The sequence below is a fragment of the Zestomonas insulae genome (assembly GCF_016901015.1).
Taxonomy (GTDB): Bacteria; Pseudomonadota; Gammaproteobacteria; order Pseudomonadales; family Pseudomonadaceae; genus Aquipseudomonas; species Aquipseudomonas insulae.
In genome coordinates this window covers 56,893-168,463 of record NZ_JAFEUP010000007.1, presented here as the reverse complement: position 1 = coordinate 168,463, position 111,571 = coordinate 56,893, and the positions used below count along the sequence as shown (strand labels likewise).

Sequence of the window (111,571 nt, the reverse complement as noted above, 5' to 3'; positions counted from 1 at the left end):
ATGATCAGCTCGTGCTGCACGCCGTCCAGCACCGGCTGCAGCTGGCTGGTCAGCAGCAGCGCGGCGGACGGTTCGCCGCTGGCCAGCACCTTGCTCGGCGCGTCCCACAGCACCTGGCTCGGCGCCCAGATCAGCTCGCCCAGCCAGCGGTACAGCTGCGGACGTTCCTGGGCCTTGAACAGCCGCTCATAGAGCGGCCGCTGGTCGCTGCGTGCCTCGGCCAGGTAGGCGCGCAGCTCGCCGCGGGCGATTTCCAGGTCGCGGCGATTCGGCTGGCGCCAGACGAACTGCTGAATCGGCTGGCTGAGCCGGCTGTTCCAGTACTGGTCGAAGCTGTGGCCGAGGTCGTTGGCCGCCGGGCCGACGGCGAGCAAGTCGATGTCGGTGAAGTTGCGCGTCGGTTCGGCATCGAAGTACTCGTCGCCGAGGTTGCGCCCACCGACGATCGCCGCGCTGCTGTCGGCCAGCCACAGCTTGTTGTGCATGCGCCGGTGCTGCTGGTTGAGGTTGAGGGTGCGCCCCAGTACGCGGGTCACCCCGGTGCTGCGGCCGAGCTGCAGCGGGTTGAAGACCCGCACCTGGATGTTCGGGTGGGCGGTGAGCAGGGCGATCTCGCGATCCTTGCCGTCGCTGCTGGTGTCGTCGAGCAGCAGGCGCACGCGCACGCCGCGGTCGGCGGCACGCAGAAGCTCGTTGAACAGCAGGCGGGTGCTAAGGCCGTCATGGACGATGTAGTACTGCAGGTCGAGGCTGCTCTGCGCGGCGCGGATCAGCTCCAGGCGCGCGGCGAACGCCTCGTTGCTCGACGGCAGCAGGCGGAAGCCGGAGTGCCCGGGGTGCTGCGCGGCGCGCGCCTCGATGTCGCGGCCGAAGCTCGAGGCCGCCGGCGGGAAGGCCTGGCTGGTCTGCCGCGGCGGGGCGGTGGCGCAGCCGCTCAGGAACAGCGCCAGGATCAGCAGGATGCGCAGGGCCACCGCGGCCTCCGGGGTAGGACTACCTAGTCATTGGAGCGCAGCGGCGGGGGAAAGATTCAGCGCCTACAGTGCGCCGCCGCTGCCGAAGCGCTCCTTCAGCCGGTACCAGAGCATGCCCAGGGCGAGCAGCGGCGAACGCAGCAGCTTGCCGCCGGGGAAGGTCAGGTGCGGCACCTGGGCGAACAGGTCGAAACCGCGGCTTTCCTGCCCGGCGATTGCTTCGGCGAGCAGCCGGCCGGCCAGGTGGGTGGCGTTCAGGCCGTGCCCGGCGTAGGCCTGCGCGTAGTAGACGTTAGGCTGCGCGTGCAGTCGGCCGATCTGCGGTAGGCGGTTGGCACCGATGCCGATCATCCCGCCCCACTGGAAGTCGATGCGCGTGTTGGCCAGCTGCGGGAACACCGCGAGCATCTTCGGCCGCATATAGGCGGCGATGTCCGCCGGGTCGCGCCCTGAGTAGTGGCAGGCACCGCCGAACAGCAGGCGGCGGTCGGCGGACAGGCGATAGTAATCGAGCGCCACGCGCTGGTCGCACAGCGCCATGTTCTGCGGGATTAGCGTGCGCGCCTGGGCCAGGCTGAGCGGCTCGGTGGCGATCACGTAGCTGCCGGCCGGCAGCACCTTGCCGCCCAGCTCCGGGTTGAGGTCGTTGAGGTAGGCGTTGCAGGCGATTACCAGGTGCTTGGCACGCACCGTGCCCTGCGTGCTGTGCACGCGCACTTCGGCGCCGTAGTCGATGCGCGTCACCGGCGAGTGCTCGAATAGCCGCACGCCGAGTGCCTGTGCCGCGGCCGCTTCGCCGAGCGCCAGGTTGAGCGGGTGCAGGTGCCCCGAGCCCATGTCGATCAGGCCGCCGACGTAGCGGTCGGAGCCGACCACCTGGTGCATCTCGTCCGGGCGCACCACGCGCAGTTCGTGGCGGTAGCCGAGCTCGCGCAGCTCCTCGCGGTCGTCGAGGAAGCTGGCGAAATCCTTGGCGGTGTTGGCCAGGTCGCAGTAACCCCAGGTCAGGTCGCAATCGATGGCGAAGTGTTCGATGCGCCGCCGCACCAGCTCCACCGCCTCCAGGCCGAGCAGCTTGAGTTCGCGCACGCCATCGCTGCCGAGCACCCCGGCGAACTGGTCGAGGTCGTGGCCGACGCCGCGGATCAGCTGCCCGCCATTACGCCCGCTGGCGCCCCAACCGATCCGGTGCGCTTCCAGCAGCGCCACGCTGAAGCCGCGTTCGGCCAGCTCGATGGCGGTGTTCAGGCCGGAAAAGCCGCCGCCGATGATGCACACGTCGGCCTGCACCTCGCCGCCCAGCGGCGGAAAATCGAGTTGGCGATTGACGCTGGCGGCGTAGTAGGAGGCGGCGTGGTCGGCGCTGTGCACGGGCTGGCGAACGCGGGCGTTCATGTGCGAAATCCTGAGTGTGGTGTTTGGAAAATTCAACGCAGAATAAGCGCGGCTCCGGCAAAGCGCCAAGGGGGGCGGGGAAAAAAGCCGCATTCGTCGCGCGCGGCGGACTGCGGGGCGGCCTTGCAGTAAGCTGCCGGCGATTTCTCCAGGAGCCGCCGATGAGCTGCACCGACCGCAAGATCGATCACCTGCGCCGCCAGATTCCGGGCTTCGCCTGCGTGCCTGGCTGCCACGATTGCTGTGGCCCGGTGACCGCCTCGTCCGAGGAAATGGCCCGTCTGCCGGTGAAGAGTGCGGCCGAGCACGAGGCCGCGCTGGCCGAGTGGAACTGCGTGCACCTCGGCCCGCAGGGCTGCCAGGTGTATGACCAGCGCCCGCTGATCTGCCGGCTGTTCGGCACCACGCCGCGCCTGCCGTGCCCGCGCGGCCAGGGTCCGAAGACGCCGATCGAGGCGCATGTCGAGGAGCAGGTGCACCGCCTGATCGCCACGACCCGGCAGGTGCTGGTCTGACGCCTCGGGTCAGGCGTCAGGGCTAGTAGCCGGGCTTACTCCGGCACCGGCAGCGCCAGCGACTCCTTGACCTCCTCCATGACGATGTACGACTTCGATTCGCGCACATGCGGCAGCTTGAGCAGGATGTCTCCGAGCAGCTTGCGGTAGCTGGCCATCTCGTTGATGCGCGCCTTCACCAGGTAGTCGAAGTCGCCGGACACCAGGTGGCACTCCAGCACGTGCGGCAACTTGAGCACCGCGCGGCGGAACTCCTCGAAGGTGTCGCCGGACTTGTAGTCCAGGCTGATCTCGACGAACACCAGCAGGCTGGCCTTGAGGTGCTGCGGATTGAGGCGCGCCGAGTAGCCCATGATGATCCCTTCGCGCTCCAGGCGCCGCACGCGCTCGGTGCATGGCGTGGTCGACAGGCCGACGCGCTCACCCAGCTCGGTGAAGGACAGGCGGCCATCCTCCTGCAGGATCCGTAAAATATTCCGGTCGATCTTGTCCAGCTCGCGACGGGATTGATGCTGGGTACGCATGGTGAATGCCACTCCGTGAAATGCGTGGTTGCCGAGAATTCTCTCCAAATATAGGTGTAACTATAGTGAAAAGCACTGGCTAGCGCTCCATATACTGCGCGCATCTACGCTCAATATAACAAACGTCAGCGTTTACTCGCGGCGAGGAGACAAACATGCGTGTAATGGTGCTCGGCAGCGGCGTGATTGGTACCGCCAGTGCCTATTATCTGGCCCGTGCCGGTTTCGAAGTGGTGGTAGTCGACCGGCAGAACGGTCCCGCCCTGGAAACCAGTTTCGCCAACGCCGGCCAGGTCTCGCCCGGCTACGCCTCGCCATGGGCCGCCCCGGGCGTGCCGCTGAAAGCCATCAAGTGGCTGCTGCAGCAGCACGCACCGCTGGCCATCAAGGCCACCGCCGACCTCGACCAGTACCTGTGGATGGCGCAGATGCTGCGCAACTGCACCGCGTCCCGCTACGCGGTGAACAAGGAGCGCATGGTGCGCCTGTCCGAGTACAGCCGCGACTGCCTCGACGAACTGCGCGCGGAGACCGGCATCGGTTACGAAGGCCGCCAGCTCGGCACCACCCAGCTGTTCCGTACCCAGGCGCAACTGGATGCCGCGGCCAAGGACATCGCCGTGCTGGAACGCTCCGGGGTCGCCTATGAAGTGCTCGATCGCGCCGGCATCGTGCGCGCCGAACCGGCCCTGGCCAACGTCGCCGACAAGCTTGCCGGCGCCCTGCGCCTGCCCAACGACCAGACCGGCGACTGCCAGCTGTTCACCACCAAGCTGGCGCAGATGGCCAAGGACCTCGGCGTCGAGTTCCGTTTCGGGCAGAACATCCAGCGCCTCGACCACGCCGGTGACCGCATCAACGGCGTGTGGATCGACGGCAAGCTGGAAACAGCCGACCGTTACGTGCTGGCGCTCGGCAGCTACTCGCCGCAGCTGCTCAAGCCGCTGGGCATCAAGGCCCCGGTCTATCCGCTGAAGGGCTACTCGCTGACCGTGCCGATCACCAATGCGGCCATGGCGCCGAACTCGACGATCCTCGACGAGACCTACAAGGTCGCCATCACCCGTTTCGACAACCGCATCCGCGTCGGCGGCATGGCGGAGATCGCCGGTTTCGACCTGAGCCTCAATCCGAAGCGTCGGGCGACCCTGGAAATGATCACCAACGACCTCTACCCGGAAGGCGGCGACCTGAGCCAGGCCGAGTTCTGGACCGGCCTGCGTCCGGCCACTCCGGACGGCACGCCGATCGTTGGCGCCACGCCGTTCCGCAACCTGTTCCTCAACACCGGCCACGGTACCCTGGGCTGGACCATGGCCTGCGGCTCCGGCCGTTTCCTCGCCGACCTGATGGCGCGCAAGCGTCCGCAGATCAGCGCCGAAGGCCTGGACATCTTCCGTTACGGCGACAGCAAGGAGAGCCCGGCTCATGGCCATCCAGCGCCTGCACATTGAAACCCGTTACAGCGAGGCGGCGATCCACAACGGCACCGTCTACCTCGCTGGCCAGCTGGCTGACGACCTGACTGGCGACATCCGCCAGCAGACCCGCGAAACCCTGGCCAACATCGACCGCATGCTGGCCGAGGCCGGCAGCGACAAGTCGCGCATCCTCTCGGCGACCATCTACCTGAAGGACATCGCCACCCACTACGACGGCCTCAACGCCGAGTGGGACGCCTGGGTCGCCGCCGGCAACGCGCCGCCGCGCGCCTGCGTCGAGGCACGCCTGTACAAGCCCGAGGTGCTGGTGGAAATCTGCATCATCGCCGCGGCCAACTGAACCCTGCTCTAACCCGGCGTCCGCGCCGGGTCTTTTTATTCCCGAAGAAGCCCTCGCCATGCGTCCAGCTCGTGCCCTGATCGACCTCAACGCCCTGCGCCACAACTACCGCCTGGCCCGCGAAGTGTCCGGCGCCAAAGCCCTGGCCGTGGTCAAGGCGGATGCCTACGGGCACGGCGCGGTGCGCTGCGCCGAGGCGCTGCAGGGCGAGGCCGACGGCTTCGCCGTGGCCTGCATCGAGGAGGCGCTGCAACTGCGCGCCGCCGGCATCCGCCGGCCGATCCTGCTGCTCGAGGGGTTCTTCGAAGCCAGCGAACTGGAGCTGATCGAGCAACACGACCTGTGGTGCGTGCTGCACTCGCTGTGGCAGGTCGAGGCGCTGCTCCAGGCGCCGCTGCGCAAGCCGCTGACCGTGTGGCTGAAGCTTGACTCGGGCATGCACCGCGTCGGTCTGCACCCCGAGGACTACGCCGCCGCCTACCGCGGCCTGCAAGCCAGCGGCAAGGTCGCGCGCATCGTACTGATGAGCCACTTCGCCCGCGCCGACGAACTGGATTGCCCGCGCAGCGAGGAACAGCTGGCGGTGTTCGAGCAGGCGCGCGCCGGTCTCGACGCCGAGATCAGCCTGCGCAACTCGCCGGCCGTGCTCGGCTGGCCGAACATGCCCAGCGACTGGGTGCGCCCCGGCATCATGCTCTACGGCGCCAGCCCGTTCGAACAGGCACAGGCGCTGGCCGCCCAGCTGCAGCCGGTGATGACCCTGCAATCCAAGGTGATCAGCGTGCGCGAGCTGCCGGCCGGTGAGCCGGTCGGCTACGGCGCGCGCTTCATCAGCGAGCGGCCGACCCGCGTCGGCGTGGTCGCCATGGGCTATGCCGACGGCTACCCGCGCCACGCGCCGACCGGTACGCCGGTGGCGATCGATGGCCAGCTGGCGCGGATCATCGGCCGGGTGTCGATGGACATGCTCACCGTCGACCTCAGCGACCTGCCGCAGGCCGGCCTGGGTAGCCGCGTCGAGCTGTGGGGCAAGCAGGTGCTGGCCAGCGAGGTGGCGGCGCAGGCCGGCACCATCCCCTACCAGATCTTCTGCAACCTGCGCCGGGTGCCGCTCAGCTACTCCTAAAGGGTGATCAGGAAATCGATCAGTGCGCCGCCGCCGGCTCCGGCTGAACGCCTGGAGCCCCGCCGGGCGGGGCCTTTCCGTTCGCTGATGAATGGTGTGTTGTAAATACTGAACGCTGTTGCGATGATACGCCGACAATCACAACCAGATCCCACGGAGGATCCAGCCATTGGACGTCGGTGTTCGACTGCAATCCATTCGCAAGCTCAAAGGCCTTTCCCAGCGTGAACTCGCCAAGCGGGCGGGCGTCACCAACAGCACCATCTCCATGATCGAGAAGAACAGCGTCAGCCCTTCCATCAGTTCGCTGAAGAAGGTGCTGGGCGGCATCCCCATGTCGCTGGTCGAGTTCTTCTCCCTCGACCTGGAGCAGGACAACCAGACCCAGGTGGTCTACCGGGCCTCGGAACTGACCGATATCTGCAGCGGCGCGATCACCATGAAGCTGGTCGGCAAGGCGCATCCGAGCCGGGCCATCGCCTTCCTCGACGAGATCTACCCGGCGGGCACCGATACCGGTGACGAGATGTATGCGCACGATGGCGAGGAGGCTGGCCTGCTGGTCGAAGGGCGTCTCGAGCTGACCGTCGGCAACGAGGTGTTCATCCTCGAGCCGGGCGACAGCTACTACTTCGAGAGCAGCAAGCCGCACCGCTTCCGCAATCCGTTCGATCTGCCGGCGCGTCTGATCAGCGCCACCACACCGGCCAACTTCTAAGGCCGGGATGTGGCGCCGGCCTGCGACAACAAGGATTGTTCCGGCCGGCGGACCTTGCAGTTATACTTGCGCCCGCTCGCGAAACCGTGGCCGCGGGCCAACTAGCCACGATGAGGGTGTACCGTGAACCTGATTAATAAAATGCTGGCGGCTCAAGCTGCCGTCCTGGCGCTGTGGGCTGTGAACGTCCAGGCCGCGACCAACGACGAGATCGCCGCGCGTATCAAGCCGGTCGGCGAAGTCTGCGTGCAAGGCCAAGAATGTAAGGGCATCGAGCCTGTCGCTGCGGCGGCCGGTGGCGGCGCCAAGACGCCGGATTCGATCATCGCCGGCCATTGCGGCGCCTGCCACACCGCCGGTGTGCTGGGTGCGCCGAAGATTGGCGACAGCGCCGACTGGAAGAAGCGCGCCAGCGAGCAGGGCGGCCTCGACGGTCTGCTGGCCAAGGCCATCTCCGGCGTCAACGCGATGCCGCCGAAGGGCACCTGCGCCGACTGCTCGGATGACGAGCTGAAGGCCACCATCAAGAAGATGTCCGGTCTGTAAGACATCCGCTTGCTGTGACGAAGCCGCCTCCGGGCGGCTTCGTCGTTTTTGGCGATCGGGGAGCAAAGCGCCGTCGGCGGGGTCCAATGCGGCAAGTGGCTGCCCAGGAGATCGCCGGTGCCCGTCAGTACGCTCGAAGCCGCAGTCGAACAGGTCCTCGCCCGCATCGACGGCCCGATCCGCCTCGGTCTGCCGCTCGGCCTCGGCAAACCCAACCATTTCGTCAACGCCCTGTACCGGCGGATCAAGGAGCTGCCCGAGCGCCCGCTGACCATCTACACCGCGCTCAGCCTCGGCCGCCCGCGCCCCGGCAACGAGCTGGAGCAGCGTTTCATGGGGCCGTTCTTCAGCCGGGTGTACGGCGACTACCCGGAGCTCGACTACCTCGACGACCTCGACTGCGGCGAGTTGCCCGAGCACGTGCGGGTCGAGGAGTTCTACCTGCAGCCGGGCAGCCAGCTGAACAACGACCTGGCCCAGCAGCGCTACATCAGCCTCAACTACAGCCAGGTGGCCGGCGACCTGCTGCGCAAGGAGGTCAACCTGATCGCCCAGCTGGTCGCCCGCGACCCCGAGCGGCCGGGGCGGCTGAGCCTGAGCTGCAACCCGGACATCACCCTCGACCTGCTGGCCGCCGCACGTGCCGCCGGGCGCATGCCGCTGTGCGTCGGGGTGCTGCATGACGGCCTGCCGTACATGCCCGGTGCCGCCGAGGTCGACGAGACGCTGTTCGACCTGCTCATCGAGCCGGCCGACCACAGCCAGCTGTTCTCCACCCCGCAGATGCCGGTCAACGCCCAGGACCACGCCATCGGCCTGTACGCCAGCGCGCTGGTGCGCGACGGCGGCACCCTGCAGATCGGTATCGGCTCGCTCGGCGATGCGCTGAGCGCCGCGCTGCTCGCCAGGCAGGCGGACAACGCCGCCTACCGCGCGGTGCTCGACGAGCTGCAGGGGCCGGCGCGCTGGGGCGCGCTGATCGACCGCGAGGGTGGCCTCGAGCCGTTCAGCGCCGGGCTGTACGGCTGCAGCGAGATGTTCGTCCACGGCCTGCTCAAGCTGCTCGACGGCGGCGTGCTGCGCCGCGCGGTGTACCCCGACCTGCGCCTGCAGGCGCTGGCCGACAGCGGCGCGCTGGACGCCGAAGGGCGGCCACGCAGCGCCCAGGCGCTGCTCGACGGCGGCCTGCCGCAACTGCTCGACGGCGCCACCCTGGCCTGGTTGCAGGAACACGGCCTGCTCGACGCGGGCATCCGCTTCGACGGCGAACGCCTGCTGCTCGGCGACGGCAGCCGCATCCCGGCGCGCCTCGACCAGCCGGCGCTGCAGGCCAGTCTCGGCTGCGCGCGCGGCGGGGTGCTGGCGCATGGCGGCTTCTTCCTGGGCCCGCTGGCGTTCTATGCGCGGCTGCGCGAGATGGACCTCGGCCAGCGCGGGCAGATCGGCATGACCGCGATCAGCTACATCAACCGCCTGTACGGCGACGAGCCGCTCAAGCGCCGCCAGCGCCGCGACGCGCGTTTCATCAACAGCGCCTTCACGGTGACCCTGCTCGGCGCCAGCGTCGCCGACCAGGTGCAGGGCGGCCGGGTGCTCAGCGGCGTCGGCGGGCAGTACGACTTCGTCGCCCAGGCCCACGAGCTGCACGGCGCGCGGGCCATCACCCTGCTGCGCAGCTGGCGCGAGAGCGGCGGCGAGGTCAGCTCGAACATCGTCTGGGAGTACGGCCACGCGACCATTCCGCGCCACCTGCGCGACATCGTGGTGACCGAGTACGGTATCGCCGACCTGCGCGGCAAGAACGACAGCGAGGTGATCGCCGCGCTGCTGCGCATCGCCGACTCGCGCTTCCAGGACGAACTGCTGGCCCAGGCCCAGGCTGCCGGCAAGCTGCCGCGCGATTTCGTGCTGGAGCCGGCGTACCGCGACAACACGCCGTGGCGCCTGCTGGTGGTGCAGGGCGAACACCCGCAACTGTTCCGCGAGTACCCGCTGGGCTGCGATTTCACCGCTGAGGAGCAGGACCTGCTGCGCGCGCTGCGCTGGCTGAAGAGCAAGCTGCGCTTGAGCGAGATCTTCGAACTGGGCATCGCCACGCTGTTCGACCTGCCCAAGCCGGCCGACTACGCCGCGCACCTGCAGCGTATGGGCCTGGGGCAACCGGCCGGGCTGCGCGAGCAGCTCTACCAGAAGCTGGTGCTGGCCGGGCTGAAGGCCACCGCGGTGGCCTGAGCGGGTCGTTTGCCAGGGCGGGTAGGAGCGAATTCATTCGCGAAGACAGGCAACGCCGCGTCGCTTTGATCGCGAATGAATTCGCTCCTACCCGTTGGTTGACGGCGCGAGTCAGTCGCGGAAGGTCACCTGACCGTTGGCCAGCGACTGCACGCGGGCCAGCGCTTCGACCCGGTAGCCTTCGCTTTCCAGCAGCGCGCGGCCGTCCTGGAAGGACTTCTCGATGACGATGCCGAGCCCGGCGATGCTCGCCCCGGCCTGGCTGATCAGGTCGATCAGCGCCTTGGCGGCGTGGCCGTTGGCGAGGAAGTCGTCGATCACCAGCACGTGGTCGGCGCGGGTCAAGTGCTTGGCCGAAATGGCGATGGTGCTTTCGGTCTGCTTGGTGAAGGAGAACACCTTGGAGATCAGCAGGTCGTTCTTCAGCGTCAGCGACTGGAACTTGCGGGCGAAGATCACCGGAATGCCCAGCTCGAGGCCGGCCATTACCGCCGGGGCGATGCCCGAGGCTTCGATGGTGACGATCTTGGTGATGCCTTGGCCGCGGAAGCGCTCGGCGAATTCGTGGCCGATCTGCTGCATCAGGCGCGGATCGATCTGGTGGTTGAGGAAGGCATCGACCTTCAGCACCTGTTCCGAGAGCACGATGCCCTCGTCGCGAATCTTCTGTTTCAGCGCTTCCACGCTCTGGCCCTCGTTGTGTCGGTGAATCCCGGTGGTGGCCGGGGGTAAGCATTGGCTGGCGGCTACTCGGCCACCGGTCGTTTCAGCATGGCACGCATATTCGCCAGCGCGTCGTTGCCGCGCGCCGCCTTGACCTCCACCGGCGCGTCTTCCTGGCCTTCCCAGACCAGGTCCTCGGGCGGCAGCTCGTCGAGGAAACGGCTCGGCGTGCAGTCGATGATCTCGCCGTACTGCTTGCGCTTGGCGGCGAAGGTCAGCGCCAGGTTGCGTTTGGCGCGGGTGATGCCCACGTAGGCCAGGCGCCGCTCTTCCTCGATGGTATCGGCCTCGATGCTCGAGCGGTGGGGGAGAATCTCCTCCTCGAAGCCGATGATGTACACCGAGGGGAATTCCAGGCCCTTGGAGGCGTGCATGGTCATCATCTGCACGCCGTCGGCGCCTTCTTCCTCTTCCTGCTGGCGCTCCAGCATGTCGCGCAACACCAGCTTGCCGATCGCGTCCTCGACGGTCATGTCGCCGTCTTCGTCCTTCTCCAGGGTGTTCTTCAGCGCGTCGACGAGGAACCACACGTTGCCCATCCGCGCCTCGGCAACCTTGTCGCTGGAGGCGTTCTGGCGCAGCCACTGCTCGTAGTCGATGTCCATCACCATGCTGCGGATCGCGGCAATCGGCTCGTTCTGCGCGCACTGCTGGCGCACCCCGTCCATCCACGTGGTGAAGCGCGCCAGGCGCTCGGTGTAGCGGCTGTCGAGGTGCTCGCCGAGGCCGATCTCGCCGGCCGCGGCGTACATGCTGATCTTGCGTTCGGTGGCGTAGTTGCCGAGCTTTTCCAGGGTGGTCGAGCCGATCTCGCGGCGCGGCACGTTGATCACCCGCAGGAAGGCGTTGTCGTCGTCCGGGTTGACCAGCAGGCGGAAGTAGCTCATCAGGTCCTTCACCTCCTGGCGGGCGAAGAAGCTGGTGCCGCCGGACAGGCGATAGGGAATCTGGTGGTGCTGCAGTTTCAGCTCCATCAGCTTGGCCTGGTAGTTGCCGCGGTAGAGGATCGCGAAGTCGCTGTACGGCCGTTGGGTGCGCAGGTGCTCGGTGAGGATTTCCAGCGCTACGCGCTCGCATTCGGCGTCTTCGTTGCGGGTGCGGATCACGCGGATCTCGTCGCCCATGCCCATCTCGCTCCACAGCTGCTTCTCGAAAGCGTGCGGGTTGTTGGCGATGAGCACGTTGGCGCACTTGAGGATGCGGCTGGTCGAGCGGTAGTTCTGCTCGAGCATCACCACCTTCAGCGACGGGTAGTCCTCTTTCAGCAGCATCAGGTTTTCCGGGCGCGCGCCACGCCAGGCGTAGATCGACTGGTCGTCGTCGCCGACCACGGTGATCTGGTTGCGCAGGCCGACCAGCAGCTTGACCAGCAGGTACTGGCTGGAGTTGGTGTCCTGGTATTCGTCGACCAGTAGGTAGCGGATGCGGTTCTGCCACTTCTCGAGGATGTCGGCGTGTTCCTGGAACAGCTTCACCGGCAGCAGGATCAGGTCGTTGAAGTCCACCGCGTTGTACGCCTTGAGCGTGCGCTGGTAGTGCAGGTAGACGATCGCCGCGGTCTGTTCCTTGGGCCCGCGCGCGTTGGCCAGCGCCGCGTCGGGGAGGATCAGGTCGTTCTTCCAGCTGTCGATGTAGTTCTTGATCTCGTCGGCGCCGTCATCGCCGGCGTATTCCTTCTGCATGATGTCGGTCAGCAGGGCCTTGATGTCGCCGTCGTCGAAGATCGAGAAGCCCGGCTTGTAGCCCAGCCGCGCGTACTCCTTGCGGATGATGTTCATCCCCAGGTTGTGGAAGGTCGACACGGTCAGCCCGCGCGCCTCGGAACCCTTGAGTAGGCTGCCGACCCGCTCCTTCATCTCCCGCGCGGCCTTGTTGGTGAAGGTCATGGCGACGATGTGGCGGGCCTGGATGCCGCACTGCTGCACCAGGTGGGCGATCTTGCGGGTGATCACGCTGGTCTTGCCGGAGCCGGCGCCGGCGAGGACCAATAGCGGACCGCCGACGTAGTTCACGGCTTCCTGCTGCCGGGGATTGAGTCGGGACATCGGGATAGGGTCGAAGGACGATGGGCGCGCATTCTAGCAGGCCGGGGCGGCGATGCCGTAACCGTCCGGAGGCTCACGGCGGGCGCTGAATTCTCCAGCGTAGCCAATCCGGGTAGTTTGCGCGGGCGCAGCGATGGCGTGTGGCCAGTATTGGCTTAATACTGCGATCCAGTACGCTAGTCCCGCTATCGGGGGTTGTGGCCCAGCAAGCCATCCCGCAGGATGACCGAGCAATTGCACAGGATGTGCGATCTAGACGCCGTGAACGGCGCGCCGAGGCGATTCGATCGCCACTTGTCTTGTGTTGGGGGAGGTTGCTTGTCCGCGTTCGTCGAACCTTTGCGGATAGTCCTGCTGGCCGATGGGCCGGAGTGGGCCCAATCATTGCGCGAGCAACTGGCCGCGCTGGGCTCGCCTTCCTCATTGATTACCGCGCCGTCCTGGCACGCTGCCAGTTCGCTGTTCGACGGCACCCCGCACGGTCTGCTGCTGGCCACCCCGGAACGCCAGCCGGCGCCGGGCAGCTGCCCGCTGCCGGTGATCCTGCTGCTCGAGGAGGAGCCGCTCGAGGCGCCGCTCGGCGTCAACGACTGGCTGGTGCGCCGCGGCTTCAATGCCGACATGCTGCGCCGCTGCCTGCGCTACGTGCGCGAGCACAGCGCGCTGAAGGACACCCTGCAACGCCTCGCCGAGCAGGACCCGCTGACCGGTATCGCCAACCGCCAGGGCTTCCAGACCCTGCTCGCCGCGCGTCTGGCCGAGTCCGGCGGGCGTGGCCTGGCGCTCGGCCACCTGGACCTCGACAACTTCCGCCACGCCAACGATGCGCTCGGCCATCAGGCCGGTGACCGGCTGATTCGTCAGGTGGTGGCGCGCCTGCAGGCGCTGCTCGGCGCCGGCGACCAGCTGGCACGCCTGGGCAGCGACGAGTTCGCCCTGCTGCTCGACACCCGCGCCGATCGCCAGCGTGCCGCGCAGCTCGCCGAGCGGCTCACCGAGGCGCTCTCCGAGCCCTACCTGATCGACGGCGAGAGCCTGCTGCTCGGCTGCAGCTTAGGGATCGCCCACGCGCGCGCCGGCGCCGGCGCCGACCCGCTGATGTGGCACGCGCACATTGCCATGCAGCAGGCGAAGAACGCCCAGGGCTGCACCTTCCACGTGTTCGACGAACGCATCAACCGCAGCGCGCGCAGCCTCGCCGACCTCGAGGCCGAGCTACGCCATGCGCTGCGCCGCGACGAACTCGAGCTGCACTACCAGCCGCGCCTGAGCATCGGCAGCGGCAAGATCGTCGGTCTGGAGGCGCTGGTGCGCTGGCGCCACAGTGAACGCGGCCTGCTTGGCCCCGACGAATTCGTGCCGCTCGCCGAGCAGAGCGGGCTGATCGTGCCGCTCGGCTACTGGGTGATGTCTCGCGCGCTGCGCGACATGCAGTGGCTGCGCGGGCGCGGTCTGCCGGCCATGCACATGGCGGTCAACCTGTCGTTCCGCCAGTTCCAGGACAGCCAGCTGCTGCCGACCCTCAGCCGGCTGATCGCCGAGCGCGGCGTGGACGCCCGCTGGCTGGAGTTCGAACTCACCGAGACCGCGGTGATGCGTCGCCCCGAGCCGGTGCAGCAGACCATGCTCGGCCTCACCCAGCTCGGCGTGCGCTTCTCGCTGGACGATTTCGGCACCGGCTTCTCGTCGTTCGTGCACCTCAATAGCCTGCCGATCTCGCTGCTGAAGATCGACAAGAGCTTCGTCGGCGGCATGCGCGAGCGCGCCGAGAACCGCCAGCTGGTGCGGGCGATGATCAACCTGGCGCACAACCTCGGCCTGGAAGTGGTCGCCGAAGGCGTCGAGGACGGCGAACACCTGGCGCTGCTGCGCCAGTACGGCTGCGACCAGGCGCAGGGCTACCTGATCAGCAAGCCGCTGCCGCTCGCCGACCTGGCGCGCTTCCTGGTGTATGGCGAGCGCCAGGCGCTGCTCGCCGACCTGCCGCTCTAGCGCACGCTAGGCCGGGCAGGCCTGGGCCGTTGCCCGCGGATCGCGCAGCAGCCGCGCGGTCTTGCCTTCGAAGGCCAGGGTCAGCCCCGCCGCCGCACAGGCCAGGCCCAGCGCCAGACCCCACCACACCCCACTGGCGCCCCAGCCGGCGCCGAACGCCAGGCCCCAGGCGGCCGGCGCGCCGATCGCCCAGTAGCAGCCGAGGCCGACCAGCAAGGTGGTGCGCGCATCCTTGAGGCCGCGGATCGCGCCCATGGCGATGGTCTGCAGGCCGTCGAACAGCTCGAACCAGGCGGCGATCGCCAGCAGCTGCACGGCGAGCGCGATCACCGCCTGGTGCTGGGCGTCCCCGGCGTCGAGGAACAGGCCGATCACCGCGTGCGGCGCCAGCCAGAACAGCAGGGCGAAACCGAGCATGCACAGTGCGCCGAGGCCGATCGCCAGGCGCCCGGTCTGCCGCGCGGCGTGGTAGCGACCGGCGCCGTAGTGCTGGCCGATGCGGTAGCTGGCCGCGTAGGAAATCCCCACCGGAACCATGAACGCCACGTACACCGCCTGGATGGCGATCTGGTGGGCGGCCAGCTCGCTGCTGCCGAGCGCGCCCATGCACAGCGTGGCGACGAAGAACAATCCGGACTCGACCACATAGGTGCCGCCGATCGGCAGGCCCAGGCGCAGGTTCTCGCGCAGCGCGGCGAAGTCCGGGCGCAGCAGCCCGGGCAGCAGCGGCCAGGGCCGGAAGAACGGCTGCCAGCGCAGGTACAGGGCGAGCAGCGCGGCCATCAGCGTCGACACCAGCGCGGTGACCAGGCCGATACCGGCCAGGCCGATGCGCGGCAGGCCGAACCAGCCGTGGATCAGCGCGTAGTTGAGGAGGAAGTTCAGCGCCGCGCCGCACAGGCTGATGACCAGCACCGCGCCGGGCCGGCCGAGCGCGCCGGTGAAGCCGCGCAGGGCCATGAACAGCAGGTAGCCGGGCAGGGCGAACACCAGGGTGCCGAGGAACTGCATGGCGCCGGCGATGTTCGCCGCGTCCTGGCCGGCCAGGCGCAGCAGCGGGGCGAAGTGCCAGAGCAGCACACCGCCGAGCAGCGCCAGGCCGACCGCCACCCACAGCCCGGCCTGGGTCATCGCCCGCACCCCGGCGGCGTCGCCAGCGCCGTGACGGATCGCCACCAGGTTGCCGACCGCCGCCATCACGCCGACGCAGAAGATCGACACGAAGCTGTAGCTGGCCGCGCCCAGTGCGCCGGCGGCCAGCTCGGCGGGGCCGAGCAGGCCCATCATCACGGTGTCGGTGAACACCATCAGCACGTGGGCGAGCTGCGCGGCGACCAGCGGGCCGGCCAGGCGCAACAGCGCGACGAGTTCACTGCGGAGACTGTCGGACATAATCAGGAATCATCGTTAGGGTGGCCATGGGACTGTCCCAGGCCAAGCAATGCCCGCTATTCTCCTGGCTTGCTAGCGGTCGCCACAAACCGAGAAAAGCCATGTCAGGCATGAGTCAAACTCATCTATGAAGCGTCTCCCGCCGCTCTACGCGCTGCGCGCCTTCGAGGCCGCCGCGCGGCACCTGTCCTACACGCGCGCCGCCGAGGAGCTGGCCCTGACGCAGAGCGCGGTGAGTCGGCACATCCGCACCCTGGAGGCGGATTTCGGCTGTCGGCTGTTCGAGCGCGCCGGCCGCGGCCTGCGCCTCACCGAGTCCGGCCGGCTGCTGCTGCCAGGGCTGCGCGACGGCTTCGCCGCGCTCGAGCAGGCCTGCGCCAGCCTGCGCAGCGAAGACGGCGCGCTGCGCCTGAAGGCGCCGTCGACGCTCACCGTGCGCTGGCTGCTGGCGCGCCTGTCGCGCTTTCGGCAGAACAACCCGGACATCGAAGTGCAGCTGACCAGCGCCTGGATGGATGTCGACACCGTCGACTTCCAGCACGAGCCCTACGACTGCGCGGTGCTGCTCGGCAGCGGCGAGTTCCCTCCGGAGTGGGACAGCGCGCTGCTGTTCGAGGAATGGCTGATCCCGGTCTGCGCCCCGCAGGAGGTCGCCGGCGGGCCCTGGGACCTGGCGCGCCTGCAGGCTGCCGACCAGTTGCACCCGACCCCTGATCGGCGCGACTGGCGCGGCTGGCTGAGCGCCCTGGGGCTTGCCGAACAGGTGCCGCTGAAGGGCGGGCAGACCTTCGACATGCTCGAGCTGGGCATCGTCGCCGCCGCGCGCGGCTACGGGGTTTCGATCGGCGACCTGCTGATGGTGGCCGAGGACGTCGCCGACGGGCGCCTCGGCCTGCCCTGGCCGAGTGCGGTGTACAGCGGCTGCGGCTACTACCTGGTGTGGCCAAAGGCGCGCCGCGGCCAGGAACGTTTCCGCCGCCTGCGTGACTACCTGCAGGCAGAGATCGCCGCGATGCAGCTGCCGGCGGTGGCGCGCGTGCGGCCGTAGGGGCTTGGCGCGGGCACGTGCTCGCGGTCTACCTCACCACATGCAGGTAGTGCATGTGCTTCTCGTACTGATCGAGGATGTCGCCGATCACCTCGTCGCGGCTCCAGCCCATCAGGTCGTAGTCCTGGCCGCCTTCGAGCAGGTGCACCTCGGCGCGGAAGTACTGTTGATCCTCTCCCGGCTCCTTGCCATCCAGCAGCACGAAACTCGGCTGCAGAAGGGCGCGCGGGCGCACCTCATAGAGGAAGTCGGTTTCCGCCCCGTGGGCCACCACCAAGCGCACCCGGCCATCCTCGCCGCCCTCGACACTGGCGTTCAGGCCACGTTTGCGTAGCTCTTCGGCCACCGCTTCGCTGGCCGCGTGCACTGTGCCGCTGAGGAATTGGCGAACCTGCGCGCGACTGGGGAAGGTCACCAGATTCTGCAGGCGGCGCTGCCAGGCACCGTGCTGGCGGGGGAGCGGGCTGATATTCAGCGCCTGGTAGCGGATGTCGCGCTTGGTGGCATCCAGGCGCAGCGCCTTGAACAGGCCCCAGATCGCTGCCAGCAGGACGATGGAGAACGGCAGGGCGCTGGCGATGGTGGCGGTCTGAAGCGCCTTGAGGCCGTCGGCGAGGAGCAGGGCGATGGCCACCACGCCGATCAGGATCGACCAGAACAGCCGTTGCCACAGCGGCGTATCGGATCGGCCGCCGGAGGCCAACATGTCCACCACCAGCGCGCCGGAGTCCGCCGAGGTGACGAAGAACACCACCACCATGCACACCGCGAGCAGCGAGAGCACGCTGGACAGCGGGAAGTGCTCGAGGAAGGCAAACAGCGCCAGCGAGCTGTCGCCGTTCACCGTCGCGGCCAGGCTGCTGATGCCTTCGTTGAGCACCATATGAATGGCACTGTCGCCGAACACGGTCATCCACAGCAGGGTGAAGCCGGCGGGCACGAACAGCACGCCGCAGATGAACTCGCGAATCGTCCGGCCGCGCGAGATGCGCGCGATGAACAGGCCGACGAAGGGCGACCAGGACAGCCACCAGCCCCAGTAGAGCAGGGTCCAGCCACCGATCCAGTCGGTTGGCTCGTAGGCGTAGAGGTTGAAGGTCTTGCTGACGATCTCCGACAGGTAGCCGCCGGTGTTCTGCACGAAGGTCTTGAGCAGGAACACCGTCGGCCCCAGCGCCAGCACGAACAGCAACAGCAGGACCGCGAGCGCCAGGTTCAGCTCGGAAAGGATGCGAATGCCCTTGTCCAGGCCGCTGGCCACCGACAGCGTGGCCAGTGCGCAGGTGCCGGCGATCAGGCCAACCTGCACCGGCAGGCTGATCGGCAGCCCGAACACATGGTGCAGGCCGCTGTTGATCTGCGTCACGCCGTAGCCAAGCGAGGTGGCGACGCCGAACACCGTGCCGAAGATGGCGAAGATATCCACCGCATGGCCAATCGGTCCGTGGATGCGTTCGCCGATCAACGGATAGAGCGCTGAACGCAGGGTCAGCGGCAGGTCATGGCGAAAGCTGAAGAACGCCAGGATCAGCGCGACGATGGCGTAGATCGCCCAGGCGTGCAGGCCCCAGTGGAAGAACGTCAGCTTCATCGCCTCGCGGGCGGCCTGCACGGTGTTGGCGGCGCCCACCGGCGGCGAACTGAAGTGCATCAGCGGTTCGGCGACGCCGAAGAACATCAGGCCGATGCCCATGCCGGCGGAAAACAGCATGGCGAACCAGGTGACATTGCGGTAATCCGGCCGGCTGTGGTCGGGGCCGAGCTTGAGGTCGCCGTAACGGCTGACCGCGAGGAATACCACGCTGATCAGGATCAGTGCCACGGTGAGCACGTAGAACCAACTGGCAGTATCGATGATCCAGTGCTGCAGCTGGGCAAACAGCTGTTGCGCCTGCGCCTGGAAGAACACGCTGTACAGCACCAGGGCGACGATGAGGATCGCGGAGCCGAAGAATACCGGTGGATTGAGCGAAGACTGTTTGGCCTCCATTGAGCTAGCTCTCCTTGTTATCGGATGGCCGCCAAGGGCGGAGAAGCTAAGCATGCTAACAAATTTCGATAGCTTTTACGAATTGACCAATATCATCTAATAGTTTTTACCCCTGATCCGTCGGTCGAAAACCGATCCCGCGGAACGACCAGAGAGTACGCTACGCCAGCAAGGATGAAGGCTAGCACCAAGGGGGATGAGATGAATATTCACGCTGCCCAAGGCCCGCATGCCGGGCTGGAGGAGCTCTATCGCCGCGAGTCGCGCCGCGTGCTGGCGACCCTGATTCGCCTGCTCGGCGATTTCGACCTGGCCGAGGAAGCGCTGCACGAAGCCTTTCGCGCCGCCATGGAGCAGTGGCCGCGCGACGGTGAGCCGGCCAACCCTCGCGCCTGGCTGGTCTCCGCCGGGCGCTTCAAGGCGATCGACGGGCTGCGCCGCCAGGCGCGCTTCCGGCCGCTCGACGACCTGCCGGAACTGGCCGCGCTGGCCGTCGAGGTGGACCTCGATCAGCAGCACCTGGAAGACGACCGGCTGCGCCTGCTGTTCACCTGCTGCCACCCGGCGCTGGCCGCCGACGCCCAGGTGGCGCTGACCCTGCGCGAGGTCTGCGACCTGACCACCGAGGAAATCGCCCGCGCCTACCTGACCACGCCGAGCACCGTGGCGCAGCGCATCGTGCGCGCCAAGGCGAAGATCCGCGAGGCGCGCATTCCCTACGAGGTGCCCGGGCGCGGCGAGCTGGCCGAGCGCCTGGAGTCGGTGCTGCGGGTGGTCTACCTGGTGTTCAACGAGGGCTACTTCGCCTCCTTCGGCGAAGCGTTGACGCGCAGCCAGCTGTCCAGCGAGGCGATCCGTCTCGGCCGGCTGCTCTTCGAGCTGCTCCCCGAACCGGAGGTCCAGGGCCTGCTGGCGCTGATGCTGCTGCACGAGGCGCGCCGCCCGGCGCGGCTGTCGGCCAGCGGCGCGCCGGTGCTGCTCGAAGAGCAGGACCGCGCGCTGTGGGACCGCGCGCTGATCGGCGAGGGCGATGCGCTGGTGCTCGCCGCGCTGCGTTCGCGACGCTTCGGCGCTTACAGCCTGCAGGCGGCGATCGCCGCGGTGCATGCCGAGGCGGAGAGCGCCGCGCAGACCGACTGGGCGCAGATCGTCGGCCTCTACGACGCGCTGCAGCGCCTGCAGCCGTCGCCGGTGATCGAGCTGAACCGCGCGGTGGCACTCGGCATGCGCGACGGTCCGGAGGCCGGCTTGGCGCTGATCGATGCACTACTGGCGCGCGGCGAGCTGGCCGACTACCACTTGGCACACGCCGCGCGCGCCGATTTCTGCCGGCGCCTGGGGCGCCGCGCCGCGGCCGCGGCGGCCTACCGACGCGCCCTCGAACTGACCCAGCAGGGCGCCGATCGGCAGTACCTCGAGGGCCGTCTGGCCGAGCTGGGCGACGCCTAGGGCGGCGCGCCCGTGCGGAGCAAAGAAATTTTCCGCGCTTGTCGATTCGCCGAACTGCACGGCGACTAGTGAGTAAGTCCCGGCTCCGCCACCCAAGGAGATGTGCCATGAAATACCTGTGTCTGGTCTACGGCTCCGAGCAACTGATGCACAGCCAGCCCGACAGCCCGCACGACGCTGAATGCAACGACTACTGCGAATCGGTGCGCGCCAGCGGCCGGCTGGTCGCCGCCGAGGCGCTCGAGCCGGTGCGCAGCGCCACCACTGTGCGCATGCGCGGCGGCAAGCTGTCGATCACCGACGGCCCGTTCGCTGAAACCAAGGAGCAGCTCGCCGGCTTCTACCTGATCGACGCCCGAGACCTCAACGAAGCCCTGCAGCTGGCCGGCAAGATCCCGGCGGCGCGCGTCGGCTGCGTGGAAGTCCGTCCGGTGCGCCAGCTGCAGGTCTGAGCCGCCGCATCCATCCGCCCTGGAGGAAATCGTCATGAACCGTCCTGACCTGCCGCCCGTGGTGTCACGCGCCGAGTGGTTGCGCGCGCGCACTGCGCTGCTTGCCGAGGAGAAGGCCCTGACCGCCGCGCGTGACCGCCTCAACGTCCAGCGTCGCGCGCTGCCGATGGTCGCCATCGAGCAGGACTACCGCTTCGACGGTCCGCACGGCGAGGTGCCGTTGCTCGAGCTGTTCGCCGGCCGCCGGCAGCTGATCGTCTACCACTTCATGTTCCACCGCGACCGCGGCGAGGGCTGCCCGGGCTGCTCGTTCGTCGTCGACAACATCGGCCACCTGGCCCACCTGCACGCGCGCGACACCAGCCTGGTGCTGGTCTCGCGCGCGCCGCTGGCTGAACTGCAGGCGTTCCAGCGGCGCATGGGCTGGACGCTGCCTTGGTACTCGTCGTTCGCCAGTCCGTTCAACTATGACTTCCACGTGACCCTCGACGCCGCGGTCGCCCCGGTGCAGTACAACTACCGTGACGCGGCGGAGTTGCAGCGCCTCGGCCTCGACTACCACCTGGCCGGCGAACAGCCCGGGGTCAGCGTGTTCCTGCGCGACGGCGCGCAGGTGTTCCACAGCTACTCGAGCTACGGCCGCGGCCTCGACCTGCTGCTCGGCACCTACAACTACCTCGACCTCACTCCCTTCGGCCGCGGCGAAGGCTGGGACGGCATGCCCGACCTGCATGGCGCGGGGATGAACTGGACCCGCCTGCACGATCAATACGGCGCGCCAGTCGAGCACGATTGCTGCGCCGCCTCACCCACCAGCGCCTGACGGAGAACGCCGATGAACACTGCCACCCCCGCATCCACCGAACAGGCGCAGATCGCCGCCGTGCTCGCCACCTGGCTGCGCGGCTTCCTCGCCAAGGATGTCGCCACCGTGGTGTCCACCTACACCGAGGACATCGTCGCCTTCGACGCGATCAGCCAGCTGCGCTTCAACGGCCGCGACGCCTACCGCGTGCACTGGGAAGCGTGCATGGCGATGTGCCCGGGCCTGCCGACCTACGAGGTGCGCGAGCAGAAGATCGCGGTCAGCGGCGACCTGGCCATCGTCCACTACCTCGGCCACTGCGGCGGCACCGACGCCGAGGGCAATGCTCAGGGCAGCTGGTCGCGGGTCACCCAGGGGCTGCGCCGCGAGCAGGGCCGCTGGCTGATCGACCACGAGCATTTCTCGTTCCCGATCGACATCGCCAGCGGCCAGGCGATCTTCGATGCCCAACCCTGAGCGGGCGCGCTCGCCTGCCATCGAGAAACTGCCATGAGAGGACCGCGCATGTTGACCGTACTGATCGTCGTCGCCCTGCTGCTCGCCGGCCTGGCCGTGCTCGTGGGGCGCCAGCCGGAGAGCTTCCATATCGAACGCAGCACGCTGATCCAGGCGCCGCCTGCCGAGGTGTTCGCGCAGATCAACGATTTCCGCCAATGGCATCAATGGTCGCCGTTCGCCCGCGACCCGAACATGCGCGTCGACTACGAAGGTGCGGCCAGCGGCACCGGCGCGGTGTACCGCTGGGCCGGCAACAAGGAGGTCGGCGAAGGCAACGCGACCATCACCGAGAGCCGTCCGCAGCAGCTGGTGCGTATGCAGCTGGAGTTTCTCAAGCCGTTCCGCGCCAGCAGCGTCGCCGAATTCCACCTGCAGCCGGAAGGCAACGGCACGCGCGTGGTGTGGGGGCTGGATGGGCGCAACAACTTCTTCGCCAAGGCCATGGGCCTGGTCTGCGACCCCGACAAGATGGTTGGCGGGGCCTTCGAGCAGGGCCTGCAGCAGCTCCGCGCGCGGGTCGAGCCGGCCCAGTAGCTCCGCGCTCAGCCCGCCGCCGGGCGGTACTGCAGGGCTTCGGCGAGGTGCGCGCGGCCGATCGTCGCGGCCTCGTCGAGGTCGGCCAGGGTGCGCGCCACCTTGAGCAGGCGGTGCGCGGCGCGCAGCGACAGGTTGAGGCGTTCGCAGGCCTGCTCCAGCCAGGTCTGATCGTCCAGCGGCAGGGCGCAGTGCTGGCGCAGGCCGGGCAGGTCGAGCACCGCGTTGGCGCAGCCCTGACGCTGCAGCTGGCGCTGGCGCGCGCACGCGACCTGGGCGGCGACGCTGGCGCTGTCCTGCCCGGCGCTCGGCGGCGCCTGCAGCGAGGTGGTCTCGCGCGCCACGGTGAGGTGCAGGTCGATGCGGTCGAGCAGCGGCCCGGATAGTTTGGCGCGGTAGCGCTGCACCTGCTCCGGGGTGCAGCGGCAGCGGCCGTTGGGGTCGTTGAGGTAGCCGCATGGGCAGGGGTTCATCGCCGCCACCAGCTGGAAACGGGCCGGGAAGCGCACCTTGTCGCGCGCCCGGGCAATGACGATGTGCCCGGTCTCCAGCGGCTCGCGCAGCACCTCCAGCACCTTGCGGTCGAATTCCGGCAGCTCATCGAGAAACAGCACACCCTGGTGGGCGAGGGTGATCTCGCCGGGTTGCGGGCGACTGCCGCCGCCGACCAGCGCCGGCCCGGAGGCCGAGTGGTGCGGGGTGCGGAACGGCCGCTGCGGCCAGCAATCCAGCGGCGCATGACTGGCCACCGAATGGATGGCAGCGACCTGCAGCGCCTCGGCCTCGTCGAGCGGCGGCAGCAGGCCGGGCAGACGGCTGGCCAGCAGGGTCTTGCCGGTGCCAGGCGGGCCGCTGAACAGTAGGTTGTGGCCACCGGCGGCGGCGATCAGCAGGGCGCGCTTGGCGGCGACCTGGCCCTGCACCTCGGCGAGGTCCGGATACGGTGGGGTGCGGCGCAGCAGGCCCTGGGCCTGGTAGGTCGGCAGTGGTGCGCTGCCGTTGAAGTGCGCGGCGAGTTCCAGCAAATGCTCGGCGGCCAGCACGCGCAGGCCGGAGGCCAGGCTGGCTTCTTCGGCATTCGCCTTGGGCACGATCAGCGTACGTCCCGCGGCACGTGCGGCGAGTGCCGCCGGCAGCACGCCCTGGACCGGGCGCAACGCGCCGGACAACGCCAGCTCGCCGAGGCACTCGACACCGTCGAGGCCGTCGCCGGGCAGCTGGCCGCTGGCGGCGAGGATGCCCAGGGCGACGGCGAGGTCGAAGCGCCCGCCGTCCTTCGGCAGGTCGGCCGGGGCGAGATTCAGGGTGATCCGCCTGGGCGGGAAATCGAAGCCGCTGTTGAGGATCGCGCTGCGCACGCGGTCCTTGCTTTCCTTGACGCTGGCTTCCGGCAGGCCGACCAGGGTCAGCGACGGCAAGCCATTGGCGAGGTGGGCTTCGACGGTGACGGCAGGCGCCTCGACGCCAACCAGCGCGCGGCTGTGGACGATGGCCAAAGACATGATCGCTCCTTGATCACGAAGAGTGCCGCGTCCTGCGGCAGTAGTCCGGCAGTGTAGGGAGCGCTGGCGGGGCGGTCCATGACCGGCCGCGCAACTTGCGTCGCGCATTCAGGTCGGCACTGGGACTGGTGACGCTATCGCGCGCGGCGCTTACTCGGCGGGGCGGTTGAGCTGCGCTTCCAGCTCGGCGACCTTGGCTTCCAGCGCCTCGAGGCGTGCGCGGGTGCGGGCGAGGACGCTCATCTGGCTGTCGAATTCGTCGCGGCTGACCAAGTCCAGCTTGCTGAACGCGCTTTGCAGCAGGGCCTTGAACTGGCTTTCCAGTTCCGCGCGGGGCAGTGGGCTGTCGGCACCGAACAGGCGGGCGGCTTGGCCGGCGACGGCATCGAAGAGGGCTTTGGGTGGCAGCATGATCTGGCTTCCGAACGAGAGCGGGCAGTTTAGCACGCTGACTTGCTGCGCCCGCTGCACAAACTTTGAGCGCTTTTTCAGGGCTGAACGCACCATTGTTGTGCGCCGATCTCCCGCAGCCTGCGGCGTCTGGCCGGCCTTATGCCAGTAAACACCTGAAAAATCTGTTTTTAGCTGACATGGCAAGGATTCTGCTTAGTGGCCAATGACGCATGCACTGATGCAGTTCGGTGCATACGGCGAAGCGGGGGAGTGTTTCGTCGAAATGCGGTTGGTTGCTGTCGGAGTGGCCGAGCTAGGGCGCCCGAAGCGTTACAAAGCCAGACACTGCGCATAGACTTGAGCCGGGTTCGTTTTTCCTGGGGCAAGTCCACCAAAACGGGAGAGAGTTTCATGAAGCTAGTCACTGCCATCATCAAGCCGTTCAAGCTCGACGACGTGCGTGAGTCGTTGTCCGAGATCGGTGTGCAGGGCATCACCGTCACCGAGGTCAAAGGCTTCGGGCGGCAAAAGGGTCACACCGAACTGTACCGCGGCGCTGAATACGTCGTTGACTTCCTGCCCAAGGTGAAGATCGACGTGGCCATCGCTGACGATCAGCTGGATCGCGTCATCGAAGCCATCACCAAGGCGGCCAACACCGGCAAGATCGGCGACGGCAAGATCTTCGTGGTCAATCTGGAACAGGCCATCCGCATCCGTACCGGCGAAACCGGCACAGACGCCATCTAACGCCGCCGAACCCAACGCCCCAGGAGAAAACAAAATGACTCTGCGTAAACTCGCAGGGCTAGGAGCCCTGTTGTCCCTTGTTACCCCCGGCTTGGCCATGGCCGCCGACGAGGTCGTGTTGAATAGCGGTGATACCGCGTGGATGCTCACCGCGACCGCGCTGGTGCTGTTCATGACCATCCCCGGCCTGGCGCTGTTCTACGGCGGCATGGTGCGTTCCAAGAACATTCTCTCGGTGATGATGCAGTGCTTCGCCATCACCGGTCTGATCTCCATTCTGTGGATGGTCTACGGCTACAGCCTGGCGTTCGACACCACTGGCATGGAACAGGGCGTCGTCAACTTCAATTCCTTCGTCGGCGGTCTCGGCAAAGCCTTCCTCAGCGGCCTGACTCCGGCCAGCCTGACCATGGCCTTCCCGGAAAGCGTGTTCATCACCTTCCAGATGACCTTCGCGATCATCACCCCGGCACTGATCGTCGGTGCCTTCGCCGAGCGCATGAAGTTCTCCGCGATGCTGATCTTCATGGCCGTGTGGTTCACCTTGGTCTATGCACCGATCGCGCACATGGTCTGGTCCGGCAACGGCGGCCTGATGTGGGACTGGGGCGTGCTGGACTTCGCCGGCGGCACCGTGGTGCACATCAACGCCGGTATCGCCGGTCTGGTTGCCTGCCTGGTGCTCGGCAAGCGTAAAGGCTACCCGACCACCCCGATGGCCCCGCACAACCTGGGCTTCACCCTGGTCGGTGCCGCCATGCTGTGGATCGGCTGGTTCGGCTTCAACGCCGGTTCCGCGGTCGCCGCCAACGGCACCGCCGGCATGGCCATGCTGGTCACCCAGATCGCCACCGCCGCCGCCGCCTTGGGCTGGATGTTTGCCGAGTGGATCACCCACGGTAAGCCGAGCGCCCTGGGCATCGCGTCCGGTGTGGTTGCCGGCCTGGTCGCCATCACCCCGGCTGCCGGTACTGTCGGCCCGATCGGCGCGTTGATCATCGGTCTGGTCGCTGGCGTGCTGTGCTACTTCTGCGCCACCAGCCTGAAGCGCAAGCTGGGCTACGACGACTCCCTGGACGCCTTCGGCGTGCACGGCATCGGCGGCATCATCGGTGCCCTGCTGACCGGCGTGTTCGCGGCTCCGGCCCTAGGTGGCTTCGGCACCGTGGAAGACATCGGCGCGCAACTGTTCATCCAGTTCAAAGGCGTCGCCTTCACCGTGGTCTACACCGCCATCGTCACCTTCGTCATCCTCAAGGTGCTGGACGTGGTCATGGGCCTGCGCGTCAGCGAAGAGGAAGAGACCGTCGGTCTCGACCTGGCGCAGCACAACGAGCGTGGCTACAACCTGTAAGCCCTCTCGCGGTACCGAAACGCCCGGCCTGTGCCGGGCGTTTTGCGTTGCGCCGCCCGGTCCTTCGACGGGGCTGGCGCAATCCGACCAAAGGCTCTGTAACGCCACTCTTTGCTTTTTTCCTTGGCGCGCTAGAATGCGCGCCAAATGGGAGGGCAGGGTATGTGGCAGCAGCGTTTGATTCGCTTGCAACCGCGCCCGCGCGGTTTTCATCTGATCACCGATGAAATCCTTGCGGCGTTACCGGAACTGCTCGACTGCCGCGTCGGTCTGTTGCATCTGTGGCTGCGGCACACCTCGGCGTCGCTGACCATCAATGAGAACGCCGACCCGGCGGTGCGCCGCGACTTCGAACGGTTTTTCGCCCGCCTGGTGCCGCAAGGCGCGAGCGGCTACGAACACAACGACGAAGGGCCGGACGACCTGCCCGCGCATTTCAAGGCCAGCCTGCTCGGCTGCCAGGTGAGCCTGCCGGTGAGTGCTGGGCGCCTGGCCCTGGGGACCTGGCAAGGGCTCTACCTCGGCGAGCACCGCGAACAGGGTGGCGCCCGCCAGGTGCTCGCCACCTTGCACGGTGAAGTGGCTCAATAATTTTTCAGCGACGTTCTATTGCGGTACGTAGCTGGTCTATAACTAACGTGCTTTTCGCAAGTCATGAGGTTGAACATGAGCGACGAAGATCTGGAACAGGACGATATGGACGAGGGCGTCGAGGACGACGGCGAGGAGCTGGCGGCCGCGGACGATGGCGAAGTCGACGCCGATGACGGTGGCGACAGCGAAGGTGCGGCGAAGCCTGGCAAGAAAGCCAAGGCAGCAGTCGAGCCCGAGGAAATGCCCAGCATTGAGGCCAAGCAGAAAGAGCGCGACGCGCTCGAGCGGGCCATGCAGGAATTCCTCTCGCGCGGTGGTCGGGTGCAGGAGATCGAACCCAACGTGGTTGCCGATCCACCCAAGAAGCCGGACAGCAAGTACGGCAGCCGGCCCATCTAAGCCTGCGAATCCTCACGAAAAAGCCCGCCAATCGGCGGGCTTTTTCGTGTCTGCGCGGCGCCTACTGCCAGCGCTGCAGGATCTGCGGCAACTCGCCGAGGCTGCGGATTTCCGCGTCCGGGGATTCCTCGCCGGCCCAGTCGCTACCAGTCGGGTTGAACCAGATCGCGCGGAGGCCGGAGGCCTGCGCGCCGCGGATATCGTCGCCCGGATGGTCGCCGACATGCACTGCCTGCTCGGCGCTCACGCCGACCCGCTTGAGGGCTTCCTGGAAGGGCTTCGGGTCGGGCTTGCCGATGCCTAGGTCCTCGGCGCAGAGGGCGAACTGGAAGTAGTCGGCCAGGCCCAGGCGGCGCACGTCGGCATTGCCATTGGTGATCACGCCGAGGTGGTAACGGCTGGCCAGGGCCTCGAGCATCGGCACGGTGTCCGGATACAGTGTGATCTGGTGCCGCGCGCGGAGCATTGCCTGGAATGCGCCTTCGGCCAGTGCCACGGCCTCTTGGCGGGTGTAGCCGACACCTTCCAGGGCGTGGAACAGGGTGCGTCGGCGCAGCTCGCTGAGGCGATGGCGCAGCTGCGGTTCGCCCTTGAGCAACTGGGTGCGGATTTCCCACAGGTGCTCCACCGGCTGTGCGGCGAGCAGCGGCGTGTGCAGCGCCAGCCAGTCGCGCATCGCCGCCTCGGCGCCGACGATCACCGGGCGGTTGTCCCACAGCGTGTCGTCGAGGTCGAAGGTGATCAGGCGGATGCTCATTGGCCGTCTCCGCTGCGCCGTTTGGCCCGGGGATGGGCGCTGTCGTAGACCTTGGCGAGGTGTTGGAAGTCGAGGTGGGTGTAGACCTGGGTGGTGGCGATGTCGGCGTGGCCGAGCAGCTCCTGCACCGCGCGCAGGTCCTGTGAGGATTCCAGCATGTGGCTGGCGAAGCTGTGCCGCAACATGTGCGGGTGCAGGTGCTGGCCGAGCTCGCGCACGCCGGCCTGGCGCACGCGCAGCTGGATGGCCCGTGGTCCCAGGCGCCGCCCCTGCTGGCTGACGAACACCGCGCCGTCGGCCGGGCGGCTCAGCGCGCGTAGCGGCAACCAGGCCTCCAGGGCGCTGCGCGCCTTGGCGCCGACCGGCAGCACCCGGCTCTTGTTGCCCTTGCCGCGCACTTCGACCAGGCCGGCGGCGAGGTCAAGCTGCTCGAGGTTGAGTCCGGTCAGCTCGGACAGGCGCAGTCCGGAGGAATAGAACAGCTCGAGCAGCGCCTGGTCGCGGCGGGCAATGAAGTCGTCCTCCACCGCGCCGTCGAGCAGTTGCGCGGCGCGGTCGGCATCCAGGGTCTTGGGCAGGCGTTGCTCGCCCTTGGGCGGGCGCAGGCCGCTGGCCGGATCGTGCTGGCAGCGCCCTTCGCGGTTGAGGTAGCGGTACAGCCCGCGCACCGCCGAGAGCAGTCGCGCCAGCGAGCGGCTGGCGTGGCCCTTGGCGTGCAGGCGGGCGATGAAGCTGCGCAGGCTGCGCGGGTCGAGGTCGCTCCAGGCGTCGATCGCCTGCGCCTCGCAGAGCGCCAGCACGGTGTGCAGGTCGCGGCGGTACCCGTCGAGGGTGTGCGCGGAGAGCTGGCGCTCACTGCGCAGGTGTTCGAGGTAGGCGTCCAGATCGGCGGCAAGCTTCACACTGCAAGCTCCCTAGCATGCGGCGCGGCAGTCAGCCTGCCGCGCGGGTTCCGCCATTCGCGGCGGTTGACGCTTAGCGGACCGAGCGCAGTGGCGTGGCGAAGCGCGGCAACACGCGCGCCAGCACCTCGGCGATGTACCCGAGGAACAGCGTGCCGAGCGAACTCTTGTAGTGCTGCGGGTCCGGGCTGCCGATCGCCAGCACGCCGTGCAGGCCCTGGTGCGACAGGCTAACCACCGCCGCCGAGCCGACCTGCGGGGCCTCGTCGCCGAACAGGAATTCCAGCTCCGGGGCGCGCAGCACGCCACACACCGTCTTGCCGCCGGCCAGCAGGCCGCCGATGGTCTGGTGTGCCTCGGCGCTGCTAACCCAGCGGCCGACTGCCAGTGGCGTCTCGTTGAACAGGATCAGGCTGACGTGGGGCACCTGAAATTCGTGGCGCAGGCTGTCTTCCACGGTGCTGACCACTTCCTCCAGGCTCGCCGCGTCGAGCAGGCCGAGTACCAGGCGGCGGGTCTTGTCGAACAGCCGGTCGTTGTCGCGCGCCACGTCCATCAGTTGCGACAGGCGATGGCGCATCTCGATGTTGCGCTCGCGCAGCAGCTTCACCTGGCGCTCGACCAGCGACACCGCTTGGCCGGGCTGGTGCGGAATGCGCAGCTCGGGGATCAGCTCGTCGTGGTCGACGAAGAATTCGGGGTGCTGACGCAGATACGCGGCGACGCGCTCGGCGTCGAGCTCGGGCTGATCCTGGTGCTGATCGGTCATAGGCGAACCTGTCCTTCAAACACACGCACGGCGGGTCCGGTCATCATAACCGGCTGCCCCGGGCCTGCCCACTCGATGAGCAGTTTGCCGCCGGGCAGCTCGAGCTGCACCGGCGAGTCCATCCAGCCCTGGCGGATCGCCGCCACCGCCGCCGCGCAGGCGCCGGTGCCGCAGGCCTGGGTTTCCCCGGCGCCGCGTTCCCAGACGCGCAGCTTGGCCTGCTGCCGGTCGAGGACCTGGAGGAAACCCACGTTGACGCGCTTGGGAAAGCGCGGGTGATGTTCCAGCTTCGGGCCGAGTTGGTGCACCGGCGCGCCGGCCACGTCATCGACGCGCAGCACGGCGTGCGGATTGCCCATCGACACCGCGGCCAGCTCAAGGGCCTGGCCCTCGACCTCGACTGTGTAGCTGAGTGCCTCGGCCTCGGCCTGGAAGGGAATCTGCTGCGGCTCGAGGCGCGGCGCGCCCATGTCAACGATGACCTGGCCATCCGGGCGGACGTTCAGCTCGATCATCCCGCCCTTGGTTTCCACGCGGATCTTCTTTTTCAGAGTCAGGCGCTTGTCCAGCACGAAGCGCGCGAAGCAGCGCGCGCCGTTGCCGCACTGCTCCACTTCGGAACCGTCGGAATTGAAGATGCGGTAACGGAAGTCGACGTCCGGGTTGTTCGGCGCCTCGACCAGCAGCAGCTGATCGAAACCGATCCCGGTGTTGCGGTCGCCCCACTGCTTGGCATGCTTGGGCTGGATGTGCGCGTGCTGGCTGATCAGGTCGATGACCATGAAATCATTGCCGAGGCCGTGCATCTTGGTGAATCGCAATAGCATGGCCGTCACTCCGGCAGGCGGCTTTCGCCCGCGAACAGCTCGGCCAGGGTTTCCCGGCGACGCACTTCATGGGCCTGCGCGCCATCCACCAGCACCTCGGCGGCGCGGCCGCGGGTGTTGTAGTTGGAGCTCATCACGAAGCCATAGGCGCCGGCCGAACGCACGGCCAGCAGGTCGCCTTCGTCGAGGGCCAGTTCGCGGCCCTTGGCGAGGAAGTCACCGGTTTCGCAGATCGGTCCGACGATGTCATAGGCGCGCGGCGCGGCATCGCGCGGGTGTACCGCGACCACGTCCATCCAGGCTTGGTACAGCGCCGGGCGGATCAGGTCGTTCATCGCCGCGTCGACGATGGCGAAATCCTTGTGCTCGGTGTGCTTGAGGTACTCGACCTGGGTGAGCAGCACGCCGGCGTTGGCGACGATGAAACGGCCCGGCTCGAACACCAGAGCCAGGTCGCGGCCGGCGATGCGTTGGCGGATCGCCTGGATGTACTCGCCGGCCAGCGGCGGGGTTTCGTCCTTGTAGCGCACGCCGAGGCCGCCGCCGAGGTCCAGGTGGCGGATGTGGATGCCACGTGCGGCGAGGCGGTCGATCAGCCCGAGCAGACGCTCGAGGGCATCAAGGAACGGCGGCAGGCTGGTCAGCTGCGAACCGATGTGGCAGTCGACGCCGATCACTTCGAGGTTCGCCAGTTCGGCGGCGCGGGCGTACACCGCTTCGGCGTCGGCGATGGCGATGCCGAACTTGTTCTCTTTGAGACCGGTGGAGATGTACGGGTGGGTGCCGGCATCGACGTCCGGGTTGACGCGCAGCGACACCGGCGCCTTGACGCCCAGTTCGGCGGCGACTTCCTGCAAGCGCTCCAGCTCAACGCTGGATTCGACGTTGAAGCAGTGCACGCCGACTTCCAGGGCGCGGCGCATGTCGTCACGGGTCTTGCCGACGCCGGAGAAGACGATCTTGCCCGGCTCGCCGCCGGCCGCCAGCACCCGCTCCAGCTCGCCGCGCGAGACGATGTCGAAACCGGCGCCGAGGCGCGCCAGGACATTCAGTACGCCGAGGTTGGAGTTGGCTTTCACGGCGAAGCACACCAGGTGCGGCAGGCCGCTCAGGGCGTCGGTGTAGGCGCGGTACTGGGTTTCGATATGGGCGCGCGAGTAGACGTAGGTCGGCGTGCCGAAGCGCGCGGCGATCGCGGACAGCGCCACGCCCTCCGCGAACAGCTCACCGTCGCGGTAGTTGAAGGCCTCCATCAGATGCCTCCTTTAGTAACCGTAGACGTCTTTGTCGTGTTGCTTGGCAGCCTTCTCATCGTCCGGATGGTACAGCGGGCCTTTCTGGCCGCAGCCAGCGAGCGCGCCGCAGAGCACGGCGAGAGCGAGCAGGGGAAGCAGCAGGCGCTTCATGGCGGAATCCTTGTAAAAGCGTGAATTGCGCCGGAGTATACCGACCCCCCGGCCTATTGCCTATGCGCCGGGACTCCCGCCTGGCGGGGCTTGCGCCGTTGCCGCGCGGGGCTTCGGATCAATCAGGAGAGTCGATGGACAGTCCGCTCACGCTGGTCAGCTCGGTCTCGGTCGCCTACCTGCAGGGGCTGGTCGATTACCTGCAGCGCCAGGGCATCGAGCCCGCCGCGCTGCTCGCCGAGGTGCAGCTGAGCCCGGCAGTGCTCGCCCAGCGCGATCAGCGCATCGCCGCCTCGGCCTACCTGCGCCTGCTCGGCCTCGGCGTCGAGCGCACCGGCGACGCGAGCCTCGGCTTGCACTTGGGCGAGGCGGTGCGCCCCGGCTACTACGGCGTGCTCGGCTACCTGCTGATGAGCTGCGCCACGCTGGCCGACGCGCTGCACCGCCAGGCGCGCTACGCCGCGCTGGTCGGTAATCTCGGCCAGCTCGGCCTCGACGACGAAGCGCCGCGCGCCGGCCTGGAGCCGCAGGTGGCGCTCAGCTGGCAGCCGCTGCTGGCCCAGCAGCAGCGCCAGGCGGGCGAAGAGACGCTGGCCGGCTGGGTCAGTTTCGGGCGCTGGATCAGCGGCCTGGACATCGCCCCGACCGAGGTGCGCTTCCGCCACCCGGCGCCGGCGGACACCGCCGAGCACGCGCGGATCTTCCGCTGCCCGGTGCACTTCGGCCAGGCCGACAACGCCCTGGTGTTCCCCAAACGGCTGCTCGCCACGCCGCTCGGCCAGGCCGATGCGCAAGTCCGCGGCACGCTGGACGCCTATGCCGAACGCCTGCTCGGCGAGCTGCGCCAGGGGCACAACGTATTCGACCGCGCGCGCCTGGCGCTGGCCAACCAGCTCGGCGAGCGGGTGCCGGACCTCGAGCAGCTCGCCGACAGCCTGCAGCTCAGCCCGCGCACCTTGCAGCGGCGCCTGCGCGAGGCCGGGTTATCCTTCAGCCAGCTGCTCGACGAAACCCGTCAGCAACTGGTCCTGCACTACCTGCGCGACCCGCAGCTGGAACTCGCCGACATCGCTTTTTTCGTCGGATTCAGCGAGCCCGGTTCACTGGTCCGTGCATTTCGGCGCTGGACCGGGCAAAGTCCCGCCGAGTATCGCCGCCAATTTCCGGCGAGTTGAGTTTTCGTTTCGAGGAGTGACCCATGAGTTTGAGCGAGTCCCGATTCCACGACCTGGTCGACGCCGCCCAGCAGGCGGTGGAGGACATCTTCGACGACAGCGATCTGGACATCGACCTGGAGAACTCCGGCGGCGTGCTCACCGTGCGCTTCGACAACGGCAGCCAACTGATCTTCAGCCGCCAGGCGCCGATTCGCCAGCTGTGGCTGGCCGCGCGCTCCGGTGGTTTCCACTTCGATTACGACGAGGCCAGCGGGCGCTGGATCTGCGACACCAGCGACGAGCTGCTCGGCGAAATGCTGGTGCGCCTGACGTTCGAGCAGTCCGGCGAGGAGCTGGAGTTCGACGAACTCTGACGGCGTGCTGGCGTGACCGACCGGTATTGCTAAAAACCGCCGGTGTGGTACGGTCAGGCCTCAAGCCCATCTCCAAACCCCGTCTTCGGTCGGGGTTTTGTTTTTTCTGACCCGTCGCCAAGGAGCTCGATCTTCATCATGACCAGTACGCCGCCGATCATCATCACCCGCCTCGACCTGCAACGCCTGGAGCGCCTGCTCGACGGCCTCGAGGAGTTCGGTCCGGGCGCCGAGGCGCTCGAGCAGGAGCTGGCGCGCGCGCAGGTGGTGGGTCTCGACGAAGTGCCGGCCGGCGTGGTGACGATGAACTCGCGGGTGCACTGCCGCGACGACCACAGCGGCAAGGAATACCACCTGACCCTGGTCTACCCGGACGACGTAGGCGGTGAAGGCAAGGTGTCGATCCTCGCCCCGGTCGGCAGCGCGCTGCTCGGCCTGACCGTCGGCCAGCAGATCGACTGGCCGCTGCCCAACGGCAAGACCATCCAGCTGACCCTGTTGGCGGTCGAGTACCAACCGGAAGCCGCTGGCGAATACCAGCGCTGAGACGCTAAGCGCTCTGCAGCGCTTGGTTCAGCGCCGCTTCCAGCTTGGCCTTGTAGCGCAGGTACTGGGTGCTCTGCAGGCGGCCGTCGCCGAGCACCTGCGAGAGGTCGAGGTCGGTGAGGTAGCAGGGGTAGCGTGCGCTGCCGCTGCGCTGCTCGAGGATGTGCCGGGCCACCGCGCGGTACAGGCCGGCACCATATTCCAGCTCGGAAAATTCCCGATGGTTGCAGTACAGGGTGACCTGAAGGCGACCATTGGCGCCCGGTTCAAGAATGGCCTGGACGTCGTAGAACGGATGGCTGATCGCCGCTTCCGGCGGTTCGCGGCGCTCCAGTGACTGGGCGCGTGCCGGTGCCGGCGGGAGAATCTGGTAGTAGCGAATTTCCAGCGCGTTCAGCTCGGCCGGCGCGTCCAGGGTCAGGCTGGCGTTGCGCCGGTAGAGCAGCGATTCGAGGAAACGATGCAGCGGGGTGAGCAGGCTCTGCTCGTCATGGAACGGCAGGCGCTGGCGCCACAGCGCGTTGTGCTCGTCGAGCACGGTCAGCTCAGCCTGATCGCCGTGCAGGCGGTAGAACACCTGCACGCAGTCGGTGCGCCCGAGCGGCAGGATCAGCGCCAGGTCGTCGCCTTCCAGGGCGTGCCGGTCGAGGTGCAGCGGGCTGAATGCCGGGCGAGTCTCGCCGAGGTAGTCGAGCAGCGCCGGCAGGTCGGCCAGTGCGGCGTGGCGCACCTGGCCGGGCTGCAGGTCGAGCACGTGGTACTGCTGACGCACCTGCACCAGGTGGCGGCCGCCGCGGCCGTCGAGGAAATGCTCGAGCACGTCGCGGAACAGCGCCTCGACCCGTTCGGCGATCGCCGGCGCACGGTTGCGGCAGAAGCAGCGCACCCGCAGGTTCGGCAGCGGGCCGCCGGGCGGCAGGCTGTTGAGGTAGTCGCGCAGGCAGTCGAGCACCGCGTTGGGCCCGTCGTAGCGGCTGACCAGCAGCTCGTTCCAGCTGTTCAGGCTGATCTGGTCGACGGTCTGCACCAGGTTCTCGCGCACCCCGGAGTAGCCCAGCGAGTCGGTGCGCCCGCTGGTCATGTGCACATTCATCTGGCTGTGCTGCTTGAGCGGGTCGAGGCCGACGTTGACCAGCAACAGCACTTCGCGCGGCGCGGCGGCCTGCAGCAGGGCGTTTTCCTCGACGCTGGCCAGCGGCAGCGGGAAGGCCTGCTGCAGGCTGCCGAGCAGGTTGCTCAGTTCGAACTCGCCGAGGTCACTGGTGCCGGGGTGCAGGGCCAGGCGCGTGCTGGCGTCGATCACCCCGTTGCGGTGGCACCAGGCGAGCAGGTCGCTGAGCACCCGGCTGCGTTTGAGCGGGGCGAAGTCCTGCCATTCCTGGCCGGTCAGGTTGCCGGGGAACAGCGCCCACTGGCTGTCGCGCGGGTTGTCGGCGCTCGGGCAGTGGACCAGGGTCAGGTTGTCTTCGGCGAGGTCCGGGGCGATCCCCGGGTTGATGAATTCGACCTTGCCGGCCTTGCGCTCGAACGCCGCGTACAGGCGCCGACCGAGCACGCCGAGATCGCGGCTGTTGAGCGAGCTGGCGACCTGTTCGCGGCGGGCGAACTGGGACAGGAAGCGGTAGCTGTACGTCAGCTCGTTGACCAACATGCGCCGCTCGCTGCCAACCTGACGGACCTTCCACTGGCTGCGGCTATCGAGTTGCGCGAGGTGCCGCGGGGTCCAGTGCCAGGCTTCGGTGAGTCGCTCGAGCAGCAGGCGCTGCCAGCTCTTGCGCCGGTTGCGCGGCGGGTGGCTGAGTTTCTTGCCGACCTTCAGGTACAGGCAGCGGCGGATCAGCTCGAGACGCTCGCTCTCGCCGCGCTCGGCGAGGTATTCCTCGAGACGCCGGTAGACCATCACGTAGGGGTCGAGCTCGTCGAGGTCGAGGCGGTTGGCGAACACCGCCTGCTTGAAGCGCAGCGACAGGCACTGCACCTGCGGGTGCTCGCTGGCGTAGACCTCGGTCAGCAGCAGCTTGAGCACCGACTTGTAGGGCGACTCGATGCCCTTGAACAGCTGCCACATGCCGGCGCCGAGGAATTCCTCGGGGGGAATCTGCGCCAGGTGGCCGAGGTCGAGCACCTCCTGGGCGCGGATGTAGCGGCGCGACAGCAGCGCCTCGGTGTACTCGGCGTAGCGCGCTTCCTCGTACACCGGCACCAGCCACCACAGCGGGGTGCGCCCGCCGAGCCAGATCGCCGTGCGGTAGAACTCGTCGAGCAGCAGGTAATGCTGGGTGGTGCCGCAGTCGTCGGAGGTCAGCCGTGCCTCGCGGGCGCCGGCGGTGAAGCGCGCCGGGTCGACCAGGAAGCAGTGCACCTCGGCGCCCTGGGTCGCCGCCCAGGCTTCCAGCAGTGCGCACTTGCGCTGCAGTTCGACGAGCGCCGCGGCAGACAGCTGCGGGTCGTGGCAGACCCACAGGTCCATGTCGCTCTGCTCGGCCTGCGCCACGGTGCCCAGGCTGCCCATCAGGAACAGGCCGTGGATTGGCATCGCCGGGCGGCCGCCGAGGCCGTGGCCGCGCTGCGGCTTGTAGGCGAACGAGCGGGTCAGCCGCTGCACCTCGGCGAGCAGTGCCTCGTCCGGCTCGAAACCGCACAGCCCGGCCGGGGTGGCGGCCGAGACGTAACCGGGTAGCAGCGGGTGGTTGACGTGAAACAGCAGCGGCAGCAGGCGCAGCACCAGCTGCTGACGGGTCGACAGCGCCTGCTGGGCGCGCAGCAGGCGGCCCTGGTTGACGCTGAGGAAGCGCGCACGCAACTGCGCCAGCACCTTGCGGTCGATGCCGTCGTCGAGGTCGGGGCGGATTTCTTCGCTGCGCGTCATGGCGGTGTCGATCAATTCCGGGGAGCACAGCCTATCAGCGGGACTGCGCTCCCTGTATCGGCACTAACGCGGCTTAGCTTGAATGGCTGGTTTCGGTGGCGAGGATGGTCAGTAGGGCTTGCGCGTGTTCGGCGGCGTCCAGACCCAGGCTGGTCAGATAGCCACCGTCTGCCTGGGTGACCAGGCCTTTGTCGTGCAGGCGCATGATGGCTGCCTGAGCCTTGTTTGAGGCGTTGTTGTGCACCTTGAGACCTTCCTGGGTGTTGTCCAGGTTGTATAGCGCGAGGATTTCCAGCTCGGCGATCAGCTCGGGGGTGTAGGCCATAAACGACTCCAGACTGCTTGTTGTTCTGCGCCGCCGGGCAACGCCGGCGGCGGGAGTGGCGCGTGCGCGCCTGCCTGCAGTGTAGCGACGCCGCCCGCCGCCGGCGCAGCTTTATTTGCCTGCGCCGATGGACGTGCGTGGCGCCCGCTCTGGCGCGGGACTCAGCTGTCGCTGGCGGGTTCGTCGCCGGGCAGGCTGGGCAGCGCGCGCAGGTTGTCCTCGTAGCGCGCGGTGTCGAACGGTCGGTCGTCGCGCAGCATGGCGTCAATCTCGTCGGCGAGCACCAGGGCCATCAGGTGCAGGCTCTCCTCGCGCGGGTAGCCGACCAGGGTCAGCTTGTTCAGGGTGGCCTGCACGGCGGCCGGGCTGCCGGCCTCAAGCTGGTTCTCGATGGCCTGGGTCAGGGTGGATTCGGCGAAGTCTTCGTCGTCGTGGTCGTCGACTGGGTTCATGGTGGGCTCCAGGGTCAGCGGCCGGCGGCGAAGTCGAGCAGCGCCTGGCCGGTCAGGCGGTAGGTGGTCCATTCATCCTGCGGGCGGGCGCCGAAGGATTCGTAGAAGTCGATAGCCGGGGTGTTCCAGTCCAGCACCGCCCACTCGAATCGGCCACAGCCGCGTTCGACGGCGGTCTGCGCCAGGTGGCGGAGCAGCGCCTTGCCGGCGCCGCACTTGCGGTGGGCCGGGTCGACGTAGAGGTCTTCCAGGTACAGGCCGTGCTTGCCCAGCCAGGTCGAGTAGTTGAAGAAGTACACGGCGTAGCCGATCGCCACGCCGTCCTGCTCGCAGATCAGCGCGCGGGTGCTGCTGGTGGCGCCGAACAGGCTGGCTTCGATGCCGGCGACATCGGTCTGCACCTCATGCTCGGCTTTTTCGTAGATCGCCAGGTCGGTGATGAAGCGCAGGATCAGCGCGGCGTCGTCGACGGTGGCGGGGCGGATGTGTAATGCCATGGAGAATCCTAGAGGGTGGCGAAGCCGGGTCCCCTCACCCTAGCCCTCTCCCAGGGGGAGAGGGGACTGGATCGGAGTGGCGGGCAGCCTGGGGGCAGGTGCTCGCGCGGAGCAACTCCCTCTCCCTGCGGGAGAGGGTTGGGGTGAGGGGCGGTGCTTCCGGTCGCGCTTAGCGCCCAGCCAGCAGCGCCTGGCCGCGCGCCACCGCGGCGCGCACCTGGTTCGGCGCGGTGCCGCCGATATGGTCGCGGGCGTTGACCGAGCCTTCCAGGGTCAGCACGGCGAACACGTCGTCGTCGATCTGGTCGCTGAACTGGCGCAGCTCGGCGAGGCTCATCTCGGCCAGGTCCTTGCCGCTGTCGACGCCGTACTTCACTGCATGGCCGACGATCTCGTGGCAGTCGCGGAACGGCAGACCCTTGCGCACCAGGTAGTCGGCGAGATCCGTGGCGGTGGAGAAGCCACGGCGCGCCGCTTCGCGCATGATCTCGCGCTTGGGCTTGATTGCCGGAACCATGTCGGCGAAGGCGCGCAGGCTGTCGCGCAGGGTGTCGGCGGCGTCGAACAGCGGTTCCTTGTCTTCCTGGTTGTCCTTGTTATAGGCCAGCGGCTGGCCCTTCATCAGGGTCAGCAGGCCCATCAGCGCGCCGAACACCCGGCCGCTCTTGCCGCGCACCAACTCCGGCACGTCGGGGTTCTTCTTCTGCGGCATGATCGAGGAGCCGGTGCAGAAGCGGTCGGGCAGGTCGATGAACTGGAACTGCGCCGAGGTCCACAGCACCAGCTCTTCGGAGAAGCGCGACAGGTGCATCATCGCCAGTGAGGCGGCGGCACAGAATTCGATGGCGAAGTCGCGATCGGACACGCCGTCCAGCGAGTTGCCGCCGACCTGGTCGAAGCCGAGCAGTTGCGCGGTGATCTCGCGCTGGATCGGGTAGGTGGTGCCGGCCAGCGCGGCCGAGCCGAGCGGCATGCGGTTGACCCGCTTGCGGCAGTCGACCAGGCGCTCATGGTCGCGGGTCAGCATCTCGAACCAGGCCAGCAGGTGGTGGCCGAAGGTCACCGGCTGGGCGGTCTGCAGGTGGGTGAAACCGGGCATGATGGTGTCCGCTTCCGCTTCGGCGAGGCCGAGCAGGCCCTGCTGCAGGCGGGTGATCTCGGCGAGGATCAGGTCGATCTCGTCGCGCAGCCACAGGCGGATGTCGGTGGCCACCTGGTCGTTGCGCGAACGGCCGGTGTGCAGCTTCTTGCCGGTCACGCCGATGCGGTCGGTGAGGCGCGCCTCGATGTTCATGTGCACGTCTTCCAGGTCGACGCGCCAGTCGAAGGTGCCGGCCTCGATCTCGCTCTGGATCAGCTTCAGCCCGGCCTCGATGGTGTCGCGCTCTTCCTGGGTCAGCACGCCGACCTGGGCGAGCATGCTCGCGTGGGCGATCGAGCCCATGATGTCGTGACGGTACAGGCGCTTGTCGAAATCGACGGAGGCGGTGAAGCGGGCGACGAAGGCGTCGACGGGCTCGCTGAAGCGGCCGCCCCAGGACTGGTTGGTTTTTTCGCTGCTCATGGATTCGCTCGGCTGACGGGCAGGCCGCGGCGGCGGCCAGCATGGCGGATGAAAGGTGCCGATGATAGCAGGCTCGCCGGCGCAGGCGGCGCGACCCTTTGTCGTCCCGGGGCCGGGCGAGGCGAAGTTTTCAGGTTGTGCGCGAATTCTGGTGCAGTTATTCCGATCAGTGCTTTCATTGCAACAATCGTGGCCCTTTGCCGGCCCTCTTCTTTGCCGATGGTGGAAACGCTGCGAATGCGCATCGACTGGTTCAACTTCAACGAGCGAAGCGTGGTGACGCCAGCCGATGACTTCTTCCTGCCTGAGCTGTGCGCCGCCGAGGCGCTGCTGGTGCTGGTCCTGCTCGCCGAGCTGCTGGTCCTCGCGCTGGTGCTTGCCGAGCCGCTGGCCGGCGGCTTCAACTGGCAGCGCCTGGCGCTGACCTCGCTGTTCGTGCAGTGGATCGTGCTGCTCTCGGCCGGCCTGCTGTGCCGCCTGCGTCCCTGGCTGTCGCGCTGGCGTGCGGCCTATTCCGGGCCGCTGTGCTGCCTGGTGGTGGTCGCCCTGACACTCGGTTGCACCGCGGTCGCCGACCGCTACGACCTCGGCGGCCCGCTGTCCGGCGGTGGCCAATTGGAGCTCTATCTGCGCCACGGCGTGGTCAGTCTGATCATCTCGGCGATTTTGTTGCGCTACTTTTATCTGCAGAGCCAGTGGCGGCGTCAGCAGCAGGCCGAGTTGAAAGCCCGCATCGAGTCGCTGCAGGCCCGCATCAAGCCGCACTTTCTCTTCAATAGTCTGAACAGCATCGCCAGCCTGGTGCCGGTCGACCCGGTCAAGGCCGAGCAGGCGGTGCTCGACCTGTCCGACCTGTTCCGCGCCAGCCTGGCCAAACCCGGCAGCCTGGTGACCTGGGGGGAAGAATTGGAACTGAGCCGCCGCTACCTGTCGATCGAGCAGTACCGCCTCGGCGAACGCCTGCAGTTGGAATGGCACATCGACGGCGTGCCGAGCGACCTGCCGATCCCCCAGCTGACCCTCCAGCCGTTGCTGGAGAACGCCTTGATCCATGGTGTGCAGCCGCGCATCGAAGGCGGCCTGGTACGCATCGAGGCCGACTACCGCGACGGCGTGTTCCAGCTGTGCGTCAGCAATCCCTACGACGGCGACGGCAGTGCGCAACCGTCGCGCGGTACGCGTCAGGGGCTGACCAATATCGATGGGCGCCTTGCGGCACTTTTTGGTCCCCGCGCGAGTCTCAGCGTGGATCGCCGTGACGGCCGCCACTACACCTGTCTACGCTATCCTTGTGCGAGACTCACGCAGGAAGCCAGAGCACTATGAATGTCCTGATCGCTGATGATGAACCGCTGGCCCGCGAGCGCCTCAGCCGTATGGTTGGCGAGCTCGACGGATACCGTGTCCTCGAGCCCGGCGCCAGCAATGGCGAAGAAGCGTTGACCCTGATCGACAGTTTGAAACCGGATGTCGTCCTGCTGGACATCCGCATGCCCGGCCTCGACGGTTTGCAGGTCGCGGCCAAGTTGTGTGAACGCGAAGCGCCGCCGGCGGTGATCTTCTGTACCGCCCACGACGAATTTGCCCTCGATGCCTTCAAGGTCAGCGCGGTCGGCTACCTGGTCAAGCCGGTGCGCGCGGAGAACCTTGCCGAAGCGCTGAAGAACGCCGAGCGGCCCAACCGCGTGCAACTGGCGGCGCTGACCCGCCCGGCCGCCGAGGCCGGCAGCGGCCCGCGCAGCCACATCAGTGCGCGCACCCGCAAAGGCATCGAGCTGGTGCCGCTGGACCAGGTGATCTTCTTCATCGCCGACCACAAGTACGTAACCCTGCGCCACGAAGGCGGCGAGGTGCTGCTCGACGAGCCGCTGAAAGCCCTGGAAGACGAGTTCGGCGACCGCTTCGTGCGCATCCACCGCAACGCGCTGGTCGCCCGCGAACGCATCGAGCGCCTGCAGCGCACGCCGCTCGGACATTTCCAGCTGTTCTTGAAAGGTATGAACGGTGAGGCGCTGACCGTCAGCCGCCGCCATGTCGCCGGCGTGCGCAAGTTGATGAACGCGCTCTGAGCACCTGAGCACGATTGCCGCCCTGCGCCGCCGGGGCGGAGCTCCCCGGCCGGGCCTGTTATCATTCGGGCATTCCCTGTTCGTCGAGTGCCGTCATGTCTTCCCGCGAAATCCGTATCGCCACCCGCAAAAGTGCCCTGGCCCTGTGGCAGGCCGAATTCGTCAAGGCGCGCCTCGAGCAGGCGCACCCGGGACTGCGCGTCAGCCTGGTGCCGATGGTCAGTCGTGGCGACAAATTGCTCGACGCGCCGCTGGCGAAAATCGGCGGCAAAGGCCTGTTCGTCAAGGAACTGGAAACCGCGTTGCTGGACAACGAGGCGGATATCGCCGTGCATTCGATGAAGGATGTGCCGATGGACTTCCCCGCCGGCCTTGGCCTGTACTGCATCTGCGAGCGCGAAGATCCGCGCGACGCGTTCGTCTCCAACACCTACGCCAGCCTCGCCGCACTGCCGGCCGGCAGCGTGGTCGGCACCTCCAGCCTGCGTCGCCAGGCGCAGCTGCTGGCCCAGCGCCCCGACCTGAAAATCCAGTTCCTGCGCGGCAACGTCAACACCCGCCTGGCCAAGCTGGACGCCGGTGACTACGACGCGATCATCCTCGCCGCCGCCGGCCTGATCCGCCTCGGTTTCGAAGCGCGCATCCGCGACGCGATCAGCGTCGCCGACAGCCTGCCGGCCGGTGGCCAGGGCGCAGTCGGCATCGAGTGCCGCAGCGCCGACAGCGAGATCCACGCCCTGCTGGCGCCGCTGCACCACCGCGAGACCGCATTGCGGGTGACCGCCGAACGCGCACTGAACAAGCGCCTGAATGGCGGCTGCCAGGTGCCGATCGCCTGCTACGCCGAGCTGCAGGGCGAGCAGCTGTGGCTGCGCGGCCTGGTCGGTCAGCCGGATGGCGGCCAGTTGCTGCGCGCCGAAGCCAGCGCGCCGGCGAGCCAGGCTGAAGCACTCGGTGTCACGGTCGCCGAAGCGCTGCTCGCGCAGGGCGCCGAGGCGATCCTCAAGGCGGTGTACGGCGAGGCCGGCCACCCGTGAGCGAGTGGCGCCTGCTGCTGACGCGCCCGGCCGAGGAGTGCGCGGCGCTGGCCGCCAGCCTCGCCGAACAGGGCGTGTTCTCCAGCAGCCTGCCGCTGCTCGCTATTCAGCCGCTGGCGGAAACGCCCGAACAGCGCGCCGTGATCCTCGACCTGGATCGCTACCAGGCGGTGATCGTGGTCAGCAAGTCGGCCGCGCGCCTCGGCCTTGAACTGCTCGACCGCTACTGGCCGCAGCCGCCGGCGCGCCAGGCCTGGTTCAGCGTTGGCGCTGCCACCGGGCAATTGCTCGACGACTACGGCCTCGACGTGCACTGGCCAGCCGACGGCGATGACAGCGAGGCGCTGCTCACCCTGCCGCGCCTGCAACAGGCCCTGGCGGTCCCGGCTCCGCGGGTGCTGATCCTGCGCGGCGAGGGTGGCCGAGAATTCCTCGCCGAGCGGCTGCGCGGCCAAGGCGCGACGGTCGACTATCTCCCACTCTACCGCCGCGCGCTGCCGCCCCATGCGCCCGGCGCCCTGGCGGCGCAGGTGCACAGTGAACGGCTGAACGGCCTAGTGGTCAGCAGTGGACAGGGTTTCGAGCACCTGCGCGAGCTGTCCGCCGAGCGCTGGCCGGAGCTGGCCCGACTACCCTTGTTCGTACCCAGCCCGCGGGTTGCCGACCTGGCGCGCGCGGCCGGGGCGCAGATTGTTGTGGATTGCCGCGGTGCCAGCGCCGCGGCCCTGCTGGCGGCCTTGCGGGCGTATCCCGCGGCGGCCCTCTGATGCAAAGGACGGATACGTGAGCGAAGAAGCAACCTTCCCCCAGGACGACAAGCAACTGCTTCCCGAAGCGCCGGCCAGCGAACCCACCGTGGCGCGCCGCGGCAATGGTTTGGCGCTGCTCGCCGTGCTGCTCGCCGCGGCCGCCGCCGGCGCAGCCGGTTGGGGCCTGTGGCAGGTGCGTCAGCTGCAGCAGCACGACCAGCAGCAGGTGGGCGTGCTCAATGACACGCGCAGCCAGGCGCAGTCGCTCGCTGAGCGCGAGCAGGCGCTGGCGCAGCAGCTCGGCCAGTTGCCCAGCGCCGAGGAATTGGAAGAGCGCCGCCGCCTGGTGGCGCAGCTGCAGGGTGATCAGCAGGTACTCGGGCGTCGCTTGGAAACCGTGCTTGGCGCCAGCCGCCAGGACTGGCGCCTGGCCGAAGCCGAACACCTGCTGCGCCTGGCCAGCCTGCGCCTGTCGGCGTTGCAGGACATCAACAGCGCGACCGTGCTGGTGCAGGGCGCCGACGACATCCTGCGCGATCAGGACGACCCGGCGACCTTCGCCGCGCGCGAGCAACTGGCCAAGAGCCTGGTATCTCTGCGCGGTCTGTCCGACGTGGATCGCACCGGCCTGTACCTGCAGCTCGGTGCGCTGCGCGCCCAGGCCGCCCAGCTCAACAGCCTGGCGCCGGCCTTCGTCGGCCAGGGCGATGGCCACTTCAGCCTGACCGCCGACGGCGACGGCAGCAGCCGCTGGGCGCAGTGGTGGGAAGCGCTGTCGCACTACATCCGCATCGACTTCAACGCCGACCAGAATGTCCGTCCGCTGCTCGCCGGCCAGGGCCTGACCCAGGTGCGTCTGGCACTCACCCTGGCCTTGGAGCAGGCGCAGTGGGCGGCGCTGAATGGCCAGGAAGCGGTCTATCGGCAGGCGCTGGGCCAGGCCCGCGACGTGCTGGAGAGCAGCTTCAATCGCGACAACCCGGACAGTCAGGCGCTCAGCGCGCGCATCGGCGAGCTGCTCGAGCGGCCGGTCGCCGTCGAGTTGCCGGACCTCGGCAATTCGCTGAGCGCAGTGCAGGCCTACATCAGCCGGCGCCAGGCGGCCCGCAATCAGGCCGTGCCGCCCGCCCCGGCGGCAGCTGCTGAGGGTGCCCAGCCATGATGCTCCGGACCCGCGTGCGTGTGCTGCTGATCGTGCTGCTGGTCGCCGCCGTGGTCGCCGGGCTGGCCTGGGCGTTTGCCGAGCACGCCGGCTATGTGCTGATCGCCTTCAAGGGCTTCCGCTACGAGTCGAGCCTGTGGGCGTTCCTCGCCGTGCTCGCGGTGCTCTGGCTGGTGCTGTTCCTGGTTCGCCTGCTGCTGCGCCTGGTGTTCGTGTCCGGTGGCGTGGTCAATCCCTGGTCGCGGCGCAACCGCAGCCGGCGCGCGCGGCTGGCCTCCGAGCAGGGTCTGCTCGACCTCGCCGAAGGTCACTGGGCGCGCGCCCTGCGGCACCTCAAACGGGCCGCCGAGGACGACGCCCAGCCGCTGATCTACTACCTCGGCGCGGCGCGCGCGGCGCAGAAACTCGGCGAGTACGCGGAGAGCGATGCACTGCTCGAGCGCGCCCTGGAGCGTCAGCCGCAGGCCGAGCTGGCTGTCGCCCTGGCGCATGCCGAGCTGCAGCAGGGCCGCGGCGAACTGGATGCGGCGCTGGACACCCTGACGGCGATGCGCGAACGCTATCCGCAGCACCACCAGGTGCTGCGCCAGTTGCAGTTCCTGTTGCAGCAGCGCGGCGATTGGCCGGCACTGCTCGGCCTGCTGCCTGAGCTGCGCAAGCACAAAGTGCTGCCGGAAGACGAGCTACTCGGTCTCGAGCGGCGCGCCTGGGCGGCTCGTCTGGAACAGGCCGGCGAGGATGGGCTGAACGCCGGTGAAACTGCGCTGCAGCCGCTGTCGCAGGCCTGGCAGCAGCTCTCCAGTCAGCGTCGTCAGGACCCCGAACTGGTCGCCGCCTATGCCCGCCAGCTGCAGCGCGTGGGCGCCCAGGAAGAGGCCGAGGAGCTGCTGCGCAAGAGCCTCAAGCAGCAGTACGAGCCGCGCCTGGTGAATCTCTACGGTCAGGTGCGCGGTAGCGATCCGGCGCGCCAGCTGCAGACCGCCGAAGGCTGGTTGGCGGCGCATCCGCAGGATGCCGAGCTGCTGCTCGCGCTCGGCCGGCTGAGTCAGCAGAACCAGCTGTGGGGCAAGGCGCGCGAGTATTTCGAGGGCAGTCTGAGCCTGGCGCGCACGCCGCAGACCTGCGTCGAATTGGCGCGTCTGCTCGCCCAGCTCGGCGAAACCTCGCGCAGTCACCAGCTGTTCGAAGACGGCCTGAGCCTGCTCGGCCAGCCGCTGCACAGCCTGCCGCAGCCGCTACCGGCGCGCGTCTAGCGGCGCGCCGCACCGCCCTGCGCTGCGGCACAGGGCGGCCTGGCCGGCGCCATGCAGCTTGTAAGCGCCGCGCCGTTTCCTCTACCGTAACCACCTTTTCCAGCCTGCTTCGGAGATGTCATGTCGCTGGCCCGTCCGCGTTCCCTGTTCCTTCTCGGTTTCCTCGGTTGCCTGGCGTTGATGGGCGTGGCCCTCTACCTCGAGCATGCGGTCGGCCTGAAGCCCTGCCCGCTGTGCATCGTGCAGCGCATCTGCGTGATCGCCTTCGGCCTGTTCTGCCTGATCGCCGCCGTGCATGGCCCGGCACGCACCGGCCAGCGCGTGTATGCCAGCCTGGCGCTGCTCAGCGCCGCCGCGGGCGCGGCCACCGCCGGCCGTCAGGTCTGGTTGCAGAGCGTGCCGGCCGATCAGTTGCCGTCCTGCCTGCCGAGCCTGGAATACATGATGGATGCACTGCCACTGCAGGAGATCGTGCGGTTGTTCCTGCACGGCACCGCCGACTGCGCGGAAGTGACCTGGACGCTGTTCGGCCTGAGCATCCCCGAGTGGAGTCTGCTGGCCTTCGCCGCGATGATTTTGTTCGCCCTGTTCCAGTTGCTGCGGCGCGCCTGAATTCCGGCGCAGGCCCTGCGGCGCGGCGTTTACGGGGTGTCTGCCGGAATGCTGGCACTCTGCTGCAGCTCAGGCGGCATGCGGTATAGGGGTCAAACGTACGTATGAACTTTTTCGCCATGATGCCTTGAAGCGGATAGCCGGCGGGCATACTCTGGCCTGCACGTCCCGCCGGAAACTCGCCGTTTTGCGGGGCCTTCCCATGACTTCAGCACCGAATGACAGAAAAGCGTCTCGGAGCGGACGTACAACAGCACTATCGATGAGGGAAGAGAGGTCATCATGCTCGAGAGTTGTCAGAACGCCCAAGAGCGTTGGGGTGGGGTCAACCAGTTGATCGACCGCTGGCTGCAAGAACGCCAGGACCTGGTCAAATCCTATGCTGCCCTGCAACAGAACTCCCAGTCATCGACCAACGAACTGCATCAGCATTTCTGCGAGTTGCTGGTGGACTATGTGTCGGCTGGGCACTTCGAGGTCTACGAACAGTTGAATGGCGAGGCCAAGGCCTTCGGCGATCAGCGCGGCCTGGAACTGGCCAAGCAGATCTACCCGCGCATCGAAGCCATCACCGAAGCCGCGCTGGCCTTCAACGACCGATTCGACAACGGCGACTGCCGCGACAACTTGACGGTGAGCGCCGAATTGAAGCGCCTCGGTCAGTTGCTGCACGAGCGTTTCGAGCTGGAAGACTGCCTGATCGAAGTGCTGCACAAATCGCACAAGGATGGCGTGGCGGTCGCGCAGTAAGCGCGCCGCTCACTTGCCGACCTCGAGCAACTCGATCTCGAATACCAAGGGCGCATAGGGCGGAATCAGATCGCCTGCGCCTTCCGCGCCGTAAGCCTGGGCCGAGGGGATCACCACCCGCCATTTGGCCCCGCGTGGCATCTCCTGTAGCGCAGTGCGCCAGCCGGCGATCACGCTGTCCAGGCGGAACCATTGCGGTGCTTCGCTGGCATCGAACTGGCTGCCGTCCGCCAACCATCCTACATAACGCACCTGCACCCGACTGTTCGCAGTCGGCGTGGCGCCTTGGCCGGCGCGGAGTTCGCTGCGCAGCACGCCGCCCGCCAGTTCACGCACCCCGGGTTTGGCTTTTTCGTTGGCCAGAAAACGTCGCTCGGCGGCCTGCGCCTGGTCGCGGCTGGCGTCATGCTGGGCGCGTTCGAGCTGTGCTTCGTGAGTGCTGAGCAGTTGCTCGATGCGCTGTTCGTCGAGGCGCAGCGCCTCGCCGCGATAGGCCGCGCGCAGGCCGGCGATCAGCTCGTCGAGCGGCAGGTCGGGCACTTCGTGCTGCAGGCGTTCGCCCAGTCTGGCGCCGAGGCTGTAGGCCAGATCGCGCGGCTCATCGGCGGCCTGCAGCAGCGGGGCGAAGAGGGCAAGGCAGAGGAGCAGAGGACGGCGCATGGCAACTTCTCGAGGGGCGATGTGGCGGCGATTATGCCAGCGCGATGCGCCGGAGTTGGCGACCCGGCAGTCGGCGGTCTAGTATCTGGCGCACCAATGTCCGCCAGGAGGCAGTCATGTCGTCCAATAAGAAAGCCGTGTCCACCCCTTTGCATCTGCTCCAACAACTCTCGGGCAGCCTGCTCGAGCATCTGCAAAATGCCTGCTCCCAGGCGCTGGTCGATGCTGAAAAGCTGCTGACCAAACTGGAGAAGCAACGCGGCAAGGCGCAGGAGAAACTGCACAAGTCGCGCAGCAAGGTGCAGGACGCGGCCAAGGCCGGCAAGTCCAAGGCACAAGCCAAGGCCAAGCAAGTAGTCGGCGAGCTGGAAGACCTGCTCGACGAACTGAAGGCCCGCCAGGCGGAGACTCGCAACTACATCGCTCAGCTCAAGCGTGACGCTCAGGAAAGTCTGAAGTTGGCGCAAGGCGTGGGCAAGGTGCGTGAAGCAGTGGGCAAGGCACTGGCCAGTCGCGCCGCAGTGAAGCCAGCGGCTGCCAAACCAGTGGCGAAAAAGCCGGCCGCCAAACCGGCGGTGAAAGCGGCCGCGAAACCCGCCGCCAAGCCTGCGGCGAAACCGGTGGCCAAGGCCGCGGCGAGCAAGCCGGTGGCTAAGCCAGCTGCCAAGCCAGCAGCGAAACCTGCCGCGAAAGCGGCCGCCGCCAAGCCGGCTGCGAGCAAGCCCGCGGCCAAACCTGCGTCGGTTAAACCGGCTGCCAAAGCACCGGCTAAACCGGCGAGCAAGCCCGCCGCGGCCAAAGCCCCGGCGAAACCGGTGGCCAAGGCTGCCGCCAAGCCTGCGGCGAAACCGGCAGCGAAGCCTGTCGCCAAACCGGTAGCCGCGAAAGCGGCGAGCAAACCAGCCGCCAAACCGGCCGCGAAGCCAGCCAGCAAGCCAGTCGCCGCGAAGCCTGCCGCCAAACCTGCGGCCGCGAAACCGGCCAGCAAACCGACTGCGGTGAAGCCCGCAAGCAAACCGGTTGCGGCCAAGCCGGCGGCGAAGCCCGCCGCGGCCAAACCGGCCAGCAAGCCCGCCGCCAAGCCCGCTGCGAAACCAGCGGTGAAGAAGCCGGCAGCCAAGCCGGCGGTCGCCGCCAAGCCGACGCCGGTGGCACCGGCAGCAACGCCTGCCACACCGGCCGTTCCGGCACCGGCGGCGCCGGCCGCCAGCAGCGCCAACGGCAGCGTCGCGCCAAACAGCGCGTCCTAAGCCAGTCCCAGTGCGCCGCGCAGCGTCTGCAGCGCGGCGCACTGTTGTTCTCCGGCCGCTCCGGCCAGCACCTTCAGCCAATCGTCTGTCCCACTGGCCGCATCGCTTGGCCAGGGTTGCGTCGTGCTTTCCAGCTGCAACAGCAGCTGACGCTCGGCGGCCAGTTCTAGGGCCTTGAGCTGTTCGCGCAAACCGTGCAAACCCGCATCCGACTCGCTCGCCGCGCGCCAGGCCTGGCGGGTCGCACGCAGTGGTGCGATCACCGTGCGCTGCCAGGGCTCGGCAATCTCCTGCAACTGTTCCGCGCGGGCCGGGCTGCACGCCACTTCGCGTTGGCTCAGCCAGGCGCCGGCCAACAGCAGGCAGACATCCGCACCGGCTTCCTGCAATTGCAGGCACGCCGACTCGACGCCGTCGCGTTCGTAGAAATGAATGGCAAAACTCCACAGGTCAGAAGGCATGGGGCGGTCCGGGCGATAGGGCAGGGAAGCTGATAGACTCCGCCGCCATTATGATCCGACTGCAAAATCTCACATTACAGCGTGGCCCGCAGCGTCTTCTCGAAGGCGCCGAGCTGACCCTGCACGCCGGCCAGAAAGTTGGCCTGATTGGCGCCAACGGCGCCGGCAAATCCAGCCTGTTCGCCCTGCTGCGCGGTGAGCTGGGCCCCGACGCCGGTGATTGCCAACTGCCCGCCGATTGGCGCATCGCCCACATGCGCCAGGAGATCGACACGCTCGAGCGCCTGGCGGTCGACTATGTGCTCGACGGCGACCTGGCGCTGCGCCGCGTGCAGGCCGAGCTGGCCAGCGCCGAGGCGGCGCACGACGGCAGCGCGGTGGCGCGCCTGCATGCCGAGCTGGACAGCGTCGACGGCTACAGTGCCGATGCACGCGCGCGCAAGCTGCTCGCCGGGCTGGGCTTCAGCCACGAGCAGATGGATCGTCGCGTCGGCGACTTCTCCGGTGGCTGGCGTATGCGTCTGAACCTGGCGCAGGCGCTGATGTGCCCGTCCGAGCTGTTGCTGCTCGACGAGCCGACCAACCACCTCGACCTCGACGCCATCCTGTGGCTCGAGGACTGGCTGAAGAGCTATCCCGGCACGCTGCTGCTGATCTCCCACGACCGCGATTTCCTCGACAGCGTGGTCAACCATGTGGCGCACCTCGAGCAGCGCAAGCTGACCCTCTACCGCGGCGGCTACTCCGCCTTCGAGCGCGCCCGCGCCGAGCGCCTGGCGCAGCAGCAGGTCGCCTACGAGAAGCAGCAGGCGCAGCGCGCGCACATGGAAAAGTACATCGCCCGTTTCAAGGCGCAGGCGACCAAGGCCCGCCAGGCGCAGAGCCGCATCAAGGCGCTGGAGCGCCTCGAGGAACTGGCCCCGGCGCATGTCGATTCGCCGTTCGACTTCACTTTTCGCGAGTCGGACAAGGTCTCCACACCGTTGCTCAGCCTGAGTGAAGGGCGTCTCGGCTATGGCGACAAGACGGTGCTCGACAAGCTCAAGCTGAGCCTCGCGCCCGGCGCGCGCATCGGCCTGCTGGGGCCCAACGGCGCCGGCAAGTCGACCCTGATCAAGACCCTCGCCGGTGAGCTGGAGCCGCTCGGCGGCCGGCTGCAGCGCGGCGAGAACCTCGCCATCGGCTACTTCGCCCAGCACCAGCTCGACGCCCTCGACGACCAGGCCAGCCCGCTGCTGCACCTGCAGCGCATCGCCCCGGCCGAGCGCGAGCAGACCCTGCGTGACTTCCTTGGCGGCTTCGATTTCCGCGGTCCGCGCTGCGACGAGCCGGTGCTGAATTTCTCCGGTGGTGAGAAGGCGCGCCTGGCTCTGGCGCTGATCGCCTGGGAAAAGCCCAACCTGCTGCTGCTCGATGAACCGACCAACCACCTCGACCTGGAGATGCGCCTGGCGCTGACCATGGCCCTGCAGGAGTTCGCTGGCGCGGTGCTAGTGGTGTCGCACGATCGGCACCTGCTGAAGAGCACCACCGATGAATTCCTGCTGGTCGCCGAAGGCCGCGTGGTGGAGTTCGAGGGCGACCTCGACGACTACGCACGCTGGCTGATCGACTACCGCAGCCGCCAGCAGCCGAGCAGCGCGCCGTCACCCGGCGCCGCCGACAAGACCGACAAGCGCGCCCAGCGCCAGGCCGCCGCCGCGCTACGCCAGCAACTGGCGCCGCACAAGAAACAGGCCGACAAGCTAGAACAGGACCTCGGCATGCTGCACCAGCAGCTGGCGACCCTGGAAACCCGGCTGGGTGACAGTGCGCTGTACGAGGCGGCACGCAAGGACGAGCTGCGTGAACTGCTCGCCGAGCAAAGCCGCCTGAAAAGCCGCGAGGGCGAACTGGAGGAGGCCTGGCTGGAAGCGCTGGAGACGCTCGAAGCGTTGCAGCAGCAGCTGGCGGCGACCGAATAATGGACGACCTGCAACTGCTCATGACCTGGAGCGAGCCGCTGCTGCGAGCCGCCCAGGTAATCCTGATCCTGCTGCTGGCCTGGCTGGTGCAGCGCTTCGTCACGCGTGGCATCAGCCGCCTCGGCGGGCGCTATCCGCAGTTGCCGCAGGAGCTGCTGTTGCCGCTGCGCGGCGGCTTGCGCTGGCTGATCATGGGCAGCGCCTTCATGCTCGTGCTGGAGCGCCTCGGGGTCTCCGCCGAAGTGCTGTGGACCGCGCTGACCGGCTTCGCCGCCGTGGCCGCGGTGGCCTTCTTCGCGATCTGGAGCGTGCTCTCCAACCTGTTCTGCGCCGTGCTGATCTTCGCCCTCGGCCCGTTCCGCCTCGGCGATGTGGTCGAGGTGGTGGAGAGCGGCGACAAGGTCGGCGTGAAGGGCCGGGTGGTCAGCATCAACCTGTTCTACACCACGCTCGCCGATGTCAGCGAAGGCAATGCTGGCGCGCTGATTCAGATTCCCAACAGCCTGTTCTTTCAGAAGGCTGTGCGCCGCTGGCGCGGACCGGATTTCCCTACCTTCAACCGACCCAACGAGAACTAAAACATGGAATGGCTCGCTGACCCGCAACTCTGGGTTGCTTTCCTGACACTGACTGCTCTGGAAATCGTCCTCGGCATCGACAACATCATTTTCATCTCCATCCTGGTCGGCCGCCTGCCGGTGGCCCAGCAGCCGAAGGCGCGCTTCTTCGGCCTGGCCCTGGCGATGGGCACGCGCATCCTGCTGCTGCTGTCGATCACCTGGGTGATGCGCCTGACCGCCGACCTGTTCACGGTGTTCGAGCACGGCGTGTCCGGACGCGACCTGATCCTGTTCTTCGGCGGCCTGTTCCTGCTGTTCAAGAGCACCATGGAGATCTGGCACAGTCTGGAAGGCGCCGAGGAAGCTCAGCAGAGCGGCGGCAAGGCAGCCGGCTTCATGGGTATCATCGTGCAGATCGCGATCATCGACATCGTGTTCTCCCTCGACTCGGTGATCACCGCGGTCGGCCTGGTGCAGAACGTGCCGGTGATGGTCGCCGCGATCGTCATCTCGGTGGCCGTGATGATGCTCTCCGCCGGCACCATCAGCGCGTTCATCGACAAGCACCCGTCGCTGAAGATGCTCGCCCTGTCGTTCCTCATCGTGGTCGGTACCGTGCTGATCGCCGAGGCTTTCGAGGTGCACGTGCCGAAGGGTTACGTCTACTTCGCCATGGCCTTCTCGCTGGCGGTGGAGGCGATCAACATCCGCCTGCGCACCGCGCTGGCACGCCGTAACCAGGAGCCAGACGTCGAGCCGGTGAAACTGCGCAAGGGCTCGCCGGACTGACCGACGAGGCTGTGCGGCGTTACGTTCAAGGGGTAGGCTTAGCGGCCTGCCCCTTTTTCGTTCCGCTGTCCGAGGTACCCCCAATGGCCCTGCATACGTGGCTCGCCTTCTTCGTCGCCTGCTGGGTGATCAGCCTGTCGCCCGGCGCCGGGGCCATCGCCTCGATGTCCTGCGGCCTGCAGTACGGCTTCTGGCGCGGCTACTGGAACGCCCTGGGATTGCAGATCGGCCTGGCCGTGCAGATCGCCATCGTCGCCGCCGGCGTCGGCGCGCTGCTCGCCACCTCGGCGATGGCCTTCAGTCTGATCAAGTGGTTCGGTGTCGCCTACCTGGTGTTCCTGGCGATCCAGCAGTGGCGCGCCATTCCCGGCGAGATGCACGCCGATGCGCCGCGCCCGGTGGGCCGGCCGCTGACCCTGGTGGCGCGCGGTTTCCTGGTCAACGTCAGCAACCCCAAGGCGATTGTCTTCATGCTTGCGGTGCTGCCGCAGTTCATCGACCCGGCCGCGCCGCTGCTGGCGCAGTACCTGATCCTTGGCGTGACGATGATCTGCGTCGACCTGATTGTCATGGCCGGCTACACCGGCCTGGCCTCGCGGGTGCTGCGCGCGCTGCGTTCGCCGCGTCAGCAGCGACTCATGAACCGCACCTTCGCCGGGCTGTTCGTCGGTGCCGCCGCGCTGCTCGCCACGGTGCGCCGCGCCGCGGCGTGAGCAGGCTGGAGGGCTCCGCCGGCATGCCGGCGGGGCAGGCAATTTGTTTCAGACTGTTGCGATAATTCGTTAGGAAGATAACAATTACTGCTCATCTGTTCTCATTTGCGTTTGCTTATGCGCCCTCTTTCGCGGTTCCTTCCTTCGCTGTTCCTCGCCTTCTTCGCCCTCAGCAGCCTGGCCTTCGCCGCCGAGCCGCAGGAGCGTGCCGCCCAGGCGCTGCTGCGCCTCGACTACTTCGCGGCTGACTACCCGGCGGCCGTGACCGCCGGTGCGGATGGCCTCAGCCGCCAGCTCGCCGTGCTCAACGACTTGCACGGGCTGATCGCCGCGTTGCCGGCCACGCCGCAGCAGCCGGCGCTGCAGCGCGACCTCGCCGCGCTGCAGCAGGCTGCCCAGCAGCATCAGGACGCCGCGGCCGTGGCGCGCCAGGCCCGTCAGCTCAGCGCGCAGCTGGCGGCGGCCTATGAAGTCAGCCAGGCGCCGCTGATCACCCCCGATCCGACGCGGGGCGCGCCGCTGTATGCCCAGCACTGCGCGGTCTGCCACGGCGACGCGGGCGCCGGCGATGGCCCGGCCGGCATGGGCCTTGAACCGCCACCGGGCGATCTGCGCGCCGCCGCGCGGCTCGACCAGCTGAGCCTCTACGACCTGTTCGCCACCCTCGGCCAGGGCCTCGACGGCACCGACATGCCGGCCTTCGCCGACCAGCTCGACGAGCGTCAGCGCTGGGACCTGGCCAGCTACATCGCCAGCTTCAGCGCCGATCCGGCGGCCAAGGGAGCGAGCTTCGACCTCGCCGAACTGGCCCGTCAGACCCCGGCGGAAATCGCCGCCAGCCACGGCGGCGAGGCGCTCGCCGCGTTCCGTGCCCAGCGCGCCCAGCCGCCGCAGGTGCAGCGCGGGCCGAAGCAGCTGCTCGACTACACCGCCAGCACCCTGGACAAGAGCCTGGCGACCTACCGCGCCGGCGACCACGAGCAGGCCTACGACCTCTCGGTGGCCGCCTACCTGGAAGGCTTCGAGCTGGTCGAGAGCTCGCTCGACAACGTCGACGCCGAGCTGCGCAAGACCACCGAGAAGTCCCTGATGGCCTACCGGCAGGCGCTGCAGGATGGCCGTCCGGCCGATGAGGCGGCGCAGCTGCTGGCCACCGCCAAGGCCAAGCTGGCGGCGTCCGCCGAGTTACTCGGCGGCGATGGCCTGAGCCAGTCGCTGAGCTTTATCTCCAGCCTGCTGATCCTGGTCCGCGAAGGGCTGGAGGCGATCCTGGTGCTCGCCGCGATCCTCGCCTTCCTGCGCAACACCGGCCAGGAAGCGGCGACCCGCAGCGTGCACATCGGCTGGGGTCTGGCGATGGTCGCCGGCTTCGCCACCTGGGCGGTGGCCGCCTATTTCCTCAACATCGGTGGCGCGCAGCGCGAGCTGATGGAAGGCTGCACCGCGCTGTTCGCCGCGGTGATGGTGCTGTGGCTCGGCGTGTGGATGCACGATCGCCGGCATGCCGCGGCCTGGCAGGACTACATCAAGAGCAGCCTGCTCAGCGGCGGCGGGCGCTTCGGCTTCGCTTTGCTGGCGTTCTTCTCGGTGTACCGCGAACTGTTCGAGGTCATCCTGTTCTACGAGACCCTCTGGCTGCAGGCCGGCCCGGCCGGCCACGGCGCGGTGCTCGCCGGCGCCGGGGTGGCGGTGGTGCTGCTGATCGGCCTGGCCTGGGTGATCCTGCGCGGCTCGGCCAAGTTGCCGCTCGGCCTGTTCTTCAGCATCAACGCCGGGCTGCTCTGTGCCCTGTCGGTGGTGTTCGCCGGGCACGGCATCAAGGCGCTGCAGGAAGCCGGCGTGCTCGGCACCCACCCGGTGCCGTTCATCGAGTTCGACTGGCTGGGCATTCATCCCGATGCCTACTCGCTGAGCGCGCAGGCGCTGGCCCTGCTGGCTATCATCCTGCTCTACGGGCGCAGCAAGCTGGCCGAGCGCAAGCGCGCCGAAGCGGCCTGAGCCGCGTGGCTTGAGTCGACGGGCGGCCAGTTGCAGACTGGCCGCCCGTTTTCATTTGTGCGGAAGGTTGTGCCATGCGTGTGTGGATCGATGCCGACGCCTGCCCCAAGGCGGCCAAGGATCAGGTGGTCAAGTTCGCCCTCAAGCGCGGCTTCGAGGTGGTGCTGGTGGCCGGGCAGAGCCAGACCAAGCCGGCGTTCGCCTGCGTGCGCCTGATCGTGGTGCCGAGCGGCCCGGATGCCGCCGACGATTACCTGGTCGAGCACGCCGTGCAAGGTGAACTGGTGATCTGCAGCGACGTGCCGTTGGCCGACCGTCTGGTGAAGCAGGGCGTGGCTGCGCTCGATCCGCGCGGCAAGGAGTTCGACGAGCGCAACATGGGTGAGCGCCTGGCGGTGCGCAACCTGTTCACCGACCTGCGCGAACAGGGCCAGGTCGGCGGTGGTCAGGCCGCCTACAGCGAACGCGACAAGCAGACCTTCGCCAACGCCCTGGACCGCATCCTCACCCGGTTGGCCAAGGGCGCGGGGTAGGGCGCGGTTCGCGGCCATGGGCCGCTCCTGCAGGGGCGCGTATGTGGGAGCGGTCCATGACCGCGATGGCGGTTACGCGACTCAACCGCACAGATAGGTGCCGGTGCCGACCGCCACCAGCGTGCCGTCGTCGCTGTGCAGCTCCATGCGCACCACCGCGACCTTGTTGCCGGAGCGCAGCGGCAGTGCGGTGGCGGTGAAGCGCTGGCCGCGCCCGGGGCGCAGATAATCGATGCGCAGGTCGATGGTGCCGAGCTTGGACAGCCGCATCAGGCGTTCCGAACTGGGCAGATTCTGGTGATTGGCGAAGGCACCGATCAGCGCCATCGCCCCGCCGCAGACGTCGAGCAGCGAGGAGATCACCCCGCCGTGCAGGATGCCGTGGACGAAGTTGCCGATCAGCTCGGGCTTCATCGGCAGATGCATGGTCACCTGCTCGCTGGACAGCTCGCCGAGTTCGATGCCCAGCACCTGGTTGAACGGAATGCGTTGGAAGAAGCTGCTCACCGCCTGTTGCAGCTCGGCGGTCAGCACGAAGGACGATTCGGACATGGTCGGCAGCGCCTGGGTGTGGGGCAGGGTGCCGCTGCGCGGCGCGCAGCGGGCAAGGCAGCGGGTCAGGCCGAGGCCAGTTCGAGGACCCGGTCGACCAGCTTGTTGATCCCCGAAGCGGCCTCGCTGATCGACTGGGCGAGCATGTAGGCCGGGGTGGTGACCAGCTTGCGCTGGGCGTCCTCGACGATCTCGCCGACCAGGCACTCCTCGTGGCTGGCGCCCATCTGTTCCAGCGCCGCGGCGGTGTCGGCGTCGGTGCCGATGGTGCACAGCACGCCTTCGCCGTAGAAGCGCGCGGCCAGCGACGGGGCGATGCAGATCAGGCCGACCGGCTTGCCGGCGGCGGCGAACGCCTGGCCGAGCGCCAGCACGTCGGGTTGCACGGTGCAGTCGGCGCCGTTGACGGCGAAGTCCGAGAGGTTCTTCGCCGCACCGAAGCCGCCGGGCACGATCAGCGCGTCGAAGTCCTCGACCTTGGCCTCGCGCAGGTCCTTGATGTTGCCGCGCGCGATGCGTGCCGATTCGACCAGCACGTTGCGGCTTTCCGGCATTTCCTCGCCCGTCAGGTGATTGATCACGTGCAGCTGGGCGATGTTCGGCGCGAAGCACTGCACCTGGGCGCCGCGCTGGTCGAGGCGCAGCAGGGCGATCACGCTTTCGTGGATTTCGGCGCCGTCATAGACGCCGCAGCCGGACAGGATCACTGCGACTTTCTTGGTCATGGAATACTCCTGGTCATGGAACGCGCCGGGCGCGCGGGCACGGTCGCCGCGCGGGGTCTGGCGCCAAAGAATCGGGGCAGGCCGCTACTGGAGCATTTGCCGCGCGTAGCGGTCAAGCACGCATGGCACGGCGGATGTCGCCAAATGCCCCTTGGCCTGGCATACCGTGACCACGGCGCCAGCGCGCGACGGGCGTAGAATCGCCGGGACAAGACCGGCACTTCGATCCGGCGTGCAGACAGTGGTGAGCCATGAATTACGTCCTCTATGCAGTTCCGTTCTTCTTCCTGCTGATCGGCCTCGAGCTGCTCGCCGATCGCTGGCGCGGCATGCGCACCTACCGCCTGGCCGACGCGATCAACAGCCTCAGCGCCGGCGTGCTGTCGACCACCAGCGGCCTGCTGACCAAGGTGGTCGGCCTGCTCAGCTACAGCTTCGCCTGGCAGCACTGGGGACAATTCGAGCTGTCCGCCAGCAATCTGTGGGTGTGGCTGTTCGCCTTCGTCTTCTACGACTTCTGCTACTACTGGAACCACCGCCTCGGCCACGAGCGCAACGTGCTGTGGGCGGCGCATTCGGTGCATCACCAGAGCGAGGAGTACAACCTCAGCACGGCGCTGCGGCAGACCAGCACCGGCTTCCTGTTCGGCTGGATCTTCTACCTGCCGATGGCCCTGGTCGGCGTGCCGCCGCTGGTGTTCCTCACCGTGGCCTCGCTCAACCTGCTCTATCAGTTCTGGGTGCACACTCGCCACGTGCCGAAACTCGGCTGGTTCGAGTGGGTGTTCATCTCGCCGTCCAATCATCGCGTCCACCATGCGCAGAACCCTGTCTATATGGATCGCAACTACGGCGGCGTGTTCATCCTCTGGGACCGCCTGTTCGGCACCTTCCAGGAAGAGCTCGACGAGGAGCCGGTGGTGTTCGGAGTGACCACCCCGCTGCGCAGCTGGAACCCGCTGTGGGCCAACCTGCAGTTCTATGCGGTGCTCTGGCAGGACGCGGTGCGCGCCGGCTCCTGGTGGGACAAGCTGCGCATCTGGTTCATGCGCACCGGCTGGCGGCCGGCCGACGTCGCCGCGCAGTACCCGTTGGCCAAGTCGGACCTGGCCAACTTCGTCAAATTCGAGGTGTCGCTGGGGCGTGCGGCGAAGGTCTACGCGACCCTGCAGTTCGCCCTCTACGTGGTCGCCGGCACCTTCCTGCTGGGGGTGGCCGGCAATTGGCCGCTGACCGATCAGCTGCTCGGCTGGGGCTGGATGGCGTTCGGCCTGTACGTGCTCGGCACCTGGCTGGAGCGCCGGCCGTGGGCAGCCGGGCTGGAGTGCCTGCGTCTGCTGCTCAATGCTCCGCTGCTGTGGTGGGCGCAGCAGGCCGGCTGGTTGCCGGCGGGCGGCGAGGCGTGGAGCTTGCTGGCGCTGTACAGCCTGCTCAGCGTGCTCGGTCTGTACCTGCCGCGCCTCGGTCGGGCGGCGCTGCCAGCGGCCTAGCGCTGCTCGTCGCCGGGCTCGGCCGCGGCGGCTTCGCGGGCGGTGCGCAGGCGGCGGCGTAGCCAGAGCACCGCGCCGAGCGCGAGCAGCCCTCCGAGCACCCACAGCTCGTATTTCTTGACGTTGCCGAGCACGCCCTCGAGCACTGTGCCGAAGTGGAATGCGGCCAGGCCCAGGGCCAGCGCCCAGACGATCGCGCCGATGCCGTTGAGGATCAGGTAGCGCAGCGGTGGGTAGCCGGACAGACCGATCGCCACCGGCATCACCGTGCGCAGCCCGTAGACGAAGCGAAAGCTCAGCACCCACAGGTCCGGGTGCTTGTGCACGTAGCGCAATGCCTTGTCGCCCATGGCCTGCCACCGCGGCTTGCGGGCGAGGATCTCGCGGCCCTTGTGGCGACCCAGGTAGTACCACAGCTGGTCGCCGGCGTAGCTGCCGAAGAACGCCGTGGCGACCACCCAGTTGATGTCCATGTAACCGCGGAACGCCAGGAAGCCGGCCAGCACCAGAATGGTCTCGCCCTCGAAGAAGGTGCCGAGAAACAGGGCGAAATAGCCGAAGTCCTGCAGGAATTGTTGGAGCATCGTCAGCGCGGGCAGCGAAATGAACGCGCAGCCTAACCCGCGCCGCCCAATAGGGCAAAGCACACAACTGTGACTTGCGGTTAGCGAACGCGGTCGACCTGACAGGGGTAGCGCGGCAGGCCGGCGGCTGCGGCCTCCGGTCGCACCGGCGGCGCCACCTTCATACTTTCGTCATAATGGCCGCCTATAACTGTCACACTCGCCCGCCCGTGCGGGCCCTGGAGTCTGTCGTGAGCTTTACCCCCGCCAACCGCCTGTTCCCCGCCACCCGCCTGCGCCGCAACCGTCGTGATGAGTTTTCCCGCCGTTTGGTGCGCGAGAGCCGCCTCAGCGTCGACGACCTGATCCTGCCGGTGTTCGTCCTCGACGGCGAGAACCGCCGCGAGGAAGTGGCGTCGATGCCGGGCGTTGAGCGGCTGTCGATCGACCTGCTGCTCGAGGCGGCGGAGAAGTGGGTGGCGCTGGGCATTCCGGCGCTGGCGCTGTTCCCGGTCACGCCGCTGGACAAGAAGTCCCTCGACGGCGCCGAGGCGTGGAACCCGGAGGGCATCGCCCAGCGCGCGATCCGTGCCCTGCGTGCGCGCTTCCCGGAGCTGGGGGTGATCGCCGACGTGGCCCTCGACCCGTTCACCACCCACGGCCAGGACGGCATCCTCGATGACGACGGCTACGTGCAGAACGACATCACCGTCGACGCGCTGGTCAAGCAGGCGCTGTCGCACGCCGCCGCCGGCGCCCAGGTGGTCGCCCCGTCGGACATGATGGACGGCCGCATCCAGGCGATCCGCGAAGCGCTCGAACTGGCCGACCACAGCAACGTGCGCATCATGGCCTACTCGGCCAAGTACGCCAGCGCCTACTACGGGCCGTTCCGCGACGCGGTCGGCTCGGCGGCCAACCTCGGCAAGGCCAACAAGGCCAGCTACCAGATGGACCCGGCGAACAGCGACGAGGCGCTCCACGAAGTGGCCACCGACCTCGCCGAAGGCGCCGACATGGTGATGGTCAAGCCGGGCATGCCGTACCTCGACATCCTGCACCGGGTCAAAGCGGAATTTCGCGTGCCGACCTTTGTCTACCAGGTCAGCGGCGAGTACGCCATGCACATGGCGGCGATCCAGAACGGCTGGCTCAGCGAGGCGGTGATCCTCGAATCGCTGACCGCCTTCAAACGCGCCGGCGCCGATGGCATCCTCACTTACTTCGCCGCGCGTGCGGCTGAACTGTTGCAACAGGGGCACTAGTTCGCCCCGGGAAGGATTCGATGAATACCGCAGGACTCACTGATACGGATTTGAGCCAGGCCGAAGCCCTGGAGCCGGCCCTAATCGAGCAGCCGCTCGACGACGCCGAGACAGTCGCGCCGGCACCCGCCCCGGTGGCGGAGAGCGCCGCGGCGGAGCCGGTCGCGGCGCCGCTGGCGATCCCCAGCCTGGATGACAGCAGCCTGTACATCCATCGCGAGCTGTCGCAGCTGAAGTTCAATATCCGCGTGCTGGAGCAGGCGCTGGACGAGTCCTACCCGTTGCTCGAGCGGCTGAAGTTCCTGCTGATCTTCTCCAGCAACCTCGACGAATTTTTCGAGATCCGCGTCGCCGGGCTGAAGAAGCAGATCACCTTCGCCCGTGAGCAGGCCGGCGCCGACGGCCTGCAGCCGCATCAGGCGCTGGCGCGGATCAGCGAGCTGGTGCACGAGCAGGTCGGTCGCCAGTACGCAATCCTCAACGACGTGCTGTTCCCGGCGCTGGCCAAGCACCAGATCAACTTCATCCGCCGGCGCTTCTGGACTGCCAAGCTCAAGGCCTGGGTACGCCGCTACTTCCGCGACGAAATCGCGCCGATCATCACCCCGATCGGCCTCGACCCGACCCACCCGTTCCCCCTGCTGGTGAACAAGAGCCTGAACTTCATCGTCGAGCTGGAAGGCATCGACGCCTTCGGCCGCGACTCCGGTCTGGCGATCATCCCGGCGCCGCGCTTGCTGCCGCGCATCATCAAGGTGCCGGAAGAGATCAGCGGCCCGGGCGACAACTACGTGTTCCTCTCGTCGATGATCCACGCCCACGCCGACGACCTGTTCCCTGGGATGAAGGTCAAGGGTTGCTACCAGTTCCGCCTGACCCGCAACGCCGACCTGTCGGTGGACACCGAGGACGTCGAGGATCTGGCCCGCGCGCTGCGCGGCGAGCTGTTCTCGCGCCGTTACGGTGACGGCGTGCGCCTCGAGGTGGTCGACACCTGCCCGGCGCACCTGTCCGACTACCTGCTCAAGCAGTTCAACCTCAGCGACAGCGAGCTGTATCGGGTCAACGGCCCGGTCAATCTGACTCGCCTGTTCAGCATCACCGGCCTGGACAGCCATCCGGAGTTGCAGAACAAGCCGTTCACCCCGGTGATCCCCAAGCTGCTGCAGAACGCCGAGAACATCTTCAACGTGATCGGCAAGCAGGACGTGCTGCTGCTCCACCCGTTCGAGTCGTTCACCCCGGTGGTCGATCTGCTGCGCCAGGCCGCCAAGGACCCCAACGTGCTGGCGATCAAGCAGACCCTGTATCGCGCCGGGGCCAACTCGGAGATCGTCGACGCGCTGGTCGAGGCGGCGCGCAACGGCAAGGAGGTCACCGCGGTGATCGAATTGCGCGCGCGCTTCGACGAAGAGTCCAACCTGCAGCTGGCCAGCCGTCTGCAGGCCGCCGGCGCGGTGGTGATCTACGGCGTGGTCGGCTTCAAGACCCACGCCAAGATGATCCTCATCCTGCGCCGCGAGAACGGCGAGCTGCGCCGCTACGCGCACCTCGGCACCGGCAACTACCACGCCGGCAACGCCCGCCTGTACACCGACTACAGCCTGCTGACTGCCGACGTGGCGCTCGGCGAGGACGTCTCCAAGCTGTTCAGCCAGTTGATCGGCATGGGCAAGACGCTGCGCATGAAAAAGCTCCTGCATGCGCCGTTCACCCTGAAGAAGGGCATCCTCGACATGATCGCCCGCGAGACCCAGCACGCCAGCGAAGGCAAGCCGGCGCACATAATGGCCAAGTTCAACGCGCTGACCGATGCGAAGATCATCCGTGCGCTGTACAAGGCCAGTCAGGCCGGGGTGAAGATCGACCTGGTGGTGCGCGGCATGTGCTGCCTGCGTCCGGGCGTGCCGGGGGTGTCGCACAACATCCAGGTACGCTCGATCATCGGCCGTTTCCTCGAGCACACGCGCATCTACTACTTCCACAACGACGGCGACGAGCAGCTCTACCTGTCCAGCGCCGACTGGATGGAGCGCAACCTCGACAAGCGAGTCGAGACCTGTTTCCCGGTGGAAGGCAAGAAACTCATTCTGCGGGTGAAGAAGGAGCTCGAGGCCTACCTCAGCGACAACACCCACAGCTGGCAGCTGCAGCCCGACGGCCGCTACCTGCGCAACAGCCCGACCGGCAACCAGAACGCGCGCAACGCGCAGCAGGCGCTGTTCGACAAGCTCACCGCGCCGGTGATCAGCACCCGCTGAGGGGCAGGGCGGCGCGGGCGCAGGGCCCGCGCGGCGCTCAGTGCACGCTGAGGGTGAAGCCGATGCGCTTGAGCCAGTCGGCTTCCTGCTCGAAGTCGGCCTGGGTCAGCGGATTGGCCTGCAGCCAGCCGTCGGGGAACACCACATCGAGACTGTTGGCGCCGGCCTGCAGCTGCACCGCGGGCATTTCCTGGCCGCCACGGATGTGGTGGAAGAGGATCGCGAAGCGCAGCAGCACGCACAGGCGGATCAGCTGCTGGCCTTCGTCGCCGAACTCGTCGAAGCGATCCTTGGGGATGTTGCGCCGATGGCCGCGCACCAGCAGCGCCAGCATCAGCTGGTCCTGGCGCGAGAAACCGGCCAGGTCGGAGTGCTCGATCAGGTAGGCGCCGTGCTTGTGGTAGTGGTAGTGGGCGATGTCCAGGCCCAACTCGTGGACCCGCGCCGCCCAGCTGAGCAGCTCATGGTGCCAGGCGTCGTCCAGGCCCCAGGCCGCGGCGACCTTGTCCAGCGCCGAGAGCGCCTTGGCCTCGACCCGCGCGGCCTGTTCCTGATCGACGTGGTAGCGCTCCATCAGCGCGCCGAGGGTGCGTTCGCGCACATCCTCGTGGGAATGGCGGCCAAGCAGGTCGTATAGCACGCCTTCGCGCAGCGCACCTTCGCAGTGGTCCATGCGCTGCAGTTCCAGCGCATCGAAGATCGCTTCCATGATCGCCAGGCCGGCCGGGAAGATCGCCCGGCGGTCCGGCTTGATGCCGTCGAGGTCGAGCTTGTCGGCGTCGCCTAGCTTGAACAACTTGCGCTTCAGCCAGGCGATGCCGTCCGGGGTGATCTCGCCGCTGCCGAAGCCGCCGGCCTTGCTGGCCAGCCCGACTGCGCGGATGGTCCCGGAGGCGCCGATGGCTTCCTGCCAGGCCAGTCGACGCAGGCCCTGCTCGATGCCCATCAACTCGAGGCGTGCCGCGGTGTAGGCCTGGGCGTAGCGCGCCGGGGTGATCTTGCCGTCCTTGAAATAGCGCTGGGTGAAGCTCACGCAGCCCATCTGCAGGCTCTCGCGCAGCAGCGGCTCGAAGCGATAGCCGATGATGAACTCGGTGCTGCCGCCGCCGATGTCGACCACCAGGCGCTTGCCGGGGGTGTCGGCGAGGGTGTGCGAGACGCCGAGGTGGATCAGGCGCGCTTCTTCACGACCGGAGATGACTTCCACCGGGTGGCCGAGCACTTCCTCGGCGCGGCGGATGAACTCGCCGCGGTTGCGCGCCTCGCGCAGCGCGTTGGTGCCGACCACGCGCACCGAACCCTGCGGCAGACCGTTGATCAGTTGGGCGAAACGGCGCAGGCAGTCGAGGCCGCGCTGCATGGCGTCCTCGCTGAGCAGGCGCTGTTCGTCGATCCCGGCGGCCAGCTGCACCTTCTCCCCGAGCCGCTCCAGGATGCGAATCTCGCCGTGATCGGCCTTGGCCAGGACGATGTGGAAGCTGTTCGAGCCCAGATCGATGGCGGCGATGAGGGGGAAGTCTTTGACTGCGCTTTGCGGCATGGGCTGGGTCTCGATGCGGAACCGCGACATCCTGCCATGATAGGCCAGCAACGCCAACGCGAAGCGCGGTACGGGCGTACCGCTGGGCGGCGCGTCGTGGGCGGGGAGGTGACTGCGAGGGGGCACGGGCAGGGTCCGCAGGGCTCGGCAAACCGGGTTGCGACATTCTGCCGCGCGCTGTGTGACAGTCCCGTGGCGGCACCGTGCGTCAGCTTGCCAGGCTCCTCGGTTCGGCTTTATATGCAATGGAGGCCATAGCCAAGCTCAATCGCCGGCGCCTTTCGGCCACCGCCAAGCCGGGCTATGATGGCGCCACTTTTTGCTTCCGAGCCCCACGGAGAGATTTCATGAGCGAACTCATCACCAACGTCAGCGATTCCAGCTTCGACCAGGAAGTGCTCCAGGCGAATGGCCCGGTGCTGGTCGACTACTGGGCCGAGTGGTGCGGCCCGTGCAAGATGATCGCCCCGGTGCTGGACGAGATCGCCCAGACCTACCAAGGCAAACTGAAAGTCTGCAAGCTGAACATCGACGAAAACCAGGAAACCCCGCCGAAATACGGCGTGCGTGGTATCCCGACGCTGATGCTGTTCAAAGGCGGCAACGTCGAAGCGACCAAGGTCGGTGCGCTGTCGAAATCGCAGCTGGCAGCCTTCCTCGACGCCAATATCTAAAGCGTCGCCCAAAAGCCCCGCGCAATGCGGGGCTTTTTCATGGCGCAGAGACTAGACGGGCGCCTGATGGCGGTGCTAAATTCGGCCACGCAACGGTTTCTCCGCTGCCTTCCAAAAGCCGTCGTCGACGCACTCCTAACTCGAATAAGTACGCGATCCTGTCGCCTTCTTCCGCGACGCGGCCTTCTGAGCCCACGGCTCTCTCCCTCCCCCTTCATCATTACGTCATTCCTATGAATCTGACCGAACTCAAGCAAAAGCCGATTACCGAACTGCTGGAAATGGCCGAACAAATGGGCATCGAGAACATGGCCCGTTCGCGCAAGCAGGATGTGATCTTCGCCCTGCTCAAGAAGCACTCGAAAAGCGGTGAAGAAATTTCCGGTGACGGCGTGCTGGAGATCCTCCAGGACGGCTTCGGCTTTCTGCGCTCCGCCGACTCCTCGTACCTGGCCGGCCCGGACGACATCTATGTCTCGCCCAGCCAGATCCGCCGCTTCAACCTGCGTACCGGTGACACCATCGTCGGCAAGATCCGCCCGCCGAAAGAAGGCGAGCGTTACTTCGCCCTGCTCAAGGTCGACACGATCAACTTCGACCGCCCGGAAAACGCCAAGAACAAGATCCTGTTCGAGAACCTGACGCCGCTGTTCCCCAACAAGCGCCTGATCATGGAAGCCGGCAACGGCTCCACCGAGGACATCACCGGCCGGGTGATCGACCTCTGTGCCCCGATCGGCAAGGGCCAGCGCGGCCTGATCGTCGCCCCGCCGAAAGCCGGCAAAACGATCATGCTGCAGAACATCGCCGCCAACATCACTCGCAACAACCCCGAGTGCCACCTGATCGTTCTGCTGATCGACGAGCGCCCGGAAGAAGTAACCGAGATGCAGCGCACCGTGCGCGGCGAAGTGGTCGCCTCGACCTTCGACGAACCGCCGACCCGCCACGTGCAGGTCGCCGAAATGGTGATCGAGAAGGCCAAGCGCCTGGTCGAGCACAAGAAGGACGTGGTCATCCTGCTCGACTCCATCACCCGTCTGGCGCGCGCCTACAACACCGTGATCCCGAGCTCCGGCAAGGTCCTCACCGGTGGTGTCGACGCCCACGCCCTGGAGAAGCCGAAGCGCTTCTTCGGCGCCGCGCGCAACATCGAGGAAGGCGGCTCGCTGACCATCCTCGCCACCGCGCTGGTGGAAACCGGCTCGAAGATGGACGAAGTGATCTACGAGGAATTCAAGGGCACCGGCAACATGGAGCTGCCGCTGGACCGGCGCATCGCCGAGAAGCGTGTGTTCCCGGCGATCAACATCAACCGCTCCGGCACCCGCCGCGAAGAGTTGCTGACTGCCGAAGACGAGCTGCAGCGCATGTGGATTCTGCGCAAGCTGCTGCACCCGATGGACGAGATCGCCGCCATCGAGTTCCTCATCGACAAGCTGAAGGACACCAAGACGAACGACGAATTCTTCATGTCCATGAAGCGCAAATAGGAAGCTACTGCGCTCGGTCATGCGGCGTTAAAAATGGCTTCGGGATGCTCATTTACAGATGTAAATTCCGCTCCCTCGGCCATTTTTGCCTAGCCCGACCTTCGCTCGCTACGCTCCCGAACGTCCCATTGTCGTTCGCTAAAAGCCGGGGAAACCCGGCTTTTGCACATCTGGCGTCCGCTCATCCTTCTGAATGCCCCAGTTCGGCGCTAAACTTTGCGCCCCGACCTACGAGGCCCTCGCATGCAGTATCGCGACCTGCGCGACTTTATCCGCGCGCTCGAGCAGCGCGGCGAGCTCAAGCGTATCCAGACGCCGGTGTCGCCGGTGCTGGACATGACCGAAATCTGCGACCGCACCCTGCGCAAGGGCGGCCCGGCGCTGCTGTTCGAGAATCCCACCGGCTTCAATATGCCGGTGCTCGGCAACCTGTTCGGCACGCCGCAGCGCGTGGCGCTGGGCATGGGCGCCGAGGACGTCGGCGAGCTGCGCGAGATCGGCAAGCTACTGGCCTTCCTCAAGGAGCCGGAGCCGCCTAAGGGTCTCAAGGACGCCTGGTCGAAGCTGCCGATCTTCAAGAAGGTCCTGTCCATGGCACCCAAGGTGCTCAAGGATGCGCCGTGCCAGGAAGTGATCGAGGAGGGCGACGATGTCGACCTCGGCAAGCTGCCGGTGCAGACCTGCTGGCCGGGCGACGTCGGCCCGCTGATCACCTGGGGCCTGACCATCACCAAGGGCCCCAACAAGGACCGGCAGAACCTCGGTATCTATCGCCAGCAGGTGATCGGCCGCAACAAGGTGATCATGCGCTGGCTCAGCCATCGCGGCGGCGCCCTGGATTTCCGCGACTGGTGCGAGAAGTTTCCCGGCCAGCCGTACCCGGTGGCCGTGGCGCTCGGCGCCGATCCGGCGACCATCCTCGGCGCGGTCACCCCGGTGCCCGACAGCCTCTCCGAATACGCCTTCGCCGGCCTGCTGCGCGGCCACCGCACCGAGCTGGTCAAGGCGCGCGGCAGTGACCTGCAGGTGCCGGCCAGTGCCGAGATCGTCCTCGAAGGGGTGATCCATCCCGGCGAGATGGCCGACGAAGGCCCGTACGGCGACCACACTGGCTACTACAACGAGGTCGACCGCTTCCCGGTGTTCACCGTCGAGCGCATCACCCGCCGGCAGAAGCCGATCTACCACAGCACCTACACCGGCCGCCCACCGGATGAGCCGGCGGTGCTTGGGGTGGCGCTCAACGAAGTGTTCGTGCCGATCCTGCAGAAGCAGTTCCCGGAGATCACCGACTTCTACCTGCCGCCGGAAGGCTGCTCGTATCGCCTGGCGGTAGTGACCATCAAGAAGCAGTACCCCGGCCACGCCAAGCGGGTGATGCTCGGCGTGTGGAGCTTCCTGCGCCAGTTCATGTACACCAAGTTCGTCATCGTCACCGACGACGACGTCAATGCGCGCGACTGGAACGACGTGATCTGGGCGATCACCACGCGCATGGACCCCAAACGCGACACGGTGCTGATCGACAACACGCCGATCGACTACCTCGACTTCGCCTCGCCGATCTCCGGCCTCGGCTCGAAGATGGGCCTCGACGCCACCCACAAGTGGCCGGGCGAGACCAGCCGCGAATGGGGCCGGGCGATCGTCCAGGACGAGGCGGTCAAGCAGCGCGTCGACGCGCTGTGGGCGGAGCTGGGCATCGATTGATGAAAGTGACCCTGCAACCCTCCGGCGCGGTGCTCGACCTGCAGCCCGGCGAACGCATCCTCGATGGCGCGCGGCGCCTCGGCTACGACTGCCCGCAGAGCTGCCGCAACGGCAACTGCCACATCTGCGCGGCGCTGCTGGTCGAAGGCCGGGTGCGCCAGGCTGGCGCCGAGATCGGCCAGGGCGAACTGTTCACCTGCCTGGCCGAGCCGCTGCAAGACTGCGTGCTGCATTGGGACGGCGTGCTTGCCCCCGGCGAACTGCCGCAGCGCACCCTCAGCTGCCAGCTGATCGACTGCGTTGAGCTGGGTGGCGATGTCTGGCGCGTGCGCCTGCGCGCGCCGGCCGGCAAGCCGCCGCGCTACCACGCCGGGCAGTACCTGCTGCTCGAGCGCGACGACGGCGAATGGTCGGCGTTCTCGCTGGCCTCGGCGCCGCACCAGGGCCGCGAGCTGGAGCTGCATATCCTCAATCGCGAAGTCAGCACCCAGGCGATCCTCGCCCAGCTGCAGCGCACGCGCCTGGCGCGGGTGCAGCTGCCGTTCGGTGATACCCACCTGGCCGAGCTGCCGGACGGCCCGCTGGTGCTGATCGCCGCCGGCACCGGTATGGCGCAGATGCACAGCCTGATCGAGCATTGCCGCTCGACTGGCTTCAAGCACCCGGTGCACCTGTACTGGGGCGTGCGCCAGCCGGACGACTTCTACGCGCTGGAGCACTGGCAGGAGTGGCGGCGCCTCGACAACCTGCACCTGCACCGGGTGGTCAGCGAGCTGTGCGCCTGGGGCGGGCGTTGCGGCATGCTGCACGAGGCGGTCTGCGAGGACTTCGCCGACCTCTCCGCGCTGCACGTGTACGCCAGCGGCTCGCCGGCAATGGTCTACGGCACCCTCGACGCGCTGGTCGCGGCGGGGATGGACGCCCACCAGATGCGCGCCGACGTGTTTGCCTACGCGCCGCGCGAGTAGCCGACAGGAACGAAAAAGCCGCCCGCGGGCGGCTTTTTTCATGGCGCGGGCAGCGGCGCCTTAGCGCACCTGCACCACCACCTTGCCGACCGCCTTGCGCTGGCCGAGGTGGTTGATCGCCTCGGCGGCGTTGGCCAGCGGGAAGGCTTTCGACACCAGCGGCTTGAGCTTGCCTTCGGCATGCCACTGGAACAGCTGCTGGAAGTTCGCCGCGTTGTCCTGCGGCTGGCGCGCGGCAAACGCGCCCCAGAACACGCCGACCAGCGAGGCGCCCTTGAGCAGCGGCAGGTTGGCCGGCAGCGCCGGGATGCCGCCACCGCTGGCGAAACCGACCACCAGGAAGCGGCCGTTCCAGGCGATGCTGCGGAACGCCTGCTCGAGCAGTTCGCCGCCGACCGGGTCATAGACCACGTCGACGCCGTGCTCGCCGGTGAGCTCCTTGAGCCGCTCGCGCAGGTTCTCTTCGCTGTAGTTGATCAGCTCGTCGGCGCCGGCGGCCTTGGCCACTGCCAGCTTCTCCGCGCTGCTCGCCGCAGCGATTACCCGCGCGCCCATCGCCTTGCCGATTTCCACCGCGGCCAGGCCGACGCCACCGGAGGCGCCGAGCACCAGCAGGGTCTCGCCCGGCTGCAGGTTGGCGCGCTGTTTCAGGGCATGCAGCGAGGTGCCGTAGGTCATGCCGAACGCGGCGGCGGAGTTGAAGTCGAGGCTGGCCGGGATCGGCATCACCTTGTCCGCGCCGACCGCGACCTGCTCGGCGAACGCGCCCCAGCCGGTCAGGGCCATGACCCGGTCACCGGGCTTGACGTGGGTGACCTTCTCGCCGACCGCGGCGACCACGCCGGACGCCTCGCCACCTGGCGAGAACGGGAACGGCGGCTTGAACTGGTACTTGCCCTCGATGATCAGGGTGTCGGGAAAGTTGACCCCGGCGGCATGTACATCGAGCAGGACCTCGAATTTCTTCGGGACGGGGCTGGAGACTTCTTCCAGCACCAGGGTTTCGGCGGGGCCGAAGGCTTTGCACAGCACGGCTTTCATGGGGAGTTCCTCTGCTTATTCTGGGGCCTGAGTGTAGAGAGGGCGGCGGGGCGGTCAACGAGCATGGCCTGTCCTGATAGCGCTGCATAAGCATCGGGCTTGGGGCACGGCGCGCCGCTCGCTATGCTAGGCGCCCCATCGTTGCCCAAGGAATCCGTTGCCGTGAAAGCCTGGATCGCTCTACTGCTGGCGGTAGTCCTGCCGCTCGCCGCGTTCGCCAATGAAGAGAAAGAGGGCAAGGAAGGCGCCGAGCAGCAGGTGGCCTACGTCGGTCTGGTGCCGGCGATTGTCGGCAACTTCGGCAACGGCCCGCGCCTGAAGTTCTTCAAGGCCGACATCGCCCTGCGCGTCACCGGCAGCGAGGCCAAGGCCAAGGTCGAGCACCACGAGCCGCTGATCCGCAACCAGCTGGTGATGCTCTTCTCGCAGCAGACCGAGCAGACCCTCAGCACCCTGGAGGCCAAGGAAGCGCTGCGCCAGGAGGCGCTCAAGCAGGTGCAGCAGGTGCTCACCCAGGAAGAAGGCAAGCCGCTGGTCGACGACCTGCTGTTCAACAACCTGATCGTTCAGTAAGCGTCTAGCCGGCGCGCCCGGCCTGCCAGGTGCAGGCGCGGTTGCGTCCCTCGTGCTTGGCGCGGTACAGCGCCTGGTCGCTGCGTTCGATCAGCAGCTTGGGCTTCTGCTCGGCGCTCGGCGTGGTCGCCGTCAGGCCGATGCTCAGGCTCAGGCGGCCCAGCGGACTGCCGGGATGTTCCAGGCCCAGCTCGGCGACCAGCTGCAGCACCCGCGCGGCGACGTGCTCGGCACCCTCCAGGTCGGTGTCGGTGAGGATCAGCGCAAACTCCTCGCCGCCGTAGCGACAGGCCGCATCGCCCTCGCGCTGCATGCAGCCCTGCAAGACCTTGGCGACCCGGCGCAGCGCATCGTCGCCGGCCAGATGGCCGAGCGCGTCGTTGTAGGCCTTGAAGTGGTCGATATCCAGCATCAGCAACGCCATCGGCTGGGCGGTCCGGCTCAGGCGCCGCCATTCGCTGAGCAGCTGGCGGTCGAAGTAGCGGCGGTTGTACAGGCCAGTCAGGCCGTCCTGCTTGGACAGGCGCTGCAGCTTGGCCTCCAACTGCAGGCGTTCGCTGTTGTCGCGGGAGATGCCGATCAGGTAGTCGTGGTCGTTGACCTGCACCAGCTGCGCATTGATCTCCGCCGCCTGGCGGCTGCCGTCGCTGCGGCGCATCTCGCGCTGTACCAGGGCGCTGGGGTCGTCGTCCTGCTGCGCGGCGCGCAGATGCTGCAGCCAGGCATGGAAGCCGGGCAGCACGCGTTCCGGATCGTCCTTGAGCAGCGCGGCGAACTGCTCGGCGCTGTAGCCGAGGCTGGCGTAGGTGGCGCGATTCATGTGTAGCACCTCGCGACTGGCCGGGTCGATGATGAACAGCCCGTCGGGGCTGGCATCGGTCATGTCGACCACCAGCTGCAGGCGCTCGCGGCTGTCGCGAAGAATCTGCTCGACCACCTCGCGCTGCTGGATTTCCTGGTTGAGGCGCTGGTTGCCGAGCTGCAGCGCGGCGGCGCGCCGCGCGTTGTCCAGCGCCAGCGCGCAGGCGGCGACCAGCAGCAGGCTGATCGCCAGGCCGCTGCCGAGCACCAGGCTTGGCAACGGCGAGTCGAGCTGCTGGAGAAGCTCCTCGGTGGGGCTGAGCTGCAGGGTGAAGTGCGGATTGCCGAGCAGCTGCAGCGGCACCTGCTGCTGCAGGCGCGGCTGCCAGGCGTCGGTCTCGCGGCGATAGACCGGGGTGTCGTGTTCCAGCAGGCGCAGGTTGAAGTGGCGATTACCGAGGTCGTCGAGCAACTCGTCGAGCAGTCGCTCGACGCGGAACACGCCCTGCAGGAAGCCGTCGAACTGCTGCTGTCCACTGGCATCGCGCAGGTACAGCGGCGTGTAGAGGATCAGCCCGCGGCCACCCTGCAGCAGCGCGAAGCTGTCGGAGAAGCGCGGCTGGCCGCTGGCCTTGGCGTCCATTGCCAGCGGGTAGTTGGGGTGCTCTGGGTTCAGCTGGAAGCCCAGCGCGGCCTCGTTGCCCTGCACCGGCAGCAGCCAGCGCATGTGCAGGTCGGCGCCGACCCACTGGATCGACTGGTAGGCGCCGAAACCGTCCAGGCAGAAGCGCACATACAGGTCCCATTCCTCGCGGGGCAGGCGGCCGCGCTGGTTCCACAGCGCAGCCAGGACGCGCAGGTCCTGCAGCTGTTCGCTGAGGCGTCCTTCGAGTTGTTGGGCGAGCGCCTGTGCCTGGGTGTCGACGCGTTCCTGCACGCGCTGCGCCTGGTTGCGCTCGAGCAGCAGCCAGATCGCCACGCTGGTGCCGCTCAGCGCCAGCAACAGCAGGACGAGCACGAGGCGGGCTAGCCAAGTGGGGCGAGCGGACGACATGGGTGAGGGGTTCCTGGCGCGCGAAGCGAGTGATAGCACGGTGCCATGCTCAGTCTAACGCAGACTCAGCACGGCGGCCCACTGCTCTGCATCGACCGGCATGACCGACAGTCGGCTGCCACGCTGCACCAGCGCCAGTTCCGCCAGCGCGGTGCTGGCGCGCAAGCGCGGCAGGCCGATCACGTTGGGGAAGGCTTCGACGAACTCCACGTCCAGCGCGCTCCACGGGTTCTTCTCGGCGCTGGCCTTGGCGTCGAAGTAGTGGCTGGCGGGGTCCAGCGCGGTGGGGTCGGGGTAGGTGGCCGAGGCGATCCGCGCGATCCCGGCGATGCCTGGCTGCGGGCAGCTGGAGTGGTAGAAGAAGAACAGCTCGCCGACCTGCATGCTGCGCAGGAAGTTGCGCGCCTGGTAGTTGCGCACGCCATCCCAGCGCGCGCGACCGAGGCGCTTGAGGTCAAGAATCGACAGTTCGTCGGGTTCGGATTTCATCAGCCAGTACGGCATGAAGTTTGCCTCCCATTGCCCGTTGCAGCGCCCAGGGAAAAATTGCGACAGCCGGTTGGCGCCGGAAATTGCGCGAAGGGTCACCTTACCGGAAAATGCCGCGGCTTATGCTTGGCGCTGTTGCATCCAATAACAACAACGCGATCAGCGCGTGAATTGCCTTGAAGGGGGAGGCAATGATGAAACGAAAACCAGATCTGTTGTGGGTTTTAGTAATTGTGTTCAGCCTGGGTGTGGTAACCACCGGTTACACCCAGAGCCTGTGGGAACGTCAGGGTGACGCCACCGTCAAGGTCGCGCAGCCGCAACCCTGAGTCCCTGCTTGATGCCGTTCGCACCGCAAGGATCGCGGTGCCGTCAGTACCACGCCTTATCCGTCACCGTCGCCCGCAGCGGCACGTCCCAACTGGCCAGGGCCAGTCGATCGACCTTCTGACATTCATGTGCGAGACCCAATAGCGTCGGTTTCTGCGCATTTTTGCGCCGTGCCCGATAGGCCAGGCTGCGGTCGTAGAAGCCGCCACCCATGCCCAGGCGTCCGCCCTCCGCATCGAAGCCGACCAGCGGCATCAGCACCAGATCCAGTGCCCACACCCGACGTTGTCGACCATGCATCAGGCGTGGCTCGAGGATGCCGAAGCGATTGCGCAGCAGTGCCTCATGCGGGCGCACGCGCTGGAACACCATGCGCGTGCGTGGCCAGGGATTGAGCACCGGCAGGTAGGTGGCCTTGCCGCGTCGTTGGGCGGCGCGCAGCAACGGGCGCGGGTCGATCTCGCCGTCATTGGGCAGGTACAGGGCGATGTGGCGGGCGCGGCGGAACAGCGGGTGCTGTGCCAGCTGGCGATACAGCGCGTCGGCGGCGCGGCGTTGCTGCGGCGCGCTGAGCGCCCGGCGGGCGAGGCGCAGCTGGCGACGCAGGGCGGCGCGCGACAGGTCGGCGGCGATGATCATGCGAAGGCGCGCGTGGTGCTGCGAGAGTGGTGGCCAGCGTCGCGTGACGCTGACCTCCGGAAGAAGACCCCCCGACGTGCCGCTGTCGGTTCTGCCCTTGAACCCGAGAGTTCAAGGTGGAGGTTGCAGGAGGCGTTAAGGCTTTCCGTCAGGCGGACATGCACACCGGCCCCAACTTGCAACCCCCGGGTTTGTGCGTATCGGCTCAGGGACGTACCCGACTGGCGCACACTCCAGGGAGCGGCGGCCAGTATACCCCAATCCTTGGCCATGGGTTCAGACCTAGTGGCCGTCCTGATCGGCGGCCAGCGCCTGGTCGACGCGGTCGAGCAGGTCGCGCACCTGATCGCGGGTCGAGCTGGCCTGCTGGTCGAGGTGCTGCTGACGGTGCAGCAGGTCGTGGGTGATGTTCAGGGCGGCCATCACCGCCACGCGGTCGGCGCCGATGACTTTGCCGCTCATGCGGATCTCGCGCATCTTGCCGTCCAGGTAGCGGGCGGCGCTCTCCAGGTTGGCGCGCTCTTCCGGCGGACAGTTGATGCAGTAGTCCTTATCGAGGATATGGACGGTGACGGTGTTCGGCTGGGTCATGAGTCGTGCTCCAGGGCTTTCAGGCGCGAAATCATCGATTCGACCTTATGCCGGGCCATTTCGTTCTTTTCAATCAGATGAGCGCGCTCTTCGCGCCAGGCCCGTTCGCCCGCCCGCAGCAACTGATTCTCGACCTTGAGTTGTTCGACCCGGCGGATCAGCAGTTCCAGCCGGGCGCTCAGCGCTTGCAGATCGGCGTCTTCCATAGAATCTCGCTAGGGGCTGGGAGTGATGGCAACTATATAGGAGCGGCAGGCGCAACGGGCAAGCGATCGGCATCCGGCGCGGCTCGCACGCGGCCTGTGGATTAGTCTTGGCGCGCTTGCCGGTGCTAGGATACGAGGCCTTCATTCTAGTCATTGCGCCTTAGCGCGCCTAGTTGGCCACGCCCATGCAGAACTCCCCCTACAGTGCTTTCGCCACCCTGCTCGCGAGCAGCGGTCAACCCGTTTCCCCGGCCGAATTGCACGGCCTGCTGCTCGGTCGCAGCTGCGCCGGCGCCGGCTTCGATGCGCAAGCCTGGCTGGTCGATGCCAGCGAGTTGCTTGGCGCCGAGCCGCAGGACAATGTGCGCCAGGCGCTGCTCGGCCTGCAGGAGATGGTCAAGGGCGAGCTGACCGGCGAGGACATGACCGTGGTCCTGTTGCTGCCCGGTGACGACGCGCCGCTGGCCGAGCGTGCCACCGCCCTGGGCCAGTGGTGCCAAGGCTTCCTCGGCGGCTTCGGCCTGGTCGCCGGCGACGCCGCGTTGAGCAGCGAAGCCATGGAAGTGCTGCAGGACCTCGCCGCCATCGCCCAGGTGCAAAGTGCCCTGGAAGAATCCGAAGATGGCGAAAGCGACTATATGGAAGTGATGGAGTATCTGCGCGTCGCGCCGCTGCTGCTCTACACCGAGTGCGCCAAGCCCCAGGCACCGGAACCCAAACCCTCCCTGCACTGAGCGAAGTGGTCCAGCCTATGATCCGCATTCCCAAGTCGGAATATGCCCGTCGGCGCAAGGCGCTGATGGCGCAGATGGAAGCCAACAGCATCGCCATTCTGCCGGCCGCGCCGGTGTATATCCGCAACCGCGATGTCGAGCACGTGTACCGCCAGGACAGCGACTTCCAATACCTCTGCGGCTTCCCCGAGCCGGAGGCGGTGCTGGTGCTGATTCCCGGTCGCGCGCATGGCGAGTGCCTGCTGTTCTGCCGCGAGCGCGATCCCGAGCGTGAGTTGTGGGACGGCCTGCGTGCCGGTCAGGACGGGGCGATCAGCGAATACGGCGCCGACGATGCGTTCCCCATCGGCGACATCGACGACATCCTGCCGGGTCTGATCGAGGGCCGCGACCGCGTCTACTACGCGATCGGCACCAACCAGGAGTTCGACCAGCACCTGATGGAGTGGATCAACGTGATCCGCTCCAAGGCGCGCCAGGGCGCCCAGCCGCCGAATGAATTCGTCGCCCTCGACCACCTGCTGCACGACATGCGCCTGTACAAGAGCGCGGCCGAGGTGAAGGTGATGAAGGAGGCCGCGGCGATTTCCGCGCGCGCCCACATCCGCGCCATGCAGGCCAGCCGTCCGGGGCTCAGCGAGTATCACCTGGAAGCCGAGCTGGACTACGAGTTCCGCAAGGGCGGGGCGAAGATGCCGGCCTACGGCTCGATCGTCGCCGCCGGGCGCAACGCCTGCATCCTGCATTACCGCGAGAACGACGCGCCGTTGAAGGACGGCGACCTGGTACTGATCGACGCCGGCTGCGAGATCGACTGCTACGCCAGCGACATCACCCGCACCTTCCCGGCCAACGGCAGCTTTTCGCCTGAGCAGAAGGCCATCTACGAGCTGGTGCTGGCCGCCAACATGGCCGCGTTCGAGCAGATCGCCCCGGGCAAGCACTGGAACGAGGCCCACGAGGCCACCGTGCAGGTGATCACCGCCGGGCTGATCGAACTCGGCCTGCTGCAGGGCGAACTCAACGAGCTGATCGCCAGCGAGGCCTACAAGCCGTTCTACATGCACCGCGCCGGCCACTGGCTGGGTCTCGATGTGCACGACGTCGGCGACTACAAGGTAGGCGGCGAATGGCGGGTGCTCGAGCCGGGCATGGCGATGACCGTCGAGCCGGGCATCTACATCGCCCCGGACAACCAGAATGTGGCGAAGAAGTGGCGCGGCATCGGCGTGCGCATCGAGGACGACGTGGTGGTCACCAAGACCGGCTGCGAAGTGCTGACCAATGGTGTGCCGAAGACCGTCGCCGAGATCGAGGCGCTGATGGCCGCCGCTCGCAGCGAGGCGGCCTGAACCGATGAGCCGGGTGGACCTGGCCATCATCGGCGGCGGCCTGGTCGGCGCCAGCCTGGCGCTGGCCCTGCAAGGCGAGGCCAAGCTGCGTGGCTGGCGCATCGTGCTGATCGAGCCGTTTGCCCCCGGTGACGGCTACCAGCCCAGCTACGACGCGCGCTCCACCGCGCTGTCCTACGGCAGCCGGCAGGTCTACGAGCGCCTTGGCGTGTGGGACAAGATCGCCGAGCGTGCCGAGCCGATTCGCCAGATCCATGTCTCCGACCGCGGCCGCTTCGGCGCCACCCGCCTGCGCGCCGAAGACGAAGGTGTGCCGGCGCTCGGCTACGTGGCCGAGAATGCCTGGCTCGGCCACTGCCTGTGGCAGGCCATGGACCACGCGGTGATCGACTGGCGCTGCCCGACCGAGGTGGTGCGCATGGAGGCACTGGGCGACGGCTACCGGCTGCTGCTCGGCGACGATACAAGCCTCGACTGCCAGCTGGCGGTGCTCGCCGATGGCGGCCGCTCCGGCCTGCGCGAGCAGCTGGGCATTCACGTGCAGCACACCGCCTACCGGCAAAGCGCGCTGATCGCCAACCTGACGCCCAGCGAACCGCACCTGGGCCAGGCCTTCGAACGCTTCACCGCGGACGGCCCGCTGGCCCTGCTGCCGCTCGCCGACAACCGCTGCGCGCTGGTCTGGAGCCGTAGCAGCGCCGATGCCCAGCGCCTCGCCGGGGCCGCCGAGCGGGTGTTCCTCGACGAGCTGCAGGAAGCCTTCGGCTATCGCCTCGGTGCGTTGCGCCAGGTTGGCGTGCGCCACCTCTATCCGCTGGCGCTGAGCGAGGCGCAGGAGCAGGTGCGCCCGCACCTGGTGCTGCTCGGCAACGCCGCGCACACCCTGCACCCGATCGCCGGGCAGGGCTACAACCTGTCGCTGCGCGACACCTGGGCGCTGGCCGAAGCGCTGCTGGAAAGCACCGCGCCGCTCGGCGACTTCGCCACCCTGCAGCGTTATCACCGCAATCAGCAGCTCGACCAGCAGCTCACCGTGGGCTTCTCCGATCGGGTCACCCGGCTGTTCTCCAACGACACCGCGCTGATCGCCGCCGGGCGCAACCTCGGCCTGCTCGGCCTCGATTTGTTGCCGCCGGCCAAGCGCTGGTTCGCCCGCCAGGCCATGGGCCTGGGCACCCGTTTGCACCGCTAAGGAACCGCATGAATTCGCGTCGACTCGCCCGCAAGGCCCGCATGCTGCGCTGGGCGCTGAACATCTACCCACCGTACCTCGGCGCCGGCGTGCGCGTGCGACGCATCAGCGCGGACTTCCGCCAGGTGCGAGTGAAGATGGGCCTCGGCCTGTTCAACCGCAACTACGTCGGCACCCAGTTCGGCGGCTCGCTGTACAGCATGACCGACCCGTTCTTCATGCTCATGCTGATGGAGAACCTCGGCCGCGATTACATCGTCTGGGACAAGGCGGCCAGCATCGACTTCGTCAGCCCCGGCAAGGGCCCGGTGTACGCCGACTTCCGCATCGACGACGCACTGCTGGCGGACATCCGCCAGCACACCGCCGGCGGCGACAAGTACCTGCCCGAGCTACACGTGGAAGTCCGCGATGGCGCCGGCACGCTGGTCGCCCGCGTGCACAAGACCCTCTACGTGCGGCTCAAGCCGCGTGCGCGACAGGCCTGAGGATGGATATGGAACTGCGAGCGGACCTGATCATCGTTGGCGCCGGGATGGTCGGCAGCGCCCTGGCCCTGGCCCTCGAGCACAGCGGCCTGGACATCCTGGTGGTGGACGGCGGCCCGCTGAGCGTCAAGCCGTTCGACGCGGCGGCGCGTTTCGAGCCGCGGGTCAGTGCGCTGTCGGCGGCCAGCCAGCGGGTCCTCGAGCGCCTCGGCGCCTGGGACGGCATCCGCGCGCGGCGCGCCAGCCCGTACATCGAGATGCAGGTGTGGGACGGCTCCGGCACCGGGCAGATTCATTTCTCCGCGGCCAGCGTGCACGCGGAAACCCTCGGTCATATCGTCGAGAACCGCGTGGTTCAGGACGCCCTGCTCGAGCGCCTGCATGCCAGCGAACTGGGCCTGCTCGGCAGCGCCCGACTCGAGCAACTGCGCCGCTCCGGCGACGACTGGCTGCTGACCCTGGCTGACGGCCGCCAGCTGCGCACCCCGCTGCTGATCGCCGCCGACGGCGCCAACTCGGCGGTACGCCGCCTGGCCGGCTGCGCCACCCGCGAGTGGGACTACCTGCACCACGCCATCGTCACCAGCGTGCGCTGCGCCGAGCCGCACCGGCGCACCGCGCGGCAGCGCTTCACTGACGACGGGCCGCTGGCCTTCCTGCCGCTGGAGCGTGACGGCGACGCGCACTGGTGCTCGATCGTCTGGTCGGCCACTCCCGGCGAGGCGGAACGCCTGATGGCGCTCGACGACGCGGCGTTCTGCGCGGCGCTCGGACGGGCCTTCGAACAGCGCCTGGGCACCATCGAGGCGAGCGATCCGCGCCTGTGCATCCCGTTGCGCCAGCGCCACGCCAAGCGCTACGTGGAGCCCGGTCTGGCGCTGATCGGCGACGCCGCGCACAGCATCCACCCGCTGGCCGGGCAGGGCGTCAACCTCGGCTTCCTGGATGCCGCGGTGCTCGCCGAGGTGCTGCTGCACGCCCACGGGCGCGGCGAGCGCCTCGCCGAGCCGCGCGTGCTGAGCCGCTACGAACGGCGGCGAATGCCGCACAACCTGGCGATGATGGCGGCCATGGAAGGATTCGAGCGGCTGTTCCAGGCCGACGCCCTGGCCGTGCGCTGGCTGCGCAACAGCGGCCTCAACTGGGTCGACAACCTGCCCGAGGCCAAGGCGCTGTTCGTCCGCCAGGCCCTTGGCCTGAGCGGCGACCTACCCGAGCTGGCGCGGGTCTGAACGACGCTCGCCGGGCTGAAATACTCAGACATACTCCCTGCGCCAGCTCGCAACTGAGGTTTACTATCATTTGCGACCTTTTTCTGACTCAGGGGGGGGCACCATGCATCTTGGCAAAGCTGTTCTCGCGGCACTGGCGCTGAGCGTCGTCACCGCCGCCCAGGCCGCCGATGAAGTGGTGGTGTATTCTTCGCGGATCGACGAGCTGATCAAGCCGGTGTTCGACGCCTACACGGCGAAGACCGGGGTGACCATCAAGTTCATCACCGACAAGGAAGCGCCGCTGATGCAGCGCATCAAGGCCGAGGGCGACAACGGCGTGGCCGACCTGCTGCTCACCGTGGACGCCGGCAACCTCTGGCAGGCCGAGCAGATGGGCATCCTCCAGCCTTTCGCCTCGCCGGTGATCGAGGCCAACATCCCGCCACAGTACCGCTCCAGCAGCGCCGCCTGGACCGGCCTGTCGCTGCGCGCGCGGACCATCGTCTACTCCACCGAGCGGGTCCAACCGGACGAGCTGTCCAGCTACGAAGCCCTGGCCGGCGCGGAGTGGGAAGGCCGGCTGTGCCTGCGCACCAGCAAGAAGGTCTACAACCAGTCGCTCACCGCGACGCTGATCGAGACCCACGGCGCCACCCAGACCGAGCAGATCCTCAAGGGCTGGGTCAACAACCTGGCCACCGACGTGTTCGCCGACGACAACGCGGTGATCCAGGCGGTGGATGCCGGGCAGTGCGACGTCGGCATCGTCAACACCTACTACTACGGCCGCCTGCACCAGCAGAACCCCGAGCTGCGGGTGAAGATCTTCTGGCCCAACCAGGCCGACCGCGGCGTGCACGTCAACCTCTCGGGGATCGGTCTGACCAAGCACGCGCCGCACCCGGAGGCGGCGAAGAAGCTGGTCGAGTGGATGACCACCGACGAGGCGCAGAGCCTGTTCGCCCAGATCAACCAGGAGTACCCGGCCAATCCGCAGGTCAAACCGTCCGCGGAAGTCGCCGCTTGGGGCAGCTTCAAGGCCGACAGCATCCCGGTGGAAATCGCCGGCAAGCGCCAGGCCGAGGCGATCCGCCTGATGGACCGCGCCGGCTGGAATTGACCGAGGCGCGTCGCCCGGCTTGAGGCGCAGCACGGCCCGCGCGCCGGGCCGCGCAGGCTCAACCGCGGCGACGAATTGCTTATACTGCGACGCCCCGCCCAGACCGGGGCGTCGCCGTTTTTGATTGCCGAGGATTCGCGTGGCCCATCCCGCCCAACGCCGCTGGTACCCGATCACCTTCGTCGTCGCCGCCCTGGTGCTGCTGCCGCTGTCGGTGCTGCTGCTCAGCTGGGGCGCGGTCGATCGAGAGATCTGGGCGCACCTATGGGACACCCAGTTGCCGCGCCTGCTCGGCAACACCCTGGTGCTGCTGCTCGGGGTCAGCGTCGGGGTGACCCTGCTCGGCGTCAGCCTGGCCTGGCTCACCAGCCTCTGCGAATTCCCCGGGCGGCGCTGGCTGGACTGGGCGCTGATGCTGCCGTTCGCGATTCCCGCCTACGTGCTGGCGTTCGTCTTCATCGGCCTGCTGGATTTTGCCGGGCCGCTGCAGAGCCTGTGGCGCGAGTGGTTCGGCACCGGTTTCCGTTTCCCGCGGGTGCGCTCCACCGGCGGGGTGATCGCCGTGCTGGTGCTGGTGTTCTACCCGTACGTTTACCTGCTCGCGCGCAGCGCCTTCCTGGCCCAGGGCAAGGGGCTGATGGAAGCCGCGCGGGTGCTCGGCCAGTCACCCTGGCAGGCGTTCTGGCGGGTCGCTCTGCCGATGGCGCGGCCGGCGATCGGCGCCGGCCTGGCGCTGGCGATCATGGAGACCCTGGCGGATTTCGGCGCGGTGGCGGTGTTCAACTTCGACACCTTCACCACCGCCATCTACAAGACCTGGTACGGCTTCTACAGCCTGGCCAGCGCCGCCCAGCTGGCCAGCCTGCTGCTCCTCGCGGTGCTCCTGGTGCTCTACGGCGAGCGCCGCGCGCGCGGCGTCAGCCGCCCGGCCAGCGAGCGCCCGCGCGGTCGCGCGCTGTATCACCTGCGTGGCTGGCGCGCCGCGGCGGCCAGCGCCTGGTGCGGCCTGGTGTTCGCCTGCGCCTTCGTCATCCCGCTGCTGCAGTTGCTGGTGTGGGTCTGGCAGCGCGGCCGCTTCGACCTCGACGAGCGTTACCTGGGGCTGATCCTGCACACCCTCTACCTCGGCAGCCTGGCCGCGCTGGTCACCGTGGCGGTGGCCCTGCTGCTGGCCTTCGCCCGCCGCCTGGCGCCGACCCGCGGGGTGCGCTCGGCGGTCGGCCTGGCCAACCTCGGCTACGCACTGCCCGGCTCGGTGCTGGCGGTGTCGATCATGCTGGCGTTCAGCTTCCTCGACCAGCGCCTGGTGATCCCGCTGTCGAGCTGGCTCGGCGGCGCCGGCAAGCCGCTGCTGCTCGGCAGCCTGACCGCGCTGCTGCTGGCCTATCTGGTGCGCTTCATGGCGGTCGCCTATGGCCCGCTGGAGAGCGGCCTGGCGCGCATCCGCCCGTCGCTGCCGGAAGCCTCGCGCAGCCTCGGCGTCGGCGGCCCGCGACTGTTCGTCGCGGTCTACCTGCCGCTGCTGCTGCCGGCGGCGCTGTCGGCGGCGCTGCTGGTGTTCGTCGACGTGCTCAAGGAAATGCCCGCCACCCTGCTGATGCGTCCGTTCGGCTGGGACACCCTGGCGGTGCGCATCTTCGAGATGACCAGCGAGGGCGAGTGGGCGCGCGCCGCGCTGCCGGCGCTGACCCTGGTGCTGGTCGGCCTGCTGCCGGTGATCGGCCTGATTCGCCGCTCGGCACGCCAATTCGGGCGCTAGTCGGCGGCCCGCCGGCGCCGTTTGGCGGTCGTCCACCGCGGCCGGCCAGGGCCGTGCGCGGCGAGTGACCCAACGGTCAGCGCTCGGGTGTCCAGTCTGCGAGCTTGCGGCTACAATGCGCGCCATTCGATGCGGCCCGTCATGTAGACCGGGCTCGCGCCGCGTGTGCCAGTGCCTTGCAGTTCAAGCTCAGCCGCGCGACGGACCCCGCCCGCATCCTCGCCACGCCCGGAAGGAGAAGCCCATGGGACAGCGTACGCCCCTCTATGATCAGCACCTGGCACTAGGGGCCAAGATGGTCGATTTCGGCGGTTGGGACATGCCGCTGCATTACGGTTCGCAGGTCGAGGAGCACCACCAGGTGCGCCGCGATTGCGGGGTGTTCGACGTGTCGCACATGACCGTGGTCGACCTGGACGGGCCGCAGGCCAAAGCCTACCTGCAGCACCTGCTGGCCAACGACGTCGAGCGCCTGAAGACGCCCGGCAAGGCGCTGTACAGCGGCATGCTCAACGAGCGCGGCGGGGTGGTCGACGACCTGATCGTCTACCTGGGCGAATCCGGCTACCGCCTGGTGGTCAACGCCGCCACCCGCGACAAGGACCTGGCCTGGATGCGCCAGCAGGCCGCCGGTTTCGAAGTCAGCCTGACCGAGCGCGCCGACCTGGCAATGCTCGCCATCCAGGGCCCGCAGGCCCGCGCCAAGGTCGCCGAACTGCTCAGCGCCGAACGCGCCACCCTGATCGACCAGCTCAAGCCGTTCCAGGGCGCCGCCGAAGGCACCTGGTTCATCGCCCGTACCGGCTACACCGGTGAGGACGGTCTGGAAATCATCCTGCCCGCCGGCGAAGCGCCGAGCTTCTTCAACGACCTGGTCGGTGCCGGCATCGCGCCGATCGGCCTCGGCGCGCGCGACACCCTGCGCCTGGAAGCCGGGATGAACCTCTACGGCCAGGACATGGACGACGACGTCTCGCCGCTGGCCGCCAACATGGCCTGGACCATCGCCTGGGAGCCGGCCGAGCGCCGCTTCGTCGGCCGCGAAGTGCTCGAGGCGCAGCGCGCCGCCGGCGACCAGCCCAAGCTGGTCGGCCTGGTGCTCGAGGAGCGCGGCGTGCTGCGCGCCCACCAGGTGGTGCGCGTCGAAGGCGTCGGCGAAGGCGAGATCACCAGCGGCAGCTTCTCGCCGACGCTCGGCAAGTCGATCGCCCTGGCCCGCGTGCCGGCGGCCACCGGCGAGCGCGCGCAGGTGGAAATCCGTGGCAAATGGTTTCCGGTGCGCGTGGTCCAGCCGACCTTCGTGCGCAACGGCAAGACCCTGATCTGAACAAAAACCGCTCGCGCCGCCCGCCCATCGCGTGGCGGCGGCGCGGCCTGCTAAATTTTCCAGGCGAGCTTTCCGCCTTTCCGACTCCGAGGACATCGACATGAGCAACATCCCCGCCGAATTGCGTTACGCCGCCAGCCACGAGTGGGCGCGCCTGGAGGCCGACGGCAGCGTGACCGTGGGTATTTCCGATCACGCCCAGGAAGCGCTGGGCGACGTGGTCTTCGTCGAGCTGCCGGAAGTCGGCAAGCAACTGGCCGCCGGCCAGGAAGCCGGCGTGGTCGAGTCGGTGAAAGCCGCTTCGGACATCTACGCCCCGGTCGGTGGTGAAGTGATCGCCATCAACGAAGCGCTGACCGACTCGCCCGAGCTGGTCAACAGCGAGCCCTACGGCAGCTGGTTCTTCAAGCTCAAGCCGAGCAACGCCGCCGAGCTCGACAAGCTGCTCGATGCCGCCGGCTACAAGGCCGCGGTCGACGCCGACGCCTGATACCTAGCTATCCTTCAAAAGCCCTGATTCGTCAGGGCTTTGTCTTTTTCTGAGAAGTTGACCATGTCCCAGATGCCCAGCCTGTCCCAACTGCAGCAGCCCGATGCCTTCCTGCGCCGCCACCTCGGCCCGGACGCCGCCGAACAGCAAGCCATGCTCGAGGCACTCGGCCTCGCCAGCCGCGACGAACTGATCGAGCAGACCGTGCCGCCGGCGATTCGCCTGAGCGGCCCGCTGGCCTTGCCGGCAGCGCTCGACGAGCAGGCCGCGCTGGCCAAGCTGCGCGGCTACGCCGAGCAGAACCAGGTGTGGACCAGCCTGATCGGCATGGGCTACCACGGCACCATCACGCCCACGGTGATCCTCCGCAACGTGCTGGAGAACCCGGGCTGGTACACCGCCTACACGCCGTACCAGCCGGAGATCGCCCAGGGCCGTCTGGAGGCGCTGCTCAACTTCCAGCAACTGACCATCGACCTCACCGGTCTCGACCTGGCCAGCGCCTCGCTGCTCGACGAGGCCACCGCCGCCGCCGAGGCCATGGCCCTGGCCAAGCGCGTGGCGAAGAGCAAGAGCAACCTGTTCTTCGTCGATCAGCATTGCCACCCGCAGACCATCTCGGTGGTGCAGACCCGTGCCGAGGCGTTCGGCTTCGACGTGCTGGTCGGCGACGTCGCCCAGCTCGGCGAGCACCAGGTGTTCGGCGCGCTGCTGCAGTACCCCAACACCCACGGCGGGGTGCACGACCTCAAGCCGCTGATCGACCAGCTGCACGCCCAGCAGGCGCTGGCCTGCGTCGGCGCCGACCTGCTCGGCCTGGTGCTGCTCACCCCGCCCGGCGAGCTGGGCGCCGACGTGGTGTTCGGCTCGGCGCAGCGCTTCGGCGTGCCGATGGGCTACGGCGGCCCGCACGCGGCGTTCTTCGCCACCCGTGACGAGTACAAGCGCGCCATGCCGGGACGCATCATCGGCGTGTCCAAGGACGCGCGTGGCAACACCGCGCTGCGCATGGCGCTGCAGACCCGCGAGCAGCACATTCGCCGTGAGAAGGCCAACTCGAACATCTGCACCGCGCAGGTGCTGCTGGCCAACATCGCCAGCTTTTATGCGGTGTACCACGGCCCGCAGGGCCTGACGCGCATCGCCCAGCGCATCCACCGGCTGACCGCGATCTTCGCCGCCGGTCTGGCGCAGAAGGGCGTGCAGCGCCTTAACGCCCACTTCTTCGACACCCTGACCCTGGAAGTCGGCGGCAGCCAGACGGCGATCATCGAGTCGGCCCAGGCGGCACGCATCAACCTGCGCGTGCTCGGCCGCGGCCACCTCGGCGTCAGCCTCGACGAGACCAGCAGCGCCGCCACCGTCGAGCAGCTGTGGGCGATCTTCCTCGGTGCCGATCACGGCCTGTCGGTCGCCGAGCTGGACGCCAGCGAGCTGGAAGCCGGTATTCCCGCCGCGCTGCAGCGCCGCTCGGGCTTCCTCAGCCACCCGGTGTTCAACACCCACCACAGCGAAACCGAGATGCTGCGTTACCTCAAGCAGCTGGAGAACAAGGACCTGGCGCTCAACCAGTCGATGATCCCGCTCGGCTCCTGCACCATGAAGCTCAACGCCACCAGCGAGATGATCCCGATCACCTGGCCGGAGTTCGCCAACCTGCACCCGTTCGCGCCGCGCGAGCAGGCCGCCGGCTACACCCTGATGATCGACGAGCTGGAAGCCTGGCTGCGCGCCATCACCGGCTTCGACGCGATCTGCATGCAGCCCAACTCCGGCGCGCAGGGCGAGTACGCGGGCCTGCTGGCGATCCGCAAGTACCACGAGAGCCGCGGCGACGCGCACCGCAACATCTGCCTGATCCCGGCGTCGGCGCACGGCACCAACCCGGCCTCGGCACAGATGGCGAGCATGCGCGTGGTGATCGTCGAGTGCGACGCCGAAGGCAACGTCGACCTTGAGGACCTCAAGCGCAAGGCCGCCGAGGCCGGCGCGCAGCTGTCGTGCCTGATGGCCACCTACCCGTCGACCCACGGCGTGTACGAGGAAGGCATCCGCGAAATCTGCGAGGTGATCCACGCCCACGGCGGCCAGGTGTACATGGACGGCGCCAACCTCAACGCTCAGGTCGGTCTGGCGCGGCCGGCCGACATCGGCGCCGACGTGTCGCACATGAACCTGCACAAGACCTTCTGCATCCCGCACGGCGGCGGCGGCCCAGGCATGGGCCCGATCGGGGTCAAGGCGCACCTGGCGCCCTTCGTCGCCAACCACCCGGTGGTCGAGCTGAAGGGCCCGAACCCGGAGAACGGCGCGGTCAGCGCGGCGCCGTGGGGCAGCGCGAGCATCCTGCCGATCAGCTGGATGTACATCGCCATGATGGGCCCGCAACTGGCCGATGCCACCGAAGTGGCGATCCTCGGCGCCAACTACCTGGCCAGCCAGCTCGGCGGCGCCTTCCCGGTGCTGTTCAGCGGGCGCAACGGCCGCGTTGCGCACGAGTGCATCCTCGACCTGCGGCCGCTCAAGGCGGACACCGGGATCAGCGAGGAAGACGTCGCCAAGCGCCTGATGGACTACGGCTTCCACGCGCCGACCATGTCCTTCCCGGTGCCCGGCACGCTGATGATCGAGCCGACCGAGAGCGAGTCGAAGCACGAGCTGGACCGCTTCATCGAGGCGATGCTGAGCATCCGCGCGGAGATCGCCAAGGTCGAGAGCGGCGAGTGGCCGGCCGAGGACAACCCGCTCAAGCGCGCACCGCACAGCCTGGCCGACGTGGTCGGCGTGTGGGAGCGGCCGTACAGCATCGAGGAAGCGGTGACGCCGAGCGCGCACACCCGTGCACACAAGTACTGGCCGACGGTAAACCGCGTCGACAACGTGTTCGGTGATCGCAACCTGTTCTGTGCCTGTGTGCCGCTGGACGACTACCGCGAATAAGCGCGCGCTCTTGAGCGTACTGTCGTTCAGTTAAGACAACGCCGCGACTCCCTTGGGATCGCGGCGTTTTTCATGGCGAGTTAGCCGCTAAGTGGTGCGCAGCGGTTGACGGAGTTCTGTAGGAGCGGATTTATCCGCGAGAGTCGGCGCCGCGGATCGCGAATGAATTCGCTCCTACCAAGGCGCGCCACCCAGCGACATCGGCTGTCCAGTCTGATCGCGGTGTTACCAGCGGTTGAACACCTCTTCGGCGAAGCCGAGGAACTCGTCGAGCTGCAGCGGCGTGCCGTCGTCGAGCAGCACACGCCCGGAGAAGAGGCCGAACACCTGGTGCTGCACGGTTTTCATCAACCCCAGGTCGATCTTCGAATGGCGGTCGAGCAGCGGCCGGAAACTCAGCTCGAGGCGCCCGGCGTCGTCGTTGAGGCGCCACGGTTTGAGGTAGTCGGCGGCGTCGTAGGCGAAGTGCACCTCGCCGAGCTTGTGCAGGCGGCCGGCGTGGATCAGCGCGTTCTCGCTGGCCGGGCTGCGGTCGCTGAAGCCGTAGCCGAGGTTGAAGCCGAACGGCACGCCGTCGAGGAAGCCGGAGGCCGAGCTCCAGTACCAGCGGTTCTGGTAGGTCCACACGCCGCGGCCCCAGTCGAGCACCCCGGCGTCGCGGCTTGGGTCGAAAGTCCGCGTCTCGGTGCCGAGGCGCACCTGGCCGCTGGCCGGCAGGCAGTTGAGCTTGCGGTTGTAGTAGAAGGCGCGGCGATTCTCCGCCCACGAGGTGGCGATGTTCAGCGATTCCAGCACGCTCGGCGGCTGCAGCAGTATTTCCCCCTCCAGGCCGCGGCTGCCGTCCGCCGCGCGCAGGCCGGGGGCGGCGAAGCGCAGCCGGCGCTGGCCGTGGTCGACCTCGATGTCCACTTGCAGCGTGCGGCTGTGATGCTGCAGGCGGCCGTGCTGGCTGTCGGCACCGAGGCCCAGGCGACCCAGCGGCAGCGGGATCAAGCTGTCGACCTGCTGGAAGCTGCCGCGGGCGAAATCCAGGTAGCACAGCGCGACCAGGCCGACGTAGCCGAGGTCGGCGACGGTCAGGGCGATGCCGAAGCGCTGCTCGGCGGACAGCACCGCGTAGTAGTCCCACTCCTTGATGCGCCAGCCGGCGGCGCGGATCGCCGTGCGCTGGTATTGCCAGAGCGGCTGGCGTGCCCAGCCGGGCTGGACGAGGGTGCCGGCGGCGCTGAGTAGCGGGCTGGCGCTGAGGATTTCCTGCTGCATGGGGGTATCGGCTCCACGGCTCATGGGCGGCAGCCGCGCGCCGGCAGACTGCCGAGGGCGCGGCTGATCAGTTCCTGACTGCGCGCACTGCGCAGGATGCTGGTGTGGCTTTCGCGCAGCAGGTAGAGGTGTTCGGCCTCGTCCTGGGCGGCTGGGCGCAGCTCGCTGGCCAGCGGCACCACGCCGTCGTTGGGTTGCGCCAGCAAGCGGCGGTTGCCGGCGTAGCTGACCAGCTGCCACTGGCGCACGTGCGCCGGCAGCGGGCTGGCGAACAGGTCCTGCAGATAGCGGCTGCCCGGCGCCAGGTCGCGCCACACCGGCGCCACCACCGGGGCATGCGCCACGCCGGAGGCGGCGGACGGGTGGCCGTCCCAGGGCGTCGACAGGGTGAGGAACAGGCACAGGCGGTCGGCGCCGTCATCGGCGCTGAGCATCTGCGCGGCCCGGCGGGCGACCAGGCCGCCCATGCTGTGGGCAAACAGGTGGTAGCGCGGCGGCGAGTGGCGCAGCTGCACGTCGCGGATCGCCTCGCTGAGCAGGTAGGCGCTGCTGTTCAGCGGCACGCCGCTGGGGTAGTGGAACAGCACCGCCTGGAAGCGCTGCGGGTCGAGGCTGGCGATCAGCTCGCGCCAGGCGCGCGGCGAGTCGTTGATGCCGTGGACGAGGAACACCGGCTCCTTGTGTGCGTCCCAGGGGTGCAGCAGGTACAGGCCGTAACCGACCTCGCGGAGGAAATCCAGCGGCTGCCAGGCGCCCTGGCTGACCCGCTCGGCGGAGAAGCGTGGGTCGTCGAAATCGACCTGCTGCAGGTAGTTGCGCTGCAGGCGCGGGTGCTCGCGATACAGCCGCGCCAGGCTGAGGTCGAGCGGCGGCGCCGGTTGCAGGTCGCTGGCCTGCAGGCGCAGGTCGTAGCGGCCGGCCTGCGGCGCGCTGTCGAGCGGCACTGCGACGCCCGCCACCGGGCGCAGCCAGCGCCGCGGTTCGGCGGGGTCGAGGACGAAATTGCCATTGCGGTCGATGAATGCCAGCAGCTGGTAGTCGCCTTTCGGCACGACGAAGTGGAACGCGCTGCCCGGCTCGACGATGCGGTACAGGCGCAGCTTGCCCTGGGCATCGAGCAGCGCCACCAGGGTGGCCTGGGGCAGGCTGTCGTCAGCGATGCTGCCGCTGATGCGCACCAGCTGCTGGTGCGCCGCGTCGAGTTGCGCCTGCAGCTTGAACAGTGAGCAGCCGCTGCCGGCCAGTGCGATCAGCAGCGCTCCCAGCGCCGCGCGTACTGCCCTCATCCCTGAGCTCCCGGTGGTCGATGGACATCCTCTCCGTCAGTCTAGCCGGGTCACGCGCGCTGCGGGTCAGGGGCGGGCGAGCAGCGCGGTGGCCAGCTGCTCATCGCTGAGCTGCAACTCGGGATGCTCGGCGCGCACCTGGCGCAGCGCGGCTTCCAGGTAGGGGCCACGGATCTGCCCGCCGCTGGCGACGAAGGCGCTGGCGTCCTCACGGGCGGCGAGCACCTGCTTGTCGTCCTTGAAGGTCAGGTAGGTGGAGCCGGTGGTGGCGCCGGAGGAAATCACGTCCTTCCAGAAGTCCGAGTCGGCGAAGGCGTGGCTGACGGGCGTGGCGAGTAGGGCAAGGGCGAGGGCGCAGGTGGGTATACGCATGGCAAGGGTTCCGATTTCAACAGTCCTACCTGTTCTGATCCCCGGGCGGCGTGCGTAGTTCAGCTTTCCTGCCGCGGCTGTTCGGCGTGTGGTGCCGACTCGGCGACCACCCGGTTGCGGCCTTGGGATTTGCCGCGGTACAGACGCTGGTCCGCGCAGCGATACAGGTCGTCGGCGCCGCGGCCATCGCGCGGCCACTCGGCGAGGCCGAAGGTCGCCGACAGCGGAATCTGCTCGCCCTTGTAGCGCAACGGTTGCGCGTCGATCAGCGCGCGCAGGCTCTCCAGCAGCGCCAGGGCACTGGCGGCATCGGTGCTGCGCAGCAGCAGGCCGAACTCCTCGCCGCCCAGCCGGCCCAGGCTGTCGGTACTGCGCAGGCGTTGCAGGAGCAGGCGGCAGACGTACTGCAGGGCGTGGTCGCCGGCGTCGTGGCCGTGGCGATCGTTGACCGCCTTGAAGTGGTCGATGTCCATCAGCGCGAGGACCAGCGGACTGTCGCTGCGCCCGGCTTCCTGCAGGGCGCGGCGCACTTCCAGCTGGAAATGCCGGCGGCTGGCCACGCCGGTCAGCGGGTCGGTCTGCGCCTGCTGTTCGACCACCGCGAAAGCCGCTGCGCGGCGGTATTCATAGAGGTGCACGAATACCAGGATCAGCAAGCCGCAGATGATCGCGTTGCCGGCGTCGATCCATTCAGCGGCGCTGTCCGGCAGCGGGTAGCGCAGGTAGTACAGCACCAGGCTGGCGAGCAGCAGCGGCACCGACAGCCAGAAGCCGCGGCGCTGGCCGAGCATCAGGTAGGCGAGCAGCGGGATCATGTACAGCCAGACGAAGGCGGCGGCCGAGGCATCCGGCATCAGGCTGATGTAGACGAGGAAGGCGAAGGTTGGCAGCAGGTACAGGTAGATCCACAGCTCCAGGCGCCGGGCGCGGTACACCCCGCGTCCGGCGGCGAGCAGCGCGGCGCAGGTGAGCACCTCGAGGCTGGCGAACAGGTAGTTGCCGGCGGCGAACTGCAGCAGCGAGAAGAAGCCGATGGTCAGCCCGGTGGCGGAGAAGATCAGGCTCATCAGCGAGCGCCGCGCGGTGTCTTCCAGTCCGGTGGTTTGCCGCAGCTCTGGATGGCTCATCGCTTCCCTCGCTCAGGCCGGCTCGATCTTGAGCAGTACGCCGTCCTGGTCGATCACCCGCACCGCGCTGCCGACCGGCAGGTCGGGGCCGGTGACCAGCCACAGGGTGTCGCCGGCTTTGATCTTGCCGCGTCCGCCGCTGATCGCCTCGTGCAGAACGAACTGGCGGCCGAGCAGCTCCTGGCCGCGACGGTTCAGCCCCGGCTGCGCCGAAGGCGCCCGGGCGTGGCGCTGGCGCTGCCACCAGAGCACCGCGCTGAGGATCGACAGCACGCCGAACAGCGGCAGCTGCCAGGTCCACGGCAGCGCCGGGAACAGCAGGGTCAGCACGCCGACCGCGGCGGCGGCGACGCCCAGCCACAGCAGGTAGCCGCCGGCGCCGAACACTTCGAGGATCAGCAGCACGGTGCCCAGCGCCAGCCAGTCCCAATACGACAGGTGCTGCAGGAACTCCCACATGGCTCAGCCCTTCTTGGCGTCGAAGGTGGCGCGCACGATCTCGCCGATGCCGCCGACCGCGCCGATCACCTGGCTGGCTTCCAGCGGCATTAGGATCACCTTGCTGTTGCTGGCGCCGGCCAGCTGGCCGAGCGCGTCGATGTACTTCTGCGCGACGAAGTAGTTGACCGCCTGCACGTTACCGGCGGCGATCGCCTCCGAAACCATGCGCGTCGCCTCGGCTTCCGCCTGCGCGGCGCGCTCGCGCGCTTCCGCTTCGAGGAACGCCGCCTGGCGCTGGCCTTCGGCCTTGAGGATGTCGCCCTGCTTCTGCCCCTCGGCGGTGAGGATCGCCGCGGCGCGCAGGCCCTCGGCCTCGAGAATCTGCGCGCGCTTGATGCGCTCGGCCTTCATCTGCCCGGACATCGCCGCCATCAGGTCGGCGGGCGGGCTGATGTCCTTGATCTCGATGCGGGTGATCTTGATCCCCCACGGCGCGGTGGCCTCGTCGACGGTCTTCAGCAGGCGCTCGTTGATCGCGTCGCGCTGGCCGAGCATGGCGTCCAGCTCCATGGAGCCGAGCACAGTACGGATGTTGGTCATCACCAGGTTGCGGATCGCGTGCTCGAGGTTGTTGACCTCGTAGGCCGCCTGCGCCGAATTGATGATCTGGAAGAAGCAGATCGCGTCGATCTGCACCGTGGCGTTGTCGGCGGTGATCACTTCCTGCGGCGGGATGTCCAGCACGCTTTCCATGACGTTGAGCTTGCGGCCGATGCGGTCCATCACCGGCACGATGATGTTCAGGCCCGGGCGCAGGGTGTTGGTGTAGCGGCCGAAGCGCTCCACCGTCCACTCGAAGCCCTGCGGCACCACCTTGAAGCCCATGAACACGATGGCCAGGGCCAGACCGACGAACAGCAGCAATACCCCACCGATTTCCATGACAACGCACTCCTTGTGATTGGTGGCCGGATGGCCCTCGCGCATCTAACCACAGGCGTGCCGCTCGGCGCTGCAGGTCGCTGCGGAAAATGCGTGTCGGCGTGCGACCGGTCAGGGCCGCGGCGCGATCAGCGCGCGCAGCAGCGCGGGGTCGTGGGCGTAGATGTCCGGGGCGTAGCGCAGCCGTCCGTCGCCATCCACCTCGGCGGTCCAGTAGCCGATCAGCACCGGCACCTTCGGCCGCAGCCGGTATTCCTGGGTGCGCCCGCTGGCCAGGCGCAGCTCGACATCGGCGAGCGCCTCCGGGCTGAGCAGGAACGGCAGCAGGCTGGTCACCGCCTCGACGCGCACGCAGCCGGAGCTGAAGAAGCGCGGCGACTTGTCGAACAGCTGCTGGCTCGGCGTGTCGTGCAGGTACACCGCATAGGGGTTGGGGAAGCGCAGCACCAGGCGGCCCAGCGGGTTCTGCGCGCCGGCGGCCTGGCTGAGGCGGATCGGCCCGGGGTCGTCCCAGTCGATCAGCGCCGGGTCGAGGGCGTTGCCGGCGCGGTCGTGCACGCTCATCTGATGGCGGTCGAGGTAGCTGGGGTCGCGGCGGATCTCCGGCAGTTTGTCTTCGCGGAGGATGGTCGGCGGCACGATCCAGCGCGGGTTGAGGGTCAGCCGGTCGATCTGCGAGGCGAGCAGCGGCGTCTGTCGGGTCGGTTTGCCGACCTGGGTACGGGTGCGCCAGGCCTCGTGGCCGTCCTGGTAGAGCAGCAGTTCGGCGGCGGCGACATTGATCACCACCCGCGCGTTGGCCAGGTCATCGGCCAGCCAGCGCAGCCGTTCGAGGTTGACGCGCAGCTGGTCGCGGCGCGCCAGCGCGTCGACGTTGAGTTCGGCCAAGCTGGCGCTGCCGAGCAGGCCGTCGGGCTTGAGCGCATGGTCGCGCTGGAAGGCGGCCAGCGCCGCGACCAGCTCGGCGTCGTGGTGCAGGGTGCTGCGCGTGGCCGGCTCGCCGTGCAGGTAGCCCTCGGCGGCCAGACGCACGCGCAGCGCCGGCACCCGCGGGTCGTAACCGCCGGGGCGCAGCAGCGCGCCGTCGGCCAGCGGCGTCCAGCTGGCCAGCGGCTGCAGGCGCAGCCGCGCGTACAGGGCGCGCAGCGCCTGGTACTGGGGCAGCGCCGGGCGCGCCGCGGCGAAGGCGCGGGCCGGCTCGTCGAGGTCGCGCAGGGCGATCGACAGCACCGCCAGGCGCGGGTCGGGGCGGCTGGCCGTGGCGGCGTGCCACAGCGGCTCGGCGCGCTGCTGGTTGAGGCGGCCGTTGCGCAGGTGCTGCAGGGCGCGCAGGTAGGCGTGGCTGGCCAGCAGGTCGGCGCAGGCGGACGGCGGTTCGAGGCTGCTCGGCAGCGGGTAGTCGCCGGGGTTCAGGCCGTCGTCGGCGAGCAGGCCGAGCTGTTCGCGCAGCGCGCCGAGGTGGGCGTCGTCGCGCCAGGCCGGCTGGTCGTCACGTTGCTGGTAGAAGGCGTCCAGTTGGGCCTGCGCCGCGGCGTTGAGGCTCGGCGGCAGCGCCGCGCAGTGCAGCGGGAACTGGTCGAGCAACTGACGCAGCGCGGGCGTCGCCGGCACCGGCATGAGCACCGCGAACGCGTGATTGGCAAGCAGCACCAGGCTTAGCAGGGCGCCGTGCAGGAGGGTGGAGCGGCGGTTGTACATCGGGTCCACATCGTTGCCCGGACAGAAAGGGCGTCCAGCAACAACTATAGGCAGCCGCGCGCCCGGCGCGAGGGTCGCCGGCCAGGCGGTAGAGCGGTTGGCGGGCTGCGCGCGGGGCTACTTCTGCTCGCTCTGCGGGGTGACGCGCAGCACTTCCTCGATGGTGGTCAGGCCGGCGGCGACCTTCTGCGCGCCGGACAGGCGCAGACTGCGCATGCCGTCCTTGAACGCCGCGCGGCGCAAGGCCACCAGGTCGGTGTCGGCATTGATGTGCGGCTTCAGCGCGTCGTCGAGGAGCATGATCTCGTAGACCCCGGCGCGCCCGCGGTAGCCGGTGTCGCGGCACTCCAGGCAGCCCACCGCGCGGTGCGCGTGGGTCGGCAGCGGCGCGCTCCACGGCTTGGTCAGCGCCTGCCAGTCGCTTTCCTCGAGCTCCACCGGCGCTTTGCAGTGCGGGCACAGGGTGCGCACCAGGCGCTGCGCCATGACCCCCAGCAGGGTCGCGCGCAGCAGGTAGTAGGGCACGCCGAGTTCGAGCAGACGGGTGATCGCCGAGGGCGCGTCGTTGGTGTGCAGGGTGGACAGCACCAGGTGCCCGGTGAGCGCCGCCTGGATGGCCATCTCGGCGGTCTCCAGGTCGCGGATCTCGCCGACCATGATGATGTCCGGGTCCTGGCGCATCAGCGCGCGCACGCCGCTGGCGAAGCTCAGCTCGATGTTGTGCTGCACCTGCATCTGGTTGAACGAGGTCTCGATCATCTCGATCGGGTCCTCGATGGTGCAGACGTTCACCTCGGGCGTGGCCAGTTGCTTGAGCGTGGTGTACAGGGTGGTGGTCTTGCCCGAGCCGGTCGGCCCGGTGACCAGGATGATGCCGTTCGGCTGGCCGGTCATGCTCTGCCAGCGCTTCAGGTCGTCGGCGGAGAAACCCAGCTGGTCGAAGCTTTTCAGCAGCACCTCGGGGTCGAAGATCCGCATCACCATCTTCTCGCCGAACGCGGTGGGCAGCGTCGACAGGCGCAGCTCGACTTCGCCGCCGTCCGGGGTCTTGGTCTTGATCCGCCCGTCTTGCGGCTTGCGCTTCTCGGCGACGTTCATCCGCCCGAGACTCTTCAGCCGGCTGATGATCGCCAGGGTCACCTGCGGCGGGAACTGGTAGACGTTGTGCAGCACGCCGTCGATGCGAAAGCGCACGGTGCCCATGTCGCGGCGCGGCTCGATGTGGATGTCGCTGGCGCGCTGCTGGTAGGCGTACTGGAACAGCCAGTCGACGATGTTGACGATGTGCGCGTCGTTGGCGTCCGGCTCCTGGTCCTGCGCGCCGAGGTTGAGCAGCTGCTCGAAGTTGCCCACGCCGCTGACCTTCATGTCATGGGCGGTGGCGCCGCTGACCGACTTGGCCAGGCGGTAAAACTCCACGGTGAAGCGGTGCAGGTCCGTCGGGTTGGCCACCACGCGCTTGATCGGCCGCTTCAGCACGTGGATCAGGTCGGCTTCCCAGCGATTGACGAAGGGTTGCGCGCTGGCGATGGTCACTGCCTCGCGATCGACCGCCACGGCGAGGATCTTGTGGCGCTGGGCGAAGGCGTAGGACATCAATGGGGTGATCGCCGCGACGTCGATCTTCAGCGGGTCGATGCGCAGGTAGGGCTGCCCGGCCAGCTCGGCGAGCCACAGGGTGAGGGTTTCCAGGTCGAGCTTGCGGCCGGCGCGGGTCAGGTCGTCGAGCTGCTGGCTGGCGAGGAATTCCAGCGGGTGCTGCTGATTGTTCACCGCGCTGCGGCGGATGGCCAGGCACTGCTCGGCGGTGTCCTGGGCGATGCGACCCAGGGCGACCAGCTCGCGGAGCAGGTCGGCGAGGTCGAGGGGGCGATCCTGGGGGGCAGCGAAGGCGGACATGGGAATCCCTTTGTGTTCCTACGAGGGCGGGCCGGCGGCCCGCGGCGGCGACCGACCACCGCGTGCCAGCTTAACGGGTCAGCGTCTTCCAGGCCTTGAGCGTCGCCACAGTATGGGCTTGGCCGCGGCGCGCCACCAACTGCTCGGCGTCCAGCGGACGCAGCGCCAGTTCGGCCAGCTTGCTCAGCTCGCCGTACAGGCGATCGGTTTCGGGCACCTCCAGCACGCCGCGCGCCAGGCGCAGCCAGACCAGCAGGCGCTCGAGGCGCGGCAGCTGCTCGCTGAGGTCTTCCGGCTGCTGCTGGTAGCGCGCCAGGTTCAGCGCACCGGCTTCGTCGCCGAGCTGGCGGGTCAGCCAGTTGCCCAGCGCCGCCGCGCCCTGGCGTTCGCCGCGATGGCTGCGCTGGGCGGTCCAGGCGCGGCTGAGCAGCCAGCGCGAGGCGGCCAGGGAGAAGTGCCCCCAGCGCGTGCCGGCCAGTTCCTCGGCGAACTGCGCCGGCGCCTGCTGGCGCGCGCTGTCGTCGTCGAAGCCGGCGACCAGGCGCGGGCGCCAGTCGTCGAGCAGCGCGTCAAGGGTCACGCGCAGCTCATGGCTGGTGGCGCGCGGCGCGGCCTGGCCGAGGCTGGAGAGCAGCGCGCGCAGTTCGGCGAGCTGGCTGACCCAGTCGACCAGCAGGCGCCAGTGGCCGTTGAAGCGGTACTGTTCGGCGAGCCGCTGGGTGCTGCCGAGCAGGTGCCAGGCCAGCGCGGCGAAGGCGTCGTCGAGCGGCTGCTCGACCCCCAGGCTGGGGGCCGGCAGGCGCAGCTGGTAGCTGTCCGCGTCGAACAGCCGGTAGCCGCGCTCGGCCTTGCTGATGTCGCAGGGGGTCAGCGGCAGTTCGGCGGCCAGCGCCTCGGCCAGCTCGAGCAGGGCTTCCGGCTCGCCTTGGCGCAGCTCGAGTTCCAGCTCGCAGATATCTTCTTCGCGGCCGTCGGCGAGCACCTTGCCGAGGTCCAGCGCGGCTTCGATGACCACCTTGGTCTTGCCGCGCCCCCAGGCGATCTCGGCGTACTCGCGGACGAAGTCGGTGGTGAACAGCGGCTGCAGCTCGCTCTTGTCGAGCGTGGCCAGGCTGGCTGGCCAGCAGCTGTCGTCGAGCTTGCCGAGGTCCAGCGTCGGGCTGTCCAGGTACCATTCCCACTCGTTGCGCTCGGACAGCCCGGCGACGCTCTGCCCGCGGCTCTTGAGGGTCTGGATGTAGGTCTCGCCGTCGCGGCGGATGCGCAGGGCGACTTTGGCGCCGGCCAGCTCGCGGCTGGCGGTGTCGTAGTACTGGTTGTACAGCTCGCGCTGCTGCCAGCCGGACTTGTTGCGCTTCTTCAGCAGCGCGTGCTCGCGCAGGGCGGCGAGGGTCTCGCGGCTGGCGCGCAGTTTGATTTCGGTTTCTTTGTTCATCGGCGACGGATTCGGGACGCAGCGCGGAACGGCTGCCAGAACCGGCAAGTCTACAGGAAAGCCGGTTATCTGCCGGGTGCGAGGCGCCCGAGTTTGCCTCTATGATGGGCCTACCCTGGAGAATGCCGATGTCCCTGCCGTCCCTCAAAGAGCAAGTCGCCGCGTTGATCGCCCTGCCTTCGGTGAGCTGTACCCAGGCGGCGCTCGACCAGTCCAACCGCCCGGTGGTCGAACAGCTGGCCAGCTGGCTCGGCGAGCTCGGCGCGGTGTGCGAACTGCAGGAAGTCGCGCCGGGCAAGCTCAACCTGCTCGCCACCTTCGGCAGCGGCCCCGGCGGCCTGGTGCTGGCCGGGCACACCGACACGGTGCCGTTCGACGAGGCGCTGTGGCGCAGCGACCCGCTCAAGCTGAGCGAAGTCGACGGGCGCTGGATCGGCCTTGGCGTGTGCGACATGAAGGGCTTCTTCGCCCTCGCCATCGAGGCGCTGCTGCCGTTGCTCGAGCGGCCGTTCAAGCAACCGCTGCTGATCCTCGCCACCTGCGACGAGGAAAGCTCGATGGCCGGCGCCCGCGCGCTGGCCGCCGCCGGCCGGCCGCTGGGGCGCGCCGCGGTGATTGGCGAGCCGACCGGGCTGAAGCCGATCCGCCTGCACAAGGGGGTGATGATGGAACGCATCGACATCCTCGGGCAGAGCGGCCATTCCTCCGACCCGCGCCTCGGCCACAGCGCGCTGGAGGCCATGCACGACGCGATCAGCGAGCTCAAGGCGCTGCGCGTGCAGTGGCAGGGCGAGTTCAACAACCCGCAATTCGGCGTGCCGCAACCGACCCTCAACCTCGGCTGCATCCACGGCGGCGACAACCCCAACCGCATCTGTGGCCAGTGCAGCCTGGAGTTCGACTTGCGCCCGCTGCCGGGCATGGACCCCGAGCAGCTGCGCGCGGCGATCCGCGGCAAGCTGCAGCCGCTCGCCGAGCGCCATCAGGTGCAGATCGACTTCGCCCCGCTGTTCCCCCATGTGCCGCCGTTCGAGCAGGCCGCCGACGTCGAGCTGGTGCGCCTCGCCGAGCGACTCACCGGGCATGCCGCCGAGTCGGTGGCATTCGGCACCGAAGCGCCTTATCTTCAGCAGCTCGGCTGCGAAACCATCGTGCTCGGCCCCGGTGATATCGCCTGTGCCCACCAGCCGGGCGAATACCTTGACCTCGATCGCGTACAGCCCACCGTGGAACTGCTGCGCCAACTGATCGGTCACTACTGCCTGCACCCATCGCAAGGGGAGTCTTGATGCTGCTGCGACGACGCTAACCGCCACTGTTGCGCCCACGCTGGCCGTGGGCATCCGTGTCATCTCGCGCTTTCCACATCATCAAGATTCACAGGCTTCGTCATGCCCGAATACGTCAACTGGCTCCGCCACGCTTCGCCCTACATCAACGCCCACCGCGACCGCACCTTCGTGGTCATGCTGCCCGGCGAGGGCGTCGAACACCCCAATTTCGGCAACATCGTCCACGACCTGGTGCTGCTGCACAGCCTCGGCGTGCGCCTGGTGCTGGTCCATGGCTCGCGCCCGCAGATCGAGGCACGCCTGGCCGCGCGCGGCATCACCCCGCACTTCCATCGCGACCTGCGGATCACCGACGGGCCGACCCTGGAGTGCGTGATCGACGCCGTCGGCCAGCTGCGCATCGCCCTCGAGGCGCGTCTGTCGATGGACATGGCCGCCTCGCCGATGCAGGGCTCGCGGCTGCGCGTGACCAGCGGCAACTACGTCACCGCGCGGCCGATCGGCGTGGTCGATGGCATCGACTACCACCACACTGGCGAGGTGCGGCGCATTGACCGCAAGGGCATCGGCCGGCTGCTCGACGAGCGCGCCATCGTGCTGCTCTCGCCACTGGGTTACTCGCCAACCGGGGAGATCTTCAACCTGGCCTGCGAGGACGTGGCGACCCGCGCGGCGATCGACCTCGGTGCCGAGAAGCTGCTGCTGTTCGGCGCCGAAGCCGGGCTGCTCGACGAGCACGGCAAGCTGATCCGCGAGCTGCGCCCGCAGCAGGTGCCGGTGCACCTGTCGCGGCTCGGCAGCAGCTACCAGGCGGAACTCCTGGATGCCGCCGCCGAGGCCTGCCGCGGTGGCGTGGCACGCACCCATATCGTCAGCTACGCCGAGGACGGCTCGCTGCTCACCGAGCTGTTCACCCGTGACGGCGGCGGCACCCTGGTCACCCAGGAACTGTTCGAAGCGCTGCGCGAGGCGACCATCGACGACGTCGGCGGGTTGATCGACCTGATCACCCCGCTGGAGGAGCAGGGCATCCTGGTGCGCCGCTCGCGCGAGGTGCTGGAGCGCGAGATCGAGCAGTTCAGCATCGTCGAGCGCGACGGGCTGATCATCGCCTGCGCCGCGCTGTATCCGATCGCCGACTCCGACGGCGGCGAGCTCGCCTGCCTGGCGGTCAACCCGGAGTACCGCCACGGCGGACGCGGCGACGAGCTGCTCGAGCGCATCGAGGAGCGCGCCCGTGCACTGGGCCTGAAGACGCTGTTCGTGCTCACCACGCGCACCGCGCACTGGTTTCGCGAACGTGGCTTCGTGCCCAGCGGCGTCGAGCGCCTGCCGGCGGCGCGCGCCTCGCTGTACAACTACCAGCGCAACTCGAAGATCTTCGAGAAGACGCTATAGGGCGAGGGGCTCGGCCGCGCGGCTAGGCGCGCCGAACAGACGAGTGTGGCTTGCTGATGGGGGGGTGCTGGAGGCGTGGGGGTCAGGCGGACTTCTGCGCGAGCAGCTGGTACTGCTCCTCGCCATCGTCCCAACCGGCTTCCCAGGCGGCGGCGAGGACTTCGGCGCCGTGTGGCTGCGGGCTGCGCAGTTGCCCGGTGAGACCGGCCATGTAGCCTTGCTGGTAAGCCTTGTTGAGGCTTTCCAGGCTCCATTGGCGGTCGTCGTCGGTGGGGAATTGGCTGGAGTCCATGACCGGCTCGGCTGAACGGGATGCCGTTTATCCTAGCGTCGCCGGCTGCGGCGGGCCGTGCTATCGGTCCCGCCTGGGCCACCACTGGTTGGTTTTGTGACGCAGTCGACTTAGCGCGTGCTTGGTCGCCGGACAGCGGCGCGGCTAGACCGCCACGCCGATGATGCTCGCCTGGTAGGCGGCGACGAACGCATCGAAGTCGCCGCGCGGCGCGGCTTCCAACTCTTCCTGCTCGGCCAGCGACTGCGCCGCCATGGCCTCGAACTCGCCGTGCAGCTTCGCCTCCAGCGGCGTGGCGCGGAAGTACGCCTCGTGCACGCGGCTCTGCCGCTCGGCGAAGGCGGCGAAGCTTTCGCCGCGGCCCTGCAGTTCGGCGAGCACCTGCGCCGAGGGGGTCAGCGCCGGGTCGTCGAGCTTGGCGCGCTGACTGGCCAGCGCCTCGGCATGGGCAGTGCCGCCGTGCACGCGGTCGAGCAGGTCGGCGATCGGCGCGAAGGCGTCGAGCAGCGCCACGCCCCAGTCGCGCAGGCCGATCTGCTCGCCGTCGTGCTGCAGGTGCAGGCCCGGCCGGCGACCTTCCTTGACCACCTTGAGGAAGTTGTCGGTGCAGGCGCGGCATTCACCGCCGGCCAGCTGCGGGCTGTCCTGCAGCGCGCAATAGAGCAGGAACAGGTCGAGGAAACGCGCCTCTTCGAGGTCGATGCCCAGCGGCAGGAACGGGTTGATGTCCAGGCAGCGCACTTCCACGTACTGCACGCCCCGCGCCATCAGCGCCTGGATCGGTCGCTCGCCGCTGTAGGTGACGCGTTTCGGGCGGATGCTCGAGTAGTACTCGTTTTCGATCTGGATCACGTTGGTGTTGAGCTGCTGCCACTCGCCGTCGCGCTTGATGCCGATCGCCGCGTAGGGCGGGTAGGGCGTCGACACCGCCTGGCGCAGGCTGTCGGTGTAGCTGGCCAGGTCGTTGTAGCAGGGTGTCAGGCCGCTCTGCGCGCTGCTCTGGTAGCCCAGGTCGCTCATCCGCAGGCTGGTCGCGTAGGGCAGGTAGAGGGTGTCCGCGTCGAGCTGCTTGAGCTGGTGCGGGTGGCCGCGCAGGAAGCCGGCGTCCAGCGCCGGCGAGGCGCCGAACAGGTACATCAGCAGCCAGCTGTAGCGGCGGAAATTGCGGATCAGCGCGATGTAGCGCTCGGACTGGTAGTCGCGTGGCGCCAGGCTGCTGCCTTCGGCCTGGCGCAGCAGCGGCCAGACGTTCTCGGCGAGCGAGAAGTTGTAGTGGATGCCGGCGATGCACTGCATGGTCTTGCCGTAGCGCAGCGCCAGACCCTGGCGGTACACGTACTTCAGCCGGCCGATGTTGGAGTCGCCGTACTGGGCGATCGGGATGCTCGCCTCTTCCGGCAGCGAGCAGGGCATCGAGGCGCTCCACAGGCGCTCGCCAGCCAGCTTGCTGTAGGTGAAGCGGTGCACCCGGTCGAGGTCGGCGAGGGTCTGCGCCGGGTCGGCTTCGGCCGGGGTGATGAACTCCAGCAGCGATTCCGAGTAGTCGGTGGTGATCTGCGGATGAGTCAGCGTCGAGCCCAGCGCACGCGGGTGCGGGGTCAGCGCGAGTTGCCCGTGTTCGTCGATGCGCAGGCATTCGCGCTCGATGCCGTGCAGGCTGCGGCCGAGCAGGGGCAGGTGTTCAGGGGCGCCGAGCAGGGCCAGGCGGCGTTGCAGAAGCTCGCTCAAGATGGTGTTCCTTAACGCATCAGTCGCCCCAATATGGGGGTAGACCGAACGTTCTACAAGGCTGGTTTGGCTGGCGTTTTCGCCTGGCGCTGGAGCAGGTCGGCGCGAGACGGTGAGAGGTAAACAGTAGCTGCAACGCTGCGGTCTTCCTCTCCCCTCGTCGTCAGATGCGCGCGAAGGTGGCCTGGGCCTTGGCCACCAGCTTGCCGCCCTGCAGGGTTTCCGCCTCGACCACCAGGGTGCGCTTGCCGGCATGCAGCACCCAGGCGCGGCAGATCAGCTCGCCCTCGCTGACCGGGCGGATGTAGTTGATCTTGCTTTCCAGGGTCACGCTGACCGCCACTCCGTCAGTCAGGCTGTGGCAGGCCTGACCCATGGCGGTGTCGATCAGCGAGAACAGCGCGCCGCCGTGCAGTTTGCCGTGCACGTTGCCGAGGCCGTCGTGCATCTGCATGTGCACCTCGGCGCGGCCTGCGCTGGCCTCGACCAGCTGCAGGCCGAGCAGGCGACTGAACGCGCTGCCCTGGCTGGCGTCGCCGTTGCTCATCAGTTCTTCCTCAACTGCTTGGCGTTGGCGAACAGCGCTGCCATCGCCGCGTTGGCCGGTGCCGGCTTGTCCTGCGGCGAATGGCGCTCGCTGCGCGGCGCCTGGCCGCCACGGTTGCCGCCGCCGCGCGGACCGTCGGCCTTCTCGCCGGGGGTGTCGCTCATGCGCATCGACAGGCCGATGCGCTGGCGGGCGACGTCGACTTCCATGACCTTGACCTTGACCACGTCACCGGCCTTGACCGCCTCGCGCGGGTCCTTGACGAACTTCTCGGAGAGCGCCGAGATGTGCACCAGACCGTCCTGGTGCACGCCGATGTCGACGAACGCGCCGAAGTTGGCGACGTTGGTCACCACGCCTTCGAGGATCATCCCCGGCTTGAGGTCCTTGATGGTCTCGACGCCGTCCTGGAACGCCGCGGTCTTGAACTCCGGGCGCGGGTCGCGGCTCGGCTTGTCGAGTTCCTTGAGGATGTCGGTGACGGTCGGCAGGCCGAAGCGCTCGTCGGTGAACTGCTTGGGATCGAGGCGTTTGAGGAAGCCCGAGTCGCCGATCAGCGAGCGGATGTCGCGGCTGGTGCCTTCGGCGATGCGCTGCACCAGCGGGTAGGTTTCCGGGTGCACCGCCGAGCCGTCCAGCGGGTTGTCGCCGTTCATCACGCGGAGGAAGCCGGCGGCCAGCTCGAAGGTCTTGTCGCCGAGGCGCGGCACCTTCTTCAGTGCGTCGCGGCTCTTGAACGCGCCGTTGGCGTCGCGGAACTGCACGATGTTCTGCGCCAGCGTGCTGTTCAGCCCGGAGATGCGTGCCAGCAGCGCCACCGAGGCGGTGTTGACGTCGACGCCGACGGCGTTCACGCAGTCCTCGACCACCGCGTCCAGCGAGCGTGCCAGCTTGAGCTGCGACACGTCGTGCTGGTACTGGCCGACGCCGATCGACTTCGGATCGATCTTCACCAGCTCGGCCAGCGGGTCCTGCAGGCGGCGGGCGATCGACACCGCGCCACGAATCGACACGTCGAGGTCGGGGAATTCCTTGGCCGCCAGTTCGGAGGCCGAGTACACCGAGGCGCCGGCTTCGCTGACCATGATCTTGGTCAGCTTGAGGCCTGGCAGTTTCTTGATCAGGTCGCCGGCCAGCTTGTCGGTCTCGCGGCTGGCGGTGCCGTTGCCGATGGCGATCAGGTCGACCGCGTGCTTGGCGCACAGCTTGGCGAGCACCGCCAGGGTGCCGTCCCAGTCGTTGCGCGGCGCGTGCGGGTAGACGGTGGCGGTGTCGAGCAGCTTGCCGGTGGCATCCACCACGGCGACCTTGCAGCCGGTGCGCAGGCCCGGGTCGAGGCCGAGGGTGGCGCGCGGGCCGGCCGGGGCGGCGAGCAGCAGGTCGTGCAGGTTGCGGGCGAACACGCTGATCGCCTCGTCTTCGGCCTGCTCGCGCAGTTCGCCGAACAGGTCGGTTTCCAGGTGGCTGTAGAGCTTGACCTTCCAGGTCCAGCGCACCACTTCGGCCAGCCACTTGTCGGCGGCGCGGCCGCGCGCGGCGATGCCGAAGCGCTCGCCGATCATGCCTTCGCACGGGTGCAGGCTGCCGGGCGTCTCCTCGCCGACCTTCAGCGCGGCGCTCAGCACGCCTTCGTTGCGCCCGCGGAAAATGGCCAGGGCGCGGTGCGAAGGCATCTTCTTCAGCGGTTCGTCATGCTCGAAGTAGTCGCTGAACTTCGCCCCTTCGGTTTCCTTGCCCGGCACCAGGCGCGCGCTGACGCTGGCGTTGTCCTTGAGGAAGCCGCGCAGGCGGTCGAGCAGCGTGGCGTCTTCGGCGAAGCGCTCCATGAGGATGTACTTGGCGCCCTCGAGCACCGCCTTGAGGTCGGCGAAGCCCTTGTCGGCATCGACGAAGCGCGCCGCTTCGGCTTCCGGTTCCAGGCTCGGGTCGTTGAACAGTGCGTCGGCCAGTTCGCCGAGGCCGGCTTCCAGGGCGATCTGGCCCTTGGTGCGGCGCTTCTGCTTGTACGGCAGGTAGAGGTCTTCGAGGCGGGTCTTGGTGTCGGCGAGATTGATCTCGCGGCTCAGCTCGGGCGTCAGCTTGCCCTGTTCCTCGATGCTGGCGAGGATCGCAGTGCGCCGCTCTTCCAGCTCGCGCAGGTAGCGCAGGCGCTCTTCGAGCAGGCGCAACTGGGTGTCATCCAGGCTGCCGGTGACCTCTTTGCGGTAACGGGCGATAAAGGGTACGGTCGAACCCTCGTCGAGCAACGCCACCGCGGCGGCCACCTGTTGCGGCTGCACGCGCCCGCTGGGCAGGGCGGAAAGTTCCTCGGCGATGCGTTGATTGATGCTGTCCTTGACCTGGGATGACATAGAACTTCCCCAAACACTGATAAAAAGAAAGACACGCCGCGCGGGCACGCGAGGGCCGGCATTATAACCAGCCTGCCCAGCGCCGCTCGGCAAAAGCGCTGGGTGGCGGATGGACCGGCTGGCGCGGGTGCGGTTCCCTCGGCAGGGGAAAAATCTGCTAACGAATGCAGTGCCCGTGCCGCGCGGGGCCTGCGGCATAATGGCCGGCGATTTTGAAGGAGTCCGTATGAGCACTGCCGTTACCGAAGGCGAGAAGATTCTTATCGTTGACGACGACCCGGGCCTGCGCCGCCTGCTCGAACGCTTCCTCAGCGAGCAGGGTTACCGGGTGCGCTCGGTGGAAAACGTCGAGCAGATGGACCGCCTGCTGGCCCGTGAACTGTTCCAGCTGCTGGTCCTCGACCTGATGCTGCCCGGCGAGGACGGCCTGTCCGCCTGCCGCCGCCTGCGCGAGACCAACAACCAGATGCCGATCATCATGCTCACCGCCAAGGGCGACGAGTCGAGCCGCATCCAGGGCCTCGAACAGGGCGCCGACGACTACCTCGGCAAGCCGTTCAACCCGCGCGAACTGCTGGCGCGGATCAAGGCCGTGCTGCGCCGCCAGGCGCCGGTGGTGCCTGGAGCGCCGGCCAGCGACGAGGAGACCGTGAGCTTCGGCGACTACCAGCTGTCGCTGGCGACCCGCGAGCTGAAGAAGGGCGACGAAGTGCACATGCTCACCACCGGCGAGTTCGCGGTGCTCAAGGCGCTGGTCCAGCACGCTCGCGAACCGCTGACCCGCGACAAGCTGATGAACCTGGCGCGCGGCCGTGAGTGGGACGCTCTGGAGCGTTCCATCGACGTGCAGATCTCGCGCCTGCGCCGGCTGATCGAACCGGATCCGGCCAAGCCGCGCTACATCCAGACGGTCTGGGGTGTCGGCTACGTGTTCGTGCCCGATGGCAGCAAGTAAGCCTGTGTAGGAGCGCGCCATGCCACCGTGCAACCACCTCGCGGGCATGGCCCGCTCCTCCGCGTCCGATAGGCCGCTATGAAAACCCCGGTCTGGTTCCCGCAAAGCTTCTTCGCCCGCACCCTGTGGCTGGTGCTGATCGTCGTGCTGTTTTCCAAGGCGCTGACCCTGGTCTACCTGCTAATGAACGAGGACGTGCTGGTCGACCGCCAGTACAGCCACGGCGCGGCGCTGACCCTGCGCGCCTACTGGGCGACCCACGCCGAATCGCGCGACGAGGTGGCCAAGGCCGCCGGCCTGCGCTGGCGCCCGGATGCCGAGGCGCCGCCCGGCGAATACCACTGGCCGTACACCGACGTGTTCCAGCGGCAAATGCGCATGGAGCTCGGCCCGGACACCGAGACCCGTCTGCGCGTGCACCATCCCTCGGCGCTGTGGGTGCGCGCGCCGAGCCTCGGCGAAGGCTGGGTCGAAGTGCCGCTGTACCCGCACCCGCTGCGCGGGCAGAAGATCTGGAGCGTGCTCGGCTGGTTCCTCGGCATCGGCCTGCTGTCCACCGCGGCAGCGTGGATTTTCGTGCGCCAGCTCAGTGCGCCGCTCAAGCGCCTGGTGTTCGCCGCCCGCGGCCTCGGCCAGGGGCGCAGCGTGCGCCTGCCGATCAGCGACACGCCGAGCGAGATGACCGAGGTGTACCGCGCCTTCAACCAGATGGCCGAGGACGTCGAGCAGGCGGCCCGCGAGCGCGAGCTGATGCTCGCCGGGGTGTCGCACGACCTGCGCACGCCGCTGACCCGTCTGCGCCTGTCGCTCGAACTGCTCGATAACGATGCCGAACTGACCGAGGACATGGTCCGCGACATCGAGGACATGGACGCGATTCTCGACCAGTTCCTCGCCTTCATCCGTGACGGTCGCGACGAGCGCCTCGAAGAACTCGAGCTGAGCGAGCTGGTGCGCGAGGTCGTGGCACCGTTCAACCATCCGCAGGAGCGCGTGCGCCTGTGCCTGGAGGCGCTGCCGGTGTTCCCGCTGCGGCGCCTGTCGATGAAGCGGCTGCTCAACAACCTGATCGAGAACGCCCTGCACCACGGCGGCAGCTCGGTGGAGGTGGCCGCCTACCTGTCCGGCGACAGCAGCGCGCCCTACGTGGTGCTCAGCGTGCTGGACCGCGGCGCCGGCCTCGATCCCGGCGAGCTGGAAAGCATCTTCACCCCGTTCATCCGCGGCGACCGGGCGCGCGGCGGACGTGGCACCGGGCTCGGCCTGGCGATCGTCAAGCGCATCGCCGCCCAGCACGGCGGCAGCGTCGAGCTGCGCAACCGCTCCGGCGGCGGCCTCGAGGCGCGCGTCTGCCTGCCGCTGGGCCTGCTGCTGCCACGCGACGCCGCCTGATCCGCCGCTAGCCCCCGGCGCACGGGCCGCGGCGCTCAAGCGCGCGGTGTGCAGAACATGTTCTATGCTGTCTCGGCGGATTGACACGAGGTCAGCATGCACGTCGTTGCGGAACGTAAGCCCACATGGACTTGGTGGCTCCCCCTGGTTTTGCTCCACCTGGCGTCCTGGTTGTCTCTCAGCACCCGCCTCAGCGACGGTGTCGCCTTCTGGTACCTGCCGCTGCCCCTGGCCCTGGTCTTCGTCCTCTGGTGGGGCCCGCGCGTGCTCCCTGCGGTGTTCCTCAATGCCCTGCTCAGCACGCCGCTGTGGCACCTCGACTGGCACTGGGCGCCGCTCTACGCGCTGCCGGAAACCCTCGCCGTGGCCTGCGCCTGGCTGCTGTTGCGGCTGCGCGGCTTCGACCCAGCGCTGCCCGATCTCGACCACCTGCTGCGTTTCATCCTGCTCGGCGTGCTGGTCCCGGCCAGCGTGCTCGCCCTCGGCCTGCAGGGCACGCTGCTGCTCAGCGGCGCGCTGCAGCCGGACACCTGGGCGATCGCCAGCCTCAGCCAGTGGCTGGTCGACAGCCTGACCAGCCTGGTGTTCGCCATTCCGCTGCTGACCTACTTCACCCTGACCCTGCGCCAGCGCGGCTGGGTGCCGGCGCCGCCCGGCAGCAGCCTGCCGCCGCTCGCCGAGCCGCTGCGCCGGGTGCCGCCGTGGCCGCTGATCGTGGTTCTGGCGGTCGGCCTGCCCTGGGCGATGGACCTGCTGCCGCTGCTGCTGGTGCTGCCACTCACCGGCCTGGTGCTGCTCGGCCTGGCCCTGGCCTGGGGCCTGCCCGGCGCGCTGTGCGGCGCGCTGGTGAGCAGCCTGGGGCTGCTGGTGCTGTCGCTGCCCGGCGACAACCTGGGCCTGCGTACGCAATCGCTGGAGCTGCAGCTCAGCGTGCTGTTTCTGCTGTTCGCCGCGCTGCTGGTCGGCCGCAGCCTCAGTGACCTGCGCCTGGCGCTGAGCCGCAGCGCGGACATGCAGCAACAGCTGGCGCTGACCCAGTTGGCCATCGACGCCAGCCCGATGGGCGTGTGCATCGCCGACGCACGCCAGGCCGACCAGCCGCTGATCTACTGCAACCCGGCCTTCGAGCGGATTACCGGCTACAGCAGCGCCGAAGCGCTGGGGCGCAACTGCCGCTTCCTGCAGGGCGACGATCGCCACCAGAACGAATTGCAGCGCCTGCGCGTCGCCCAGCAGCACGGCGACCCCTGCCAGGTGGTGCTGCGCAACTACCGCAAGAACGGCAGCCAGTTCTGGAACGAGATCACCCTGGCACCGATGCGCGACGCCCAGGGCATCAGCCATTTCGTCGGCCTGCTGCACGACGTCAGCGCCCGCGAACAGCAGATCGTCGAGCTGGCGCGGCGCCGCGAGGAACTGCTGCGCCAGGCCCACCTGCTGGCACAGACCGAGGCGATCGCCGACATCGGCGGCTGGGTGCTGAACCCGGCCGACGGCAGCATGTTCTGGAGCGAGGGCTGCTTCCGCATCTACGAGCTGGAGCCGAGCGGGGTGACACCGAGCTTTGCCCAGGCGACCGCCTACCTCGACGGCGACGGCCAGAGCCTCGCCGAGCAGACCCTGGCCCAGGCGCTGAGCCGCGGCCAGTCGTTCGACATCGAAGTGCGCCTGACCACCGCGCGTGGCAACCAGCGCTTCGTGCGCATTCGCGGCCTGGTCGAGCGCGACGGCGACCGGGTGCTGCGCGTGTATGGCGCGCTGCAGGACCTCACCGAACGCAGGCGCGCCGAGCAGCAGCTGCACGAGCGCGACGAATGGCTGCGGCTGTTCTTCGAGGCGCCGCTGATCGGCATGGCCATGCTCGGCCCGCAGCGCATCTGGCTCGAGGTCAACAGCAAGCTCTGCCAGGTCCTCGGGCGCAGCCGCGACGAGCTGCGCGGCATGACCTGGACGGCGCTGACCCACGCCGACGACGTCGCCGTGGAGGAGCCACTGTTCCAGGCGGTGTGCGCCGGCGAGCGCGACGACTACGAGCTGGACAAGCGCTTCCTGCGCGCCGACGGCAGCCTGGTGTTCACCCGCCTCAGCCTGCGCGCGGTGCGCGACGCCCAGGGCCGCCTCGAAGCCTGTCTGGTGCTGGTCGAGGACATCACCGCGCGGCGCGAGGCGGAAGCGCGCTACCGCACCCTGGTCGAACACGCCCCGGAAGCGATCCTGATGTTCGACACCCAGCGCGGCATCGTCGAGGCCAACGAGAACGCCGTGCGCCTGTTCGCCTTGCCGCGCGAGCAGTTGATCGGCCGCATGCCGACCAGTTTCAGCCCGCCGCTGCAGCCCGACGGGCGCCCCTCGCAGGAAGTCGCGCGTGCCTATGCGCGCGCCGCGCTGGAAGGCGAGACGCCGGTGTTCGAGTGGCTGATGCGCGACGCCGCCGGCCGCCAGCGTCCCTGCGAGGTGCGCCTGGTACGCCTGCCCGGCGGCGAACGGCCGCTGGTGCGGCTCAGCGTCACCGATATTTCCGAACGTCAGCGCTACCAGCGCGAGATCGAACGGCTGGCCTTCAGTGATGAACTGACCGGCCTGCCCAACCGCCGCCTGCTGCTCGACCGCCTGCAGCACGCGATGATCCGCGAGCAACGCGAGGACTGTTTCGGCGCGCTGCTGTTCATCGACCTCGACCACTTCAAGACGGTCAACGACAGCCTCGGCCACCCGGTCGGCGATGCGCTGCTGCGCGAAGTCACCGCACGCCTGGCCGGCTGCCTGCGTGCCGAGGACACCCTGGCGCGGCTCGGCGGCGACGAATTCGTGGTG

The 111,571-nt window shown here is 68.1% G+C and carries 104 protein-coding genes and 1 other RNA gene (2 of these 105 running past the window's edge); 59 read left to right on the top strand and 46 right to left on the bottom strand.

Annotated features, from left to right (window positions below):
• Positions 1 to 974: the 5' portion of a phospholipase D-like domain-containing protein gene (locus tag JQX08_RS21505; RefSeq protein ID WP_205350499.1), read on the bottom strand. Its footprint begins 598 nt before the window's first position; 974 of the gene's 1,572 nt are visible here — the first part of the coding sequence; its start codon is at positions 972 to 974; its stop codon lies off the left edge, out of view.
• 63 nt (positions 975 to 1,037) lie between these two features.
• Entirely contained in the window at positions 1,038 to 2,369 is a 1,332-nt protein-coding gene (locus JQX08_RS21500; RefSeq protein WP_205350498.1) for an NAD(P)/FAD-dependent oxidoreductase, read from the bottom strand.
• A 161-nt stretch (positions 2,370 to 2,530) separates the two neighbouring features.
• Here JQX08_RS21500 and JQX08_RS21495 point away from each other — a divergent pair, with 161 nt between their 5' ends.
• Positions 2,531 to 2,884 carry a YkgJ family cysteine cluster protein gene (locus JQX08_RS21495; protein ID WP_205350497.1) on the top strand — a complete coding sequence of 118 codons (354 nt, stop codon included), beginning with the start codon at positions 2,531 to 2,533 and terminating at the stop codon, positions 2,882 to 2,884.
• A gap of 35 nt (positions 2,885 to 2,919) precedes the next feature.
• Here JQX08_RS21495 and dadR read toward each other — a convergent pair whose 3' ends face one another.
• On the bottom strand, positions 2,920 to 3,408 hold the full coding sequence (gene dadR / locus JQX08_RS21490) for a transcriptional regulator DadR (RefSeq protein ID WP_205350496.1): 489 nt from the start codon (positions 3,406 to 3,408) through the stop codon (positions 2,920 to 2,922).
• Between the two features lie 155 nt (positions 3,409 to 3,563).
• Between dadR and dadA the strand changes: the two genes are divergently transcribed.
• The 6 genes from dadA to JQX08_RS21460 all read left to right on the top strand — a co-directional run bounded on the left by dadA (position 3,564) and on the right by JQX08_RS21460 (position 9,812).
• The gene (gene dadA / locus JQX08_RS21485; RefSeq protein WP_205350495.1) at positions 3,564 to 4,862 is read left to right on the top strand and encodes a D-amino acid dehydrogenase; all 1,299 of its coding nucleotides are present in this window, start codon (positions 3,564 to 3,566) and stop codon (positions 4,860 to 4,862) included.
• Positions 4,837 to 5,190, top strand: a complete 354-nt coding sequence (locus tag JQX08_RS21480) for a RidA family protein (RefSeq protein WP_205350494.1) — start codon at positions 4,837 to 4,839, stop codon at positions 5,188 to 5,190. The genes dadA and JQX08_RS21480 overlap by 26 nt, the downstream gene beginning before the upstream one ends.
• A gap of 58 nt (positions 5,191 to 5,248) precedes the next feature.
• Complete coding sequence (gene alr, locus JQX08_RS21475) at positions 5,249 to 6,316, top strand: alanine racemase (protein WP_205350493.1); 1,068 nt, start codon at positions 5,249 to 5,251, stop codon at positions 6,314 to 6,316.
• A 169-nt stretch (positions 6,317 to 6,485) separates the two neighbouring features.
• Positions 6,486 to 7,034, top strand: coding sequence for a cupin domain-containing protein (locus JQX08_RS21470; RefSeq protein ID WP_205350492.1), 549 nt, complete (start codon positions 6,486 to 6,488; stop codon positions 7,032 to 7,034).
• Positions 7,035 to 7,157: 123 nt separating this feature from the next.
• Positions 7,158 to 7,580, top strand: coding sequence for a c-type cytochrome (locus tag JQX08_RS21465; RefSeq protein ID WP_205350491.1), 423 nt, complete (start codon positions 7,158 to 7,160; stop codon positions 7,578 to 7,580).
• A gap of 117 nt (positions 7,581 to 7,697) precedes the next feature.
• Positions 7,698 to 9,812 (top strand): acetyl-CoA hydrolase/transferase C-terminal domain-containing protein, encoded by a 2,115-nt coding sequence (locus JQX08_RS21460; RefSeq protein ID WP_346727636.1) that lies wholly within the window; start codon positions 7,698 to 7,700, stop codon positions 9,810 to 9,812.
• A 111-nt stretch (positions 9,813 to 9,923) separates the two neighbouring features.
• Here the strand turns inward: JQX08_RS21460 and JQX08_RS21455 are convergent, their stop codons facing one another.
• Positions 9,924 to 10,496 (bottom strand): xanthine phosphoribosyltransferase, encoded by a 573-nt coding sequence (locus JQX08_RS21455; RefSeq protein WP_205350490.1) that lies wholly within the window; start codon positions 10,494 to 10,496, stop codon positions 9,924 to 9,926.
• 62 nt (positions 10,497 to 10,558) lie between these two features.
• Positions 10,559 to 12,580, bottom strand: a complete 2,022-nt coding sequence (gene rep, locus JQX08_RS21450) for a DNA helicase Rep (protein ID WP_205350489.1) — start codon at positions 12,578 to 12,580, stop codon at positions 10,559 to 10,561.
• Between the two features lie 318 nt (positions 12,581 to 12,898).
• On the opposite strand from rep, the gene JQX08_RS21445 reads away from it, so the two are divergent.
• Positions 12,899 to 14,572: a putative bifunctional diguanylate cyclase/phosphodiesterase gene (locus JQX08_RS21445; protein WP_205350488.1), complete on the top strand. Its 1,674-nt coding sequence runs from the start codon at positions 12,899 to 12,901 to the stop codon at positions 14,570 to 14,572.
• Positions 14,573 to 14,578: 6 nt separating this feature from the next.
• Here JQX08_RS21445 and JQX08_RS21440 read toward each other — a convergent pair whose 3' ends face one another.
• Complete coding sequence (locus tag JQX08_RS21440) at positions 14,579 to 15,964, bottom strand: NorM family multidrug efflux MATE transporter (RefSeq protein WP_205350487.1); 1,386 nt, start codon at positions 15,962 to 15,964, stop codon at positions 14,579 to 14,581.
• Positions 15,965 to 16,091: 127 nt separating this feature from the next.
• Here JQX08_RS21440 and JQX08_RS21435 point away from each other — a divergent pair, with 127 nt between their 5' ends.
• Positions 16,092 to 17,012 carry a LysR substrate-binding domain-containing protein gene (locus JQX08_RS21435; protein WP_205350486.1) on the top strand — a complete coding sequence of 307 codons (921 nt, stop codon included), beginning with the start codon at positions 16,092 to 16,094 and terminating at the stop codon, positions 17,010 to 17,012.
• 28 nt (positions 17,013 to 17,040) lie between these two features.
• Here the strand turns inward: JQX08_RS21435 and betT are convergent, their stop codons facing one another.
• Entirely contained in the window at positions 17,041 to 19,002 is a 1,962-nt protein-coding gene (betT, locus tag JQX08_RS21430) for a choline BCCT transporter BetT (protein WP_205350485.1), read from the bottom strand.
• A 201-nt stretch (positions 19,003 to 19,203) separates the two neighbouring features.
• Here betT and JQX08_RS21425 point away from each other — a divergent pair, with 201 nt between their 5' ends.
• From JQX08_RS21425 to JQX08_RS21405, 5 genes are all read left to right on the top strand, one after another.
• Entirely contained in the window at positions 19,204 to 20,451 is a 1,248-nt protein-coding gene (locus JQX08_RS21425) for an RNA polymerase sigma factor (RefSeq protein WP_205350484.1), read from the top strand.
• Between the two features lie 107 nt (positions 20,452 to 20,558).
• A complete protein-coding gene (locus JQX08_RS21420; RefSeq protein ID WP_205350483.1) occupies positions 20,559 to 20,903 on the top strand; it encodes a YciI family protein in 345 nt (114 codons plus the stop codon).
• A 34-nt stretch (positions 20,904 to 20,937) separates the two neighbouring features.
• Positions 20,938 to 21,726, top strand: a complete 789-nt coding sequence (locus tag JQX08_RS21415) for a DUF899 domain-containing protein (protein ID WP_205350482.1) — start codon at positions 20,938 to 20,940, stop codon at positions 21,724 to 21,726.
• Positions 21,727 to 21,738: 12 nt separating this feature from the next.
• On the top strand, positions 21,739 to 22,185 hold the full coding sequence (locus JQX08_RS21410; RefSeq protein ID WP_205350481.1) for a YybH family protein: 447 nt from the start codon (positions 21,739 to 21,741) through the stop codon (positions 22,183 to 22,185).
• 48 nt (positions 22,186 to 22,233) lie between these two features.
• Positions 22,234 to 22,761: an SRPBCC family protein gene (locus tag JQX08_RS21405; RefSeq protein ID WP_205350480.1), complete on the top strand. Its 528-nt coding sequence runs from the start codon at positions 22,234 to 22,236 to the stop codon at positions 22,759 to 22,761.
• 8 nt (positions 22,762 to 22,769) lie between these two features.
• Here the strand turns inward: JQX08_RS21405 and JQX08_RS21400 are convergent, their stop codons facing one another.
• Together JQX08_RS21400 and JQX08_RS21395 are read right to left on the bottom strand one after the other, a co-directional pair.
• Complete coding sequence (locus tag JQX08_RS21400; protein WP_205350479.1) at positions 22,770 to 24,263, bottom strand: YifB family Mg chelatase-like AAA ATPase; 1,494 nt, start codon at positions 24,261 to 24,263, stop codon at positions 22,770 to 22,772.
• A gap of 150 nt (positions 24,264 to 24,413) precedes the next feature.
• Entirely contained in the window at positions 24,414 to 24,674 is a 261-nt protein-coding gene (locus tag JQX08_RS21395; RefSeq protein ID WP_205350478.1) for an accessory factor UbiK family protein, read from the bottom strand.
• A 393-nt stretch (positions 24,675 to 25,067) separates the two neighbouring features.
• Between JQX08_RS21395 and glnK the strand changes: the two genes are divergently transcribed.
• From glnK to sutA, 4 genes are all read left to right on the top strand, one after another.
• A complete protein-coding gene (glnK, locus tag JQX08_RS21390; protein ID WP_003457590.1) occupies positions 25,068 to 25,406 on the top strand; it encodes a P-II family nitrogen regulator in 339 nt (112 codons plus the stop codon).
• A 34-nt stretch (positions 25,407 to 25,440) separates the two neighbouring features.
• The gene (locus JQX08_RS21385) at positions 25,441 to 26,760 is read left to right on the top strand and encodes an ammonium transporter (protein WP_205350477.1); all 1,320 of its coding nucleotides are present in this window, start codon (positions 25,441 to 25,443) and stop codon (positions 26,758 to 26,760) included.
• Between the two features lie 162 nt (positions 26,761 to 26,922).
• The gene (locus tag JQX08_RS21380; protein ID WP_205350476.1) at positions 26,923 to 27,351 is read left to right on the top strand and encodes a secondary thiamine-phosphate synthase enzyme YjbQ; all 429 of its coding nucleotides are present in this window, start codon (positions 26,923 to 26,925) and stop codon (positions 27,349 to 27,351) included.
• Positions 27,352 to 27,426: 75 nt separating this feature from the next.
• Entirely contained in the window at positions 27,427 to 27,753 is a 327-nt protein-coding gene (sutA, locus tag JQX08_RS21375) for a transcriptional regulator SutA (RefSeq protein ID WP_205350475.1), read from the top strand.
• A 61-nt stretch (positions 27,754 to 27,814) separates the two neighbouring features.
• On the opposite strand, the gene JQX08_RS21370 is transcribed toward sutA, so the two are convergent.
• The 6 genes from JQX08_RS21370 to lptM all read right to left on the bottom strand — a co-directional run bounded on the left by JQX08_RS21370 (position 27,815) and on the right by lptM (position 32,414).
• Positions 27,815 to 28,510, bottom strand: a complete 696-nt coding sequence (locus JQX08_RS21370; protein ID WP_205350474.1) for an HAD family hydrolase — start codon at positions 28,508 to 28,510, stop codon at positions 27,815 to 27,817.
• Positions 28,507 to 29,412, bottom strand: coding sequence for a tyrosine recombinase XerC (xerC, locus tag JQX08_RS21365; RefSeq protein ID WP_205350473.1), 906 nt, complete (start codon positions 29,410 to 29,412; stop codon positions 28,507 to 28,509). Before xerC ends, JQX08_RS21370 begins: the two co-directional genes overlap by 4 nt.
• Before the next feature lie 73 nt (positions 29,413 to 29,485).
• Positions 29,486 to 30,181, bottom strand: coding sequence for a DUF484 family protein (locus JQX08_RS21360; protein ID WP_205350472.1), 696 nt, complete (start codon positions 30,179 to 30,181; stop codon positions 29,486 to 29,488).
• Complete coding sequence (gene dapF / locus JQX08_RS21355) at positions 30,178 to 31,008, bottom strand: diaminopimelate epimerase (RefSeq protein ID WP_205350471.1); 831 nt, start codon at positions 31,006 to 31,008, stop codon at positions 30,178 to 30,180. The genes JQX08_RS21360 and dapF overlap by 4 nt, the downstream gene beginning before the upstream one ends.
• Positions 31,009 to 31,013: 5 nt before the next feature.
• Positions 31,014 to 32,261 carry a diaminopimelate decarboxylase gene (gene lysA, locus JQX08_RS21350; protein ID WP_205350470.1) on the bottom strand — a complete coding sequence of 416 codons (1,248 nt, stop codon included), beginning with the start codon at positions 32,259 to 32,261 and terminating at the stop codon, positions 31,014 to 31,016.
• A gap of 12 nt (positions 32,262 to 32,273) precedes the next feature.
• Positions 32,274 to 32,414, bottom strand: coding sequence for an LPS translocon maturation chaperone LptM (gene lptM, locus JQX08_RS21345; RefSeq protein WP_205350469.1), 141 nt, complete (start codon positions 32,412 to 32,414; stop codon positions 32,274 to 32,276).
• 134 nt (positions 32,415 to 32,548) lie between these two features.
• Here lptM and JQX08_RS21340 point away from each other — a divergent pair, with 134 nt between their 5' ends.
• The 3 genes from JQX08_RS21340 to rnk all read left to right on the top strand — a co-directional run bounded on the left by JQX08_RS21340 (position 32,549) and on the right by rnk (position 34,491).
• On the top strand, positions 32,549 to 33,589 hold the full coding sequence (locus JQX08_RS21340; RefSeq protein WP_205350468.1) for an AraC family transcriptional regulator: 1,041 nt from the start codon (positions 32,549 to 32,551) through the stop codon (positions 33,587 to 33,589).
• 23 nt (positions 33,590 to 33,612) lie between these two features.
• Complete coding sequence (cyaY, locus tag JQX08_RS21335) at positions 33,613 to 33,945, top strand: iron donor protein CyaY (protein ID WP_205350467.1); 333 nt, start codon at positions 33,613 to 33,615, stop codon at positions 33,943 to 33,945.
• A gap of 138 nt (positions 33,946 to 34,083) precedes the next feature.
• The gene (rnk, locus tag JQX08_RS21330; protein ID WP_205350466.1) at positions 34,084 to 34,491 is read left to right on the top strand and encodes a nucleoside diphosphate kinase regulator; all 408 of its coding nucleotides are present in this window, start codon (positions 34,084 to 34,086) and stop codon (positions 34,489 to 34,491) included.
• 4 nt (positions 34,492 to 34,495) lie between these two features.
• Here the strand turns inward: rnk and JQX08_RS21325 are convergent, their stop codons facing one another.
• The 5 genes from JQX08_RS21325 to argH all read right to left on the bottom strand — a co-directional run bounded on the left by JQX08_RS21325 (position 34,496) and on the right by argH (position 40,198).
• Positions 34,496 to 37,360 carry a class I adenylate cyclase gene (locus JQX08_RS21325; protein WP_205350465.1) on the bottom strand — a complete coding sequence of 955 codons (2,865 nt, stop codon included), beginning with the start codon at positions 37,358 to 37,360 and terminating at the stop codon, positions 34,496 to 34,498.
• A 73-nt stretch (positions 37,361 to 37,433) separates the two neighbouring features.
• Entirely contained in the window at positions 37,434 to 37,685 is a 252-nt protein-coding gene (locus JQX08_RS21320; RefSeq protein ID WP_205350464.1) for a TIGR02647 family protein, read from the bottom strand.
• 161 nt (positions 37,686 to 37,846) lie between these two features.
• A complete protein-coding gene (locus JQX08_RS21315) occupies positions 37,847 to 38,137 on the bottom strand; it encodes a hypothetical protein (protein ID WP_205350463.1) in 291 nt (96 codons plus the stop codon).
• 14 nt (positions 38,138 to 38,151) lie between these two features.
• On the bottom strand, positions 38,152 to 38,634 hold the full coding sequence (locus tag JQX08_RS21310; RefSeq protein WP_205350462.1) for a GNAT family N-acetyltransferase: 483 nt from the start codon (positions 38,632 to 38,634) through the stop codon (positions 38,152 to 38,154).
• A gap of 169 nt (positions 38,635 to 38,803) precedes the next feature.
• Positions 38,804 to 40,198, bottom strand: a complete 1,395-nt coding sequence (gene argH, locus JQX08_RS21305; RefSeq protein WP_205350461.1) for an argininosuccinate lyase — start codon at positions 40,196 to 40,198, stop codon at positions 38,804 to 38,806.
• Positions 40,199 to 40,435: 237 nt separating this feature from the next.
• Between argH and JQX08_RS21300 the strand changes: the two genes are divergently transcribed.
• The 8 genes from JQX08_RS21300 to rsd all read left to right on the top strand — a co-directional run bounded on the left by JQX08_RS21300 (position 40,436) and on the right by rsd (position 47,830).
• Entirely contained in the window at positions 40,436 to 41,524 is a 1,089-nt protein-coding gene (locus tag JQX08_RS21300) for a sensor histidine kinase (RefSeq protein WP_205350460.1), read from the top strand.
• Positions 41,521 to 42,267 carry a LytR/AlgR family response regulator transcription factor gene (locus JQX08_RS21295; RefSeq protein ID WP_205350459.1) on the top strand — a complete coding sequence of 249 codons (747 nt, stop codon included), beginning with the start codon at positions 41,521 to 41,523 and terminating at the stop codon, positions 42,265 to 42,267. Before JQX08_RS21300 ends, JQX08_RS21295 begins: the two co-directional genes overlap by 4 nt.
• A gap of 95 nt (positions 42,268 to 42,362) precedes the next feature.
• Entirely contained in the window at positions 42,363 to 43,304 is a 942-nt protein-coding gene (gene hemC / locus JQX08_RS21290; protein WP_205350458.1) for a hydroxymethylbilane synthase, read from the top strand.
• Positions 43,301 to 44,071 (top strand): uroporphyrinogen-III synthase, encoded by a 771-nt coding sequence (locus tag JQX08_RS21285; RefSeq protein ID WP_205350457.1) that lies wholly within the window; start codon positions 43,301 to 43,303, stop codon positions 44,069 to 44,071. Before hemC ends, JQX08_RS21285 begins: the two co-directional genes overlap by 4 nt.
• Positions 44,072 to 44,087: 16 nt before the next feature.
• Entirely contained in the window at positions 44,088 to 45,215 is a 1,128-nt protein-coding gene (locus JQX08_RS21280) for a uroporphyrinogen-III C-methyltransferase (RefSeq protein ID WP_205350456.1), read from the top strand.
• Positions 45,212 to 46,468, top strand: coding sequence for a heme biosynthesis HemY N-terminal domain-containing protein (locus JQX08_RS21275; RefSeq protein WP_205350455.1), 1,257 nt, complete (start codon positions 45,212 to 45,214; stop codon positions 46,466 to 46,468). The genes JQX08_RS21280 and JQX08_RS21275 overlap by 4 nt, the downstream gene beginning before the upstream one ends.
• A 120-nt stretch (positions 46,469 to 46,588) precedes the next feature.
• Positions 46,589 to 47,080: a disulfide bond formation protein B gene (locus JQX08_RS21270; RefSeq protein ID WP_205350454.1), complete on the top strand. Its 492-nt coding sequence runs from the start codon at positions 46,589 to 46,591 to the stop codon at positions 47,078 to 47,080.
• Between the two features lie 282 nt (positions 47,081 to 47,362).
• Positions 47,363 to 47,830: a sigma D regulator gene (gene rsd, locus JQX08_RS21265; RefSeq protein ID WP_205350453.1), complete on the top strand. Its 468-nt coding sequence runs from the start codon at positions 47,363 to 47,365 to the stop codon at positions 47,828 to 47,830.
• Between the two features lie 9 nt (positions 47,831 to 47,839).
• On the opposite strand, the gene JQX08_RS21260 is transcribed toward rsd, so the two are convergent.
• Positions 47,840 to 48,490, bottom strand: a complete 651-nt coding sequence (locus tag JQX08_RS21260; protein ID WP_205350452.1) for an FKBP-type peptidyl-prolyl cis-trans isomerase — start codon at positions 48,488 to 48,490, stop codon at positions 47,840 to 47,842.
• Between the two features lie 116 nt (positions 48,491 to 48,606).
• Here JQX08_RS21260 and JQX08_RS21255 point away from each other — a divergent pair, with 116 nt between their 5' ends.
• The gene (locus JQX08_RS21255; RefSeq protein WP_205350573.1) at positions 48,607 to 49,740 is read left to right on the top strand and encodes an AlgP family protein; all 1,134 of its coding nucleotides are present in this window, start codon (positions 48,607 to 48,609) and stop codon (positions 49,738 to 49,740) included.
• On the opposite strand, the gene JQX08_RS21250 is transcribed toward JQX08_RS21255, so the two are convergent.
• Positions 49,737 to 50,201 (bottom strand): TIGR02444 family protein, encoded by a 465-nt coding sequence (locus JQX08_RS21250; RefSeq protein ID WP_205350451.1) that lies wholly within the window; start codon positions 50,199 to 50,201, stop codon positions 49,737 to 49,739. The genes JQX08_RS21255 and JQX08_RS21250 overlap by 4 nt on opposite strands.
• 50 nt (positions 50,202 to 50,251) lie before the next feature.
• Between JQX08_RS21250 and JQX08_RS21245 the strand changes: the two genes are divergently transcribed.
• From JQX08_RS21245 to JQX08_RS21220, 6 genes are all read left to right on the top strand, one after another.
• Positions 50,252 to 52,165, top strand: coding sequence for an ATP-binding cassette domain-containing protein (locus tag JQX08_RS21245; protein ID WP_205350450.1), 1,914 nt, complete (start codon positions 50,252 to 50,254; stop codon positions 52,163 to 52,165).
• Positions 52,165 to 52,743 (top strand): mechanosensitive ion channel family protein, encoded by a 579-nt coding sequence (locus JQX08_RS21240; protein WP_205350449.1) that lies wholly within the window; start codon positions 52,165 to 52,167, stop codon positions 52,741 to 52,743. Before JQX08_RS21245 ends, JQX08_RS21240 begins: the two co-directional genes overlap by 1 nt.
• 3 nt (positions 52,744 to 52,746) lie before the next feature.
• Positions 52,747 to 53,514: a TerC family protein gene (locus tag JQX08_RS21235; RefSeq protein ID WP_205350448.1), complete on the top strand. Its 768-nt coding sequence runs from the start codon at positions 52,747 to 52,749 to the stop codon at positions 53,512 to 53,514.
• 83 nt (positions 53,515 to 53,597) lie between these two features.
• Positions 53,598 to 54,227 (top strand): homoserine/homoserine lactone efflux protein, encoded by a 630-nt coding sequence (gene rhtB, locus JQX08_RS21230; protein WP_205350447.1) that lies wholly within the window; start codon positions 53,598 to 53,600, stop codon positions 54,225 to 54,227.
• 117 nt (positions 54,228 to 54,344) lie between these two features.
• On the top strand, positions 54,345 to 56,225 hold the full coding sequence (locus JQX08_RS21225; RefSeq protein WP_205350446.1) for an FTR1 family protein: 1,881 nt from the start codon (positions 54,345 to 54,347) through the stop codon (positions 56,223 to 56,225).
• Positions 56,226 to 56,299: 74 nt separating this feature from the next.
• The gene (locus JQX08_RS21220; protein WP_205350445.1) at positions 56,300 to 56,758 is read left to right on the top strand and encodes a YaiI/YqxD family protein; all 459 of its coding nucleotides are present in this window, start codon (positions 56,300 to 56,302) and stop codon (positions 56,756 to 56,758) included.
• Between the two features lie 81 nt (positions 56,759 to 56,839).
• On the opposite strand, the gene JQX08_RS21215 is transcribed toward JQX08_RS21220, so the two are convergent.
• Positions 56,840 to 57,310 (bottom strand): thioesterase family protein, encoded by a 471-nt coding sequence (locus JQX08_RS21215; protein WP_205350444.1) that lies wholly within the window; start codon positions 57,308 to 57,310, stop codon positions 56,840 to 56,842.
• Between the two features lie 65 nt (positions 57,311 to 57,375).
• Positions 57,376 to 58,035, bottom strand: coding sequence for an isoprenoid biosynthesis glyoxalase ElbB (gene elbB / locus JQX08_RS21210; RefSeq protein ID WP_205350443.1), 660 nt, complete (start codon positions 58,033 to 58,035; stop codon positions 57,376 to 57,378).
• A 251-nt stretch (positions 58,036 to 58,286) separates the two neighbouring features.
• On the opposite strand from elbB, the gene JQX08_RS21205 reads away from it, so the two are divergent.
• The gene (locus JQX08_RS21205) at positions 58,287 to 59,525 is read left to right on the top strand and encodes a sterol desaturase family protein (RefSeq protein ID WP_205350442.1); all 1,239 of its coding nucleotides are present in this window, start codon (positions 58,287 to 58,289) and stop codon (positions 59,523 to 59,525) included.
• Here JQX08_RS21205 and JQX08_RS21200 read toward each other — a convergent pair.
• A complete protein-coding gene (locus JQX08_RS21200; protein ID WP_205350441.1) occupies positions 59,522 to 60,109 on the bottom strand; it encodes a DedA family protein in 588 nt (195 codons plus the stop codon). The genes JQX08_RS21205 and JQX08_RS21200 overlap by 4 nt on opposite strands.
• A 230-nt stretch (positions 60,110 to 60,339) precedes the next feature.
• Between JQX08_RS21200 and hemB the strand changes: the two genes are divergently transcribed.
• Both hemB and ppk1 read left to right on the top strand, forming a co-directional pair.
• The gene (hemB, locus tag JQX08_RS21195; RefSeq protein WP_205350440.1) at positions 60,340 to 61,353 is read left to right on the top strand and encodes a porphobilinogen synthase; all 1,014 of its coding nucleotides are present in this window, start codon (positions 60,340 to 60,342) and stop codon (positions 61,351 to 61,353) included.
• 20 nt (positions 61,354 to 61,373) lie between these two features.
• Positions 61,374 to 63,614 carry a polyphosphate kinase 1 gene (gene ppk1, locus JQX08_RS21190; protein WP_205350439.1) on the top strand — a complete coding sequence of 747 codons (2,241 nt, stop codon included), beginning with the start codon at positions 61,374 to 61,376 and terminating at the stop codon, positions 63,612 to 63,614.
• 37 nt (positions 63,615 to 63,651) lie between these two features.
• Here the strand turns inward: ppk1 and ppx are convergent, their stop codons facing one another.
• The gene (ppx, locus tag JQX08_RS21185; RefSeq protein ID WP_205350438.1) at positions 63,652 to 65,154 is read right to left on the bottom strand and encodes an exopolyphosphatase; all 1,503 of its coding nucleotides are present in this window, start codon (positions 65,152 to 65,154) and stop codon (positions 63,652 to 63,654) included.
• 347 nt (positions 65,155 to 65,501) lie between these two features.
• Between ppx and trxA the strand changes: the two genes are divergently transcribed.
• From trxA to JQX08_RS21165, 4 genes are all read left to right on the top strand, one after another.
• The gene (trxA, locus tag JQX08_RS21180; RefSeq protein WP_205350436.1) at positions 65,502 to 65,828 is read left to right on the top strand and encodes a thioredoxin TrxA; all 327 of its coding nucleotides are present in this window, start codon (positions 65,502 to 65,504) and stop codon (positions 65,826 to 65,828) included.
• Positions 65,829 to 66,061: 233 nt separating this feature from the next.
• A complete protein-coding gene (gene rho / locus JQX08_RS21175; RefSeq protein ID WP_205350433.1) occupies positions 66,062 to 67,321 on the top strand; it encodes a transcription termination factor Rho in 1,260 nt (419 codons plus the stop codon).
• Between the two features lie 243 nt (positions 67,322 to 67,564).
• Entirely contained in the window at positions 67,565 to 69,031 is a 1,467-nt protein-coding gene (gene ubiD / locus JQX08_RS21170) for a 4-hydroxy-3-polyprenylbenzoate decarboxylase (RefSeq protein ID WP_205350431.1), read from the top strand.
• On the top strand, positions 69,031 to 69,999 hold the full coding sequence (locus JQX08_RS21165) for a CDP-6-deoxy-delta-3,4-glucoseen reductase (RefSeq protein ID WP_205350429.1): 969 nt from the start codon (positions 69,031 to 69,033) through the stop codon (positions 69,997 to 69,999). Before ubiD ends, JQX08_RS21165 begins: the two co-directional genes overlap by 1 nt.
• A gap of 60 nt (positions 70,000 to 70,059) precedes the next feature.
• On the opposite strand, the gene JQX08_RS21160 is transcribed toward JQX08_RS21165, so the two are convergent.
• Positions 70,060 to 71,040 (bottom strand): NADPH:quinone oxidoreductase family protein, encoded by a 981-nt coding sequence (locus tag JQX08_RS21160; RefSeq protein WP_205350427.1) that lies wholly within the window; start codon positions 71,038 to 71,040, stop codon positions 70,060 to 70,062.
• 162 nt (positions 71,041 to 71,202) lie between these two features.
• Here JQX08_RS21160 and JQX08_RS21155 point away from each other — a divergent pair, with 162 nt between their 5' ends.
• Positions 71,203 to 71,613 (top strand): flagellar basal body-associated FliL family protein, encoded by a 411-nt coding sequence (locus tag JQX08_RS21155; RefSeq protein ID WP_205350425.1) that lies wholly within the window; start codon positions 71,203 to 71,205, stop codon positions 71,611 to 71,613.
• Positions 71,614 to 71,617: 4 nt separating this feature from the next.
• On the opposite strand, the gene JQX08_RS21150 is transcribed toward JQX08_RS21155, so the two are convergent.
• From JQX08_RS21150 to JQX08_RS21125, 6 genes are all read right to left on the bottom strand, one after another.
• Entirely contained in the window at positions 71,618 to 73,468 is a 1,851-nt protein-coding gene (locus JQX08_RS21150) for a sensor domain-containing diguanylate cyclase (protein WP_205350423.1), read from the bottom strand.
• Between the two features lie 54 nt (positions 73,469 to 73,522).
• Entirely contained in the window at positions 73,523 to 73,972 is a 450-nt protein-coding gene (locus JQX08_RS21145; RefSeq protein ID WP_205350421.1) for an EVE domain-containing protein, read from the bottom strand.
• Between the two features lie 357 nt (positions 73,973 to 74,329).
• On the bottom strand, positions 74,330 to 74,926 hold the full coding sequence (locus JQX08_RS21140; protein ID WP_205350420.1) for a 5-formyltetrahydrofolate cyclo-ligase: 597 nt from the start codon (positions 74,924 to 74,926) through the stop codon (positions 74,330 to 74,332).
• Positions 74,927 to 74,990: 64 nt separating this feature from the next.
• Positions 74,991 to 75,169, bottom strand: a non-coding RNA gene (gene ssrS, locus JQX08_RS21135) — 6S RNA.
• A 39-nt stretch (positions 75,170 to 75,208) separates the two neighbouring features.
• A complete protein-coding gene (locus tag JQX08_RS21130) occupies positions 75,209 to 75,517 on the bottom strand; it encodes a cell division protein ZapA (protein ID WP_205350418.1) in 309 nt (102 codons plus the stop codon).
• Entirely contained in the window at positions 75,514 to 75,723 is a 210-nt protein-coding gene (locus tag JQX08_RS21125) for a TIGR02449 family protein (protein ID WP_205350417.1), read from the bottom strand. Before JQX08_RS21125 ends, JQX08_RS21130 begins: the two co-directional genes overlap by 4 nt.
• Before the next feature lie 185 nt (positions 75,724 to 75,908).
• Here JQX08_RS21125 and JQX08_RS21120 point away from each other — a divergent pair, with 185 nt between their 5' ends.
• The 10 genes from JQX08_RS21120 (at position 75,909) to gcvP (ending at position 88,339) form a co-directional block, all read left to right on the top strand.
• Complete coding sequence (locus JQX08_RS21120) at positions 75,909 to 76,457, top strand: YecA/YgfB family protein (RefSeq protein WP_205350416.1); 549 nt, start codon at positions 75,909 to 75,911, stop codon at positions 76,455 to 76,457.
• A 17-nt stretch (positions 76,458 to 76,474) separates the two neighbouring features.
• Positions 76,475 to 77,809, top strand: coding sequence for a Xaa-Pro aminopeptidase (pepP, locus tag JQX08_RS21115; RefSeq protein ID WP_205350415.1), 1,335 nt, complete (start codon positions 76,475 to 76,477; stop codon positions 77,807 to 77,809).
• 4 nt (positions 77,810 to 77,813) lie between these two features.
• Positions 77,814 to 79,001 (top strand): 2-octaprenyl-6-methoxyphenyl hydroxylase, encoded by a 1,188-nt coding sequence (gene ubiH, locus JQX08_RS21110; protein ID WP_205350414.1) that lies wholly within the window; start codon positions 77,814 to 77,816, stop codon positions 78,999 to 79,001.
• An 8-nt stretch (positions 79,002 to 79,009) separates the two neighbouring features.
• Positions 79,010 to 79,489 (top strand): DUF4442 domain-containing protein, encoded by a 480-nt coding sequence (locus JQX08_RS21105; protein ID WP_205350413.1) that lies wholly within the window; start codon positions 79,010 to 79,012, stop codon positions 79,487 to 79,489.
• Positions 79,490 to 79,497: 8 nt separating this feature from the next.
• Positions 79,498 to 80,721, top strand: coding sequence for a 2-octaprenyl-3-methyl-6-methoxy-1,4-benzoquinol hydroxylase (locus JQX08_RS21100; protein WP_430472559.1), 1,224 nt, complete (start codon positions 79,498 to 79,500; stop codon positions 80,719 to 80,721).
• Positions 80,722 to 80,824: 103 nt separating this feature from the next.
• A complete protein-coding gene (locus JQX08_RS21095; RefSeq protein WP_205350412.1) occupies positions 80,825 to 81,823 on the top strand; it encodes an extracellular solute-binding protein in 999 nt (332 codons plus the stop codon).
• Positions 81,824 to 81,962: 139 nt separating this feature from the next.
• Positions 81,963 to 83,582, top strand: a complete 1,620-nt coding sequence (locus tag JQX08_RS21090) for an ABC transporter permease subunit (RefSeq protein WP_205350411.1) — start codon at positions 81,963 to 81,965, stop codon at positions 83,580 to 83,582.
• Between the two features lie 244 nt (positions 83,583 to 83,826).
• Positions 83,827 to 84,909, top strand: a complete 1,083-nt coding sequence (gene gcvT / locus JQX08_RS21085; RefSeq protein ID WP_205350410.1) for a glycine cleavage system aminomethyltransferase GcvT — start codon at positions 83,827 to 83,829, stop codon at positions 84,907 to 84,909.
• Positions 84,910 to 85,009: 100 nt separating this feature from the next.
• Complete coding sequence (gene gcvH, locus JQX08_RS21080) at positions 85,010 to 85,399, top strand: glycine cleavage system protein GcvH (protein WP_205350409.1); 390 nt, start codon at positions 85,010 to 85,012, stop codon at positions 85,397 to 85,399.
• A 63-nt stretch (positions 85,400 to 85,462) separates the two neighbouring features.
• On the top strand, positions 85,463 to 88,339 hold the full coding sequence (gcvP, locus tag JQX08_RS21075; RefSeq protein WP_205350407.1) for an aminomethyl-transferring glycine dehydrogenase: 2,877 nt from the start codon (positions 85,463 to 85,465) through the stop codon (positions 88,337 to 88,339).
• A 225-nt stretch (positions 88,340 to 88,564) separates the two neighbouring features.
• On the opposite strand, the gene JQX08_RS21070 is transcribed toward gcvP, so the two are convergent.
• The 9 genes from JQX08_RS21070 to JQX08_RS21030 form a co-directional block, all read right to left on the bottom strand.
• Positions 88,565 to 89,626 (bottom strand): DUF2804 domain-containing protein, encoded by a 1,062-nt coding sequence (locus JQX08_RS21070; protein ID WP_205350406.1) that lies wholly within the window; start codon positions 89,624 to 89,626, stop codon positions 88,565 to 88,567.
• Positions 89,623 to 90,888, bottom strand: a complete 1,266-nt coding sequence (locus JQX08_RS21065) for an esterase/lipase family protein (protein WP_205350404.1) — start codon at positions 90,886 to 90,888, stop codon at positions 89,623 to 89,625. Before JQX08_RS21065 ends, JQX08_RS21070 begins: the two co-directional genes overlap by 4 nt.
• A gap of 66 nt (positions 90,889 to 90,954) precedes the next feature.
• On the bottom strand, positions 90,955 to 91,260 hold the full coding sequence (locus JQX08_RS21060; protein ID WP_205350403.1) for a DUF2388 domain-containing protein: 306 nt from the start codon (positions 91,258 to 91,260) through the stop codon (positions 90,955 to 90,957).
• A 59-nt stretch (positions 91,261 to 91,319) separates the two neighbouring features.
• On the bottom strand, positions 91,320 to 92,387 hold the full coding sequence (locus JQX08_RS21055; RefSeq protein WP_205350402.1) for a GGDEF domain-containing protein: 1,068 nt from the start codon (positions 92,385 to 92,387) through the stop codon (positions 91,320 to 91,322).
• Positions 92,388 to 92,399: 12 nt separating this feature from the next.
• Entirely contained in the window at positions 92,400 to 92,846 is a 447-nt protein-coding gene (locus JQX08_RS21050; RefSeq protein WP_205350400.1) for an NfeD family protein, read from the bottom strand.
• Positions 92,847 to 92,849: 3 nt separating this feature from the next.
• Positions 92,850 to 93,770: an SPFH domain-containing protein gene (locus JQX08_RS21045; protein ID WP_205350399.1), complete on the bottom strand. Its 921-nt coding sequence runs from the start codon at positions 93,768 to 93,770 to the stop codon at positions 92,850 to 92,852.
• A gap of 111 nt (positions 93,771 to 93,881) precedes the next feature.
• Positions 93,882 to 95,468, bottom strand: coding sequence for a L,D-transpeptidase family protein (locus JQX08_RS21040; RefSeq protein ID WP_205350397.1), 1,587 nt, complete (start codon positions 95,466 to 95,468; stop codon positions 93,882 to 93,884).
• Positions 95,469 to 95,585: 117 nt separating this feature from the next.
• Complete coding sequence (tfpB, locus tag JQX08_RS21035; RefSeq protein ID WP_205350395.1) at positions 95,586 to 97,367, bottom strand: type IV pilus assembly ATPase TfpB; 1,782 nt, start codon at positions 97,365 to 97,367, stop codon at positions 95,586 to 95,588.
• A 70-nt stretch (positions 97,368 to 97,437) separates the two neighbouring features.
• The gene (locus JQX08_RS21030) at positions 97,438 to 98,802 is read right to left on the bottom strand and encodes a CYTH domain-containing protein (RefSeq protein ID WP_205350394.1); all 1,365 of its coding nucleotides are present in this window, start codon (positions 98,800 to 98,802) and stop codon (positions 97,438 to 97,440) included.
• 128 nt (positions 98,803 to 98,930) lie between these two features.
• On the opposite strand from JQX08_RS21030, the gene argE reads away from it, so the two are divergent.
• Together argE and argA are read left to right on the top strand one after the other, a co-directional pair.
• The gene (gene argE, locus JQX08_RS21025) at positions 98,931 to 100,091 is read left to right on the top strand and encodes an acetylornithine deacetylase (RefSeq protein ID WP_205350392.1); all 1,161 of its coding nucleotides are present in this window, start codon (positions 98,931 to 98,933) and stop codon (positions 100,089 to 100,091) included.
• A 102-nt stretch (positions 100,092 to 100,193) separates the two neighbouring features.
• A complete protein-coding gene (gene argA, locus JQX08_RS21020; RefSeq protein WP_205350390.1) occupies positions 100,194 to 101,492 on the top strand; it encodes an amino-acid N-acetyltransferase in 1,299 nt (432 codons plus the stop codon).
• A gap of 82 nt (positions 101,493 to 101,574) precedes the next feature.
• On the opposite strand, the gene rmf is transcribed toward argA, so the two are convergent.
• From rmf to JQX08_RS21000, 4 genes are all read right to left on the bottom strand, one after another.
• Positions 101,575 to 101,784, bottom strand: coding sequence for a ribosome modulation factor (gene rmf, locus JQX08_RS21015; protein WP_205350389.1), 210 nt, complete (start codon positions 101,782 to 101,784; stop codon positions 101,575 to 101,577).
• A gap of 144 nt (positions 101,785 to 101,928) precedes the next feature.
• Positions 101,929 to 103,512, bottom strand: coding sequence for a glutamate--cysteine ligase (gshA, locus tag JQX08_RS21010; RefSeq protein WP_205350387.1), 1,584 nt, complete (start codon positions 103,510 to 103,512; stop codon positions 101,929 to 101,931).
• 163 nt (positions 103,513 to 103,675) lie between these two features.
• The gene (locus JQX08_RS21005) at positions 103,676 to 104,059 is read right to left on the bottom strand and encodes a PaaI family thioesterase (protein WP_205350385.1); all 384 of its coding nucleotides are present in this window, start codon (positions 104,057 to 104,059) and stop codon (positions 103,676 to 103,678) included.
• Positions 104,059 to 106,410, bottom strand: coding sequence for a Tex family protein (locus JQX08_RS21000; protein ID WP_205350384.1), 2,352 nt, complete (start codon positions 106,408 to 106,410; stop codon positions 104,059 to 104,061). Before JQX08_RS21000 ends, JQX08_RS21005 begins: the two co-directional genes overlap by 1 nt.
• Positions 106,411 to 106,636: 226 nt before the next feature.
• Between JQX08_RS21000 and ompR the strand changes: the two genes are divergently transcribed.
• From ompR to JQX08_RS22395, 3 genes are all read left to right on the top strand, one after another.
• A complete protein-coding gene (gene ompR / locus JQX08_RS20995; RefSeq protein WP_205350383.1) occupies positions 106,637 to 107,365 on the top strand; it encodes an osmolarity response regulator transcription factor OmpR in 729 nt (242 codons plus the stop codon).
• A gap of 78 nt (positions 107,366 to 107,443) precedes the next feature.
• Positions 107,444 to 108,757, top strand: coding sequence for an ATP-binding protein (locus JQX08_RS20990; protein WP_205350379.1), 1,314 nt, complete (start codon positions 107,444 to 107,446; stop codon positions 108,755 to 108,757).
• A gap of 96 nt (positions 108,758 to 108,853) precedes the next feature.
• On the top strand, positions 108,854 to 111,571 hold the 5' portion of the coding sequence (locus JQX08_RS22395; protein WP_205350378.1) for a bifunctional diguanylate cyclase/phosphodiesterase. Its footprint extends 1,056 nt past the window's final position; the window shows 2,718 of its 3,774 coding nt (coding positions 1-2,718); the start codon lies at positions 108,854 to 108,856; the stop codon falls past the right edge of the window.

Bases quoted from the DNA above. Each gene is read 5' to 3' on its own strand.
- JQX08_RS21500 (WP_205350498.1), bottom strand. From the start codon at position 2,369: ATGAACGCCCGCGTTCGCCAGCCCGTGCACAGCGCCGACCACGCCGCC.
- JQX08_RS21495 (WP_205350497.1), top strand. From the start codon at position 2,531: ATGAGCTGCACCGACCGCAAGATCGATCACCTGCGCCGCCAGATTCCG.
- dadR (WP_205350496.1), bottom strand. From the start codon at position 3,408: ATGCGTACCCAGCATCAATCCCGTCGCGAGCTGGACAAGATCGACCGG.
- dadA (WP_205350495.1), top strand. From the start codon at position 3,564: ATGCGTGTAATGGTGCTCGGCAGCGGCGTGATTGGTACCGCCAGTGCC.
- JQX08_RS21480 (WP_205350494.1), top strand. From the start codon at position 4,837: ATGGCCATCCAGCGCCTGCACATTGAAACCCGTTACAGCGAGGCGGCG.
- alr (WP_205350493.1), top strand. From the start codon at position 5,249: ATGCGTCCAGCTCGTGCCCTGATCGACCTCAACGCCCTGCGCCACAAC.
- rep (WP_205350489.1), bottom strand. From the start codon at position 12,580: ATGTCCCGACTCAATCCCCGGCAGCAGGAAGCCGTGAACTACGTCGGC.
- JQX08_RS21440 (WP_205350487.1), bottom strand. From the start codon at position 15,964: ATGTCCGACAGTCTCCGCAGTGAACTCGTCGCGCTGTTGCGCCTGGCC.
- JQX08_RS21435 (WP_205350486.1), top strand. From the start codon at position 16,092: ATGAAGCGTCTCCCGCCGCTCTACGCGCTGCGCGCCTTCGAGGCCGCC.
- betT (WP_205350485.1), bottom strand. From the start codon at position 19,002: ATGGAGGCCAAACAGTCTTCGCTCAATCCACCGGTATTCTTCGGCTCC.
- JQX08_RS21425 (WP_205350484.1), top strand. From the start codon at position 19,204: ATGAATATTCACGCTGCCCAAGGCCCGCATGCCGGGCTGGAGGAGCTC.
- JQX08_RS21420 (WP_205350483.1), top strand. From the start codon at position 20,559: ATGAAATACCTGTGTCTGGTCTACGGCTCCGAGCAACTGATGCACAGC.
- JQX08_RS21415 (WP_205350482.1), top strand. From the start codon at position 20,938: ATGAACCGTCCTGACCTGCCGCCCGTGGTGTCACGCGCCGAGTGGTTG.
- JQX08_RS21410 (WP_205350481.1), top strand. From the start codon at position 21,739: ATGAACACTGCCACCCCCGCATCCACCGAACAGGCGCAGATCGCCGCC.
- JQX08_RS21405 (WP_205350480.1), top strand. From the start codon at position 22,234: ATGTTGACCGTACTGATCGTCGTCGCCCTGCTGCTCGCCGGCCTGGCC.
- JQX08_RS21400 (WP_205350479.1), bottom strand. From the start codon at position 24,263: ATGTCTTTGGCCATCGTCCACAGCCGCGCGCTGGTTGGCGTCGAGGCG.
- JQX08_RS21395 (WP_205350478.1), bottom strand. From the start codon at position 24,674: ATGCTGCCACCCAAAGCCCTCTTCGATGCCGTCGCCGGCCAAGCCGCC.
- glnK (WP_003457590.1), top strand. From the start codon at position 25,068: ATGAAGCTAGTCACTGCCATCATCAAGCCGTTCAAGCTCGACGACGTG.
- JQX08_RS21385 (WP_205350477.1), top strand. From the start codon at position 25,441: ATGACTCTGCGTAAACTCGCAGGGCTAGGAGCCCTGTTGTCCCTTGTT.
- JQX08_RS21380 (WP_205350476.1), top strand. From the start codon at position 26,923: ATGTGGCAGCAGCGTTTGATTCGCTTGCAACCGCGCCCGCGCGGTTTT.
- sutA (WP_205350475.1), top strand. From the start codon at position 27,427: ATGAGCGACGAAGATCTGGAACAGGACGATATGGACGAGGGCGTCGAG.
- JQX08_RS21370 (WP_205350474.1), bottom strand. From the start codon at position 28,510: ATGAGCATCCGCCTGATCACCTTCGACCTCGACGACACGCTGTGGGAC.
- JQX08_RS21360 (WP_205350472.1), bottom strand. From the start codon at position 30,181: ATGACCGATCAGCACCAGGATCAGCCCGAGCTCGACGCCGAGCGCGTC.
- dapF (WP_205350471.1), bottom strand. From the start codon at position 31,008: ATGCTATTGCGATTCACCAAGATGCACGGCCTCGGCAATGATTTCATG.
- lysA (WP_205350470.1), bottom strand. From the start codon at position 32,261: ATGGAGGCCTTCAACTACCGCGACGGTGAGCTGTTCGCGGAGGGCGTG.
- lptM (WP_205350469.1), bottom strand. From the start codon at position 32,414: ATGAAGCGCCTGCTGCTTCCCCTGCTCGCTCTCGCCGTGCTCTGCGGC.
- JQX08_RS21340 (WP_205350468.1), top strand. From the start codon at position 32,549: ATGGACAGTCCGCTCACGCTGGTCAGCTCGGTCTCGGTCGCCTACCTG.
- cyaY (WP_205350467.1), top strand. From the start codon at position 33,613: ATGAGTTTGAGCGAGTCCCGATTCCACGACCTGGTCGACGCCGCCCAG.
- rnk (WP_205350466.1), top strand. From the start codon at position 34,084: ATGACCAGTACGCCGCCGATCATCATCACCCGCCTCGACCTGCAACGC.
- JQX08_RS21325 (WP_205350465.1), bottom strand. From the start codon at position 37,360: ATGACGCGCAGCGAAGAAATCCGCCCCGACCTCGACGACGGCATCGAC.
- JQX08_RS21320 (WP_205350464.1), bottom strand. From the start codon at position 37,685: ATGGCCTACACCCCCGAGCTGATCGCCGAGCTGGAAATCCTCGCGCTA.
- JQX08_RS21315 (WP_205350463.1), bottom strand. From the start codon at position 38,137: ATGAACCCAGTCGACGACCACGACGACGAAGACTTCGCCGAATCCACC.
- JQX08_RS21310 (WP_205350462.1), bottom strand. From the start codon at position 38,634: ATGGCATTACACATCCGCCCCGCCACCGTCGACGACGCCGCGCTGATC.
- argH (WP_205350461.1), bottom strand. From the start codon at position 40,198: ATGAGCAGCGAAAAAACCAACCAGTCCTGGGGCGGCCGCTTCAGCGAG.
- JQX08_RS21300 (WP_205350460.1), top strand. From the start codon at position 40,436: ATGCGCATCGACTGGTTCAACTTCAACGAGCGAAGCGTGGTGACGCCA.
- JQX08_RS21295 (WP_205350459.1), top strand. From the start codon at position 41,521: ATGAATGTCCTGATCGCTGATGATGAACCGCTGGCCCGCGAGCGCCTC.
- hemC (WP_205350458.1), top strand. From the start codon at position 42,363: ATGTCTTCCCGCGAAATCCGTATCGCCACCCGCAAAAGTGCCCTGGCC.
- JQX08_RS21275 (WP_205350455.1), top strand. From the start codon at position 45,212: ATGATGCTCCGGACCCGCGTGCGTGTGCTGCTGATCGTGCTGCTGGTC.
- JQX08_RS21270 (WP_205350454.1), top strand. From the start codon at position 46,589: ATGTCGCTGGCCCGTCCGCGTTCCCTGTTCCTTCTCGGTTTCCTCGGT.
- rsd (WP_205350453.1), top strand. From the start codon at position 47,363: ATGCTCGAGAGTTGTCAGAACGCCCAAGAGCGTTGGGGTGGGGTCAAC.
- JQX08_RS21260 (WP_205350452.1), bottom strand. From the start codon at position 48,490: ATGCGCCGTCCTCTGCTCCTCTGCCTTGCCCTCTTCGCCCCGCTGCTG.
- JQX08_RS21255 (WP_205350573.1), top strand. From the start codon at position 48,607: ATGTCGTCCAATAAGAAAGCCGTGTCCACCCCTTTGCATCTGCTCCAA.
- JQX08_RS21250 (WP_205350451.1), bottom strand. From the start codon at position 50,201: ATGCCTTCTGACCTGTGGAGTTTTGCCATTCATTTCTACGAACGCGAC.
- JQX08_RS21245 (WP_205350450.1), top strand. From the start codon at position 50,252: ATGATCCGACTGCAAAATCTCACATTACAGCGTGGCCCGCAGCGTCTT.
- JQX08_RS21240 (WP_205350449.1), top strand. From the start codon at position 52,165: ATGGACGACCTGCAACTGCTCATGACCTGGAGCGAGCCGCTGCTGCGA.
- JQX08_RS21235 (WP_205350448.1), top strand. From the start codon at position 52,747: ATGGAATGGCTCGCTGACCCGCAACTCTGGGTTGCTTTCCTGACACTG.
- rhtB (WP_205350447.1), top strand. From the start codon at position 53,598: ATGGCCCTGCATACGTGGCTCGCCTTCTTCGTCGCCTGCTGGGTGATC.
- JQX08_RS21225 (WP_205350446.1), top strand. From the start codon at position 54,345: ATGCGCCCTCTTTCGCGGTTCCTTCCTTCGCTGTTCCTCGCCTTCTTC.
- JQX08_RS21220 (WP_205350445.1), top strand. From the start codon at position 56,300: ATGCGTGTGTGGATCGATGCCGACGCCTGCCCCAAGGCGGCCAAGGAT.
- JQX08_RS21215 (WP_205350444.1), bottom strand. From the start codon at position 57,310: ATGTCCGAATCGTCCTTCGTGCTGACCGCCGAGCTGCAACAGGCGGTG.
- elbB (WP_205350443.1), bottom strand. From the start codon at position 58,035: ATGACCAAGAAAGTCGCAGTGATCCTGTCCGGCTGCGGCGTCTATGAC.
- JQX08_RS21205 (WP_205350442.1), top strand. From the start codon at position 58,287: ATGAATTACGTCCTCTATGCAGTTCCGTTCTTCTTCCTGCTGATCGGC.
- JQX08_RS21200 (WP_205350441.1), bottom strand. From the start codon at position 60,109: ATGCTCCAACAATTCCTGCAGGACTTCGGCTATTTCGCCCTGTTTCTC.
- ppk1 (WP_205350439.1), top strand. From the start codon at position 61,374: ATGAATACCGCAGGACTCACTGATACGGATTTGAGCCAGGCCGAAGCC.
- ppx (WP_205350438.1), bottom strand. From the start codon at position 65,154: ATGCCGCAAAGCGCAGTCAAAGACTTCCCCCTCATCGCCGCCATCGAT.
- trxA (WP_205350436.1), top strand. From the start codon at position 65,502: ATGAGCGAACTCATCACCAACGTCAGCGATTCCAGCTTCGACCAGGAA.
- rho (WP_205350433.1), top strand. From the start codon at position 66,062: ATGAATCTGACCGAACTCAAGCAAAAGCCGATTACCGAACTGCTGGAA.
- ubiD (WP_205350431.1), top strand. From the start codon at position 67,565: ATGCAGTATCGCGACCTGCGCGACTTTATCCGCGCGCTCGAGCAGCGC.
- JQX08_RS21165 (WP_205350429.1), top strand. From the start codon at position 69,031: ATGAAAGTGACCCTGCAACCCTCCGGCGCGGTGCTCGACCTGCAGCCC.
- JQX08_RS21160 (WP_205350427.1), bottom strand. From the start codon at position 71,040: ATGAAAGCCGTGCTGTGCAAAGCCTTCGGCCCCGCCGAAACCCTGGTG.
- JQX08_RS21150 (WP_205350423.1), bottom strand. From the start codon at position 73,468: ATGTCGTCCGCTCGCCCCACTTGGCTAGCCCGCCTCGTGCTCGTCCTG.
- JQX08_RS21145 (WP_205350421.1), bottom strand. From the start codon at position 73,972: ATGCCGTACTGGCTGATGAAATCCGAACCCGACGAACTGTCGATTCTT.
- JQX08_RS21140 (WP_205350420.1), bottom strand. From the start codon at position 74,926: ATGATCATCGCCGCCGACCTGTCGCGCGCCGCCCTGCGTCGCCAGCTG.
- JQX08_RS21130 (WP_205350418.1), bottom strand. From the start codon at position 75,517: ATGACCCAGCCGAACACCGTCACCGTCCATATCCTCGATAAGGACTAC.
- JQX08_RS21125 (WP_205350417.1), bottom strand. From the start codon at position 75,723: ATGGAAGACGCCGATCTGCAAGCGCTGAGCGCCCGGCTGGAACTGCTG.
- JQX08_RS21120 (WP_205350416.1), top strand. From the start codon at position 75,909: ATGCAGAACTCCCCCTACAGTGCTTTCGCCACCCTGCTCGCGAGCAGC.
- pepP (WP_205350415.1), top strand. From the start codon at position 76,475: ATGATCCGCATTCCCAAGTCGGAATATGCCCGTCGGCGCAAGGCGCTG.
- ubiH (WP_205350414.1), top strand. From the start codon at position 77,814: ATGAGCCGGGTGGACCTGGCCATCATCGGCGGCGGCCTGGTCGGCGCC.
- JQX08_RS21105 (WP_205350413.1), top strand. From the start codon at position 79,010: ATGAATTCGCGTCGACTCGCCCGCAAGGCCCGCATGCTGCGCTGGGCG.
- JQX08_RS21100 (WP_430472559.1), top strand. From the start codon at position 79,498: ATGGAACTGCGAGCGGACCTGATCATCGTTGGCGCCGGGATGGTCGGC.
- JQX08_RS21095 (WP_205350412.1), top strand. From the start codon at position 80,825: ATGCATCTTGGCAAAGCTGTTCTCGCGGCACTGGCGCTGAGCGTCGTC.
- gcvT (WP_205350410.1), top strand. From the start codon at position 83,827: ATGGGACAGCGTACGCCCCTCTATGATCAGCACCTGGCACTAGGGGCC.
- gcvH (WP_205350409.1), top strand. From the start codon at position 85,010: ATGAGCAACATCCCCGCCGAATTGCGTTACGCCGCCAGCCACGAGTGG.
- gcvP (WP_205350407.1), top strand. From the start codon at position 85,463: ATGTCCCAGATGCCCAGCCTGTCCCAACTGCAGCAGCCCGATGCCTTC.
- JQX08_RS21070 (WP_205350406.1), bottom strand. From the start codon at position 89,626: ATGAGCCGTGGAGCCGATACCCCCATGCAGCAGGAAATCCTCAGCGCC.
- JQX08_RS21065 (WP_205350404.1), bottom strand. From the start codon at position 90,888: ATGAGGGCAGTACGCGCGGCGCTGGGAGCGCTGCTGATCGCACTGGCC.
- JQX08_RS21060 (WP_205350403.1), bottom strand. From the start codon at position 91,260: ATGCGTATACCCACCTGCGCCCTCGCCCTTGCCCTACTCGCCACGCCC.
- JQX08_RS21055 (WP_205350402.1), bottom strand. From the start codon at position 92,387: ATGAGCCATCCAGAGCTGCGGCAAACCACCGGACTGGAAGACACCGCG.
- JQX08_RS21050 (WP_205350400.1), bottom strand. From the start codon at position 92,846: ATGTGGGAGTTCCTGCAGCACCTGTCGTATTGGGACTGGCTGGCGCTG.
- JQX08_RS21045 (WP_205350399.1), bottom strand. From the start codon at position 93,770: ATGGAAATCGGTGGGGTATTGCTGCTGTTCGTCGGTCTGGCCCTGGCC.
- JQX08_RS21040 (WP_205350397.1), bottom strand. From the start codon at position 95,468: ATGTACAACCGCCGCTCCACCCTCCTGCACGGCGCCCTGCTAAGCCTG.
- tfpB (WP_205350395.1), bottom strand. From the start codon at position 97,367: ATGTCCGCCTTCGCTGCCCCCCAGGATCGCCCCCTCGACCTCGCCGAC.
- JQX08_RS21030 (WP_205350394.1), bottom strand. From the start codon at position 98,802: ATGAACAAAGAAACCGAAATCAAACTGCGCGCCAGCCGCGAGACCCTC.
- argE (WP_205350392.1), top strand. From the start codon at position 98,931: ATGTCCCTGCCGTCCCTCAAAGAGCAAGTCGCCGCGTTGATCGCCCTG.
- argA (WP_205350390.1), top strand. From the start codon at position 100,194: ATGCCCGAATACGTCAACTGGCTCCGCCACGCTTCGCCCTACATCAAC.
- rmf (WP_205350389.1), bottom strand. From the start codon at position 101,784: ATGGACTCCAGCCAATTCCCCACCGACGACGACCGCCAATGGAGCCTG.
- JQX08_RS21005 (WP_205350385.1), bottom strand. From the start codon at position 104,059: ATGAGCAACGGCGACGCCAGCCAGGGCAGCGCGTTCAGTCGCCTGCTC.
- JQX08_RS21000 (WP_205350384.1), bottom strand. From the start codon at position 106,410: ATGTCATCCCAGGTCAAGGACAGCATCAATCAACGCATCGCCGAGGAA.
- ompR (WP_205350383.1), top strand. From the start codon at position 106,637: ATGAGCACTGCCGTTACCGAAGGCGAGAAGATTCTTATCGTTGACGAC.
- JQX08_RS20990 (WP_205350379.1), top strand. From the start codon at position 107,444: ATGAAAACCCCGGTCTGGTTCCCGCAAAGCTTCTTCGCCCGCACCCTG.